Source organism: Pseudoduganella sp. R-34 (assembly GCF_049904655.1).
Taxonomy (GTDB): Bacteria; Pseudomonadota; Gammaproteobacteria; order Burkholderiales; family Burkholderiaceae_D; genus Rugamonas.
Window position 1 is genome coordinate 4,923,725 of record NZ_CP184572.1, and the last position, 112,052, is coordinate 5,035,776.

Annotated in this window: 110 protein-coding genes and 3 tRNA genes (2 of these 113 running past the window's edge); 34 read left to right on the plus strand and 79 right to left on the minus strand. The window is 62.3% G+C overall.

The features are described 5' to 3' along the window. The 8 genes in view from cyoB to ACN9MW_RS22580 are tightly spaced (at most 49 nt apart) and all read left to right on the plus strand, a layout consistent with a single transcriptional unit that may run on beyond the window. Nucleotides 1-158 carry the 3' end of a cytochrome o ubiquinol oxidase subunit I gene (cyoB, locus tag ACN9MW_RS22545; protein ID WP_426162874.1) on the plus strand. The gene continues 1,846 nt to the left of window position 1, outside the view, so 158 of the gene's 2,004 nt are visible here — the last part of the coding sequence; the start codon falls outside the window, past its left edge; its stop codon occupies nt 156-158. A gap of 49 nt (nt 159-207) precedes the next feature. Then, entirely contained in the window at nt 208-792 is a 585-nt protein-coding gene (gene cyoC, locus ACN9MW_RS22550) for a cytochrome o ubiquinol oxidase subunit III (RefSeq protein WP_426172271.1), read from the plus strand. After that, complete coding sequence (gene cyoD, locus ACN9MW_RS22555; protein ID WP_426162876.1) at nt 789-1,199, plus strand: cytochrome o ubiquinol oxidase subunit IV; 411 nt, start codon at nt 789-791, stop codon at nt 1,197-1,199. Before cyoC ends, cyoD begins: the two co-directional genes overlap by 4 nt. Continuing rightward, on the plus strand, nt 1,196-1,921 hold the full coding sequence (locus tag ACN9MW_RS22560) for an SURF1 family protein (protein ID WP_426162878.1): 726 nt from the start codon (nt 1,196-1,198) through the stop codon (nt 1,919-1,921). Before cyoD ends, ACN9MW_RS22560 begins: the two co-directional genes overlap by 4 nt. Beyond that, nucleotides 1,918-3,201, plus strand: a complete 1,284-nt coding sequence (locus ACN9MW_RS22565) for an ATP-binding protein (protein ID WP_426162880.1) — start codon at nt 1,918-1,920, stop codon at nt 3,199-3,201. The genes ACN9MW_RS22560 and ACN9MW_RS22565 overlap by 4 nt, the downstream gene beginning before the upstream one ends. A gap of 10 nt (nt 3,202-3,211) precedes the next feature. Next, nucleotides 3,212-3,748, plus strand: coding sequence for a response regulator transcription factor (locus tag ACN9MW_RS22570; protein WP_426162882.1), 537 nt, complete (start codon nt 3,212-3,214; stop codon nt 3,746-3,748). Nucleotides 3,749-3,751: 3 nt separating this feature from the next. After that, nucleotides 3,752-3,991, plus strand: a complete 240-nt coding sequence (locus tag ACN9MW_RS22575; protein ID WP_426162884.1) for a hypothetical protein — start codon at nt 3,752-3,754, stop codon at nt 3,989-3,991. A gap of 33 nt (nt 3,992-4,024) precedes the next feature. Continuing rightward, nucleotides 4,025-4,753 (plus strand): alpha/beta hydrolase family esterase, encoded by a 729-nt coding sequence (locus ACN9MW_RS22580; RefSeq protein ID WP_426162886.1) that lies wholly within the window; start codon nt 4,025-4,027, stop codon nt 4,751-4,753. Here ACN9MW_RS22580 and ACN9MW_RS22585 read toward each other — a convergent pair. The 6 genes from ACN9MW_RS22585 to ACN9MW_RS22610 form a co-directional block, all read right to left on the minus strand. Further along, complete coding sequence (locus tag ACN9MW_RS22585; RefSeq protein ID WP_426162888.1) at nt 4,709-5,350, minus strand: CatA-like O-acetyltransferase; 642 nt, start codon at nt 5,348-5,350, stop codon at nt 4,709-4,711. The genes ACN9MW_RS22580 and ACN9MW_RS22585 overlap by 45 nt on opposite strands. Nucleotides 5,351-5,443: 93 nt before the next feature. Further along, a complete protein-coding gene (locus tag ACN9MW_RS22590) occupies nt 5,444-6,112 on the minus strand; it encodes an SMI1/KNR4 family protein (RefSeq protein WP_426162890.1) in 669 nt (222 codons plus the stop codon). Then, nucleotides 6,084-7,625: a 2-isopropylmalate synthase gene (locus ACN9MW_RS22595; protein ID WP_426162892.1), complete on the minus strand. Its 1,542-nt coding sequence runs from the start codon at nt 7,623-7,625 to the stop codon at nt 6,084-6,086. Before ACN9MW_RS22595 ends, ACN9MW_RS22590 begins: the two co-directional genes overlap by 29 nt. A gap of 35 nt (nt 7,626-7,660) precedes the next feature. Next, nucleotides 7,661-8,506 carry a CDP-diacylglycerol--serine O-phosphatidyltransferase gene (gene pssA, locus ACN9MW_RS22600; RefSeq protein ID WP_426162895.1) on the minus strand — a complete coding sequence of 282 codons (846 nt, stop codon included), beginning with the start codon at nt 8,504-8,506 and terminating at the stop codon, nt 7,661-7,663. Nucleotides 8,507-8,577: 71 nt separating this feature from the next. Then, the gene (locus tag ACN9MW_RS22605) at nt 8,578-9,336 is read right to left on the minus strand and encodes an SIMPL domain-containing protein (protein ID WP_426162897.1); all 759 of its coding nucleotides are present in this window, start codon (nt 9,334-9,336) and stop codon (nt 8,578-8,580) included. Between the two features lie 45 nt (nt 9,337-9,381). Further along, complete coding sequence (locus tag ACN9MW_RS22610; RefSeq protein ID WP_426162899.1) at nt 9,382-10,047, minus strand: SIMPL domain-containing protein; 666 nt, start codon at nt 10,045-10,047, stop codon at nt 9,382-9,384. A gap of 34 nt (nt 10,048-10,081) precedes the next feature. Between ACN9MW_RS22610 and ACN9MW_RS22615 the strand changes: the two genes are divergently transcribed. Further along, nucleotides 10,082-11,704 carry an alkaline phosphatase family protein gene (locus ACN9MW_RS22615; RefSeq protein ID WP_426162901.1) on the plus strand — a complete coding sequence of 541 codons (1,623 nt, stop codon included), beginning with the start codon at nt 10,082-10,084 and terminating at the stop codon, nt 11,702-11,704. A 93-nt stretch (nt 11,705-11,797) separates the two neighbouring features. Further along, nucleotides 11,798-12,397, plus strand: a complete 600-nt coding sequence (locus ACN9MW_RS22620) for a hypothetical protein (protein ID WP_426162903.1) — start codon at nt 11,798-11,800, stop codon at nt 12,395-12,397. A gap of 124 nt (nt 12,398-12,521) precedes the next feature. Here the strand turns inward: ACN9MW_RS22620 and ilvC are convergent, their stop codons facing one another. The 3 genes from ilvC to ACN9MW_RS22635 are packed head-to-tail and all read right to left on the minus strand — an operon-like array spanning nt 12,522 to nt 15,789. Then, a complete protein-coding gene (gene ilvC, locus ACN9MW_RS22625) occupies nt 12,522-13,538 on the minus strand; it encodes a ketol-acid reductoisomerase (RefSeq protein ID WP_130311207.1) in 1,017 nt (338 codons plus the stop codon). A gap of 35 nt (nt 13,539-13,573) precedes the next feature. Then, on the minus strand, nt 13,574-14,065 hold the full coding sequence (ilvN, locus tag ACN9MW_RS22630; protein ID WP_028104341.1) for an acetolactate synthase small subunit: 492 nt from the start codon (nt 14,063-14,065) through the stop codon (nt 13,574-13,576). A 2-nt stretch (nt 14,066-14,067) separates the two neighbouring features. After that, nucleotides 14,068-15,789: an acetolactate synthase 3 catalytic subunit gene (locus ACN9MW_RS22635; RefSeq protein ID WP_426162905.1), complete on the minus strand. Its 1,722-nt coding sequence runs from the start codon at nt 15,787-15,789 to the stop codon at nt 14,068-14,070. A 416-nt stretch (nt 15,790-16,205) separates the two neighbouring features. On the opposite strand from ACN9MW_RS22635, the gene ACN9MW_RS22640 reads away from it, so the two are divergent. Genes ACN9MW_RS22640 through ACN9MW_RS22660 form a run of 5 tightly spaced genes read left to right on the plus strand, consistent with a single transcriptional unit; the run spans nt 16,206 to nt 19,407 of the window. Next, the gene (locus ACN9MW_RS22640) at nt 16,206-16,775 is read left to right on the plus strand and encodes an RNA polymerase sigma factor (RefSeq protein ID WP_426162907.1); all 570 of its coding nucleotides are present in this window, start codon (nt 16,206-16,208) and stop codon (nt 16,773-16,775) included. Further along, nucleotides 16,772-17,182: a DUF3619 family protein gene (locus ACN9MW_RS22645; RefSeq protein WP_426162909.1), complete on the plus strand. Its 411-nt coding sequence runs from the start codon at nt 16,772-16,774 to the stop codon at nt 17,180-17,182. Before ACN9MW_RS22640 ends, ACN9MW_RS22645 begins: the two co-directional genes overlap by 4 nt. 3 nt (nt 17,183-17,185) lie before the next feature. Continuing rightward, on the plus strand, nt 17,186-18,046 hold the full coding sequence (locus tag ACN9MW_RS22650; RefSeq protein WP_426162911.1) for a DUF3106 domain-containing protein: 861 nt from the start codon (nt 17,186-17,188) through the stop codon (nt 18,044-18,046). Then, on the plus strand, nt 18,033-18,563 hold the full coding sequence (locus tag ACN9MW_RS22655) for an RDD family protein (RefSeq protein ID WP_426162914.1): 531 nt from the start codon (nt 18,033-18,035) through the stop codon (nt 18,561-18,563). Before ACN9MW_RS22650 ends, ACN9MW_RS22655 begins: the two co-directional genes overlap by 14 nt. A gap of 37 nt (nt 18,564-18,600) precedes the next feature. Continuing rightward, the gene (locus tag ACN9MW_RS22660) at nt 18,601-19,407 is read left to right on the plus strand and encodes a class I SAM-dependent methyltransferase (RefSeq protein ID WP_426162916.1); all 807 of its coding nucleotides are present in this window, start codon (nt 18,601-18,603) and stop codon (nt 19,405-19,407) included. Here the strand turns inward: ACN9MW_RS22660 and ACN9MW_RS22665 are convergent. From ACN9MW_RS22665 to ACN9MW_RS22675, 3 genes are all read right to left on the minus strand, one after another. Beyond that, nucleotides 19,391-19,684, minus strand: a complete 294-nt coding sequence (locus ACN9MW_RS22665; RefSeq protein WP_426162919.1) for a hypothetical protein — start codon at nt 19,682-19,684, stop codon at nt 19,391-19,393. The genes ACN9MW_RS22660 and ACN9MW_RS22665 overlap by 17 nt on opposite strands. Before the next feature lie 95 nt (nt 19,685-19,779). After that, nucleotides 19,780-20,433 (minus strand): hypothetical protein, encoded by a 654-nt coding sequence (locus ACN9MW_RS22670; RefSeq protein WP_426162921.1) that lies wholly within the window; start codon nt 20,431-20,433, stop codon nt 19,780-19,782. After that, nucleotides 20,434-21,333, minus strand: a complete 900-nt coding sequence (locus ACN9MW_RS22675; protein ID WP_426162923.1) for a LysR family transcriptional regulator — start codon at nt 21,331-21,333, stop codon at nt 20,434-20,436. Nucleotides 21,334-21,430: 97 nt separating this feature from the next. On the opposite strand from ACN9MW_RS22675, the gene ACN9MW_RS22680 reads away from it, so the two are divergent. Further along, nucleotides 21,431-21,658 carry a DUF2798 domain-containing protein gene (locus ACN9MW_RS22680; protein ID WP_426162925.1) on the plus strand — a complete coding sequence of 76 codons (228 nt, stop codon included), beginning with the start codon at nt 21,431-21,433 and terminating at the stop codon, nt 21,656-21,658. A gap of 5 nt (nt 21,659-21,663) precedes the next feature. On the opposite strand, the gene ACN9MW_RS22685 is transcribed toward ACN9MW_RS22680, so the two are convergent. From ACN9MW_RS22685 to ACN9MW_RS22760, 16 genes are all read right to left on the minus strand, one after another. Further along, complete coding sequence (locus ACN9MW_RS22685; protein ID WP_426162927.1) at nt 21,664-22,347, minus strand: RNA pseudouridine synthase; 684 nt, start codon at nt 22,345-22,347, stop codon at nt 21,664-21,666. Next, nucleotides 22,347-23,378 (minus strand): low-specificity L-threonine aldolase, encoded by a 1,032-nt coding sequence (ltaE, locus tag ACN9MW_RS22690; protein WP_426172273.1) that lies wholly within the window; start codon nt 23,376-23,378, stop codon nt 22,347-22,349. The genes ACN9MW_RS22685 and ltaE overlap by 1 nt, the downstream gene beginning before the upstream one ends. Nucleotides 23,379-23,407: 29 nt before the next feature. After that, the gene (locus ACN9MW_RS22695) at nt 23,408-24,316 is read right to left on the minus strand and encodes a class I SAM-dependent methyltransferase (protein WP_426162929.1); all 909 of its coding nucleotides are present in this window, start codon (nt 24,314-24,316) and stop codon (nt 23,408-23,410) included. Beyond that, the gene (iscX, locus tag ACN9MW_RS22700; RefSeq protein WP_090444923.1) at nt 24,303-24,497 is read right to left on the minus strand and encodes a Fe-S cluster assembly protein IscX; all 195 of its coding nucleotides are present in this window, start codon (nt 24,495-24,497) and stop codon (nt 24,303-24,305) included. The genes ACN9MW_RS22695 and iscX overlap by 14 nt, the downstream gene beginning before the upstream one ends. A 16-nt stretch (nt 24,498-24,513) precedes the next feature. Further along, complete coding sequence (gene fdx / locus ACN9MW_RS22705; protein ID WP_090444791.1) at nt 24,514-24,855, minus strand: ISC system 2Fe-2S type ferredoxin; 342 nt, start codon at nt 24,853-24,855, stop codon at nt 24,514-24,516. A 17-nt stretch (nt 24,856-24,872) separates the two neighbouring features. Next, nucleotides 24,873-26,753: a Fe-S protein assembly chaperone HscA gene (gene hscA, locus ACN9MW_RS22710; protein WP_426162932.1), complete on the minus strand. Its 1,881-nt coding sequence runs from the start codon at nt 26,751-26,753 to the stop codon at nt 24,873-24,875. 34 nt (nt 26,754-26,787) lie between these two features. Further along, nucleotides 26,788-27,306 (minus strand): Fe-S protein assembly co-chaperone HscB, encoded by a 519-nt coding sequence (gene hscB, locus ACN9MW_RS22715; protein WP_426172276.1) that lies wholly within the window; start codon nt 27,304-27,306, stop codon nt 26,788-26,790. 4 nt (nt 27,307-27,310) lie between these two features. Then, nucleotides 27,311-27,634 (minus strand): iron-sulfur cluster assembly protein IscA, encoded by a 324-nt coding sequence (gene iscA / locus ACN9MW_RS22720; protein ID WP_028104360.1) that lies wholly within the window; start codon nt 27,632-27,634, stop codon nt 27,311-27,313. 18 nt (nt 27,635-27,652) lie between these two features. Then, entirely contained in the window at nt 27,653-28,036 is a 384-nt protein-coding gene (iscU, locus tag ACN9MW_RS22725; protein WP_028104361.1) for a Fe-S cluster assembly scaffold IscU, read from the minus strand. A 24-nt stretch (nt 28,037-28,060) separates the two neighbouring features. Then, nucleotides 28,061-29,326, minus strand: coding sequence for an IscS subfamily cysteine desulfurase (locus ACN9MW_RS22730; RefSeq protein WP_426162935.1), 1,266 nt, complete (start codon nt 29,324-29,326; stop codon nt 28,061-28,063). Between the two features lie 19 nt (nt 29,327-29,345). Continuing rightward, the gene (gene iscR / locus ACN9MW_RS22735; RefSeq protein ID WP_057259448.1) at nt 29,346-29,828 is read right to left on the minus strand and encodes a Fe-S cluster assembly transcriptional regulator IscR; all 483 of its coding nucleotides are present in this window, start codon (nt 29,826-29,828) and stop codon (nt 29,346-29,348) included. Between the two features lie 147 nt (nt 29,829-29,975). Next, entirely contained in the window at nt 29,976-30,737 is a 762-nt protein-coding gene (locus ACN9MW_RS22740; protein ID WP_426162937.1) for a uracil-DNA glycosylase, read from the minus strand. Between the two features lie 55 nt (nt 30,738-30,792). Then, complete coding sequence (locus ACN9MW_RS22745; protein ID WP_426162939.1) at nt 30,793-31,104, minus strand: c-type cytochrome; 312 nt, start codon at nt 31,102-31,104, stop codon at nt 30,793-30,795. A gap of 10 nt (nt 31,105-31,114) precedes the next feature. Then, a complete protein-coding gene (locus ACN9MW_RS22750; protein ID WP_426162942.1) occupies nt 31,115-32,338 on the minus strand; it encodes a molybdopterin-dependent oxidoreductase in 1,224 nt (407 codons plus the stop codon). A 46-nt stretch (nt 32,339-32,384) separates the two neighbouring features. Next, on the minus strand, nt 32,385-33,725 hold the full coding sequence (locus tag ACN9MW_RS22755) for a hypothetical protein (protein WP_426162944.1): 1,341 nt from the start codon (nt 33,723-33,725) through the stop codon (nt 32,385-32,387). A 33-nt stretch (nt 33,726-33,758) separates the two neighbouring features. Then, nucleotides 33,759-34,163, minus strand: a complete 405-nt coding sequence (locus ACN9MW_RS22760; protein ID WP_426162946.1) for a hypothetical protein — start codon at nt 34,161-34,163, stop codon at nt 33,759-33,761. 129 nt (nt 34,164-34,292) lie between these two features. Between ACN9MW_RS22760 and ACN9MW_RS22765 the strand changes: the two genes are divergently transcribed. Further along, a complete protein-coding gene (locus ACN9MW_RS22765; protein ID WP_426162948.1) occupies nt 34,293-37,970 on the plus strand; it encodes an ATP-binding protein in 3,678 nt (1,225 codons plus the stop codon). An 86-nt stretch (nt 37,971-38,056) separates the two neighbouring features. After that, nucleotides 38,057-39,730, plus strand: a complete 1,674-nt coding sequence (locus ACN9MW_RS22770; RefSeq protein WP_426162950.1) for a diguanylate cyclase — start codon at nt 38,057-38,059, stop codon at nt 39,728-39,730. On the opposite strand, the gene maiA is transcribed toward ACN9MW_RS22770, so the two are convergent. From maiA to ACN9MW_RS22785, 3 genes are read right to left on the minus strand one after another with little or no spacing between them, the layout of a single operon-like run. After that, nucleotides 39,731-40,375 (minus strand): maleylacetoacetate isomerase, encoded by a 645-nt coding sequence (gene maiA, locus ACN9MW_RS22775; RefSeq protein ID WP_426162952.1) that lies wholly within the window; start codon nt 40,373-40,375, stop codon nt 39,731-39,733. Next, nucleotides 40,372-41,394 carry a fumarylacetoacetate hydrolase family protein gene (locus ACN9MW_RS22780; protein WP_426162954.1) on the minus strand — a complete coding sequence of 341 codons (1,023 nt, stop codon included), beginning with the start codon at nt 41,392-41,394 and terminating at the stop codon, nt 40,372-40,374. The genes maiA and ACN9MW_RS22780 overlap by 4 nt, the downstream gene beginning before the upstream one ends. Nucleotides 41,395-41,415: 21 nt before the next feature. After that, on the minus strand, nt 41,416-41,946 hold the full coding sequence (locus ACN9MW_RS22785; protein WP_426162956.1) for a VOC family protein: 531 nt from the start codon (nt 41,944-41,946) through the stop codon (nt 41,416-41,418). A gap of 86 nt (nt 41,947-42,032) precedes the next feature. Here ACN9MW_RS22785 and ACN9MW_RS22790 point away from each other — a divergent pair, with 86 nt between their 5' ends. Both ACN9MW_RS22790 and ACN9MW_RS22795 read left to right on the plus strand, forming a co-directional pair. Further along, nucleotides 42,033-42,902, plus strand: a complete 870-nt coding sequence (locus ACN9MW_RS22790) for a LysR family transcriptional regulator (RefSeq protein ID WP_426162958.1) — start codon at nt 42,033-42,035, stop codon at nt 42,900-42,902. A gap of 8 nt (nt 42,903-42,910) precedes the next feature. After that, nucleotides 42,911-43,471 carry a gamma-glutamylcyclotransferase gene (locus ACN9MW_RS22795; protein WP_426162960.1) on the plus strand — a complete coding sequence of 187 codons (561 nt, stop codon included), beginning with the start codon at nt 42,911-42,913 and terminating at the stop codon, nt 43,469-43,471. 8 nt (nt 43,472-43,479) lie between these two features. On the opposite strand, the gene ACN9MW_RS22800 is transcribed toward ACN9MW_RS22795, so the two are convergent. Continuing rightward, nucleotides 43,480-43,611, minus strand: a complete 132-nt coding sequence (locus tag ACN9MW_RS22800; protein ID WP_426162962.1) for a hypothetical protein — start codon at nt 43,609-43,611, stop codon at nt 43,480-43,482. 459 nt (nt 43,612-44,070) lie between these two features. Beyond that, nucleotides 44,071-45,237 carry a PA0069 family radical SAM protein gene (locus tag ACN9MW_RS22805; RefSeq protein WP_426162964.1) on the minus strand — a complete coding sequence of 389 codons (1,167 nt, stop codon included), beginning with the start codon at nt 45,235-45,237 and terminating at the stop codon, nt 44,071-44,073. A gap of 125 nt (nt 45,238-45,362) precedes the next feature. Between ACN9MW_RS22805 and ACN9MW_RS22810 the strand changes: the two genes are divergently transcribed. From ACN9MW_RS22810 to ACN9MW_RS22820, 3 genes are read left to right on the plus strand one after another with little or no spacing between them, the layout of a single operon-like run. Continuing rightward, nucleotides 45,363-45,941: a DUF2760 domain-containing protein gene (locus tag ACN9MW_RS22810; protein ID WP_426162966.1), complete on the plus strand. Its 579-nt coding sequence runs from the start codon at nt 45,363-45,365 to the stop codon at nt 45,939-45,941. Then, nucleotides 45,938-47,785: an Hsp70 family protein gene (locus ACN9MW_RS22815; RefSeq protein ID WP_426162968.1), complete on the plus strand. Its 1,848-nt coding sequence runs from the start codon at nt 45,938-45,940 to the stop codon at nt 47,783-47,785. The genes ACN9MW_RS22810 and ACN9MW_RS22815 overlap by 4 nt, the downstream gene beginning before the upstream one ends. Then, nucleotides 47,782-50,613: an Hsp70 family protein gene (locus ACN9MW_RS22820; RefSeq protein WP_426162970.1), complete on the plus strand. Its 2,832-nt coding sequence runs from the start codon at nt 47,782-47,784 to the stop codon at nt 50,611-50,613. Before ACN9MW_RS22815 ends, ACN9MW_RS22820 begins: the two co-directional genes overlap by 4 nt. Here the strand turns inward: ACN9MW_RS22820 and ACN9MW_RS22825 are convergent. The 8 genes from ACN9MW_RS22825 to ACN9MW_RS22860 all read right to left on the minus strand — a co-directional run bounded on the left by ACN9MW_RS22825 (nt 50,606) and on the right by ACN9MW_RS22860 (nt 58,332). Then, nucleotides 50,606-51,232: a tRNA-uridine aminocarboxypropyltransferase gene (locus ACN9MW_RS22825; RefSeq protein WP_426162972.1), complete on the minus strand. Its 627-nt coding sequence runs from the start codon at nt 51,230-51,232 to the stop codon at nt 50,606-50,608. The two genes, ACN9MW_RS22820 and ACN9MW_RS22825, sit on opposite strands and share 8 nt — an antisense overlap. A 15-nt stretch (nt 51,233-51,247) precedes the next feature. Further along, nucleotides 51,248-52,132 carry a type VI secretion system protein TssA gene (tssA, locus tag ACN9MW_RS22830; protein ID WP_426162974.1) on the minus strand — a complete coding sequence of 295 codons (885 nt, stop codon included), beginning with the start codon at nt 52,130-52,132 and terminating at the stop codon, nt 51,248-51,250. A gap of 9 nt (nt 52,133-52,141) precedes the next feature. After that, nucleotides 52,142-54,739 carry a type VI secretion system ATPase TssH gene (tssH, locus tag ACN9MW_RS22835; protein ID WP_426162976.1) on the minus strand — a complete coding sequence of 866 codons (2,598 nt, stop codon included), beginning with the start codon at nt 54,737-54,739 and terminating at the stop codon, nt 52,142-52,144. Beyond that, nucleotides 54,736-55,194 (minus strand): type VI secretion system baseplate subunit TssE, encoded by a 459-nt coding sequence (gene tssE, locus ACN9MW_RS22840; protein ID WP_426162979.1) that lies wholly within the window; start codon nt 55,192-55,194, stop codon nt 54,736-54,738. The genes tssH and tssE overlap by 4 nt, the downstream gene beginning before the upstream one ends. A 63-nt stretch (nt 55,195-55,257) precedes the next feature. Continuing rightward, on the minus strand, nt 55,258-55,749 hold the full coding sequence (locus ACN9MW_RS22845; RefSeq protein ID WP_426162981.1) for an Hcp family type VI secretion system effector: 492 nt from the start codon (nt 55,747-55,749) through the stop codon (nt 55,258-55,260). A gap of 14 nt (nt 55,750-55,763) precedes the next feature. Next, entirely contained in the window at nt 55,764-57,245 is a 1,482-nt protein-coding gene (tssC, locus tag ACN9MW_RS22850; protein WP_426162983.1) for a type VI secretion system contractile sheath large subunit, read from the minus strand. After that, on the minus strand, nt 57,246-57,740 hold the full coding sequence (tssB, locus tag ACN9MW_RS22855) for a type VI secretion system contractile sheath small subunit (RefSeq protein ID WP_426162985.1): 495 nt from the start codon (nt 57,738-57,740) through the stop codon (nt 57,246-57,248). It abuts the gene before it with no gap. A gap of 10 nt (nt 57,741-57,750) precedes the next feature. After that, entirely contained in the window at nt 57,751-58,332 is a 582-nt protein-coding gene (locus ACN9MW_RS22860; protein WP_426162988.1) for a tetratricopeptide repeat protein, read from the minus strand. Nucleotides 58,333-58,496: 164 nt separating this feature from the next. On the opposite strand from ACN9MW_RS22860, the gene tssK reads away from it, so the two are divergent. Both tssK and icmH read left to right on the plus strand, forming a co-directional pair. Further along, nucleotides 58,497-59,801, plus strand: coding sequence for a type VI secretion system baseplate subunit TssK (tssK, locus tag ACN9MW_RS22865; RefSeq protein WP_426162990.1), 1,305 nt, complete (start codon nt 58,497-58,499; stop codon nt 59,799-59,801). Further along, a complete protein-coding gene (icmH, locus tag ACN9MW_RS22870) occupies nt 59,798-60,544 on the plus strand; it encodes a type IVB secretion system protein IcmH/DotU (protein ID WP_426162992.1) in 747 nt (248 codons plus the stop codon). Before tssK ends, icmH begins: the two co-directional genes overlap by 4 nt. On the opposite strand, the gene ACN9MW_RS22875 is transcribed toward icmH, so the two are convergent. From ACN9MW_RS22875 to ACN9MW_RS22890, 4 genes are all read right to left on the minus strand, one after another. Then, nucleotides 60,541-61,287, minus strand: coding sequence for an OmpA family protein (locus ACN9MW_RS22875; RefSeq protein WP_426162994.1), 747 nt, complete (start codon nt 61,285-61,287; stop codon nt 60,541-60,543). The genes icmH and ACN9MW_RS22875 overlap by 4 nt on opposite strands. Before the next feature lie 14 nt (nt 61,288-61,301). Continuing rightward, entirely contained in the window at nt 61,302-62,258 is a 957-nt protein-coding gene (gene tagF / locus ACN9MW_RS22880) for a type VI secretion system-associated protein TagF (protein ID WP_426162997.1), read from the minus strand. Further along, nucleotides 62,255-65,818 (minus strand): type VI secretion system membrane subunit TssM, encoded by a 3,564-nt coding sequence (gene tssM / locus ACN9MW_RS22885; protein ID WP_426163000.1) that lies wholly within the window; start codon nt 65,816-65,818, stop codon nt 62,255-62,257. The genes tagF and tssM overlap by 4 nt, the downstream gene beginning before the upstream one ends. 69 nt (nt 65,819-65,887) lie before the next feature. Continuing rightward, complete coding sequence (locus tag ACN9MW_RS22890) at nt 65,888-66,601, minus strand: M15 family metallopeptidase (protein WP_426163002.1); 714 nt, start codon at nt 66,599-66,601, stop codon at nt 65,888-65,890. Nucleotides 66,602-66,703: 102 nt separating this feature from the next. Between ACN9MW_RS22890 and ACN9MW_RS22895 the strand changes: the two genes are divergently transcribed. Continuing rightward, a complete protein-coding gene (locus ACN9MW_RS22895) occupies nt 66,704-67,279 on the plus strand; it encodes a hypothetical protein (protein ID WP_426163004.1) in 576 nt (191 codons plus the stop codon). Here the strand turns inward: ACN9MW_RS22895 and ACN9MW_RS22900 are convergent. Genes ACN9MW_RS22900 through ACN9MW_RS22915 form a run of 4 tightly spaced genes read right to left on the minus strand, consistent with a single transcriptional unit; the run spans nt 67,260 to nt 74,143 of the window. After that, on the minus strand, nt 67,260-68,024 hold the full coding sequence (locus tag ACN9MW_RS22900) for an alpha/beta fold hydrolase (RefSeq protein WP_426163006.1): 765 nt from the start codon (nt 68,022-68,024) through the stop codon (nt 67,260-67,262). The genes ACN9MW_RS22895 and ACN9MW_RS22900 overlap by 20 nt on opposite strands. A 9-nt stretch (nt 68,025-68,033) precedes the next feature. Beyond that, nucleotides 68,034-71,264, minus strand: a complete 3,231-nt coding sequence (locus ACN9MW_RS22905) for a DUF748 domain-containing protein (RefSeq protein ID WP_426163008.1) — start codon at nt 71,262-71,264, stop codon at nt 68,034-68,036. After that, entirely contained in the window at nt 71,261-73,201 is a 1,941-nt protein-coding gene (locus ACN9MW_RS22910) for a DUF6351 family protein (RefSeq protein WP_426163011.1), read from the minus strand. Before ACN9MW_RS22910 ends, ACN9MW_RS22905 begins: the two co-directional genes overlap by 4 nt. A 48-nt stretch (nt 73,202-73,249) precedes the next feature. Then, complete coding sequence (locus tag ACN9MW_RS22915) at nt 73,250-74,143, minus strand: hypothetical protein (RefSeq protein ID WP_426163014.1); 894 nt, start codon at nt 74,141-74,143, stop codon at nt 73,250-73,252. Between the two features lie 102 nt (nt 74,144-74,245). Between ACN9MW_RS22915 and ACN9MW_RS22920 the strand changes: the two genes are divergently transcribed. From ACN9MW_RS22920 to ACN9MW_RS22935, 4 genes are all read left to right on the plus strand, one after another. Next, entirely contained in the window at nt 74,246-74,863 is a 618-nt protein-coding gene (locus tag ACN9MW_RS22920) for a TetR/AcrR family transcriptional regulator (protein ID WP_426163016.1), read from the plus strand. Continuing rightward, the gene (locus ACN9MW_RS22925) at nt 74,860-75,714 is read left to right on the plus strand and encodes an alpha/beta fold hydrolase (protein WP_426163019.1); all 855 of its coding nucleotides are present in this window, start codon (nt 74,860-74,862) and stop codon (nt 75,712-75,714) included. Before ACN9MW_RS22920 ends, ACN9MW_RS22925 begins: the two co-directional genes overlap by 4 nt. 49 nt (nt 75,715-75,763) lie before the next feature. Further along, nucleotides 75,764-76,177 (plus strand): GNAT family N-acetyltransferase, encoded by a 414-nt coding sequence (locus tag ACN9MW_RS22930; RefSeq protein WP_426163021.1) that lies wholly within the window; start codon nt 75,764-75,766, stop codon nt 76,175-76,177. Nucleotides 76,178-76,385: 208 nt separating this feature from the next. Continuing rightward, nucleotides 76,386-76,532 carry a GNAT family N-acetyltransferase gene (locus ACN9MW_RS22935; protein ID WP_426172358.1) on the plus strand — a complete coding sequence of 49 codons (147 nt, stop codon included), beginning with the start codon at nt 76,386-76,388 and terminating at the stop codon, nt 76,530-76,532. 333 nt (nt 76,533-76,865) lie between these two features. Here the strand turns inward: ACN9MW_RS22935 and ACN9MW_RS22940 are convergent, their stop codons facing one another. The 9 genes from ACN9MW_RS22940 to ACN9MW_RS22980 form a co-directional block, all read right to left on the minus strand. Next, nucleotides 76,866-79,400 (minus strand): UvrD-helicase domain-containing protein, encoded by a 2,535-nt coding sequence (locus tag ACN9MW_RS22940; RefSeq protein ID WP_426163023.1) that lies wholly within the window; start codon nt 79,398-79,400, stop codon nt 76,866-76,868. A gap of 197 nt (nt 79,401-79,597) precedes the next feature. Beyond that, the gene (locus ACN9MW_RS22945) at nt 79,598-80,710 is read right to left on the minus strand and encodes a serine hydrolase domain-containing protein (RefSeq protein WP_426163025.1); all 1,113 of its coding nucleotides are present in this window, start codon (nt 80,708-80,710) and stop codon (nt 79,598-79,600) included. A gap of 218 nt (nt 80,711-80,928) precedes the next feature. After that, nucleotides 80,929-81,004 (minus strand) — tRNA-Asn (locus tag ACN9MW_RS22950). Between the two features lie 51 nt (nt 81,005-81,055). Beyond that, entirely contained in the window at nt 81,056-81,859 is an 804-nt protein-coding gene (locus ACN9MW_RS22955; protein ID WP_426163027.1) for a hypothetical protein, read from the minus strand. A gap of 75 nt (nt 81,860-81,934) precedes the next feature. Further along, the gene (locus ACN9MW_RS22960; protein WP_426163029.1) at nt 81,935-82,162 is read right to left on the minus strand and encodes a hypothetical protein; all 228 of its coding nucleotides are present in this window, start codon (nt 82,160-82,162) and stop codon (nt 81,935-81,937) included. A 129-nt stretch (nt 82,163-82,291) separates the two neighbouring features. After that, nucleotides 82,292-84,475: a TonB-dependent receptor gene (locus ACN9MW_RS22965; protein WP_426163031.1), complete on the minus strand. Its 2,184-nt coding sequence runs from the start codon at nt 84,473-84,475 to the stop codon at nt 82,292-82,294. Between the two features lie 107 nt (nt 84,476-84,582). Further along, on the minus strand, nt 84,583-85,002 hold the full coding sequence (locus ACN9MW_RS22970) for a cupin domain-containing protein (protein ID WP_426163033.1): 420 nt from the start codon (nt 85,000-85,002) through the stop codon (nt 84,583-84,585). 100 nt (nt 85,003-85,102) lie between these two features. Then, on the minus strand, nt 85,103-85,303 hold the full coding sequence (locus ACN9MW_RS22975; RefSeq protein WP_426163035.1) for a hypothetical protein: 201 nt from the start codon (nt 85,301-85,303) through the stop codon (nt 85,103-85,105). A 70-nt stretch (nt 85,304-85,373) separates the two neighbouring features. Next, nucleotides 85,374-86,741 carry an HD-GYP domain-containing protein gene (locus ACN9MW_RS22980; protein ID WP_426163037.1) on the minus strand — a complete coding sequence of 456 codons (1,368 nt, stop codon included), beginning with the start codon at nt 86,739-86,741 and terminating at the stop codon, nt 85,374-85,376. A gap of 230 nt (nt 86,742-86,971) precedes the next feature. Here ACN9MW_RS22980 and ACN9MW_RS22985 point away from each other — a divergent pair, with 230 nt between their 5' ends. Further along, nucleotides 86,972-87,556, plus strand: a complete 585-nt coding sequence (locus ACN9MW_RS22985) for a hypothetical protein (RefSeq protein WP_426163040.1) — start codon at nt 86,972-86,974, stop codon at nt 87,554-87,556. A 73-nt stretch (nt 87,557-87,629) separates the two neighbouring features. On the opposite strand, the gene ACN9MW_RS22990 is transcribed toward ACN9MW_RS22985, so the two are convergent. The 5 genes from ACN9MW_RS22990 to ACN9MW_RS23010 all read right to left on the minus strand — a co-directional run bounded on the left by ACN9MW_RS22990 (nt 87,630) and on the right by ACN9MW_RS23010 (nt 92,597). Further along, a complete protein-coding gene (locus tag ACN9MW_RS22990; RefSeq protein WP_426163042.1) occupies nt 87,630-88,061 on the minus strand; it encodes a hypothetical protein in 432 nt (143 codons plus the stop codon). Between the two features lie 81 nt (nt 88,062-88,142). Next, nucleotides 88,143-88,218, minus strand: a tRNA-Asn gene (locus ACN9MW_RS22995). Nucleotides 88,219-88,270: 52 nt separating this feature from the next. Beyond that, on the minus strand, nt 88,271-88,960 hold the full coding sequence (locus ACN9MW_RS23000) for a DUF3334 family protein (protein WP_426163044.1): 690 nt from the start codon (nt 88,958-88,960) through the stop codon (nt 88,271-88,273). Nucleotides 88,961-89,060: 100 nt separating this feature from the next. Next, nucleotides 89,061-91,463 carry a glycoside hydrolase family 95 protein gene (locus ACN9MW_RS23005; RefSeq protein WP_426163046.1) on the minus strand — a complete coding sequence of 801 codons (2,403 nt, stop codon included), beginning with the start codon at nt 91,461-91,463 and terminating at the stop codon, nt 89,061-89,063. Nucleotides 91,464-91,547: 84 nt separating this feature from the next. Then, nucleotides 91,548-92,597 carry a pectate lyase family protein gene (locus ACN9MW_RS23010; RefSeq protein ID WP_426163048.1) on the minus strand — a complete coding sequence of 350 codons (1,050 nt, stop codon included), beginning with the start codon at nt 92,595-92,597 and terminating at the stop codon, nt 91,548-91,550. A 166-nt stretch (nt 92,598-92,763) separates the two neighbouring features. Here ACN9MW_RS23010 and ACN9MW_RS23015 point away from each other — a divergent pair, with 166 nt between their 5' ends. Continuing rightward, nucleotides 92,764-94,212 carry a serine hydrolase gene (locus ACN9MW_RS23015; protein ID WP_426163051.1) on the plus strand — a complete coding sequence of 483 codons (1,449 nt, stop codon included), beginning with the start codon at nt 92,764-92,766 and terminating at the stop codon, nt 94,210-94,212. A gap of 296 nt (nt 94,213-94,508) precedes the next feature. Here ACN9MW_RS23015 and ACN9MW_RS23020 read toward each other — a convergent pair. Beyond that, nucleotides 94,509-94,584 (minus strand) — tRNA-Asn (locus ACN9MW_RS23020). Nucleotides 94,585-94,621: 37 nt separating this feature from the next. Continuing rightward, on the minus strand, nt 94,622-95,824 hold the full coding sequence (locus ACN9MW_RS23025; RefSeq protein ID WP_426163053.1) for an amino acid aminotransferase: 1,203 nt from the start codon (nt 95,822-95,824) through the stop codon (nt 94,622-94,624). 110 nt (nt 95,825-95,934) lie between these two features. Between ACN9MW_RS23025 and uvrB the strand changes: the two genes are divergently transcribed. Beyond that, nucleotides 95,935-98,001, plus strand: a complete 2,067-nt coding sequence (gene uvrB / locus ACN9MW_RS23030; RefSeq protein WP_426163056.1) for an excinuclease ABC subunit UvrB — start codon at nt 95,935-95,937, stop codon at nt 97,999-98,001. Nucleotides 98,002-98,086: 85 nt separating this feature from the next. Here the strand turns inward: uvrB and ACN9MW_RS23035 are convergent, their stop codons facing one another. The 5 genes from ACN9MW_RS23035 to ACN9MW_RS23055 all read right to left on the minus strand — a co-directional run bounded on the left by ACN9MW_RS23035 (nt 98,087) and on the right by ACN9MW_RS23055 (nt 102,115). Beyond that, nucleotides 98,087-98,746: a peroxiredoxin gene (locus ACN9MW_RS23035; protein ID WP_426163059.1), complete on the minus strand. Its 660-nt coding sequence runs from the start codon at nt 98,744-98,746 to the stop codon at nt 98,087-98,089. A 70-nt stretch (nt 98,747-98,816) separates the two neighbouring features. Next, on the minus strand, nt 98,817-99,131 hold the full coding sequence (locus ACN9MW_RS23040; RefSeq protein WP_426163062.1) for a hypothetical protein: 315 nt from the start codon (nt 99,129-99,131) through the stop codon (nt 98,817-98,819). Then, complete coding sequence (locus ACN9MW_RS23045; protein WP_426163065.1) at nt 99,128-100,423, minus strand: hypothetical protein; 1,296 nt, start codon at nt 100,421-100,423, stop codon at nt 99,128-99,130. Before ACN9MW_RS23045 ends, ACN9MW_RS23040 begins: the two co-directional genes overlap by 4 nt. Nucleotides 100,424-100,526: 103 nt before the next feature. Next, nucleotides 100,527-101,123, minus strand: coding sequence for a MarC family protein (locus ACN9MW_RS23050; protein ID WP_057259514.1), 597 nt, complete (start codon nt 101,121-101,123; stop codon nt 100,527-100,529). Beyond that, the gene (locus ACN9MW_RS23055; RefSeq protein WP_426163067.1) at nt 101,120-102,115 is read right to left on the minus strand and encodes a hypothetical protein; all 996 of its coding nucleotides are present in this window, start codon (nt 102,113-102,115) and stop codon (nt 101,120-101,122) included. Before ACN9MW_RS23055 ends, ACN9MW_RS23050 begins: the two co-directional genes overlap by 4 nt. A 151-nt stretch (nt 102,116-102,266) precedes the next feature. Between ACN9MW_RS23055 and ACN9MW_RS23060 the strand changes: the two genes are divergently transcribed. Next, a complete protein-coding gene (locus ACN9MW_RS23060; protein ID WP_426163070.1) occupies nt 102,267-102,707 on the plus strand; it encodes an FKBP-type peptidyl-prolyl cis-trans isomerase in 441 nt (146 codons plus the stop codon). Between the two features lie 55 nt (nt 102,708-102,762). Here the strand turns inward: ACN9MW_RS23060 and ACN9MW_RS23065 are convergent, their stop codons facing one another. From ACN9MW_RS23065 to bamB, 9 genes are all read right to left on the minus strand, one after another. Beyond that, nucleotides 102,763-103,308 carry a phosphoribosyltransferase gene (locus ACN9MW_RS23065; protein WP_426163072.1) on the minus strand — a complete coding sequence of 182 codons (546 nt, stop codon included), beginning with the start codon at nt 103,306-103,308 and terminating at the stop codon, nt 102,763-102,765. A gap of 104 nt (nt 103,309-103,412) precedes the next feature. Continuing rightward, a complete protein-coding gene (locus tag ACN9MW_RS23070) occupies nt 103,413-104,723 on the minus strand; it encodes an adenylosuccinate synthase (protein WP_426163074.1) in 1,311 nt (436 codons plus the stop codon). 5 nt (nt 104,724-104,728) lie between these two features. Continuing rightward, a complete protein-coding gene (locus ACN9MW_RS23075) occupies nt 104,729-105,889 on the minus strand; it encodes an ATP phosphoribosyltransferase regulatory subunit (RefSeq protein ID WP_426163076.1) in 1,161 nt (386 codons plus the stop codon). A 146-nt stretch (nt 105,890-106,035) separates the two neighbouring features. Then, nucleotides 106,036-106,911 (minus strand): protease modulator HflC, encoded by an 876-nt coding sequence (hflC, locus tag ACN9MW_RS23080; protein ID WP_426163078.1) that lies wholly within the window; start codon nt 106,909-106,911, stop codon nt 106,036-106,038. Further along, nucleotides 106,911-108,143, minus strand: coding sequence for an FtsH protease activity modulator HflK (hflK, locus tag ACN9MW_RS23085; RefSeq protein WP_426163080.1), 1,233 nt, complete (start codon nt 108,141-108,143; stop codon nt 106,911-106,913). The genes hflC and hflK overlap by 1 nt, the downstream gene beginning before the upstream one ends. Before the next feature lie 9 nt (nt 108,144-108,152). After that, nucleotides 108,153-109,298: a GTPase HflX gene (hflX, locus tag ACN9MW_RS23090; protein WP_426163083.1), complete on the minus strand. Its 1,146-nt coding sequence runs from the start codon at nt 109,296-109,298 to the stop codon at nt 108,153-108,155. A 10-nt stretch (nt 109,299-109,308) separates the two neighbouring features. Then, nucleotides 109,309-109,554, minus strand: coding sequence for an RNA chaperone Hfq (gene hfq, locus ACN9MW_RS23095; RefSeq protein WP_055931606.1), 246 nt, complete (start codon nt 109,552-109,554; stop codon nt 109,309-109,311). Nucleotides 109,555-109,744: 190 nt separating this feature from the next. Continuing rightward, on the minus strand, nt 109,745-111,091 hold the full coding sequence (gene der, locus ACN9MW_RS23100; RefSeq protein WP_426163087.1) for a ribosome biogenesis GTPase Der: 1,347 nt from the start codon (nt 111,089-111,091) through the stop codon (nt 109,745-109,747). Nucleotides 111,092-111,098: 7 nt separating this feature from the next. Further along, nucleotides 111,099-112,052: the 3' portion of an outer membrane protein assembly factor BamB gene (gene bamB, locus ACN9MW_RS23105; protein ID WP_426163090.1), read on the minus strand. Its footprint extends 195 nt past the window's final position; the window shows 954 of its 1,149 coding nt (coding positions 196-1,149); its start codon lies beyond the right edge, outside the window; the stop codon is at nt 111,099-111,101.

Here is a 112,052-nt window from a genome sequence, read left to right on the forward strand (position 1 = left end):
GGCAGATGTGGGTCTTCGCTGTGCTCGGCCTGGTGGCCACCGTGGGCGCCGCGATCATCCATACCTTTAACTACAAGCGCGATTACTACATCCCGGCCGAAGAAGTCGTTGTGACCGAAGCCGAGCGCACCCGTACCCTGGAGGCCGCCAATGTCTGAAATGGTTCTTGATCCTGCCAAGGCAGGCGCGCACGGCGCGCAGGACGACATGCCGTTCCACGTCCGTGAACACCACCCGGAGAACGGCACCCTGCTGGGCTTCTGGATTTACCTGATGAGCGATTGCCTGATCTTCGCCGTCCTGTTCATCGCTTACGCTGTCCTGGGCCGCAACTTTGCGGGCGGCCCGTCCGGCGCCGAGCTGTTCGACCTGCCGCTGGTGGCCCTGAACACCGGCTTCCTGCTGCTGTCGTCGATCACTTACGGCTTCGCCATGCTGGCGTCCCAGCGCGCCAAGCTGGGCACCACCCTGGCGTGGCTGGCGGTCACCGGCCTGTTCGGCCTGGGCTTCCTCAGCCTGGAAATGTTCGAGTTCGTTCACCTGATCCATGAAGGCGCCGGCCCGCAGCGCAGCGCGTTCCTGACCTCGTTCTTCGCGCTGGTCGGCACCCACGGCCTGCACGTGACCTTCGGCGTGATCTGGCTCGTTACCCTGATGGTCCAGCTGAACCGCCACGGCCTGACCGAAGCCAACACCCGCCGCCTGATGTGCCTGTCGATGTTCTGGCACTTCCTGGACGTGATCTGGATCGGCGTCTTCACCTTTGTCTACCTGATGGGAGTCCTGCCATGAGCGCACACCACGACCACGAACACGGCCATGGCCACGGCGCACACGGCGACGGCCATGACCACGGCAGCCTGAAAAGCTATGCGATCGGCTTCATCCTGTCGGTGATCCTGACCGCGATTCCGTTCTGGCTCGTCATGGGCCACGTGATCAAGGATTCGAGCACCACCGCCTTCGTCATCCTCGGCTTCGCTGCAGTGCAGATCGTGGTTCACATGATCTACTTCCTGCACATGAACTCGCGTTCGGAAGGCGGCTGGAGCTTGCTGGCACTGATCTTCACCATCGTCCTGGTCGTCATCGTGCTGACCGGTTCGATCTGGGTCATGTACCACCTGAACCACAACATGATGCCGTCCATGGGTCCGGCCGGCAACTCCTCCGTGCAGCAAATGCACGACATGCCTTGAGCCAAGCGCGCACCGCCTCCCCGCGGGCGCGCCTGTTCTGGGCCGCCGGGATCTCGCTCGCCTGTGCAGTATTCCTGGCGCTCGGGACCTGGCAGCTGTTTCGCATGCAGTGGAAGCATGAGCTGATCGCCCGCGTCAACCAGCGGGCGCACGCAGCTCCTGTTGCAGCTCCCTCCCCTTCCGATTGGCCGTCCCTCACGGCCGACAATGCCGAATACCGGCACGTGCAAGTTGCCGGCACCCTGCTGCTCGAACGCAGCACCCTGGTGCAGGCATCCACCCAGCTCGGCCCCGGTTTCTGGGTCATGACGCCGCTGCAAACCGCCGCCGGCGACATCGTATTCGTCAACCGCGGCTATGTCGCCGACCGCAAGACGGGCGTCGGCTCCGGCACCGCTGCTGCCGACGTCACCGGCCTGCTGCGCATGAGCCAGGCCGATGGCGACCTGCTGCGCAAGAACGATCCTGCCGGCCAGCGCTGGTATTCGCGCGACGTGCAAGCCATGGCCGCGGCCAGCGGCCTGTCTCAGGTCGCCCCCTACTTCATCGATGCCGACGCCAGCCCCGCCCCACAGGCCGGGCAGCCCGTCGGCGGCCTCACCGTGATCGCTTTCCGTGATAATCATCTGGTATACGCATTAACTTGGTATGCTCTAGCGTTGATGATCATCGGGCGAACATGGCAAATCACTCGGAAAACACGGCGGAACCTGGCGGAATGATGTCCTTGTCCCTCGCGGCGGGCGTCGGCGATACTACTGGCCACAAAAACATGCTGTACCTGATCCGGCTGCGCTGGATAGCGGTACTGGGCCAGATCACGACCATCGCCGGCGTTACCCTTGGCCTCGGCCTTAACCTGCCGATGCCGCAGATGCTGACGGTGCTGGCCTGCCTGATCGCCTTCAATATCGGCAGCCATTTGCGCTGGCACGAAAACCCGATCGTCACCAACAACGAAATGCTCCTCGCGCTGCTGGTCGACGTGGCCAGCCTGACGGCGCAGCTGCATTTCAGCGGCGGCACCACCAATCCCTTCGCCTTCCTCTACCTGCTGCAGGTGATCCTGTCGGCAGTCCTGCTCGACGCCTGGGCCGCCTGGACCATTGTCGGCATCACCGGCGCCTGCCTGGGCGGCCTGGCCCTGTTCTCCAAGCCCCTGCCCCTGCTGCTGGAGGATGAAAGCGCGTTTGCCCACCTGTATGTGGTGGGCATGATTATCTGCTTCCTGCTGAACGCCGGCCTGCTGGTTATTTTGATCAAGCGCATCACGGGCAACCTGCGCGAACGCGACGCGCACCTGGCCGACCTGCGCCAGCGCGCGGCGGAGGAAGACCATATCGTGCGCATGGGCCTTCTGGCGTCGGGCGCAGCCCATGAACTGGGCACGCCAATGGCAACCATGTCGGTCCTGCTGGGCGACTGGAAGCGGATGCCCGAATTTACCGGGAATGCAATCCTGCAGGAAGAAATCGAAGAGATGCAAACCCAGCTCCAGCGCTGCAAGACCATCGTCACCGGCATCCTGTTGTCGGCCGGTGAGCTGCGTGGCGAATCGTCTGCCAAGACCACGCTGCGCGCCTTCCTTGGCGAGCTGCTGGACGAATGGCGCAGCAACCGCCCGGTGATGGCATTCGAGTTCGATGACCGCTTGCCGAGCGACCTGCCGGTTGTCTTTGAATCGGCACTCAAGCAGACGATTTTCAATTTGCTCGATAACGCGCTGGAAGCCTCGCCGCGATGGGTCAAGCTGGAGGCTTCGGCCGATGACGACGTACTGAAACTGGCCGTAAGCGACCGCGGTCCCGGTTTCGCGCCGGCGATGCTGGCGCAATTCGGCAAGCCCTACCAATCGAGCAAGGGCCGGCCCGGCAGCGGGCTGGGACTGTTCCTGGTCGTGAATGTCATTCGCACGCTGGGCGGCACCGTCGAAGCGCGCAATCTCGAACAAGGCGCGCTGGTCGAGCTGCGCCTGCCGCTGTCGGCAATCGCCCTGGAATAGGAGAAGCAGGATGACTACAGAGCGCTTGTTGCTGATCGTGGAAGACGACCCCGCTTTCGCGCGCACCCTTTCCCGTTCGTTCGAACGGCGCGGCTACACCGTGCTGAAAGCATCCAACCTGGAAGAAGTCGGCGCCCTGCTGCAAAAGCACACGCCGACGCACGCCGTGGTCGACCTCAAGCTGGAAGGCAACACCTCCGGCCTCGCCTGCGTGCAGGCGCTTCACACCCACTCGCCTGGGATGCTGATCGTGGTGCTGACCGGCTTCGCCAGCATCGTTACCGCTGTCGAAGCAGTCAAGCTGGGCGCCTGCCAATACCTGGCCAAGCCTTCCAATACAGACGATATCGAAGCCGCCTTCTCGCATGTTGCCGGCGCGGCCGAGGTCGAGCTGACCAACCGCTCCACCTCCATCAAGACGCTGGAGTGGGAACACATTCACCAGGTGCTGGCGGAAACCGGTTTCAACATCTCGGAAGCCGCCCGCCGGCTCGGCATGCATCGCCGCACGCTGGCGCGCAAACTCGAAAAACAACGGGTGAAATAACTCATGGGTCTCCGCGACGCCTTGCACTCCTTCTTCATCGGGTCAAACCAGAGTGATGGCCCGGTCGCTCCGCTGACCCGGGTCGAGATGATGCAGCCTGAGGGCCCGCGCCATTACCTGAAAGCCGCACCGCTCCCGCGCCCCGGCGAAAAGCGTCCATTGGTCGTAGTCCTGCATGGCAGCGGTGCTTCTGCCGAACAGGTCATGGGCCAGGCATTTCCTTTTTCGCCACTGTCGGTCTGACTGGAAATCGCCGAACGAGAGCAAGTTGTCGTTGTGGCGCCTGACGGAATCAAGCGCCGCGGCCAACGCGCATGGAACGACGGTTTTGCCGACGTGGCGAGCAATCCCAAGTGCGACGACGTCGCCTTCATCGGCGCTGTCATCGATCACGCCATCGCCGAGGATGGCGCCGATCCGGAACGGGTCTACGTGATCGGCGTTTCCAAGGGCGGCATGATGGCCTACCGGATTGCCGCCGAACTGCCGCAAAAACTGGCCGCGTTCGCGACCGTGCTGGCAGCGATGCCGCGGCGAGCGGCTTACGCCACGCCGGAGACGGCCCTCCCCGTCCTGATCGTCGCCGGCGAAAGAGACCCGTTCATTCCGTACTCGGGCGGCAAGTCATTCGTTACGCTATGGTACACGGCACCGTCATTGGGCATGGAAGCCACAGCCGCCGTCTGGCGAAAATTGGCCCGGCTCGCGAACGAGCCTTACATCGAGCACCTGGCAGCAACGAACGGCGATTCGACCCGAGCAATCCGTTACACATGGGGCGATCGAGCCGAAGAAGTGCAGGTCAGCCTCCTGAAGATCGTCGGCGGCGGCCACGCGGAACCAAGCCGGAAGAAGCGCTATCCAGGCTTGTTCAGCCGTTTTCCCGGCCGCCAGAATGCAGGCATCGAGATCGCGGAAGAAGCCTGGACCTTCTTCAAGGACAAGCGGCGCAAGCCGCCTTCAGAGGCTGGTCTCGAGCGCAATACGTTCGCCGAGACGCTGTAGCAGCAGGTGGACGTGGTAGCCGTCCACGAAACCATGATGCGCCTGGACACAGAATGGCACCGTCATCATGTCGCCACCCAGCTCACTGTAGCGCCCCCATGCAATTAACGGAATATCGGCCGATTTGTACTCATAGATCGGGTGTTCGATGGCGCGCATGTCGAGCCATGGCATGCAGGTGGTGTAGACGTTGTTCTTCTGCTCGCGCGGCGTCAGGTCGCGGCCAGTGTTAATGAATTCACGCGTCGCGCGCGCCTCAACGCCTGCCGCCAGGCTACGGGTGATGAACTCGGCACGGTCGTTCGACATGTCGAATCGCGCGTAATTCAGGTTGTTATCAAGATTGATGACCGTGTACCCACCGTAAAAATCATCGATCTTGATCACCTCTCCTTCGAACTCGCGGTACAGGAAGTTGTCGACATCCTTCACGCTCATGTACAGGCAGTACAGGAGAAAATGGAACGGCGGTAGTTGCCGCTCCTTGCAATAATGGCGAAACTCCGGCAACCGGGCGACGACGCTCAGGTTCAGCAGTGGGTTTGCATATTGGCGAAACGACTCATAGCGATCGCGGCGAAATTCAAATTTATCCATTTTCAGAGCTCACTCAGCGAGTCGGTCATCATATGGAGGACTCAACGGCCTGTCCTTAACATTTGCCAAGCATATTCCATTGCGATTGATGCTTTAAGGTTCGACGTAATCGCTATTTACCAGCCCGCCGAAATCTTCCGAATATACGATTTTTCCGGCACGGATACTTGCCAGATAGTCGGCCAGCCATGAATGGAAACTCGCCGCAACAATGCGCCGTTCTCCCATGTCGTGCCACATGGTGATGATCTGCCCCGGCGCTCGGCCTGTTGCAGGCTGCAAGTCCAGGCAGTAATGGTCACCACCGCCGTTGTGCGTAAAGGGGATCCAGTTGCGGTTCCACCAATCGGGCCGCACGCCAGGTTCGGCTTCCGAAGTGATCCCTTCGAATTCGCCTGATTCGAGCAAGTCACGCCAGACATTCCACTGATCCACAATCGCATCCGTTGACAGGAATTCCGAATTATCGAACAACCCGCCAGCGTTTCCCTTCTGGCCATTGTGGATCTTGAGGCATTCCACAAAATGCGTTGGCAAAGTGACGCCAAGCACCGCTTCAAGAGCGCGCAACTGTTCATCGCTCGCCCCTGGATTCAAATCCGCCATTCCATCAGGCCAGTGAACGGCTAGCCATTCTTCGAATTCTCGCCATAGCGTTGCAATAGGTGGGAGAACCGCCGCGGTCTTTTCGGCGGCTACGTTCTGGAATAGGCGAGAAAGAAAGCTCATATGGTCAGATAGCTTGCGGGTTGAGTCGTTCAATTTTGGAATGGAGTTTGTTGAGGCCCGCCAGGTACGCTTTGGCGGAAGCAACCACGATATCCGGGTCCGCGCCGACGCCGTTGACGATGCGGCCCGAATGCGCCAGCCGCATGGTCACCTCCCCCTGCGACTGGGTTCCGGGGCTGATGCCGCTGATCGCGAACAGCACGAGTTCCGCGCCGCTTTGGGCCTTGCTTTCAATGGCGTTGACCATGGCGTCGACCGGGCCGTCGCCCGTGCCTTCGGCGGCGTGCTCGATGCCGTCAATCGAAAACACGACGCGCGCAAACGGCAGCTCGCCGGTTTCCGAACGCTGCGACAGCGAGACGAAGCGGTAATGCTCGCCGCCGGCAGCGGCCTCTTCATCGCTCACCAGCGCCATGATGTCTTCGTCAAAGATTTCAGCTTTGCGGTCTGCCAGCTCCTTGAAGCGCGTGAAGGCGGCGTTCACTTCGGCTTCGGAATCGAGCTCGATGCCCAGCTCCTGCAAGCGCTGCTTGAAAGCGTTGCGGCCGGAGAGCTTGCCCAGCACGATCTTGTTGGCCGTCCAGCCCACATCCTCGGCGCGCATGATTTCGTAGGTTTCGCGCGCCTTGAGGATGCCGTCCTGGTGGATGCCGGAAGCATGGGCAAACGCGTTGGCGCCAACGACCGCCTTGTTCGGCTGCACGGCAAAGCCGGTAATCTGCGACACCATCTTCGATGCCGGCACGATCTGCGTCGTATCGATGCCGCAGTCCAGGTTGAAGTAGCCGGCCCGCGTGCGCAGCGCCATCACCACCTCCTCCAGCGCCGTATTGCCGGCCCGTTCGCCCAGGCCGTTGATGGTGCATTCAACCTGCCTGGCACCGCCAATCATCACGCCTGCCAGCGAGTTTGCCACGGCCAGGCCAAGGTCGTTATGGCAATGGACCGACCACACAGCCTTGTCCGAGTTGGGAATGCGCTCGCGCAGCCGGCGGATCGTCTCGCCGTACAGCTCCGGCACGGCATAGCCCACGGTATCAGGGAAGTTGATGGTGGTGGCGCCTTCAGCGATCACGTTTTCCAGCACGCGGCACAGGAAATCCTCTTCCGAACGGCTGCCATCCTCCGGGCTGAATTCAATATCGTCGGTGAATTTGCGGGCGAAGCGGATCGCAAGCCTGGCCTGTTCCAGCACCTGCTCCGGCTCCATGCGCAGCTTCATCTGCATATGCAGCGGCGAGGTCGCGATGAAGGTGTGGATGCGTTTGCGCTCCGCCGGCTCAAGCGCTTCCGCAGCGCGGGCCAGGTCGCGGTCATTGGCGCGCGCCAGGGAGCAGACGATCGGCTCGCGAACGGCTGTGGCAATGGCACGGATGGATTCAAAGTCGCCCTGCGAAGCAGCGGCAAAACCCGCCTCGATCACGTCGACCCGCAGCTTTTCAAGCTGGCGGGCGATGCGCACTTTCTCTTCGCGGGTCATGGACGCGCCCGGCGATTGCTCGCCGTCGCGCAAAGTGGTATCGAAGATGATGAGGCGGTTATTCATGGAGTCGCTCCTTCTGAATTGCCGCCCCAGCGGCGTTACGATTTATCTTCTGGCGAGGTTTTCTCGATCAGCTTGACCGGGTTGCCCTTGAACAGGCGGGTCAGGTAAATCACGTAGCCTGACAGTCCATATGCCACGAACAGGACGAACAACACCTTCGGCGGATCGATCGAGATCAGGGCGAAGAACATCGCGATCAGGAACACGGCCAGGAACGGTACCGACTTGCGGAAGTTGATGTCCTTGAAGCTGTAGAACGGCACGTTGGACACCATGCTCAGGCCAGCGAACACCGCCAGCACCCAGCCCTGCCACGGATACAGCACGCCATCGACTTCCAGGTCGGTCAGCAGCATGACGAAACCGGCGATCAGGGAAGCGGCGGCCGGCGACGGCAGGCCCTGGAAGTAGCGCTTGTCGACCACTTCGATATTGGTGTTGAAGCGTGCCAGGCGCAGCGCAGCGCCAGCACAATAGACAAAGGCTGCGATCCAGCCCAGCTTGCCAAGGCCGCGCAACGCGAATTCGTAGATCACCAGCGCTGGCGCAGCGCCGAAGGACACCATGTCCGACAGGGAGTCGTACTGGGCGCCGAATTCACTCTGGGTATTGGTCAGGCGTGCCACACGGCCATCCAGGCCGTCCAGCAGCATGGCGACGAAAATCGCCCAGGCTGCGTGTTCGAAGCGCTGGTTCATGGCCATGACGATGGCAAAGAAGCCGCAGAACAGCGCACCGGTGGTGAAGGCGTTCGGCAGCAGGTAGATGCCGCGCGAGCGCGGCCTGTCGAGGCCATCGGCTCCCTTGCGGCGGGCGAAGCGGCTGAACAGCGATTGCTTGCCGGCGGCATTCTTAGGCCGGCGGCGGGGGAATTTGGCCATACTCTTCCATTTTTTATACTAGGGTGACCCCTATTATAGAGGACACCCAGTATGGAAGTGGCAACTTTGGCTTACTTGAACTTGACCTTGCCGACCACGCGCATTTCCAGCGTGGTTTCGCCTGGCTCGAAGCTTGGCTCGGCCACGGACTGGTCCATCTCTGCCTTGGCGGCCATACGGGCCATCATGGGCGCCGGGGCACCTGCAGGGCCGCCGCCGTAATTGCCGGAACCCTCGTAGTCGATGGTATCGAGCACCGCATCGCTTACCGGACGGCCCATGGCGGAGGCAATGGAAGCAATGCGCTCGTTCAGGTTCTTGTAAGTGGCCGCGATGCGGGCGTCATCGAGCTTGCGGGTAGCGGCAGGGCTCAGGCCGAAGGACAGGCCGTTCAGGGTCAGCACTTTCTGCGCAGCGGCAACGGTCTTCGGCAGCACGCCGATATTGGTGGTGGTCATCTGCACGTACTGGCCAACGCGCCATGCGGTCGGCTGGCGCGGCTTGGCGGCGGCGCCTGGCGGCAGCGGACGGTCTTCCGGATAGACCGGATAGGTGTAGTAGCCCTGGGTTTTCAGCTTGGCCTGCGGGTCTTCCTTCTTCAGGATTTCCAGGCCTTGCTTGATCTTCTGGTTCACGCGCGAGGCTGCGGCAGCCTTGTCCTTGTCCTGCTCTTCGATCGCCAGCGTGGCCACAGCCTGGTCGTTCGGCGCAGTGACTTCACCATAGGCAGGCACGATGACGGTGGCGCCTGCGGTCGGGACGGATTGTGCGATGGCAGCCTGGGTACCCATCACCAGCGCGGCAGCGGCTACAGCTTTCAGGACGGTCATTGTTATTCTCCTTACGTGATGACGATGGACGCACTTTAACCGAAATCAAATCACAAAATTGTCGTAGTTCGTGAGCGTTTGTAACACTCTGATTACTTGAAGCGTACTTTTGCGGTCCACCGACGAAGCGCCAAAGTCGAGCGATTCCAACTTCGCGTCAGCAACAGGGCGGCGCATCGCGCCCGCAATAAAGGCGACCTGCTCTTCCAGGCTGCGATAGGCTGCTTCCACACGGCGCTGCTCCAGCTTTTTCGTGGTCTCCTCGTTCAGCCCGAAATTGACGCTCTTGAGCGCCAGGACTTTCTGGGTAGAGGCAACCGTAGCCGGCAAGGAGGCGAAATCGCCGGTTACAAGCCTCACTTCCTGGCTGACACGCCATCCGATTTGCTGCGCATCGCGCTTCTGGGAACGCGCAAGTGCTTCGTCGTAGACCGAGAAAGTCCGGTAGCTGTCCAGCGATGGCCGCGCATTCGGGTTGGCCTTTTTCAGCGCTGCGATGCCCTGCTTCAGCCGCAAGTTGGCATTGGACGCCAGCGCCGCCTTGTCCTTGCCCTGTTCTTCGTAGCCGAAGACGAGCTGCGCCTCATCGTTAGGCGCGGTGACGCTGCCGATCACAGTCACCGTGACCAACGCGTTTTCCTTATCGAAGCTCGAATGTAACTGAAACTGATACAAAAGTGTCATCTGCCTGACACCGGGCTGTGGCATCATCACGTGTCGTCCACTCCATTCATGAACAAGGAAAATGGCAAGGTACCTGATTCCCGCACTGGCCCTGGCGGCCTCGTTCGGCGCTTATGCAGCGCCGGCAAAACAGCCAGCACAACCAAAACTCGTCCTCGTGATGGCCGTCGATGGCCTGCCGCAAGAGCAGGTGACGCGCTACGCCAGCCAGTTCGGCCAGGGCGGCTTCCGCCGCCTGCTCGATCAGGGCGCATGGTTCAGCAATGCGCACCAGGCGCACGGCATCACTGTGACCGCGGTCGGCCATGCAGCCATCCTGAGCGGCGCCTATCCTTACCAGCACGGCATCATCGGCAACAACTGGGTGAACCCGGCCAATGGCGGCAGCATGTACTGCACCGAGGACCAGAACTACAAGTACATTGGTAGCGAAAAGACCGATCCGCATGACGGCACCGCGCCAACCAACCTGCGCGTAGATACGCTGGGCGATCAGTTGCGTTATGCCACCGGCCAGCAATCCAAGGTCATCACGGTTTCGGGCAAGGACCGCGGAGCGATTCTCCTGGGTGGCAAAACCGGCACGGCCTACATGTACATGGAAGAAAGCGGCAATTTCGCTTCTTCTACCTTCTACATGAAAGAGCACCCGCAGTGGGTGCAGAAGTACCAGGCTGGCAAGCCGCAAGAGCGCTATTACGGCGTGAAGTGGAAGCCGCTGCTGGCTGATTCGGCTTACGCGGGCGATTACGGCGATGCGCCGAACCTGCAGCTGTCCAGCGAATCGGGCCAGACCGACGCCGCTTATTACAAGCGTCTGAAGGCATCGCCATTCCTCGACGAACTGACCGTAGAATTCGCGCAGGCTGCCATTGAGGGCGAAAACCTGGGCAATAACCCGGCTGGCGTGCCGGACCTGCTGGGCGTGAGCTTCTCCGCACACGACCTGGCGAACCATGAATACGGGCCGGAGAGCAAGGTCTCCCACGACCACCTGATGCGCCTGGACCGCATGCTGTCCAACTTCTTCTCGTACATCGACAAGCGCATCGGCATGGACAACGTGCTGGTAGTGCTGACCGCCGACCACGGCTTCCCGAACACGCCGGAGTTTGCCAATGAAATCCAGAAGGCGGGCGTCAACCGCATCGACGGCAAGAAGCTGGTCGATGACCTGAACGCGCACCTGTCGTCCAAATTCGGCTTGAACAAGGGCGTATCGGCTTACTCGATCCCGAACATCCACCTGGATTACGCGCAGATTGAGACCAAAGGTTTGAAGCGCGAGGACGTTGAAAATGCCGCTGCACGTTTCCTGATGTCGCAGCCTGGCATGGCGGATGTGTTCACCCGTACCCAGATGGAAAGCGGCGCCGTTGGCGGCACCCGCGTCGCAACCCTGATGCGCCGCGCCTGGAACCGCCAGATTTCCGGCGACCTGATGGTAGTCGCCAAGCCGCACTGGATCTTCGGCTTCTCGACCGGCAAAGGCACCACCCACGGCGCCCCGTATGCCTACGACACCAATGTGCCATTGATCGTGATGGGCAAGCCATGGGTGAAATCCGGCCACTACGGACAGTATGCCGAAGTCGTCGACATCGCCCCCACCCTCGCCTACCTGCTGAACGTGCGCCCGCCTGCCGGCGCCGAAGGCCGCGTCCTCACCGAAGCGTTGAAGTGATTCAAGAAATGTCCGCCTAGGGTCAGGAACCAAGTGGACATTTCTTCTTTTCAGACCTTTATAATGAGGGTCCATTCCCTTTTCGGAGCAGATATGTCGACATGCCGCATCATCCTCGCTTCCGCCATCCTGGCATTGGCCACCGGTTGCTCAATTAACCGCCCAGTTGCCGACGATTACAGTACCTATTTAGGGAACAATGCGCGCACAGGCGCCTTGCCGAGTGCGAAGGTTGCTGACAAATATTATCTGCCGCCCGCCACACAAGCCCATCACTACGAATTCAAAAGTGTGATGGGTGGGTATGCAAATACCTGGGTAGTCGAATTCGGAAAGGTGCTCGACGCAACCATGCGTTCTTCCGACGTTGTCGCCGCCCTTGGAAACCTGAATAAGGCCAGCAATGACAAGCCGGCCGCCGGGAATACCCTTGTATTTGACCTGCTTCGCTATTCGTTCGAAGAGCATGGCGCGCACATTGAGCTGGCGATCAGCATCCGCAATGCCAAGGGCGAGGTCTTCCGCAAAGTCTACAACGCTGACGGACAGACGCAGGGAGGCAAGATGTTCTGGGGTGGCGCATTCGCGATGAAGAACGCAGTCCAGCAATCCACCAAACTGGCCATGGACGATATACTGGCCCGCTTTATTCGCGACGCGGGGAGCAGCAACGTAGCTTCGGCAGGAAAGTGATCCGTGCAGTAACGGCAGAGCCCGTGTCACACCTTGGGGTCTGACCCCACGGTGTGACACGGGCTCTGCACTTGCCATAAAAAAACGGCCCCGAGGGGCCGTTGAAGTTTGCTTCTAGGGACAATCAGTTCTTGGACTGGTCGACCAGTTTGTTTTTGGCGATCCAAGGCATCATTGCGCGCAGCTTGGCGCCGACTTCTTCGATCTGGTGCTCGGAAGTCAGGCGGCGGCGGGAGATCAGGGTCGGTGCGCCGGCCTTGTTCTCGAGGATGAAGCTCTTGGCGTATTCGCCGGTCTGGATGTCTTTCAGGCACTGGCGCATGGCTTCCTTGGTGGCCGAGGTCACCACTTTCGGGCCAGTCACGTACTCGCCGTACTCCGCGTTGTTGGAGATCGAGTAGTTCATGTTAGCGATGCCGCCTTCGTAGATCAGGTCCACGATCAGTTTCAGTTCGTGCAGGCACTCGAAGTAAGCCATCTCCGGCGCATAGCCTGCTTCCACCAGGGTTTCGAAACCGGCCTTGATCAGTTCCACGGTACCGCCGCAAAGCACGGCCTGTTCGCCGAACAGGTCGGTCTCGGTCTCTTCACGGAAGTTGGTTTCGATGATGCCGGCCTTGCCGCCGCCGTTTGCCGATGCGTACGACAGGGCGATGTCGCGGGCGGAACCGGATTTGTCCTGGTACACGGCGATCAGGTGCGGCACGCCGCCACCCTGGCGGTAGGTGCCGCGCACGGTGTGGCCTGGGGCCTTCGGTGCGATCATGATCACGTCCAGGTCGGCGCGCGGCACGACTTGGCCGTAGTGCACGTTGAAACCGTGGGCGAAGGCCAGAACGCCGCCTTGCTTGATGTTCGGTTCGACGTTTTCCTTGTACACCTGGGCGATGTTCTCGTCCGGCAGCAGGATCATCACGACGTCGGCGTTCTTCACCGCTTCGTTCACTTCCGCCACTTTCAGGCCAGCCGCTTCGACCTTGTTCCAGGAGGCGCCGCCCTTGCGCAAGCCGACCGTCACGTTCACGCCGGATTCGGTCAGGTTCTGCGCGTGCGCGTGACCTTGCGAGCCGTAGCCGATGATGGCAACGTTCTTGCCTTTGATGAGGGAGAGGTCAGCGTCTTTGTCGTAGAAAACTTTCATGGTCATTCCTTGGGTGTGAATTCGGTTCGTATTGTTTAAACTTTGAGGATGCGTTCGCCGCGGCCAATGCCGGAGCCGCCAGTACGGACAGTCTCCAGGATCGAGGCGCGGTCGATCGCGTCGATGAAGGCGTCCAGCTTGCTCTTGGCGCCCGTCAGCTCAATGGTGTAGGTCTTTTCGGTCACGTCGATGATGCGGCCGCGGAAGATGTCGGCGGTGCGCTTCATCTCTTCGCGCTCCTTGCCGACGGCACGTACCTTGATCAGCATCAGCTCGCGCTCAATGTGTTGGCCTTCGGTCAGGTCCACCACCTTCACCACTTCGATCAGGCGGTTCAGGTGCTTGGTGATCTGTTCGATGATGTCATCGGAACCAGTGGTCACGATGGTCATGCGCGACAGGGTCGCATCTTCGGTCGGCGCAACGGTCAGCGTTTCGATGTTGTAGCCGCGGGCGGAGAACAGGCCCACCACGCGGGACAGCGCACCCGCTTCGTTTTCGAGCAGTACAGAAATAATGTGTCGCATGATTACAGGTCCTCCGAGCCAAGCAGCATTTCGGAGAGGCCTTTGCCGGCTTTCACCATCGGCCACACGTTTTCACTCTGGTCGGTAATGAAGTTCATGAAGACCAGGCGGTCCTTCATGCCAAACGCTTCTTTCAGCGCGCCTTCGACGTCACCCGGTTTTTCGATGCGCATGCCGACGTGGCCATAGGCCTCGGCCAGCTTCTCGAAGTCCGGCAGCGAATCCATATAAGACTCGGAGTAGCGCGAACCGTAGTCGATCTGCTGCCACTGGCGAACCATGCCCAGGAAGCGGTTGTTCAACAGGATGATCTTCGGCGTCAGGCGGTACTGTTTGCAGGTAGCCAGTTCCTGGATATTCATCTGAATCGAGCCTTCGCCGGTAATGCAGGCGACAGTCGCATCCGGATTGGCCATCTGCACGCCCATGGCATACGGCAGGCCGACACCCATGGTGCCCAGGCCGCCGGAATTGATCCAGCGGCGCGGTTTGTCGAACTTGTAGTACTGCGCAGCCCACATCTGGTGCTGGCCGACGTCGGAGGTGATATAGGCGTCGCCCTTGGTGATGTCGAACAGTGACTCGACCACTTGCTGCGGCTTGATCACCAGGTCGGACGTGGCGTAGGCCAGGCACTTGCGGCCGCGCCATTCGTTGATCTGCTTCCACCAGTCTTTCAGCGCGGCGGCGTTCGGACGCTGCTCGGTCGCTTCCAGCTGCGACAGCAGTTCGACCAGCACGTCCTTCACGTTGCCGACGATAGGAATGTCCACTTTCACGCGCTTCGAGATCGACGAAGGGTCGATGTCGATGTGGATGATCTTGCGCGGGTTCTGGCTGAAGTGCTTTGGATTGCCGATCACGCGGTCGTCGAAGCGGGCGCCGATCGCAATCAGCACGTCGCAATTCTGCATCGCGAGGTTGGCTTCGTAGGTGCCGTGCATGCCGGGCATGCCGACGAAGCACGGGTCGGAAGCGCGCGAACCGCCAAGGCCCATCAGGGTGTTGGTGACCGGGAAGCCGAGCTTGTCGACCAGTTTGTTCAGCTCATTCGACGCATGCGCCAGGATCACGCCGCCGCCGGTGTAGATCATTGGACGCTCTGCCGACAGCAGCAGCTGCAGCGCCTTGCGGATCTGGCCGGCGTGGCCTTTGTCCACCGGGCGGTAGGAACGCATCTCGATATCCTTCGGATACGAGTACACGTGCTTGTGCATCGAAATGTCTTTTGGAATATCGACCAGCACCGGGCCTGGACGGCCGGTCCTGGCGATATAGAAAGCCTTCTTGATGGTTTCCGCCAGGTCTTTCACGTCCTTCACCAGGAAGTTGTGCTTGACCACCGGGCGGGTGATGCCGACGGTGTCGCATTCCTGGAACGCATCCTGGCCAATGGCGTGGCTCGGCACCTGGCCGGAGATCACCACCATCGGAACGGAATCCATGTATGCGGTGGACAGGCCGGTCACCGCGTTGGTGACGCCAGGTCCGGAAGTGACCAGTGCCACGCCCACTTTGTTCGAGCTGCGCGAATACGCATCGGCGGCATGGATGGCGGCCTGCTCATGGCGAACGAGGATGTGCTGGAATTTGTCCTGCTTGAAGATGGCGTCGTAGATATAGAGAACGGCGCCGCCGGGATATCCGAAAACGTGTTCTACGCCTTCCTCAGCGAGGCAGCGGACAACGATTTCGGCGCCCGTGATGGGAGCTTCGGTATTCATGAAACATTCCTTTCAAGGTCCATAGGAGATTGATCGGATGCTCTTGCCTAGCGAAGTGGGCGACACCGTGCACGACTCTCAGCTTCCCTTCTTTCTGCGGTCACACTGACCCTTCCCCCATGCGTAGCTGGAGTACAAGCCGGTGCTAAACGCAACTCGTTTGGCCGGAGTTTTGCAGCGGTTTCTGGCCTACCTCTCGCGCTTGTGGCACGGGTTAGAGCAAACTGCTGACAATAGAAAGCTGGCTTTCCAGAACGGCTTTGTGTGCCTGTCCCGAAGAACCGGGGAGCCTTGTGGTGTGCAAAGCGTCCTTAACGTTACCGCGCTGCACCATATTGGTCAAGCATATTCTGCATTTTTTGTTAAAATGCCGGATTGTTCAGACTAGCGATATAGCGCAGCCCTCTTCCCGACGCATGGCCACAGACAAAGAATTATCGGATTTCCTCGAAAGTGTCGAGCGCCGCGCCTTCAAACAAGCGGTCTATGCCGTCCGAAAGGACGAATCCGCACTGGACATTGTTCAGGATGCAATGATTAAATTGGCAGAAAAGTACGGCGACAAGCCGGCAGCCGAACTGCCAGCGCTGTTCCAGCGCATCTTGCAAACGACTATACTTGATTATTTCCGCCGCGAAAAAGTCCGTAATACCTGGGTAAGTCTTTTCTCGGGCCTTGGCCCTGGCCAGGAAGAGCATGAGGACTTTGATATACTGGAATCCTACGAGGCTGAAGAGGGTTCCCAGGCGGCCGAGTCGAGTGCAGACCAGGTAGAACGGGCACAGATCTTGCAGATTATTGAAGAAGAAGTGCAAAAACTGCCTGCGCGTCAACGAGAAGCGTTCCTCATGCGTTACTGGCAGGACATGGATGTAGCAGAAACTGCCGAAGCGATGGGATGTTCCGAAGGGAGCGTAAAGACGCATTGCTCACGAGCAACACACACTCTCGCTGAATCGCTCAAAGCCAAGGGAATTAAGTTATGAACACCGAAGACACCAACTTTGCATACGGCGTGCGGCGCGCGCTCAATGAAAAGCTAGACGATCTGCCAGCCTCGACCACAGACCGCCTGGCCGCAGCCCGCATGGCTGCAATGAAGCGCAAGAAGGCCGATGCGCCGGCCCGCGTGCGCGTGACCCGTACCGCCCCGGCAGTGGCCGGCGGCGCTAATGGCTTCTTCGCCAACCCGTTTGCCTGGTTCAACCGCGTCAGCGTGGCCCTGCCCTTGCTGCTGCTGATGGGCGGCATGGTTGGCGTGTACCAGTACGAACAACAGCAATCGATCGTGGAACTGGCAGAAATGGACGCCGCCGTGCTGTCCGATGAACTGCCGCTGTCTGCTTACCTTGACCAGGGCTTTGGCGCCTATCTCGAGACCCGCGAGCAATAAAGTATGGCGCGTGTAAGTGGCAGGACAAAATGGGTTGCTGGAGCAATCACGCTGCTGGGTGTGGGGATCGCTGCCGTCGTCTGGCTGGTGAGCCGTCCTGCTTTGCAGCCTGCGTCAGCGCCATCAACTGCCGCTACCGCCGCGGAGCCTGCCAAGCCGGTAGGTGAAAAGCCGCACTGGGCCGATCTCAAGCCAGCCCAGCAACAGGCCTTGGCGCCCCTCGAGTCGACCTGGGAAGAACTGGGCCCGGTGCGCAAGCAAAAATGGATTTCCATCGCCAACCGCCTGGCCAAGATGAAGCCGGACGACAAGGCGCGCGTACAGGAACGCATGCGTGAATGGGTGGCGTTGTCGCCAGCCGAACGCAAGCAGGTGCGCGAGAACTATGCGCGCGCCCAGAAGAAAGCGACGCCACCGGGCCAGCGCGCTGCCGAGTGGGAGCAGTACCAGCAACTGCCGGAAGAAGCCAAGAAGGCCCTGGCAGAAGCCGCCGCGGCAAAGAACAACCAGGTGGTCAAGACGCCTAGCCTGGCGCAGTCCAGCGTGAAGACCCCTGCTCCAGTCAAGGCCCAGGGCCACGGCCTGGTGCCGGCGCCGGGTACCGTCCCGCCGGGTACCGTACCGCCAGCCCCGATCGGTTTGCCGCAAGGCTCTCCTGCCGTCGTGCCGCCAGGCAGCTCGCTGGGTGCAGGCAACGTCGCTCCGGCAACTGCCGCAGCGCCTGCAGCCGCCTCCGGCACCGCTGCGCCGGCCGCGACGACGACCGCCACCCCGGCTGCGCCAGCAGCCGATGCGAACGCACCAGCGTCCCCGTCCCCTGCCGCACCAAGCGCCCCGCCGGCCGTTCCCAATGCAAGCAAATAACGCTGTCCCGACCGTCAAGCGTCGCCTCATTTGCATCGTGTACGAGTCGCTCCTGCTGCTCGCGGTGGAAATGTTTGCGATCGCGGTCTACCTGCTCGTGACGTTTGCGGCGCATTCGCCTGTCCTGGATGCGGGACGCGGCATTTTCGTGATCCTGGTGGCGGCTGCCTATTTCATTTACTCCTGGACGGGGAGCGGCCACACCTTGGCCATGAAAACCTGGCGCATCAAGATTGCATCTGCTGGCGCCGGCCGAATTTCGCTCCGTGCAGCGGCAACCCGCTTCATCCTTGCATGGGGCTTTGTGGCGCCGGCACTTGTCATCATCCATGTATCTCAGCTGCTGACAACACGCGCAGGCATCAGCATGGCTGTCGCAATTCTGGTCGGCAACATCGTGCTGTGGTCGCTGACAGCCCTCCTTGACAAGGATCGCCAGTTCCTGCACGACCGCATGGCCGGCACCCGCCTGCTGCAATTGCCGAAACCGGAGAAAAAAGCCGCGAAAGCCGCCTAAGCAATCGCTATACTGGACTTGGACAAGGGAGGCAACCATGGACAAGGACAGCAGCTTCACTGGCTCAATTCCGGAAACTTACGAGCGTGCCATGGTGCCGCTCCTCTTCACCCCCTACGCGATCGACATGGCGCACCGTATCGCGCAGCGGCGTCCCGCGCGCATACTGGAAGTGGCAGCCGGCACCGGCGCCGTTACCCGCCACCTGCTGCAGGAGATCCCCAACGCGCAAATCGTCGCCAGCGACCTCAATCCCGCCATGCTGGACCAGGCACGCAAAGCCGTCGATTCGCCGCGCGTCGAATGGCGCGAGGCGGACGGGCAGGCGCTCCCCTTCCCCGACGCCAGCTTCGACGCCGTGGCATGCCAGTTCGGCGTCATGTTCTTTCCCGATAAGGCGCGCGGATTCAGCGAAGCACGCCGCGTACTAAAGCCGGGCGGCCTGTATTGCTTCAATGTATGGGATGGCATCAGCCACAACGACTTTTCCGCCACCATCAATCATGCACTGGCCAAGGTATTCCCCGACGACCCACCGCGTTTCCTGGCGCGCGTGCCTTACGGCTGGCATGACATCGACGTGATTCTTGAAGAGCTGAAGCGTGGCGGCTGGACCGGCAACATCACACATGAACTGGTGACGGCCACCAGCCGCGCCGGCTCCGCGGCGTCCACTGCAACGGCGCTATGCCAGGGTTCGCCGCTCAGGGCAGATATTGAAGCGCGCGATCCGGCGCGCCTGCAGGAGGCAACCGACGTGGTAATTGCCGCACTGACCGAGAAGTTCGGCAGCGGCGCCATCGAAGGCAAGATGCAGGCGATCGTCTTTACTTGCGAGGCGTGAACTCGTAGACGCGGGCGCCCTCGCCCACGTCAACATCGTCGCCAAGCGCCAGCTCGCCGCGCTCGAAAGCCGCGACCACTTCCAGTGCCTGCTCCAGTTCGTCCTGCGGCACCATTACACGCGCACCGCCAATGGCAGGCGCCAGCAGGAATGCCGCCTGCACGTGCTGGTCGTCCATCACCGTTGCATTCAGTCCCGCCGCACGCAGGCAGCCGCACAGGATAAAGGCATCCGCCGGAATCAGGCAGCGGCGAACGAGGCAAAAGTCGTTGTCCATGCCCCATCATAGCAAGCCTTGGTCATCCACGCCGAAACGGATGCCTTGCCGACCGTGGACAATATACATGGCGGCGGCCATCCACACTGTGCCGTTCATCGAAGGTGTCTGAAAGGCGAATCAGGGTCGTCCTTGCATTCCAGGTAATGCGATTTCTCATCCAGCTTTTCGAACCCGTGGGGGCAAATCCGGTCGAGGCCAGGTTGCACATAAGTCTCCAACAGTTTTCCCCTGGCGTCGAAATCGAAGCCCTGCCCCCCGACCAGCGCCGAATCATAGCAATCGGGGTGCGTGCAGTAATACTCGCACTCCTTGCAGGCCGAGCCGATTCCATCATCGTGGAAGGGATGGCAATGGTCATATTCTGCCTGCACGACAATCTTGAACGTGCTGGACTGGAAATAGCCGCATTTGCCGTTCTCACGGAAGCGTCCTACGCCTAGCGGCGCATACGGATAATCGAAATCGCCGGTATGGTAGATGCCCGGCACAACGACACGGCCACGCCGGTCAAGCGCCACCACTTCGTTGGGGCCAGGGTCGCCGTCAATGACAATAACCGACTTGCCCGACTTTTCGAAGGCGAGCTTGCGCAGGTATTGCGGCTTGAGCTGGCGCACACCCTCCCGCACGGTGAAGCAGAGCGGGGACCATTCCTCTCCTCCATCTCGTGCTGGACAGGCCGGCTTGGCAGCAAGGGCGCAGAGTGGCGCCAGCACGAGCAGCAACGACAGGATCGCCCGCATCATTCATTTTTCTCCGGTCAGCAAAGGGTGTTGGGCGGTGAAGGCCGCCAAATGTTCAAGGAGGGCGCGTACGCGGGCCGGCAGGTAACGCTGCTGCGACCAGACGGCATAAACGCTGCGCTCACGCGATGTCCAGCCCGGCAGGAGCCGCACCAGCGCGCCAGACTCCAGGCTGGCGTGGCACTGCAGCTCTGGGGCCAGTACGATGCCAAGGCCCGCCTCCGCCATCATCACCGCCAGCCGCACCTCGTTGACGCGCACGCGCGGTTCGGGATGCAGCACAGAGTGCGCGCCCGTAACCGGGTCCTGTAAATGCCATTCACGCAGCGGCAGCGTGGCGATTGTGGAATGTCTTTCCAGTTCAGCCACATCGGACGGCGTGCCGAACTGAGCGAGGTAAGCCGGCGACGCAGCAAGCACCAGATTGACATTTCCCAGCTTGCGCTGGGTGAGCGTGGAATCGGCCAGTGCGCCGATGCGGATCGCCAGGTCGGCACCAGTGCCAACAATGTCCTGCACTTCGTTGGACAGTTCGAGCTCCAGCTTCACCTTCGGATACTGTTCAAGGAAGCTGGCCCATGCCGGCGCCAGGATCTCGCTCGCGAAATTGACCGGCGCCAGAACGCGGATCGTGCCTTCGATCGCGCCCAGCGTGGCGTCCAGCCGCAGCGTAGCCTGGCGCAGCGACTGAACCAAGGGGCGGCACTGTTCGTAGTACTGCATCCCCTCTGCAGTAGGCTGGGTGCGACGAGCGCTGCGATGCAAGAGGCGATAGCCGAGCGCCGTCTCCAGCTTTTGCAGGCGGCGAGTGACAGTCGCGGTCGGCAGCCCCTCTTTCTCGGCAGCAGCGTTCAGGCTGCCCGCTTCGACGATGGCGATAAACAGGGCGAGGTCATCCAGCATGATTCCATTTTTGGAATTAGAGATTGAATTTTCATCGCTAGTGTACGCCAACGAAATTAACTACGCTTGAGTCATTGATAACTTGCTGGAGAAAGCCATGACTGACCTGCGTACCCGGATGATCTTTGCAGCCCTGATGTCGTTCCTGATGAGTGTGATCATGAGCGGCTGGATCACCTGGCTGAACATCGGCTTCCACCCCGAATATACGGCGCGCTGGGGCCACGCCTTCCTCGCCGCCTGGCCGGCCGCCTTCTTCGCCGTAATGACGATCGCACCGATGGTGCAGCGCCTTACCCAGCGCCTCGCCGCGGCCTTACGCTAGGTTCTTCAGAAGCGTTCGTAGCCTTGGAGGTAGCGCCATTCGCCGGGCTGGAGGCCGGACATGGAGATGCGCCCGATGCGCTGGCGCTTTACTGCGGTGGCTTTCAGGCCGACGTCGGCGCAAAGCTTGGCGACCAGGGCTGGCTTCGGCGGCTTGACGGCGAAGCGCAGGCGGCGTTCGTTTTGCCAGCTCACCTTGCCTGCGCCCTGGTTCAGGAGCGTGAGGCCGTTGTCGGCAATCTCGCCTTCGACATCGACGATCAACTCCTGTTCGACCGTGGCGCCTTCATCCACCAGCTTGCGCGCGACGCGGAAGTCTTGCGTGAACACGAACAGGCCGCTGGCTTGCTTGTCCAGCGCGAGGCAGGCGGTCAGGTTGCGCAGGTGGCGCTTGAGGAAGCGAACGCGCTGGGCGTCCTTGCTGCGCGCTTCCGGCAGCAGGCATGCCAGCGCGTCGGCGCCGGCCGGCTTGTTCAACAGGATCGTTACCGGCGCGATGTCGAGCAGGGTTGCGTCGGCGGACAACACGACTTGCTGGCCGGGCGCGACGCGCGCACCGGGTTCTTCGACGATCTCGCCGTCTACCGTGACGTAGGCGCCTTCGATGTAATTCTCTGCTTCGCGGCGCGAGCATGGAACCATGTCCGCCACGCGCTTGGCGAGGCGGATGGTGTTGTCTTCGTTGTTCATTATTGCTTGAAGTAGTGGGCGAATACGGCGGCGACGTGTTCGAGGTCGGCGCGCGTTACGTCCAGGTGGGTCACGAGGCGCAGTGTCGGCGCCATCGAGACGCGGATGCGTTCTGCTGCCAGCGCTGCATTTAACCCTTCGCAGGCTTCGCGTGGCATGGTGACGAACAGGATGTTCGTTTGCGGCACGCTCACTTGCAGCACGCCGATCTTTGCCAGTTCGGCGGCGAGCCAGCTTGCGTTGGCGTGGTCCTCGGCCAGGCGCTGGACGTTGTTCTGCAGGGCGTACAGGCCTGCGGCAGCAATCACGCCAGCCTGGCGCATGCCGCCGCCCAGCATCTTGCGCCAGCGCTTGCCCTGCTCGATTAATTCACGGCTGCCGCACAGGACGGAGCCGACCGGGGCGCCGAGGCCTTTGCTCAGGCAGACGGAGACGCTGTCGAAGCCTTTTACCGCGTCCTTCAGCGAGATGCCTTGCTTGACGGCGGCATTGCAGATGCGGGCACCGTCGAGATGCGTGGCCAGGCCGCGTGCGTGCGCGAGGCCGGTGGCTTGCGCGACGTATTGCTGCGGCAGGACCTTGCCGCCGATGGTGTTTTCCAGCGCCAGCAGCTTGGTGCGGGCGAAGTGGAAATCGTTCGGCTTGATGGCGGCTTCGATGTCTTGCAGCGCGATGCTGCCGTCCGCCTGGTTGATGATCGGCTGCGGCTGGATACTGCCGAGGACTGCGGCGCCACCACCTTCGTACTTGTAAGTGTGGGCGTCCTGGCCGACCAGGTATTCGTCTCCCCTGCCGCAATGGGCCAGCAGTGCAATCAGGTTGGTTTGCGTGCCGGATGGCGCGAACAGCGCAGCTTCGTAGCCGAAGAGTTCCGCTGCGTAGGCCTGCAGCGCATTGACCGTGGGGTCGTCGCCGTACACGTCGTCGCCGACCTGGGCGGTGAACATGGCTTCGCGCATTTCGGCGCTGGGATGCGTGACAGTGTCGCTGCGCAGGTCGATCCAGCGTTCGCCGTCTGCGGCGAGCGGCATTGCGCCTGCGCCGGCCGGATAGCTGGTGCTCACGGCGCCACCCCGGCGTCAGTTGACGCTGCCACAGGCGCGCCGGTGTAGAAGCGTTCGCCCATTTCGTCGAGACCGATGGTGGACAAGACTTCCTTCAGGCGCTCGGCAGGTTTGCGGCGCGGGAGGTTCTTGTACGTGGCGACGATCAATTCGTTCTTCATCGAATGCTCCCAGCCTACGAGTTCAGTGACGGTGACCTGGTAGCCGTGCGATTCGAGCTGCAGGCAGCGCAGCACGTTGGTGATCTGGCTGCCGAATTCACGAGTGTGAATCGGGTGGCGCCACAACTCGGTGAGCACATTCTTGCCCAGCGAAGAACCCTTGTTCTTGCGCAGCACGGAGGCGACTTCGGCCTGGCAGCATGGCACCAGCACGATGTGCTTGGCTTTTTTCTTCAGCGCGAAATCGATGGCGTCGTCGGTGGCGGTATTGCAGGCGTGCAGCGCGGTGACGATGTCGATCTGCTCCGGCAGCTTGTCGGAGGTGGTTGACTCGGCCACCGACAGCGGCAGGAAGCTCATGCCAGGGAAATCGAACTTGCGCGCCAGCTCTTCGGAACGCGCCACCAGTTCTTCGCGGGTTTCGATGCCATAAATGTGCGAATCGTCGCCCAGCGCCTTGAAGAACAAGTCGTAGATGATGAAGCCGAGGTAGGACTTCCCTGCCCCGTGGTCGACCAGCGATACCGAGCCCTTCGCCGTGCGCACGTCGCTCAGCAGCGGTTCGATGAACTGGTAGAGGTGGTAGACCTGCTTCAGCTTGCGGCGGCTGTCCTGGTTCAGCTTGCCGTCGCGGGTGAGGATGTGCAGCTCCTGCAGCAGCGCGACCGACTGGCCGGGCTTGACTTCAGGGATGTCGGTGACGGTAGCGGGCAACGGCGTGCCCGGGGCCTTACTGCGCTTCATCGATCCACGCCTGCTGGATCGCTTCCAGCACTTTTTCGCCGCCGCGCTTGTGGTCGTCGTCGAAGCCGTCCAGGTCGACGATCCAGTTGTGCAGGTCGACAAAGCGCACCGTCGTCGGGTCGACGTCCGGGAACTTGTCGTACAGGGCTTCGGCAATCGCCGTGACATCACTCCATTTCAGCATGGTGCACCTCGGCTCAGTGGCCGCCTTCGCTGGCGTGGTTGATCGTGTACTTCGGAATTTCGATGACCAGGTCTTCGTCCGCCACGATGGACTGGCAGGACAGGCGCGAGCAGGCTTCCAGGCCCCAGGCCTTGTCCAGCAGGTCTTCTTCGGTGTCGGTCGCTTCGTTCAGGGAGTTGAAGCCTTCACGCACCAGCACGTGGCAAGTGGTGCAGGCGCAGGACTTCTCGCAGGCGTGTTCGATGTGGATGTCGTTCTCCAGCAGGACGTCGCAAACGGACTTCCCTGCTTCGGTTTCGATCACGGCGCCTTCGGGGCACAGCTTGGCATGCGGCAGGATGACGATTTGTGGCACTTCTATTCCTCAGTCAATTAAACAACCTGGTCCAGCGTCTTGCCGGCCAGTGCGCTGCGCACGCTGCGGTCCATGCGGCGCGATGCGAATTCTTCGGTGCCCTGGGCCAGGGCTTCGTAGGCGGCTTTCACCGCGTAGTGGTCGGCTTCGCCGCTGCCGGATTTCACCAGCATGTCCATGGTGGTGGCCATCAGGGCGTTGATGGCGGCGCGCTCGTCGTCGTTCAGAAGGTTGCCGTCTTCGTCCAGCGCGGACTGGGTGGCCAGCATGATGCGCTCGGCTTCGACCTGCTCTTCGCGCAGAGCGCGGGCTTTCATGTCGGCTTCCGCTTCGGTGTGCGATTCGGACAGCATCCGTGCCACGTCGTCGTCACCCAGGCCATACGAAGGCTTGACGGTGATCGATGCTTCCACATTCGAGCGCAATTCGCGTGCGGAGACGGACAGCAGGCCGTCAGCGTCCACCTGGTAAGTGATGCGGATGCGCGCCGCACCGGCCGCCATCGGCGGAATGCCGCGCAGTTCGAAGCGCGCCAGCGAACGGCAATCGCTCACCAGTTCGCGCTCGCCTTGCAGCACGTGCACCGCCAGCGCGGTCTGGCCATCCTTGAAGGTGGTGAACTCCTGCGCGCGGGCGCATGGAATGGTGGAGTTGCGCGGGATGATCTTCTCGACCAGGCCGCCCATCGTTTCAATACCCAGCGACAGCGGGATCACGTCCAGCAGCAGCCAGTCGTCGCCTGCGGCGCGGTTACCGGCCAGCAGGTTGGCCTGGATGGCGGCGCCCAGTGCCACAACCTTGTCCGGATCGATATTGGCGTGCGGGATGGTGTGGAAGTATTCGCCCACTGCGCGCTGCACGTGCGGCATGCGGGTCGCGCCGCCCACCATGACCACGCCGTCGATATCGTCGGCGTCGATGTTGGCATCGCGCAGGGCCTTCTTCACCGCGTTCATGGTCTTGGCGACCAGGTGCTTGGTGATGTCGGCGAAAATCTCAGGGGTGACGCGCTGGTGGACTTCTTCACCCGAGCGCAGCATGGCGTCGATGGTCACTTCCGGCTTGGTCGACAGCAGCTCTTTCGCTTCGCGCGCTTTCACCATCAACGTCGCGGTGTCTTCGTCGGACAGCGGCGCCAGTTTTTCCTGCTCGTGAACCCAGCAGAACAGGCGGTGGTCGAAGTCGTCGCCGCCCAGCGCGGAGTCGCCGCCGGTGGCCAGCACTTCAAACACGCCTTTGGACAGCTTGAGGATCGAAATATCGAAGGTGCCCCCGCCCAGGTCGTACACGGCGAAGATGCCTTCGGAGCCGTTATCAAGTCCGTAGGCGATGGCCGCGGCAGTCGGTTCGGACAGCAGGCGCAATACGTTGATGCCGGCCAGTTGCGCGGCATCCTTGGTTGCCTGGCGCTGCGCTTCATCGAAGTAGGCAGGCACGGTGATCACGGCGCCGACCAGGTCATCGCCCAGCGAGTCTTCCGCGCGCTGGCGCAACGTGGCCAGGATCTGGGCCGACACTTCAACCGGCGATTTCACGCCGGCGACAGTCTTCAGCTGCACCATGCCCGGAGCATCGACGAAATCGTATGGCAGGTTCTCGGCGTAGGCGATGTCCTTCAGGCCGCGGCCCATGAAGCGCTTGACCGACACGACGGTGTTTTTTGGGTCTGTGGTCTGGTGGGCCTGGGCTTTGTAGCCGATATTGGCATGGCCGTTCGGCAGGTAACGCACCACGGAAGGCAGCAGCGGGTGGCCGTCTTCGTCGTTCAGCACTTCAGGAATGCTGCTGCGGACGGTCGCTACCAGCGAATTGGTGGTGCCGAGGTCGATGCCCACCGCCAGGCGATGCTGGTGCGGGGCGGTCGACATGCCCGGTTCGGAAATCTGCAAAAGAGCCATGGTGAAACCTGTATTGTTCTGAGTTTTTACTCTTTTACGCCGCCTCGATGGCGTCGTAAGCGAAGCGCACTTCTTCGCCAAATTTTTCGATGAACATCAGCGCGCGCACACCTTGCGCGACTGCGTGATAGTCACCGCTATTGCAATGCTGTTCGATCTCCGCCAGCTGAGCCTTGCGCGCGGCACGCAACTGACCGTCCAGCTTGTCGAGCAAATCGCCATCCTTGCCGGCGCGGGCTTCGGACAGCTCTTCGCGCCACTCCATCTGCTGCATCAGGAATTCCATCGGCATGGCCGTGTTGGATTCCATCTTCAGATCGACGCCATTCAGCTCGCACAGGTACTGCGCGCGCTTCTGCGGATTCTTCAGGGTCTGGTAGGCCTCATTGGAGCGGGTCGACCATTGCATGGCGACGCGCTTTTCGGCATCGGTGGCGTTGACGAATTTGTCCGGGTGGACGCGGCTCTGGACTTCGCGGTAGGCGGCGTCCAGGGCGCTCGTATCGACGGCGAACTGCTGGGGAAGCTGGAAGAGTTCGAAGTGGTTCTGCACGATATTAAATGCGGAAGCTTTCGCCGCAGCCGCATGCATCCTTCTCGTTCGGGTTGTTGAACTTGAAGCCTTCGTTCAGGCCTTCGCGCGCGAAGTCCAGCTCAGTGCCGTCGATGTACGGCAGGCTTTTCGGATCAACGAAGACCTTCACGCCATGCGACTCGAAGACCGAATCTTCCGGCGTCACTTCGTCCACGTATTCCAGCTTGTAGGCCAGACCGGAGCAGCCGGTCGTGCGTACGCCAAAGCGCAGGCCAATGCCCTTGCCGCGACGCTCGATGTAGCGGTTGATATGCTTGGCTGCTTTTTCGGTCAGGGTGATTGCCATACTTCCTCCGCGCGCTGATTAGGCGCCGTGTTTTGCCTTGTAGTCGTTCACAGCTGCCTTGATGGCGTCTTCCGCCAGGATGGAGCAGTGGATCTTCACTGGCGGCAGTGCCAGTTCTTCCGCGATCTGGGTGTTCTTGATGGCCAGCGCCTCATCCAGCGACTTGCCCTTCACCCATTCAGTCACCAGCGAGCTGGAGGCGATTGCCGAGCCGCAGCCGTAGGTCTTGAATTTCGCGTCTTCGATCTTGCCGTCTGCGCCAACCTTGATCTGCAGCTTCATCACGTCGCCGCAAGCTGGTGCGCCGACCATGCCGGTACCGACGGTTTCGTCGCCCTTTTCAAAGGAACCGACGTTGCGCGGGTTTTCGTAGTGGTCGAGAACTTTTTCCGAGTATGCCATTTTGATGCTCCTGTAATCGTTGAATTAGTGCGCTGCCCACTGGATGGTGCTCAGGTCGATACCGTCCTTGTACATTTCCCACAGTGGCGACAGTTCGCGCAGCTTGCCCACTTTGCCTTTCAGCAGTTCGACGGCGAAGTCGACGTCTTTTTCAGTGGTGAAGCGGCCGATGGTGAAACGGATCGAGCTGTGCGCCAGCTCGTCGCTGCGGCCCAGGGCGCGCAGTACGTAGGATGGCTCCAGCGAAGCCGAGGTGCAGGCGGAACCGGACGACACGGCCAGGTCTTTCACGGCCATGATCAGGGACTCGCCTTCCACAAAGTTAAAGCTCACGTTCAGGTTGTGCGGCACGCGGTGGTCCATGTCGCCGTTGACGTAGGTTTCTTCGATTTCCTGCAGGCCCTCGGCCAGGCGGTCGCGCAGTGCGCGGATACGCTCGATCTCGGAGTCCATTTCCACTTTCGCCAGGCGGAAGGCTTCGCCCATCGCCACGATCTGATGGGTCGGCAGGGTGCCGGAGCGCAGGCCGCGCTCATGGCCGCCGCCGTGCATCTGTGCTTCGATACGCACGCGCGGCTTGCGGCAGACGTACAGGGCGCCCACGCCTTTCGGGCCATAGGTCTTGTGCGCGGTGAAGGTCATCAGGTCGACTTTCAGGTCTTGCAGGTCGATCGCCACTTTGCCGGTCGCTTGCGCGGCGTCGCAGTGGAAGATGATGCCTTTCTTGCGGCAGAAGGCGGCGATTTCCTTGATCGGCTGGATCACGCCGATTTCATTGTTGACCATCATGACCGAAATCAGGATGGTGTCCGGGCGCACAGCCGCTTCCAGCTGCTCGATGGTGATCAGGCCATTGTCCTGGGTGTCCAGGTAGGTGGCGTCGAAGCCCTGGCGCTCCAGTTCACGCACGGTGTCCAGCACGGATTTGTGCTCGGTTTTCACGGTGATGATGTGCTTGCCCTTGGACTTGTAGAAATTGGCCGCGCCTTTCAGGGCGAGGTTGTTCGATTCGGTGGCGCCGGAGGTCCAGATGATTTCGCGCGGGTCGGCGTTGACCAGGGCGGCCACGTGGCCGCGCGCTTCTTCCACCGCTGCTTCCGCGGTCCAGCCGTACATGTGGCTGCGGGAGGCCGGATTGCCGAATTGTTCGCGCAGGTAAGGGATCATCTTGTCCGCAACGCGTGGATCGATCGGCGTGGTGGCCGAGTAGTCCATGTAGATCGGGAAGTGCGGTGCGGTCTTGAATTCTACCGGTGCTACCTGGGCGACGTTCTTTTCGGGGGCGTTCATCTAAATTACTCCAATTCGGTTAACCGAGGGCTGCTTGGTTGCTGTTGCGGTGCACATGGACTGGCTGCTCTGCCGCGGCTTTGGCTTTTTGCTGGTCCACCAGGTCCTGCAGCGACACGGAATCCAGGTAGTCGACCATCTTTTCGTTCAGGGTGGCCCACAGTTCGTGGGTCATGCAGCGGGCGCCGTTCGCATGGTCGGCGCCGTGGCAATTCTCCTTGCCGCCGCACTGGGTTGCATCGAGCGGTTCGTCAACAGCAATAATGATGTCGGCGACGGTCACCTTGTCTGCCTTGCGGGCCAGGCTGTAGCCGCCGCCAGGGCCGCGGATCGATTCCACGATTTCGTGGCGGCGCAGCTTGCCGAACAATTGTTCGAGATAAGACAGGGAAATCGACTGGCGCTGGCTGATTCCGGAAAGCGTCACCGGACCCTTGCCCTGGCGCATAGCCAGGTCAATCATCGCAGTCACTGCAAAACGGCCTTTGGTAGTCAGACGCATCACAACCTCGGTTCAACTCAGTTAAAATATCGTTCTGTTCTCGCAAATCAAAACCTGATTACTTGAACGATTTAGTCAAGTATAACAGACTTGCGCAGACCTTGCCGGACGCGCCTTTCGCTGTCCGAGGGGCAATACGCGCCCTTCTTACCTCTTCAGCAATCCCATCGGGCCGAACAGCGCCTGCATTTTCTTATTAGCAATAAACGACAGGTTGTAAGGGTGTTCCGCCACGATCTGCGGCAAGGCCTGCACGCTGGGCAGCTTGTTGAGCTGTTCGGCGATCTTTCCCCAAAGAATTAATTTTGGCTGCTGGATGGCCAGCGCCTGCATGACGGTCTCGAAGAATGGCAGCCAGGCCTTGGCATCTTTCACTGGAGCAACATGCGGGCGGAACACCAGCGAGGCGTTCAGCAGCAGGAAGCCGTGGCCGTGCAGGCGCTCCTGCATCTCGGCCAGGGTCTGGATCGCGGCGCCGGACTTGGCACGGGTTGAACAAGCGGCGAGGGCTTCGCCGGCGGTATTGCTTTCCTCGAGCTGGCCATCGGCGACCAGCAGCATTTTCATGAAGTTGCGCAGCGAAGTGGCTTTATTGACGGGCTTGGACAGGCCGCCGCCCTCTTCTTCCGACCACAGGCCTTTGACAGCGCCGTCCATGAAACAGACGCCGGTAGCGCTTTCTGCACGCGGATAAGGCCCCTCGCCCACCAGTACGTAGCGCACCTGCTCCAGCGGCTGCTGGAAGGCGGCAAACAGGCGCAGTTCGGTCGGCAGGTAGCTGTCATCCGCCAGTTCCGGCAGGTAGGCCGGGTTGGCCGCTGCAATCGCCTGCAGGCCGCGCTCCAGGATCGGACGCCACGAAGGGTGGGCACGGTCGAGCGCTTGCAGGATGGGGCTGGGAATCGTCATGGCGGCTGTCGGTGATGGGCAAAGGCGAGATTGTATCGCCGCCAGCCATTGCGGTCTACGGCTTGGGCTTCTCCGCACCGTAGACTTTGGCGAGGTAATCCACCATGGCGGGGACGTCGTCGTCCGAGAACTGGGCGCCGAACGGTTTCTTCATTTTCTTCACCGTAGCCTCCCAGTAGCTGCGCGGCGACGTTGGCGGCTGCATCTGCGCGTACTGCGCCGAGTGGCATAGCAGGCAGTTGGCCAGCACGAGCTGGTAGCCCGGCAATGTGCTCTGTTTGTAGGCCGCCGTCTCGTCGGGCAGCTTGATCTCGGCAGCGCTGGCGGCGCCGGCGGACAGCAGGAGCATGATGGCAAAGGTCTTCATCGGTTCCTCCTCAAGCCGCGATGACGCGGGTGGTTTCCACCACGTTGCGCATATAGCCGGCCGCGTTCCACAGTGCGGTCGAAGGCTGGCTCTGGCCGATTCGGTTCACGGCGCGCACCATCAGTGTGTGCTCGCCCTTGCCCGGCTTGAACGAAGCGCTCCACTCGCGGAAGGAATACTTGCCCATATCCTTCCCGAGCGTCGCGGCCTGCCAGCTCTTGCCGCCGTCGGCAGAGAAGGCGACTTCGGTGATGCCGTAGCCGCCGTCGAAGGCGATGCCTTTCACAACCACCTGCTTGCCTGCTTTGAGCCGCGCACCGTCCTGGTGGCTGGTAATGAAAGACCGCACATTGAAGCGGTTGATCGGCACCGTTTTGGCCGGCGTCGTGCCCGGCGTTACGCAAGCGCAGGCGTTATCTGCAATGCGGTAGGCGCTGGCGACCCAGAAGCCGTTGAAGGGCTTGTCCAGCACCGTGATGTCCGACAGGTGCTTGATCCAGTAAGTGCCGTAATAGCCCGGCACTACCAGGCGCAGTGGATAGCCGTTCAGCATCGGCAAGTCTTCGCCATTCATTTGCCAGGCCAGCATCACTTCCTCCTCAAGCGCGTGGTCGATATTGAGCGACTTGACGAAATCGGGGCCGTCGCCGGCGGGCGGCGTATCGAGGCCATTGAACGCCACCTGCACTGCGCCGGCCTTGATACCCACGCGCTCCAGCACTTTTTTCAGCGGCACGCCAGTCCAGCGCGCATTGCCCATGGCGCCGTTGGAAAGCTGGCCGCCGTTGGCGCGCGGGGCAAAGTGGCCACGGCTATTGCCCGAGCATTGATTGACCGCGACAAGCTCGATTGGGTCGGCGAGCTGGCGCAGTTCCGCCAGCGACAGTTCCAGCGGCATGTTGACGTGGCCGCCGATCTTCAGGCGGTAGCTCTGCGGGTCGATCGAGGTCGGAATGGCGCTCCAGTGATAGCGCACGAAGAAGGCATCGTTCGGCGTCAGCACACCTTCGCCGAACACGCTGAAGGGTGTTTCGAGCTGCGGCGGGCGGCTGGTCAGCACGATCATCGGGCGCTTCTGCGGAAACGCCACCAGATCCCTTTCGCCATTTTCAAACGGCAGCGTCACGCTGCGCGAATCGGCCAGCGCCGACAGCGCCGGGCTGCCCAAAGCGGTCGCCACGCCCGCCATGCCTGCCTGTTTCAGGAATTCACGTCTTGGAATGCTGCTTTTCATGCCTGCCTCCCGGTGGGTGATTCACTCGAGATGCAAATTTATCATGCTATTCCGCTGGGGAATCGGAATTCTTCAGCCTGACGTTGGCGGCGCGCAGCTTGCGGTACAGGAAGGCCACCGCGAGCAAGGCCGCCGCGGCCAGTGCTGCGGCCACCGACCAGGCCAGCCGCAGCTTCGACTGGTTGCGCAAATCCTTGGTGTTTTCATCCTTCTGGCGCAAGAGTTCTTCGTCTTCGCGTTCTCTTTTCTGGAGTTGGGTCTGGACCGTGTTGGCGTCCTGCGCCTTGCGCCCCGCGCGCGCGTAGACCTGCAGCGCAAGCTCCTTCAGACCGACATAGTCCAGCGCCCGCGCATATTCCGATAGCGCGTCGGCATCCATCATCTCGATGTTGACCGCCTCGATGGCATCCCTGCCGGCGTCAAGCTGGCCCAGGTAAATCAGGGCGATCCCTTCGTTGAACTGCGAAATCTCCGCCATTTCGCTGTTGCCGGTAGCCAGGGCAGCCTTCTTGGATTCCTGGCTGAGCGACAACGCCTCCTTGTAGTCCTGGCTTTTCAAGCTCATGTCCGCTAGTGTGACTTGCAGCTCGGGCACATCTTCATCCATATGGTGTTTCTGCAGCCAAGCCACCACATCGTTCAGGGCTTCGCGGGCGCGTGCAACCTGGCCAGCGCTTTCAGCGATCTCCCACTCGGCATAGCGGGCCCGGATCATCGGTCCGTCGAGCGGGATCAGCGCAGCCTTGGCTTTCAAGACGTCGATCGACTTCAGTGCTTCCTGGCTGCCGCCGGCCAGTCCGTTCAACGCATAGGCCCTGGCGCGCAGCGCCATGAATTGAGCGATGGGCTGCCCCGACTTGTCAGCCAGCGCCACGGCATTGTCGATGTACTCCAGTCCCTTGCGCCCATTCCCGCGGCGGATTTCATCCTGGCCAACAGTAAGGATTACTTTGGCCTGGAGCGCAAAATCGCTGGTCTGTTCGGCCAGCTGGCGCGCCAGTTCCAGGTTCTTGCTCGCGGCCTCCCGGTCTTCCAGCGCGGAGAAAAGATAGGAACGGTCGAGCAAGCTGTTGGCGATGATCGATTCGTCATCCAGTTGATGGCCGATGCGCTCTTCCTCCGCGACCGCCTTCAGCGAGGTGGCGCGGTCCGAAGTCCGGGTAACTTTGCTGAGCACGGAATAATAAGTCGCCTGGTCACGCTGCGGCCACTGCCCGACTTGCGGTTTCAGTTTCTGCAATTCGGCCAGGGTGCTATTGGTGGCGAGGTAGGAAAACTCCCGCAACTGCCCCAGGCGAGCTGTCACATCCTGTCCCCAGGCCAGCGGCTGGGCCAATGTGGCGGCGAGGAAGGACATGCGAAGCACGCGCGGAATATTGCAAAACATACAGCTTTCGATTTGATAGGGAGTAAATATATTTTACTGCCCGGCAAACAAATCGTGTGCATTCAGGATTGCAAAAGCGATTTCCGGGTGTCGATCAAGGCATTTGCGTATCGCCGCAGGTACAGTTTGCCGCGTTTTTCGACACAGGCCGGGCCGGTCGCCCAGCTCGATCTGGAAGCCGCGCACAGTGCGCACTTCGTTCGGGCCGGGCGCGATGCGGACCGAGACGCCAAGCTGCTCTTCCAGGCGCTGGCCAATGCGCATCAGTTCCGCATACGTGGAGATCGCCTCGATGCGTTCGAGCAGGCGCTTCTCTTCCTCCTTGGTCAGGCGCAGGACGCGCAAGTCGGCCTGCGGGTCCTCGAGCAGTGACTCGCGCTGGCAGTCGCAGGCGCCCGGCGGGCACTCCTTACGGATGGGAAAAGGCGGCATCGTCATCGCCCCAGTATCCGTTGCTTGCATCGTGCTGTCAAACGCGGCCGGAGCCTTGTCTGTATAGGACACTTGTGTGCGCCGTTCAAGTTCCGTACAGTGCAGAATTGCTAAAAATTACAGCTAGAGAAACGTGTGACTATCAATCCGGAAAGCTTGCAGTTTCTTGCTTCCCCAGATGCGCTCGGCCAGCAGATCGCAGCCTTCGACTGGTCTTCCACGCCGCTTGGACCGCTCGATGCCTGGCCGCAGAGCTTGCGCACGACCGTCAACCTGATGCTGAATTCGAGCCATCCGATCTGGATCGGCTGGGGTCCGGATGCCACTTTTCTCTACAACGATGCCTACATCGACGTGCTGGGTGCGGCCAAGCACCCATGGGCGCTGGGCCGGCCGGCGCAGCAGGTCTGGGCCGAAATCTGGCACTACTGCGGCCCGCTGGTCGACAAGGTATTCCAGCGCGCCGAATCGAGCTACGTCGACGCGGTGCAGCTTTTCATGAACCGCGGCGACTGGGTGGAGGAAGTCTGGTACTCCTTTTCCTACAGCCCGATCTTCAATGAAGCCGGCGCAGTCGGCGGCCTGTTCTGCCCTTCCACCGACACGACAGGCACGCGCCTCAATGCGCGCCGCCTGGCCGCGCTGTCGACGCTGTCGGCCAGCGCCTTGCGCGAGCAGGACGTGGCCAGCGCCTGCGCCACCGCCATGCACACGATCGCCGAGAATCGGGAAGATATGCCTTTTGCGCTGTTGTTCAAGCGCACCGGCGACAGCATACGCCTGCAGCAAACGGCGCACGTTGCGGAGGAAGCCTGCGACCTGGCGCTGTGGCCAGTGGAGCAAGTCCTGGCCAGCGGCGAAGCGGCAACAATTGCAACGGATGGCATGCCCGGCCTGCCTTCAGGCCTTGCAGGCCAGGCGGTGCGCTTGGCGCTGGCCTTGCCCATCACGGATGGGGTGCTCGTCCTGGGCACCAGCCCCGCCCGCCAGCTCGATGCGGAATACCGCACCTTCTGCGACCTGGTGGCGGGCCAGCTATCGGCTGCCGTGCAGAATGCCAGCGCCGCTGCCGAGCAGCGCCAGCGCGCCGAAGCGCTGGCTGAACTGGACCGCGCCAAGACCGCCTTCTTCAGCAACGTGAGCCACGAATTCCGCACGCCGCTGACGCTGATGCTGGGCCCCATCGAAGAAGCGCTGGGCGACAGCGCCAGCCGCCTGCCGGCTGTGCACCACGAACGCCTGCGGCTTGCGCAGCGCAACGCCCTGCGCCTGCAAAAGCTGGTCAATACCCTGCTTGACTTCTCGCGCGTGCAGGCCGGCCGCATGCACGCCACATATGCCAGGGTTGACCTGGCCGGCCTCACCCGCGACCTGGCCAGCGGCTTCCGCTCGGTGGTCGAAAGCGCGGGCCTGTACCTGGCAGTCGACTGCGAGGAAGTCGATACCGGCGCCTGGGTTGATGTCGCGCTGTTCGAGAAAATCGTGCTGAACCTGCTGTCCAACGCCTTCAAGTTCACCTTCGACGGCGGCATCACGGTCAGGCTGCGGCAACAGGGCCAGTCAGCCGTGCTGTCGGTGACCGATACCGGCGTCGGCATTTCGCCCGACCAGCAGCAGCGCATTTTCGAACGCTTCCGCCGCGTGGAAGGCTCGCGCTCGCGCACGCACGAAGGTTCCGGCATTGGCCTGGCGCTGGTGCGCGACCTGGTGGAGTTGCTGCACGGACGCATCGACCTGGAAAGCAGGCCGGGTGTCGGCAGCACATTCTCCATCACGCTGCCGCTTGGCCACAGCCACTTGCGCGAGGACCAGTTGACCAATGTCGCCGACGCCGACACCAGCGAAGTGCGTGAAGCCTTCCTGCTGGAAGCGCAGCGCTGGCTGCCGCAAGAAGACGACGAGGAACCATTCCTCGACCTGGCCGACGACGAGAGCCTGCTGACGCTTGGCGCACACGTGCTGGTGGTGGACGACAACGCCGACATGCGCGCCTACTTGGCGCGCCTGCTGCGCCAACGCTGGCACGTCAGCACAGCCGCCAACGGGCGCGAAGCGCTCGACGCCATGGCGGCCGGCATGCCGGAGCTGGTGGTGTCGGACGTGATGATGCCCGAGCTGGACGGCTTTGGCCTGATCGCGGCCATGCGCGCCGACCATGCGCTGCACGACGTGCCGGTGCTGCTGCTGTCGGCCCGCGCCGGCGAGGAAGCGCGCATTGAAGGCGTCAATGCCGGCGCCGACGACTACCTGGTCAAGCCCTTCTCCGCCCGCGAACTGCTGACGCGGGTCGACTCGCAGCTGATGCGGGCCCGCATCCGCCAGGCCGAACGCGCCCATATGGTACGCATGGCCAACACCTTCCAGCAGGCGCCGGCCGCCATCGCCATTGTGCGCGGCCCCGACCTGGACTTTGAACTGGCCAACGATCGTTTCGTGGAACTGAGCTGGCAGCGCGAGCTGATCGGCTTGCCGATGCGGCGCGCGTTCCCGGAACTGGAGGGCCAGGGCATGGTGGAGGAAATGGAACTGGCGCTCACCAGCGGCCAGCCGGTGACCGGCAAGGCGCGCCGCGTCATGCTGAAGCGCGACGGCGGCCTGCAGGAATGCTATTTCGACTATGTGCACCAGCCGGTGCGCAATGCGCGCGGCGAAGTGGACCGCGTCGCCATCGTCGCTTTCGAAGTGACCGAACTGGTGCGTGCGCGGCGCGATGCCGAACTGGCCAACCGCACCAAGGATGATTTCCTGGCGATGGTGGGGCACGAGCTGCGCAACCCGCTGTCGCCGATCCTGATCGCGCTGGAACTGATGCGCCTCAAGGGTCTGGGCGGCCTGGCGCGCGAGCATGCAGCCATCGAACGCCAGGCCCACCACCTGGTGCGGCTGGTGGACGACCTGCTTGATGTGGCGCGCATCGCGCAAGGCAAGATTGCGCTGCGGCCCGAGCGCGTCGAACTATCCAGGCTGCTGGCGCAAGCGCTCGAGACGGTCAGCGGCCTGCTGGAAGAACGCCAGCAAAGCCTGGAACTGGACGTGCCGCCGCACGGCCTGGCGGTCGATGCCGACCCGATGCGTTTTGTGCAGGTGCTGGTCAACCTGCTCACCAATGCAGCCAAGTATTCCAACCTGGGCGGCCATATCCGGCTGCAGGCTGGCGCCGTCAAGGGACGCGCCGTAATCAAGGTGCGCGATACGGGCATCGGCATCGGCCCGGAAATGCTGCCGCACCTGTTCGACAAATTCGTGCAGGCGCCGCAATCGCTGGACCGTTCGCGCGGCGGACTGGGGCTGGGCCTGGCGATTGCCCGCAGCCTGGTGCAACTGCACGGCGGCGAGATCGAGGCGCATAGCGCCGGACTTGGCGCCGGCAGCGAGTTCACCATCCGCATGCCGCTGGCGGGCGACCTGGCCAGCGCGCCCCTTGCCAGCGCAGCGCCAGGCGGCCTGGCCGCCGCCGCGCCGCGCCGCGTGCTGCTGGTGGACGACAACCAGGACGTGCTGCAAGGCTTGCGCGCCCTGCTGGAAGTCGGCGGTCACGAGGTGCAGGCCGTCGCCGATCCTGCCAGCGCACTACGTGCCAGCGCCAGCTTCGTGCCCGACCTGGCCATCCTCGACATCGGCCTGCCCGGCATGGATGGTTATGAGCTGGCCACCGAACTGCGGCGCCGTCCCGGTTATGGCAACACGCGGCTGGTGGCCCTGACCGGCTACGGCCAGCCGGCCGACCAGGCACGCGCCCATGCGGCCGGCTTTGCGGCCCATCTTGTCAAGCCGATTACGCCCGCCCAGCTGTACGCCCTGCTGGTCGATTAAATGCGCCGGGAGCGTTGCAAAACTGCCACGATAGTTGCCTTTAGGGAAATTAAGTTGCACGCGACCGTGCTACACTCATTTCCCCTATGCGTCCCCACTTTTCCCGCCGTGCTGTCCAGTGCCTTGCCGCCGCCTTGTGGCTGGCCTGCGCCTGCAGCCATGCCCTGGCGGACGAACGGCGCGTACTGGTGCTGTACTCTCTGGGCGCCGATTCTTCCTCGGGCTGGCAAAGGCTGGTGCACAAGGGCCTGTACGACGAACTTGAACGCAGCAGCCAGGGCGCGACGCCGGCCATCTTCGAAGAGCGCTTCGACGCCAACCGGGTCGGCGAGGACAAGTCGCAAGAGGGCATGGCGCCCTACCTCGCCACCAAGTACGCCGACGTCAAGTTCGATGCCATCGTGACCGAGAACTTCGTCGCGGCGCGCTTCCTGTCCAGCCATCCGGAACTGTTTGCCGGCGTGCCGCGCCACTATGTCAATCACGGGCGCGAGCAGTGGCAGCCGCGCGATGGCATGGCTTACGAGGTGAGCTCCGATTTCGAGCGCGCGATCGGCGTGATTCCGCTGGTGGCGCCGAACGTGCAGCATATCGCCATCGTCGGCGACAAGACTACGCGCGGCCAGCTGTGGCTGGAGCGCATCCGCAGCGTGATGCCGCGTTTCCCGTCCATCCGCTTCGAGGTGTGGGACGATGGCAGCGTGCAGGAATTGCGGCAGCGCGCCGCGCGGCTCGATCGCAGCAGCGCCATCTTCATGCTGGCATCGCTGCGCGGCGAAGGCAATGCACGGCTCCAGCCGCGCGAGCTGGCGCTGCAGATTGCAGCAGCCACCAGGGCGCCGCTGTTCACCCATTCCGAATCGCTGGTGATGCCGGGCGTGGTGGGCGGCTATGTGGTCAGCGGCGAGGCAGTGGGCCGCATGATGGCGCGCCTGCTGCTGGGCCAGCCGGCCATGACCAGCCAGGTGCAGGGCTATTATTTCGACTATCCAACGGCGCGCCAGGCCGGCTTGCGCAACCTGCCGCAGGATGCGGTGATCCTGAATCGTCCGCACAATGTGTGGGAGCTGTACCGCTGGCAGATCGTCACGGCGGGCGCGCTGATCGTGTTCGAGGGCCTGCTGATCACAGCGCTGGTGTTGTCGCTGCGCTCAAGGCGCCGCGCAATGTCCGAGCTGGCATCGGAACGCAGCAGCCTGGAGGACCGCATTTTGCAGCGCACGCTGGAACTGCTGCAGGCCAACCGCAAGCTGGAACAGCTGGCCACCACCGACCCGCTGACCGGCATCGCCAACCGGCGCAAGATGACGGAGCAGATTGCGCAGGAGCTGGAACGCGCGCGGCGCTTCCACCACCCGCTGTCGCTGCTGATGATCGATATCGACCACTTCAAGCGCATCAACGATACCTACGGCCACGAGGTGGGTGACCAGGCGATCATCCAGACTGCGACGTTGCTGACGGCGAGCCTGCGCGCGGTGGACATGGTGGCGCGCTTCGGCGGAGAGGAGTTTGTGCTGCTGATGCCCGAAACCCATATCGCGGTGGCCGTGCATGCGGCGGAGCGCTTGCGCGAACGCGCGGCGGAGCTGCGCGTGCGGATAGAGCCGGGCGTCGAGGTCGAGCTGACGATCAGCATCGGCGTGGCGGCAGCCGACCCGCATGGCACGCCGGACACGCCCTCCTCCCTGCTGGTGCGCTCCGACAAGGCGCTGTACCGGGCAAAGAAGGAAGGACGCAACCGCGTCGTGCAGTTCTGATTACTCTGCGTCAGGCTGCGAGGAAGGATGCGCCGCCTTAAACGCCGGCAAATCGGCACAATTGGCAGCAATGCGCGCCACGTTCGGATAGGGCGTCAGATCGATATTGAAGCGCTGCGCGTTGTACACCTGCGGCACCAGGCAGCAATCGGCAATGGTCGGCGTGTCGCCATAGCAGAAGCGGCCGGCGTCGCCGTCGCGCTCCAGGTGTGCTTCGAGCGCCTGCATGCCCTCGCCCATCCAGTGGTAGTACCAATCCATCTTCTGCTCTTCGCTCAGGCCCATCGGACCCTTGATGTGCTTGAGCACGCGCAGGTTCATCAGCGGATGCGTATCGCAAGCGACCGTCTGTGCCAGGGCGCGCACGCGGGCGCGGCCCACCGCATCCTGCGGCAGCAGTGGCACCATCGGATGCACCTCTTCCAGGTACTCCATGATGGCCAGCGACTGCGTCAGCACGATGCCGTTGTCCTCCAGCGCCGGCACCAGCCCCGCGGGATTGACCTTGCGATAGGCCGGCGCCAGCTGCTCGCCGCCGTCGCGCAGCAGGTGCACCGGCACCGCTTCATACGCCAGCCCTTTCAGGTTCAGCGCAATGCGGACGCGGTAAGCGGCCGAGCTGCGGAAGTAAGTATAGAGCTTCATTGACGTTCCCCGTAATTGCGCACGGTCTGGTCGATGGCGCCGAAGATGGTCTTGCCTTGCGCATCATGCATCTCGATGCGCACGGTGTCGCCGAATTGCAGGAAACCGGTTGCCGGCTTGCCGCCTTCGATGGTTTCGTACATGCGCACTTCGGCCAGGCAGCAGTAGCCCACGCCGCCGTTGGCAATGCTGGAGCCATGCAGGCTGCCCTGCTTGTTCGACACGGTGCCGGAGCCGATGATGGTGCCGGCGCACAGCTCGCGCGTCTTGGCGGCATGCGCCACAAGCTGGGCGAAGTTGAAGGTCATGTCTTCACCGGCATTCGGCTTGCCGAATGGCTGGCGGTTGATCTGCACCAGCAGCGGCAGGTGCAGCTTGTTGTCCTGCCAGGCCTTGCCCAGTTCTTCGGGCGTGACGGCCACCGGCGAGAACGCACTGGCTGGCTTGGAGTTGAAGAAGCCGAAGCCCTTTGCCAGTTCGTTCGGGATCAGGTTGCGCAGCGAGACGTCGTTGACCAGCATGACCAGGCGGATGGCCTGGGCCGCTTCTTCATCGCTGGCGCCCATCTTCACGTCGCCGGTGATGACGGCCACTTCCGCTTCCAAGTCGATGCCCCAGGCTTCGTCGAGCGCGTACACCGGGTCGCGCGGGCCGACGAAGCTGTCCGAGCCGCCCTGGTACATCAACGGGTCGGTGTAGAACGATGCCGGCACTTCCGCGTTGCGGGCCTTGCGCACCAGTTCCACGTGGTTGATGTAGGCAGAACCGTCGGCCCACTGGTAGGCGCGCGGCAGCGGCGAGTGGCACATGCTTTCGTCGAAAGGCTTGGCGCCCGATGCGCTGCCCTGGTTCAGCAGGGCGTAGATCTGTTTGAGCTGCGGCGCGGCGACGTCCCAGTTGTCCAGCGCATCCTGCATGGTGGCGGCGATGTTCGGTACCGGCTGGCAGGATTTCAGGTCGCGGCTAACAACGACCAGGCGGCCGTCGCGGCTGCCGTCTTTCAGGGAAGCGAGTTTCATGTATTTCCTTAGTTCCGGATCTTAATTCTGCGGCGCGTGCATCCAGGCTGCATGCTTGGGCGCCTTTTTCGTTTTAGACCATTCTTCCAGCATTTCCCACTTCACATCATCCAGCTTCCGCATCATTTCCGGAGTGCCGGTGTTGGCGGCCAGTTCCAGGCGGTGGCCGTTCGGATCGAAGAAGTAGATCGACTTGAAGATGGTGTGGTTGACAGGGCCCAGCACCTCGATGCCGGCGGCCACCAGGCGCTCCTTGGCGGCCAGCAGCTCGTCCATCGATCCTACTTCCAGCGCCAGGTGTTGCACCCAGGCCGGGGTATTTTCGTCGCGCCCCATTTCCTTCTGGGTCGGCAGCTCGAAGAAGGCCAGGATGTTGCCCTGGCCGGCGTCCAGGAAGACATGCATGTAGGGGTCCGGGGCCTTGGTCGAAGGCACTTCATCCTCCGCGATGGCCAGCACGAAGTTCATGTTCAGGTGCTTGACGTACCACTCGACGGTTTCCTTGGCGTCTTTGCAGCGGTAGGCAACGTGGTGGATTTGCTTGATTTTCATGGCGGGCTCCTTTGTATCCCGCCATTAAACTCTTGTTTCAGCTATCATACAAACGATAATTTCACGTCCATTTATTAGTTTTCCTGATGAGTCCAACCGTTCGCCAGATGCGCGCCCTGGTCGCCGTCGCCCGCACCGGCAGCTTCACCGCGGCCGCCGACCTGCTGCATGTCACCCAGTCCGCCCTATCGGGGCAGATCAAGGAGCTTGAGCAGCTGCTGGGCGTGAAAGTGGTCGAACGCAATACACGTCGTGTGCAACTTTCCGAAGTGGGGCGTGAGCTCTATCCCCTGTTCGACAAGATGCTGCAGGACCTGGATGGGGCGATGGCCGATATCGCCAGCCGCAAGGCATTAAAGAAGGGCATCGTGCGGGTGGCAGCACCACAGATGATGGCGTGCACCTTGCTGCCGCAGGTGATCGGCGCCTTCCGCGCTTCTTATCCGGACGTACAGGTGCAACTGGTGGATTGCCCGGTCGACAACGTCGCCGCACGCGTGGTCAGCGGCGAGGTGGATGTCGGCATTGGCCCGGAACGCGACGTGACGGCCGAAGTGGATGCGCAACTGCTGTTCGAGATGCCTTTCGTGGTGGTCTTCCCGTCCGCGCACCCGCTGGCCGCCAGCCGCACGGTCGCCTGGGCGGAGGTCAACCAGCATCCCTTCATCGCCTTGCAGGGCCAGTTCACCGAACGGCTGCTGCGCGACATGACCACGCTGGCGCCCTACAACGAGGTGACCTTCATGACGACCGCCCTGGCCATGGTGGCCGAAGGGCTCGGCATCACCGCCTGCCTGCCCTATGCGGAGCCGATGGTGCGCCTGTACGGACTGGAAATGCGGCCACTGGTCGAGCCGGAACTCAAGCGCAAATTCTTCATCTACACCAAGACCTCGCGCACCCCCTCCCCGGCTGCGGAACGCTTCATCAGCGTGCTTGGCGAGTATTCCCTATAATCTGCCGCATGTCGCACAATACGATTGAAGCCAACCAGGCAATGGACAAGTTCGACGGCCACCACCAGGTGTGGCTGTTCGGTTATGGCTCGCTGATTTACAAGGCGGACTTTCCCTTCATCGAGCGCCGGCCCGCGCACATCTTCGGCTGGTCGCGCCGCTTCTGGCAAGGTTCGCACGATCATCGTGGAACACCTGAAGCGCCAGGCCGCGTGGCCACACTGATTCCAGCCGAGGGAGACGTCTGCCACGGCATGGCCTACCTCGTTACGCCGGAAGAATTCGCCCATCTCGACCATCGCGAAAAGAACGGCTACCTGCGCGTGGCCATCGACATCCATTTCGAAGCAGGCGGCGTGGAAGAAGGCCTGATCTATATTGCCGCCGCCGACAACGCGGCCTGGCTGGGCGAGGCGAGCGTGGAAGAAATCGCCCACCATATCGCTTCCGCGTCCGGTCCAAGCGGGCCGAACATCGAATACTTGCTGCGCCTTGCTGCTGCCTTGCGGGAAATGGGACATCACGACGAGCATGTGCATGCCATCGAGGCATATCTCGATCGCCTGTAATAGGCCCATCAGGCGACGAAAGGCAAGCCGATCAGGAAAACCACAAAACCGATCAGGCCAGCAAATCCGCCGAGATTCACGAGGAACTTACCGGTATGTTCAGTGTCCTGGAAGTGATACTGAAGAAATTCGTTGATCATGGTGGCCTCCTTCTGCAATGGGCGCACTTCATCATAGTCCGAATTGAACTACCAGGCGAACCAAGGCTGCCCAAACGGTCAAAAACAGTGAGAACGCAAACGTTGAGTAATGGCGGAGCGGGGCAACACCTTCAGGCCTATGCAGCGACGTTGGAAATGTTGCGCCACCAGCAGCTACGATACTTGATGCCGCAATGATGAAGACTGCTACTCCCTGTACGTAGCCAACACTCGTGGTTCCCAGAACGCTTCTTCCAACGCCGATTTCATATAACGCTGATGCAGAAAAGGCGATTGCTGTCCAGCACAGCTGACCATCCTTGACAGGAAGGAGCAACTTCAACGCAGACCTGTTTTCCTGAGGCATCGGGAACGCCCTCAGGATTGCGAGCACAAGCACAGGTGCCGTAAGCGGTAGCATGACATTGATCAGAAACCAGCCCATCATCGCCTCCGATTTCAGAAAAGATTCATTTGCCCCGCTTTGGCTGCAGCGGCTGCACGGGCGCCGGAGGGTGGAATGTATTCAGGCCGCTTGAACTGGGTGCAGTCGAGCGAACGGAACTTGCTGTGGCGGCCGTGGAAGCCGAAGCGGGTGATGCCTTTCTCGATGCGCTGCAGGATCAGGTCCGCCCACACGCCTTCGCCGCGCATGCGTGCGCCAAACTCGGCTTCGTAATCCTTGCCGCCGCGCATGTCGCGCACGCGGTTCATCACGCGCGCGGCCCGGTCGGGGAAATGCGCTTCCAGCCACTCCTTGAACAAGGGGCTGACTTCCCACGGCAGGCGCAGTACGACATAGGTCGCCATCACCGCGCCGGCATCGCGCGCTGCGGACATGATCTTCTCGATATCGGGCTCAGTGACAAAAGGAATGATCGGCGCAATGCTGACGCCAACCGGAATGCCGGCCTTGGCCAGCGTCTCGATCGTGCGCAGGCGGCGTGCCGGCGCGGCGGCGCGCGGCTCCAGGGTGCGCGAGATCTTGCTGTCCAGCGTGGTGATGGTGACCGATGCGGCAGCCAGGTTGCGCGCAGCCATCGGCGCGAGGATGTCGATGTCACGCTCGATCAGCGAGGATTTGGTGATCAGGCCAACCGGATGGTTGCACTCGGCCAGCACTTCCAGCACCCGCCGCGTGAGCTGGTATTCGCGCTCGCAAGGCTGGTAGGCGTCGGTATTCACGCCCAGTGCGAGCGACTCCACCTGATAACCTGGCTTGGACAATTCGGCGCGCAGCAGGTCCGGCGCATTTACCTTGGCGAATAGCTTGGTCTCAAAATCCAGGCCGGGCGACAAGCCCAGGTAGCTATGCGATGGCCGCGCAAAACAATAGATGCAGCCATGCTCGCAGCCGCGATAAGGGTTCAGCGAAACATTGAACGGAATATCGGGCGACTGGTTGCGCGTGAGGATGGTCTTGGCCGTTTCCGCGGTGACAATGGTGCGCGGTGGAAGCAGTTCAGCCTCGGCATCATCCGGATCGGGTGCCCAGCCGTCGTCGAACGCTTCACGCGCCTGCAGCTCGTATCTTCCTTGCATGTTTGATACCGCACCGCGCCCTTTTTTGGCCTTGAGCGATTGCGGCGGCAGCATGACCTGCCCTTCGAATTCATGGTCCTGCATGCGGCGCCCCGAAGCATCACTGTATATACATACAGTATTCTAATCCGCCTGCGCCAAGGCTGCAAGCCAAGCTGGTATCATGCGCACTTCTCCGGGATATCCCCCGACATTCAAAGAGCAATAACATGAGCAAAACCACCAATCTGCCCTCCTTTGGGAGCAGGATTTCCCTCGCCTTTGGCGCCTTTTTCAAAACCCTGGGCGATGCTGAATTCGCCGCCCGCGTGCGTGACGACAGCGTGGGCCCCGCGGCGGCTCCGACTGCCGCATCAGCACCTGCACCAGTCGCCGCCCCAGTGCCAGCCGCCGCGCCCCTGCGCGAAGCCACACCCGACGCAGCACTGCAGCTCCTGTCCCTGTTCCAGCGCGAAGCCCGCCTGATCGACTTCACGCAGGAAAACCTGTCCGGCTATTCGGATGCCGACATCGGCGCCGCTGCCCGCGTGGTGCATGAAGGCTGCTCCAAGGTGCTGCGCGAGCACTTCACGATCGATGCCATCCGCTCCGAAGCGGAAGGCAGCCGCGTGACGCTGCCGGAAGGCTTCGATGCATCCGCCGTGCGCCTGACCGGCAATGTGGTCGGCAAGGCGCCGTTCACCGGCACCCTGAGCCATCGCGGCTGGCGCGCCTCCAGCGTGCGCCTGCCGAAACTGGCGGAAACGCATGACGCCAAGGTATTGGCACCGGCCGAGGTGGAATTGTGAGCGATCCGCGTTTTGCCATCGGCATCGACCTTGGCACCACCCACAGCGCGCTGTCCTACGTTGAACTGGCGGGCAGCGATGGCGAGAAAACCAGGCATGGCGTGCTGGGCGTGCCCCAGCTCACCGCGCCAGGCACGGTAGAAGAACTGCCGCTGCTGCCAAGCTTCCTCTACCTGCCGCATCCGGACGAGCTGGCGGCCGGCGAACTGGCCCTGCCCTGGGCTGCTGCCGACGGGACGCCCGCAGTGACGGGCGAAATGGCCCGCAGCCGCGGCGCCACCACGCCGATCCGTTTGGTGTCGAGCGCCAAGAGCTGGCTGTGCCACCCTGGCGTGGATCGCCGCGCAGCCATCCTGCCACATGACGCGCCGGAAGAGGTGTCGCGTGTGTCGCCGCTGGAGGCTTCGACCCGCTACCTGAAACACCTGCGCGCTGCATGGGACAACGCCCATCCGGACGCGCCGTTCACGCAGCAGGCAGTCACGGTCACCATTCCTGCATCGTTCGACCCGGCCGCGCGAGAACTCACTGCCGAAGCGGCTCGCGCCGCCGGCTACGAGAACGTCACCCTGCTGGAAGAGCCGCAGTCGGCGCTGTACAGCTGGATCCAGAGCAGCGATGGCCGCTGGCGCAAGGAAGTCAAGCCGGGCGACGTCATCCTGGTGGTGGACGTGGGCGGCGGTACCAGCGACTTCTCGCTGATCGCCATTCTCGAGCGCGACGGCAAGCTGGAGCCGCACCGGGTGGCCGTGGGCGACCACATCCTGCTGGGCGGCGACAATATGGACCTGGCGCTGGCTCACCTGGTCGCGCGCAAGCTGGCTGCCAACGGCACCCAGCTTGACGCCTGGCAGATGCGCGCGCTGACCTACGGCTGCCGCGCGGCCAAGGAAAACCTGCTGGCCAACGCCCAAGCCGAAACCTGGCCTATCGTGGTGCCAAGCCGCGGCTCGAAGCTGATCGGCGGCTCGATCCGCACCGAACTGACGCGCTCTGAAGTCACGGCCTTCATCACCGACGGTTTCTTCCCGAAAGTGGAAGCTTCCGCGCGCCCCGCCGTGCGTTCCCGCGCCGGTCTGACCCAGCTTGGCCTGCCTTACGCGCAGGACGCGGCGATCACCAGGCACCTGGCAGCTTTCCTGGCGCGCCAGGCAGGTGCTACGGCGGAACTTGAAGGCTTTGCCGCCAATCCGGCCCATACCTTCCTGCATCCTAGCGCGGTGCTGTTCAACGGCGGCGTGTTCAAATCCGAACTGCTGGCCAATCGTGTGATGGAAACCATCAACGAATGGCTGTCCATGGAAGGCGCGGAACCGGCGCGCATGCTGGACGGCGCAGACCTGGACCTGGCCGTCGCACGCGGCGCGGCCTATTACAGCTACGTGCGACTCGGCGCCGGGGTACGCATTCGCGGCGGCACGGCGCGTTCCTATTACGTTGCGGTGGAATCGTCGATGCCGGCCATTCCGGGCATGGAGCCGCCGATCCAGGCGCTGTGCGTTGCACCGTTCGGCATGGAAGAAGGCAGCGAGCTGGAACTGCCGGGCCAGGAATTTGGCCTCGTGGTCGGCGAGCCGGTGCACTTCCGCTTCTTCGGTTCTTCCGTGCGCCGCCAGGACCAGATCGGCGCCGTGCTCGATTTCTGGGGACCGGAAGAACTGATTGAGCTGAACGAAATCCAGGCCACGCTGTCGCCGGAAGGCCGTTCCGTTGGCGAAGTGGTGCAAGTGCGCCTGCATGCCTGCGCCAGCGAGTCCGGCACCCTGGAACTGCTGGCAGTGGCGCGGGATGGCCAGCGCTGGAAGGTCGAATTCGACGTGCGCGGCGCCGGCGAAGGCCAATGACGCGGTACCTGGTCAGCATCGACCTGGGCACCACGAATTCGGTGCTTGCCTATGCCGCGCCGGGCGGCGACGTGCAGTTGCTCGAAGTCGAACAACTCATCGCGCCCGGCGAGGTTGGCAGCGCCGTGCTGCTGCCCTCCTCCCGTTATCACCCTGCCAGCGGCGAATTTGCCGCGGGCGAGTTGCAGTTGCCGTGGCCGGAGCCGGCCGTGGCGGACGCGCCGCCCGCAGCGGTCATTGGCCGTCTGGCACGCAAGCTGGGCGGACAGGTGCCGGGCCGGCTGGTCGCCAGCGCCAAGAGCTGGCTGTCCCACACCGGCGTCGATCGCATGGCGCCGATCCTGCCCTGGGGCGCCGCGGACGACGTCGAGCGCGTTTCGCCGGTGGCGGCCAGTGCGAGCTATCTCGCGCACCTGCGGGCGGCCTGGAATGCGCGCTTTCCCCACGCGCCGCTGGAGCATCAGCAGCTGGTGCTGACCATTCCCGCATCGTTCGACGAGGGCGCGCGCGCGCTCACGCTGGAAGCGGCGCGCATGGCGGGCTTGCCGGCCGTGCGCCTGCTGGAAGAACCGCAGGCGGCCCTGTATGACTGGCTGTATCGCCACCGTGCAACGCTGGCGCAGGACCTGGCCCAGGCGCGCCTGGTCCTGGTCGCCGACGTCGGCGGCGGCACTACCGACTTCACCCTGGTCAAGGTCGAGATGGCCGGCGGCGAACCGCAATTGACCCGCATCGGCGTCGGCAACCACCTGATCCTCGGCGGCGACAATATGGACCTGGCGCTGGCCCACCTGGCCGAACAACGCCTGGGTGGCGACGGCAGCGGCGCGGCGCCCCCGCAGCGCCTTTCCGCGGCGCGCCTGGCGCAGCTCACGGAACGCTGCCGCGCGGCGAAAGAAATCCTGCTCGCGGCCGACGCACCGGAGCAAGCCGCGGTCACTTTGCTCGGCTCCGGCTCAAAACTGATCGGCGGCAGCCGCTCCGTCGCGCTGCTGCGCGCAGACGTCGAGCGCATTGTGCTGGACGGCTTCTTCCCCCTCAACGAAACCCAGCAGCTCGCGCAGTCCAAGCGCGGCGGCATCGTCGAATTCGGCCTGCCTTACGCCAGCGACCCGGCCATAACGCGCCACCTCGCCAGCTTCCTGCGCCAGCACGCTGGCGCCGCGCGCGAAGCATTGGGAGTGCCGGACGACGGCAAGCTTGCCGTCCCCGACACGCTGCTGCTGAACGGGGGCGTATTCCGCGCCGCCAGGCTGGCCGCGCGCCTGGCCGACACGCTGTCGGCGTGGCGCGGCCAGCCTGTGCGCGTGCTGCACAATGACGATCCCGATGTCGCGGTCGCGCGCGGCGGCGTCGCCTATGCGCTGGGCCGGCAAGGCATGGCGCCCGCCATCGCCGGCGGTTCTCCGCGCAGCTATTGGCTGCTGCTCGATAATGCCCGCGCTCCGGGCGTAACGCGCCGCGCCGTCTGCCTGCTGCCGCGCGGCTCCGCCAGCGGCCATGAAGTGCGCCTCGCCGATCGCAGCTTCGCGCTGCGGCTCGGACGCCCGGTGCGCTTCCACATCGCCACAACGCTGGCCGATGCCGTGCCACCGCAAGCGGGCGAGGTCGCCGACCTGGCGCCTGGCGAGCTGACCGCGCTGCCGGCCATTGCCACCGTGCTACGCGACAGCAAGGACGCCAACGCGCGCAAGGAAATCACCGTGCAGCTGGCGGCCTCGCTGACTGAAGTGGGCACGCTGGAAGTGCATTGCGAAGGCAACGGCCAGCGCTGGCAGCTCGAATTCCAGCTGCGCGAACACGGCGCGGACGCCACGGCGGCAGCCGACGCCAACGATGCCGATGACGATGACGCCGCGGCAGCTCCCCTGCCGGTTCGCCTGCCCGAAGCGCTGGAGAAGATCGACCGCATCTTCGGCAGCCGCGCGCAACAGGTCGACGCCAGGGAAGTGCGCCAGCTGCGCGGCCAGCTCGAACACCTTCTCGGCAGCCGCGAACGCTGGGCAACGCCCGTGCTGCGCCGCCTGTTCGATGCCCTGCTGGAACGCGCCAAGGGTCGCCGCCGGTCGGCGGAGCATGAACGCACGTGGATGAACCTTGCCGGCTACAGCCTGCGGCCGGGCTTCGGCCATCCGCTGGACGAATGGCGCATCGAACAGCTCTGGGCGATGTTCGACACCGGTGTGCAAAACCACAAGGACAACCAGGTCTGCGCCGAGTGGTGGACACTGTGGCGCCGCGCATCGGGCGGTCTGCCGCCAGCGGCCCAACTGCGCCTGCTGGACGATTTCGCCTTCAACCTGCAGGCCGACGCCAGTGAACGCGGCCGCCGTCCCGTCACCCTGGTCAACGGCAGCGAAGAAGACATGCTGCGCCTGGGCGCTTCGCTGGAGCGCATTCCATCGGCCTACAAGGCGGAAATCGGCAACTGGATGGTGGGGGAGCTGGGGAAAGCAAGGAGTCTCGCCGCGCAAACCCGTTATCTCTGGGCGCTGGGCCGTGTCGGCGCACGCCGGCCATTCCACGGCAGCGCACATGACGTGGCGCCGGTCGAAACGGTGGAGCAGTGGCTGCAGGCGGTCATGCTGCTGGACTGGCGCAAGGTGGAGCCGGCGGGCTTCGCAGCAGCCCACCTGGCGCGCATGACCGGCGACCGTTCACGCGATATCAGCGATGCCCTGCGCCTCGAAGTCGTGCGCCGGCTGCAGGCTGCGGGAGCGCCGCCAGGCTGGCCGGCCATGGTGCGCGAGGTTGTCCAGCTCGACCAGGCCAGCGAGCAGCGCATGCTGGGCGAGGCGCTGCCGCCGGGCCTGAAGCTTCTCAGCTAGCCGCGCTGCCGCGCGCAGCCTGCGCTTGCTGCTGCGCGACGAAGCCGTCGAAGGCCGCGATGACGCACTGGTAGCCTTGCTCCGTGCCCTCCAGCTGCGCCAGCGCGTAGCAGCTTGCTTCCAGCGTCGAGAGCTGGTCCGGCGCGTGCGCCTTGCGGATCAGGTAATGCGATGGCGGCGTGTCGCGCAGCGGAAGGCGCGGCAGGGCTTGCAGCGCCGGGTTCAGGTACAGCATCTTGCGGCTCTTGCGCCAGGTGGCGTCCAGCACCACCAGCCGGACTTGCGCCGGCGCCAGCACGGCATTGAACTGCGGCGGCGGCGCGATGCCGTGCGAACGGTCGCCTGGCGTGTCGGGGTACAGCAGCACCGGCTGGCGGCCGCCTGCCTCGAGCAGGTCCTGCAGCGCGGCTTCATCAAACTGTTCGCCAACTTCCATGCGGCTGCCAGGCAGGCAAAGATGCAGCAGGCGTGCACTGCCCTTGGCGTTGCTCACTTCCATGGGATGCTGCAGGATCAGGACCTCGACCGTGCTGGCCACCGGCGCCGCCCAATGGCAGATGCAGGTGGCGGCAGGGCGCAGGCAAGTGCTGCAAAGAAGTCGGCGCGGCAGGCTGTTCATGCCGCGGATCATACACTAGGCCGGCGGCGCGGCGCCCAGCAGTTCGTCCAGCTGCGCGATCTGCGCCGGGTCCTTGACCACGGCGCGCAGCCATTCGTGCAGCGGCAGGCTGCCCCAGTTGGCGGCCTTCTCCGCCAGGTAGGCGACGGGGCTGTGCGGCTCGGTGCGACGGAAGAATTCAGCCACCAGTCGCAATTGCGCCAGTGCGTGCTCGCGGGTCTGCGGCATCGCCGGCAGGCTTTGCACGCCCACGCTGGCGACGACCATGCTCCCGCTGGCCGCGCCGCTGCCTGCCGCGCTGTCGGCCGAGGGCAGCCTGCGCGCTGCATCGTCGACTGCTCTTTGCACCGCATCCCGTGCCGGCCCGAACGCCGGGCCGGCCGCGCCAAGGCGGGCGTCGACCGCTTCCTGCAGCTGCTGCAAGGCAGCCAGGCAATGGCGCGCATCCTGCAGGCCAGCATCCGCATCGCTGACTGGCGGGAAGTCTTTCACCAGCGCCGGCGTGCGCCCCAGCAGCCACGCCAGGTTGCCGCTGCGCAGCTCATGCTCGCCATCCTCCGGCAAGGGATGCACATGCTCCCAGAAGCGTTCGCACAAGCCGGCCAGCAGCAGGAAGCCATCGCCCAGGCCGCGCATGCCGTGGGTGTGTGCGCGCGCCTCCGCCAGCCACGCAGCCAGCCGCAAGTCCTTGCTGCGTGAGCGCAGCAACTCGGCGCAGCGGCTGGCCACCAGCGGCCAGTCCGCGCTATGCAGCGGTGTCGCCCATTCGCCCTGCTCCAGCGTGGGATCGTCCTGCCGCCTTGCCGCAGCTATGGCGTCCATGCAGGCATCAAACGAGACATCCTCGCCGCAAGGCTGGGCGACGCTGAGCGGCACCAGCAAGTCCTCATTCGTGAACATACGGCCTCCTTATTTGGCGCTAATCCTGAACTGGCCCTGGCGCGTTACGCCCGCCTTCACCTTCGTCACCGGCATGCCTTCCGCCATGCGCGCCAGCAGCATATCGGCCACGCCCGGCAGCAAGCTGCCGTGCAGGATGCTGTCGATATTGCGGGCGCCGGAATCGGTCTCGGTGCAGCGTGCCAGCACTGCCTGCACCAGCGCATCGTCCCAGCAGAATTCGGCGTGGTGGTTTTCGCCGATGCGCTGGCCGATCCGGCCCAGCTTCAGCGCAATGACCTGGGCCAGGGCTTCATCCGAAATCGGATAGTAGGGCACCACTTGCAGGCGTCCGAGGAAGGCCGGCTTGAAATGCCGCACCAGCTGCGGCCGCAGCAGCGCGTCGAGTTCCTCAGGCGTCGGCAGCGGCGCCTCGCCCCGGTTCAGGCAGGCCTGCATGATGGCGCCCGACCCGAGGTTGGACGTCAGGACGATGACCGCGTTGCTGAAGTCGACCATCTGCCCTTCCGAGTCCTCCAGCATGCCCCGGTCGAACACTTGATAGAAAAGTTCCAGCACGTCCGGGTGCGCCTTGTCGGCCTCGTCGAGCAGCACCACGCAGTAGGGGTTGCGCCGCACCGCCTCGGTCAGCACCCCGCCCTCGCCATAACCGATATATCCGGGCGGGGAACCTTTCAGGCCTGCCACACTATGCGCCTCCTGGTATTCGCTCATGTTGATGGTCACCAGCTTGCGCTCGCCGCCGTACAGGAGGTCGGCCAATGCCAGTGCGGTTTCCGTCTTGCCTACTCCGGAGGGACCCGTCAGAAGGAAAACGCCCTTGGGCTTGCGCGGATCATCAAGCCCGGCACGCGCAGTGCGCATGCGCTGCACAATGGTCTCGACGGCGTGCGGCTGCCCCAGCACGCGCGACTCCAGCGCAGGCTTGAGCTGCTGCACGGCGCGGATTTCGTCGCGCAGCATGCGGCCTACCGGGATTCCGGTCCATGCAGCGACCACACCGGCCACGACGTGGCGGTCAACCTCCAGCGGAACCAGGGGAGACTCGCGCTGGATTGCGTTCAGCTCCTGTTGCGCGCTCACCGCAGCGGCGGCATCGCCCTCGTGGCGCAGCGCCATCACCCGGGCGCACAGTTCGCGCTCATGCTCATGGCGGGCGGCCAATTCCGCGTGCCAGGCCTGGAGGCTGCCCCGCTCGTCGCGCAATGCCGACAGTGCCGATGGCCCGGCATCGGCGGCAGTTGCCGCATCGCGTTCCAGCGCCGCGATGCGCACCGACAGCCGTTCGATCTGGCAAGCTGCATCTTCCAGCAAGGCGGGCGATGCGCACTGGCCCAGCGCCACGCGGGCGCACGCGGTATCGAGCACGCCGACCGCCTTGTCCGGCAGCTGGCGGCTGTTGATGTAGCGATGCGCCAGGCGCACTGCCGCCGTCACGGCGTCGTCGCGCACGCGCACGCCGAAATGCCGTTCCATCAGCGGCACCATGGCCCGCAGCATGCCGGCGGCCGTTTCTTCGTCCGGCTCCTCGACCTTGACCACCTGGAAGCGGCGTGCCAGGGCGGCGTCCTTCTCGACATAGCGTTTGTACTCGCTCCAGGTCGTCGCGGCAATCGTGCGCATCTCGCCGCGTGCCAGGACCGGCTTCAGCAGGTTGGCTGCATCGCCCTGCCCGGCGCTGCCGCCGGCGCCAATCAAGGTGTGCGCCTCGTCGATGAACAGAACGATGGGGTGCGGGCTGCGGCGCACTTCCTCGATCACGTTTTTCAGGCGGGCTTCGAACTCTCCGCGCACGCTGGCGCCGGCCTGCAGCAGCGCCAGGTCCAGTGCGTGCAAGGCAACGTTGCGCAACGGCGGCGGCACCTCGCCGGCTGCGATGCGCAAAGCCAGTCCTTCCACCACGGCCGTCTTGCCGACGCCGGCTTCGCCGGTCAGGATCGGGTTGTTCTGGCGCCGGCGCAGCAGGATGTCCATCAGTTGCCTTACCTCCGCAGCGCGGCCGACGACAGGATCGAGCTTGCCGTCGCGCGCCAGTTGGCACAGGTTGACCGTGTACTGTGCCAGCGCCGGCGACGAGGGAGGCACGGCCTGCTGCGCGCCAACATCATGCGTTGCGGCCGGCACCGCCGCCTCTGCCGAACCGGCAACATACTTTTCCATGCGGTGCTTCAACCCATCGACCGGAAAGCGGGCGAACAGGCCCGAGATCCGCGCCGCCTGCTGCGACAGTTCCGACTCGGTCAGAAGAGCGAGCAGCAGGTGGCAACTGCGCACCTGGTCCGGCTGCGGCAACGCCAGCGAGGCAATCAGCCAGGCATGTTCCAGCATTATCTGCAGGCGCCGCGCGAATACCGGAACGCGCGTCGCGGCAATGCGGACGCTGGCCAGTTCGCACCGCAAATCGGCTTCCAGCGCGGTGGCGCTGACGTCGCTGCGGCGCGCAATGACCAGCAGGTCGCATTCCGGCTGCTCCAGCAGCGCAAGCAAGAGGTGCTCGACATCGACTTCGCCGTGTCCCATGCCGATGGCAATATTGGCGGCGCGCGTTGCGGCAGTACGGCAGGCGTCGTTCAGCTTTCCAATCAGGGTTTTCAGTTGAATGCTCATGCAATGGCTCCGCGCTTGATGGAATAATGCAGCGATGACGGTTGCAAGGCCGCGCTGAAGCTCACGGCTTCGTTGGCGCCATTTGCCCGCAACATGCCGGAAATGACGATGTCGATGCGATTGACGGTGCCGCTGCGCTCGGCCAGCGTAACCTGCACATTGCACAGCCGCGGCTCGTGGCGTTCGACTGCCTGGCGGATGCTGCCGCAGATGCGCTGACTGTCCTCGCTGCCGCTATGAGACAAGCCGGCGAAATCGGCGAGTCCGAAGTTCAGGATCGAGCGCGCACATTCCGGATAGGACTGCAACAGCTGCTGCGGCAGCGCGCTGCGCGTGTTGAGCAGCGCCTCCAGGTCGCGCGCTACGCTCTCCTTCAACTGCTCCTGCGTCAGGAAACGCCCGCCAGGATGGTTCCCCAGCAAACGGTCCAGCAAGCCTGGCCGGTAACCCTCCATGCCGCACCTCCCCAAAAAAGCGGCTGCAGCACGTGCGCACCGCAGCCGCAACTCCCTCCAAAATCATGCAATACGGTTGGTCGCCAGGTCCCAGCCGCCGGACGTATTGCCGCCCATCCCGCCCGAAACGCGCTGCTGCGTGTATTTCCAGCGCACTTTCGAGAATTTGAATCCCACCTCCTCGGTCATGATGTCGCCCTCGCTGACCGATGGAGATACAGCGCCAATGAGCACGTTATCGAGTTCGATTTCAAAGTACTTGACCCGCTCGCCCTGCGCATCGGCGCGCATGAATTCCAGCTTGGCCTTGGGAATGGTGCGGCCTGCGGAGCAGGTCTGCAGCAGGATCGGCGAAGCCAGGTCGGCCAGCTTGGTGATCACCACGTCGCGGTGCTCGCAGCGTTCGGCCGTATGGCCGCCACCTGTGGAAGAAGTGGCCGAACGCGGTTGCTCCACCGACCAACTGACCGATTTGCATTCTATCCAGTCCTTGTGACGGTCATCGGTCGACTCCCCCTTGATGCCATCGATATGCAGGTACACGTCAATTGCCATTGCAATGCTCCTTCTCAGTAGTTGGTGGTTTGCGGCAGTTCCGCCACGAGGCGGAGGGAAACGGTCAGCTCGTCGAGCTGAAAATGGGGGCGCAGGAAGCTGACGGCGCGGAACACGCCTGGCCGCCCGGGCACCTCGCTGACCTGGACCGAAGCTTCACGCAGAGGGAACTGCGCCTTCTGTTCCTGGCTGGCGTTATCGTCCAGCAGCACGTACTTCATCAGCCAGCGGTTCAGGAAGTCTTCTACATTCGAAGCGGCTGCAAAGCTGCCGATCTTGTCGCGCATCATGGCCTTCATGTAGTGCGCGATGCGCGACACGGCGAAGATGTATTGCAGTTGCGAGGACAGCACGGCATTGGCGTTGGCCGCGTCGGAACTGTAGCGCATGGCCTTCTGCGCCGATTGCGCGCCGAAGAAGGCGGCGTAGGCGGTGTTCTTGCAGTGGACCAGGGAGATGAAACCGAGGTCGCTCAGTTCCTTTTCGCGCCGGTCGGTGATGGCCACTTCGGTCGGGCATTTCAGCGCCACCTCGCCTTCGTCGGTCTTGAAGGTGTGGGTCGGCAGGTCGTCAACCAGGCCGCCACCCTCCACGCCGCGGATGGCGGCGCACCAGCCGAATTCCTCGTGGGCCTTGGTCAGCCTGGCGCCAAAGGCGTAGGCGGCATTGCACCACAGGTATTTGTGGTGATCGCGGCCATCCACGTCCTCCACGAAGTTGAAGCCTTCCACCGTGGTGCCGTCGACCGGATTGAAAGGCATGCGGCCAAGGAAGCGCGGCAGCGTCAGGCCGACGTAGCGCGCGTCTTCGGATTCGCGGAAGGCTTTCCACTTCGCGTATTCCACGGTGTCGAATACCTTGGCCAGGTCGCGCGGCTTGCCAAGGTCGCCGTAGCTCTCCAGTCCGAACAGCTCGGGCGAAGCGGCGCTGATGAATGGCGCGTGCGCCGCGGCAGCCAGGTGCGACATCTGTTCGATGAAGTAGATATCCTCGGGCTGCCGCGAGATCTCGAAGTCCCCCAGCAGCGCCGCATAAGGTGAGCCACCAAAGGTGCCAAATTCCTCCTCGTAGACTTTCTTGAAGATGGTGCTCTGGTCGAAATCGAGCGCACTCTGGAAGTCACGCACCAGTTCGCGCTTGGTGGCGTTCAGCAGACGGATTTTCAGCGTAGGCCCGGTCGCAGTGCTGCGCACCAGGTAATGCAGGCCGGTCCAGCTTTGTTCGAGCTTCTGGAATTCAGGCGCATGCATGATGGCGCTTAATTGCTCCGAGATCACGCGGTCCAGCTCAGCCACGCGCGCATCGATGGTAGCCGACAGGTTATGCGACAGCTGCACGCTGCCCTGGACCACCTGCCGCGCCAGTTCGCCGATGATGTCGCGGGCGCGTTCGTGTTCGCTGCTGGATTTGGCTACCCTGCTTTCCTCGACGATACGGTCGAGCAGGTCGCAATCTTCGATCGCACTCGCCGCTGCAGCCTTCATTTGCGCGCTCATTCAGTCCTCCTTGGGCGCGATGGCCGCCAGGTTTTCAGTGCTTTGCAGCACGTTCGTCAGCAAGTCCTCCAGCCTGTCGTTGCCGGCCAGCTTGTTGCGCAGGTCTGCCAGCTTGCTGCGCGCTTCCAGCAGCTTGCCAAGCGGTTCGACCTGGCGCACGATGGCTTCCGGGCGAAAGTCCTGCATCGATCCGAAGCGCAGCTCTACCGGGAACTCGCCCTGCCCGCCGAGGCGGTTCTGCACCTGGAAGTTCAGCACCGGGCTCACGCCGGCCAGCACCTCGTCGAAGTTGTCGCTGTCGATGTTGACGAAGTTGCGCTCCTTCAGCCGCTTCTGCGGAACCTCCGGGTTGCCGCCAAAGTCGCCCATGACGCCGACCACGAAGGGCAACTCCTTGTTCTCCAAGTCGCCGCCAACTTCAACGTCGTAGGTCATCTGCACGCGTGGCGGGCGGACTTTGGCCAGGCGCTTCTGCACGCTGTCACGATTTGCCATTGCCTGCTCCTTATTTGAGTGCGCCGAATGGATCGGCGGTGGTGGAAGGGTTGGGTGCCGAGCGCGACGCCGGCAGCTTGATCGGAGGCGCCGTCTTTTTCGGCTGGCGCGCACTTCCGGCCACTGGAACCAGGACGTCTTCCCCGAGCGTATTGCGCAGCGTACGCGCCAGTTCCTGCGCTTCGCTGCGCACCGACCCGCCAAGGCTGCTTTGCTGGTTCAGTTCCGCCAGCGAACGGGTTGACAGGCGCAGGCCGGCGACGGCGATGATGCTGAGGGCTTGTTTGTCGGCTGGATCGCGCTGCAGCGCTTCCTGCGCTTGCACGATGGCGTCGCTGTAATTGCCGCGGTCAAATCGCATCTGCGCCATTTGCAGCCAGGGCGCTTTCTCGGCGGGGTAGCTTGTGGCGGCTGCCTTCAGCGCCGCGTGCGATTTCTCATGCTGGCCCGCCGCAGCAGCGCGGTCGGCATCTGCCAGCATTTTTTCCAGTGTCTGGTGGCTGGCCCTGTCGGCGCCCTGCAGCGGCGCATCAACGGCGCATCCGGCCAGCGTGGCCGCGCCAATCAATACTGCGGTCAATGATCTGCGCATCGTTCTCTCCTTCCGCAAAGTGAAGGCCATTATTGAATCGATGCGCATTCCCGCCATTGCGTTGTCTCAAAGGCCGCCGACATCGCCGCGCCGCTGTTTGCGCCCGCGCAAACGCTGGCTGCACGCGGCCAGTTTTAATGGATACCTCAACCAAGGAGGCCGGCATGACACTACCTGCAAAGATCCTCTGGAGCGAAGGCTTGTTCCTGCGTCCGCAACACTTCCAGCAGCAGGACCGCTATCACGAAGCGCGCATGCACGCGACCGTTCTGGCCGCGCAGCCGATGCTGTGGGGCGTGCAAACGGTGGAGTGGGACACGGCGGCACTGGTGAACGGCAAGCTGCGCGTGCTGGCCTTGCGCGCGATCTTCCCCGAAGGCGGGATATTCGACGCTCCCGCCAGCGACCCGCTGCCGCCAGCCATCGACCTCGCCAGCGTGCCGGCCGAGGTGCAGGAAGTCTGCTATCACGCCGCCCTGCCATCGCAGGACGCCGACCGCTTCCAGCAGTCCGAGCGCGAGACGGCGGACCTGTTCAGCGATGCTCTGCCTGCCGGGCTGACCTACCTGCGCAAGCAGGTGCGACTGGTATCGGACCTCGAACCCCGCGGCGCCTATGACAGTTTTCCCTTGCTGCGGCTGCGCCGCGTCGTATCCGGCTGCTTCGAGATCGATCCATCCTTCATGCCGCCCTCGCTGTCCATCAACGCGACGCCGCGCCTCAAGCTCCTGCTCGACCAGCTGATGGACGCGCTGCAGGCCAAGGTCAACGCCTTGCAGGGCCACATGCGGGAGCCGAGCCGCAATGTGATCGAGTTCCGCAGCGGCGACGTATCGTCATTCTGGCTGCTGCACACGGTCTCCACGTCGGCGGCAACCTTGCTGCACCTGCTGCGCCACCCGTCGCTCCATCCGGAACGCCTGTACCAGGCCATGCTCGGCCTTGCCGGCGGGCTGATGACGTACTCGCGCCTGGTCCACCTTGGCACCCTGCCTTCCTACGACCATGCCGCCCCCAGCACGCCTTTCCTGCAGCTCGATGCCCTGATCCGGGAGCTTCTCGACACGGTGATATCGGCGCGCTACTTCGCCGTCGCCTTGCGCGAGGATAAACCCGGCTACCACATCGGCAAACTCGATTCGGGCAAGATCGGCGCCGGCGCCACCCTCTATCTCGCCATTGCCGCGGCCATACCGGTACTTGAGCTGGTCGAGGCAGTGCCGCTGCGCGTCAAGGCCGGTGCGCCGGACGACGTGGAGCAATGCGTGCTTTCCGCCATGCCGGGCGTGAAACTGGTGCACGCACCGCAGGTCCCTTCCGCCATTCCGGTGCGTCCCGACACCTGCTACTTTGCGCTGGAAAACCGCGGCGTGCTGTATGAGCAGATGCTCAAGGCGCAATCGATTTCCATCTATGTCCCTGCGGGGATCAAGGAACTGCGGCTTGAACTGCTGGTGGTGACGGCATGAGCCATTTCATCGAACGGCGCGCCGCGCCCCCGCAACAACGCGTCCCGGCCCTGGTGGACCTGATGCACGAAGGTTTCCACATGCTGTCCTTGCTGCGCCACGGCAGCGCGCCTCCCGGCGAGACCGAGTTCGCCGCCGCCATCCGCAGCTTCCTCGACGAACTTGGCAGCCATGCACGCGAACTGCACATCGCAGCCGAAGACATCGACGCCGCGAAGTACGCCTTCTGCGCCGCGCTGGACGAGACCATCCTGGCGTCCGCATTTCCCTTGCGCGACGCCTGGGAGCGCAGGCCCTTGCAGTTGCTGCTGTTCGGCGACCAGTTGGCGGGCGAGCATTTCTTCGACAAGCTGGAACAGCTTCGCCTCAGCGGCAGCGAAAGGCTGCAGGCGCTGCAGGTATTCCATATGTGCCTGCTGCTTGGCTTCAAGGGCCGTTATGCCCTGGACAATGCCGACCGCCTTTCCTACCTCACTGCCCGCCTGGGGGACGAGATAGCGCACCTGCGCGGCAAGGAAAAGGGCTTTGCCCCGCGCGCCGCGCGGCCGGACAATATCGCGCACAAACTGCAAAGCAATGCGCCGCTCTGGATCGCGGGCGGCGTCTTCGCCCTGGCCGCACTGGCCTCTTTCTGCGCCATGCGCTATTCGCTCGCCAGTTCCACCAGTACCACGCTGGCGGCCTACCAGGACGTTGTCAGGCAGCCGCCGCGACCGGCCACCCTAGCCATGACCCTGCCCTAGTCCGCGACCCGGAACTCGATGCGCCGGTTGCGCGCACGCCCTTCTGGGCTGGCGTTGTCTGCCACCGGCTGGTCCGGGCCTGCACCCGCAACCGCGATGCTGGCTGCCGCAATGCCCTTGGCCGCAAGATAGCTGCGCACCGCGCCGGCGCGGGCCAGGCTTAGCGACAGGTTGCCCTCACGCGTTCCGGTATTGTCCGTGTGGCCGATCACTTCAACCTTGCGGCCGCCGATCTGTCCCAGGACGGCCGCCATTTCGTCGAGGATCAGCATGCCGGAAGGGCGAAGCACCGCTTGCCCGCTTTCGAATTCGATGATGCGCCGAGCCAGAGCAGTATCGAGCATCTTTTGCGCCGGGGCGTTGACGCGCAAGCCGTTGCTGATCGTATAGGTTGGATTGAGGCTGTTGGCAAGGTCGCTGGCCACCTGCTGCCGCAGCGCCTCGTTCGCGACATCGCCGCGGATTCCAACCCGGTTGCCTTCCACCGTCAACTGGCCCTGGGTCACCTGCTTCAGTGGCTCGGCAAGCAGCTTCTGCATATGCGCGCTCCAATTGGGCGGCGCCACCACGCTGCCGACCGCAAGCTGGTCGACTACCCGCGCAGCGCCATACAGGGCCCGCGCCCGCTGCAAGATGGCCGCCCTGGTCGCTTCGTCGGGCACGGTGCCCGATACGATGACCGGCGCAAGTTGCGCGAACGCTGGCGTGCAGGCCAGGAAAAGGACCAGGGCCGACTTGCGCATGGCAGGCTCCCTTATCAGCAGAAGGTTTCATGGAACAGCTGCATGGCAACGGGCAGGCCAAGCTGCCCCTGTTCCAGGCATGCCGAGAGGCGCTGCAAGGGAGCATCGCCATGGGCCGCGGCTTCGGCCCACGCGCAGTCGCCAAGCACCACCATGCCATCCTGCCCCGCCTCCGGATCTATCACGGAATACAGGCTGGCCGGGTTGGCGCCATCGAGCCCGAGGACCAGCGACGGCTGCCCGGCGACAGGCGCGAGGAACATCGCAATTTCGAGGTCCTGGCGCGCCAGCAACGGCGCAGCCAACGACATCCAGAAGGCGGCAACCGGCGCACGCAATACTGCGTCGCGCGGCAAAGGCAGCGCCAGGCTGCGCGCGGTGACCGGAGGGTGTTCGCTGAGCGGCGACAACAGCAAACCCAATGCCAGCAGCAGGTTCCGTACCGGCATGCTTCCCTGCTGCGCCGCCAGCGAATTTTCCAGGCTGTCCAGGCAGGCGTGCGCAAGGTAGTCATCCAGTGAAGCTTGCGCCGGCGCCAGCTCGCGCAAGGCCACAGGCAAGATGCCGTCGACAGGCCGGGTGGCTGCAGCAGTGGCTGCACCGGCTGCGACAGCCAGGCCCTCCCATGCCGGCGCCAGCGCCAGCGGGCTGCAGGGAAGAAAATCGCGCGGCTTTGCGACCTGGTGCACCGCCATGCAAGTGAAAGGAAAACGGCGTTCGGACTGGTCCCGGCTGGCCAGCAGACGTCCGCAGACAACCTGGCGCGAGCGCGTGCCGATAAACGCAAAGTCCAGCGGAGGGCATGCGTCGTAATGCTGGCGCCAACGCGGATTACCGGCGAGGCGCTGCATGACAGCTGCCAGCCACTGGTCCATCAACTCCACCAATACCTGGTCGCCGGGCGAGCGCACAAAATCAGCGCATCCAGGCAGCTTGCCGAAATAGGCGACGCGCTGTGACTGGGCGTTCATGGCGCGCTTCCTTTGCCGACCACTACCTCGGGCAAGCGCATGCCCCGGAATCCGCCGTCGCCCTGTACGCTCCCGGGCGTGCTGGTGATGCGCAAGTCCACCGCGACCATCACGCTGCCGCTGTTCCAGCGCAGTTCATGCACACCCTCTTCCTTGCGCGTGCGAGCGGCGGAATCGATCATCCGCCGCAGCCCGGTGGCACCGCTCTCGCTAAACAGCTCTACCACCTTTCCGTCCGGCGTGACACCGCTGATGCGCACGCCGCTGCTTCCCTGCGGCCCCGGGTAAACCATGTTCGCCCATTGCGGCACGCCGTTGCGAAAGCGCAGCAACTGGCCGTCTATCTCGATCGAATATTCTGCCAACCCGGTGCCGGCATGCGGCAAGAGCTGGAAGACCGTTTGCGTAGAGGAGGCAACCCCGCCCGCCGCCACTGGCGCCATCCAGGCCGGAAAGCGCTGCAAGGCCTGCGGCGCAAAGTTGATGCCCATGTCGGCCCAGGTCCGCGGAGCCAGCACGTCGCCGCGCCGCACGACCAGCGCCCCCAGCGCGCTGCCGGCAAACTTTGCGATTGCGCCGTCCGGTCCGAACACCTGGCCAATCTCCGCCTGGCTCGCTTCTGCGCTACCGGCGGGGGCGAAAGGGAACTTTCCCGCGAGCGTACGGTTGAACGGCTCGTAGACCTGCGCCTGCCAGGTCTTGTTGATCTCGGCCTCCGCCGGAGCGACCAGCCCCGCAAAGACCTGCATCAAGGGTCGCACCAGCAGCGGCCGCACCGCCTGCCTTTGCGCCTCTCCCAGCCCCGCCATCATCTGTTCATCGACATGGCGCAACGCATCGGCCAGTTCGGAACCCGAGCCCTCCAGCGTTTGCTGCATCAGCTGCCTGGCGCCCGGGCCTGGGTCGCCCTGGTTGCGGATGCCGTTGAGGCGTGCGCGCAGCCGCGAAAGATGGTCGAGGTAGGTCCGCATCTGCGAGCCATCCCTGTCACGCGCTGCCAGCAAGCCGGCCACCGGCGCAAATTCGCGGCCCAGCGCGCCGGCCTGCGGCAACGAGGCCGCAACCACGCCTGCGGTTGGCGTGCGCTCGAACAGCTGCGCCTTGAACCAGTGCGCCAGGCCCTGCTCCGCCTGTTGCGCGCCGGCCGCAGCCAGGCCCGGATTGTCCCACCCCGTCTGCGCCACCACGGTGCTCCAGACCTTCAGCAGCGGCGAGATGGCAGGGTCGCCCAGGCGGTTCATGGCCTCGACCGTATGCGAAAAGTCGGGCATTGCGGCAATCGCGACGCCTTGCAGGAAGGCTTGCCACTCCTTGGCGTATTCCGCCTTGTAGCTGTCGGTCAGCGCCTTTTGCACCTGTTCTGGACTGCCCTCCAGCGTCAGGTCCGTGCGCTCCTCCGTTTTCAGCACCCAGTCACGCGATTGCAGCGCGCTGTTTGCTGCCTCGCGGATCGCAGCGCGGACGTAGCCCTCCCATGCCTCGCGCGTGAACGCGCCCGATACGGCATGGCTGCCCTGCACCAGCTCCCGATCCTGCTCCCCGACAATGCGCGCCACCGTCATCGCTGGATAGCGCGTGCTGGCGCGCGCCTTGATCTCGGCATACACGCGCTCCCGCGCCGTCATGCCGCGCACCACCTGGCGCAATTGCTCGCGCGCCGTATCGACCAGCGCCAGCTTGGGTTCGATGCGCGGCCAGGCCGGATCGTTCAACTGCGAAAGGTAAAACGATAACAAGCCTTCCCCACTGCGCAATAGCTGTTCGCGCGGCATGGCGCCGCGGTTGGCCTCAAGCCAGCTGCGCCAGTGGCGCGTAAGCTGGTCACCCAGATGGCCGGTTTCCGCATGCTCCTTATCGGCCAGCATCAGGTAGGTTTTCAGCGCGTTATAGGAGTCCTCGACATTGCTCGCCTCGCGCTGGCCAAGGGCGAACAATTGCGTTTCCAGGCTGGCTGCGACAGGCTTGAGCAGGATTTCAGCCATCCCCTTGAAGTACTCGCTGCGCAGCTTGCGGCCCAGCACCTCGCCCTGATAAAGGCCCATGCCCAGCAGCCATGGCGATTCGCGGTCCAGCGTATCCAGTTGCCCGATCCGGTCTTGCAAGAGCTGCAGCGCTTCAAGGCGCGATTGCAGGTCCGGGCGTTGCGCCTGCAGCTTGACAGCCTTGTCCAGGTCCGCCGCCGCATTGGCGACTAGCTGCGCGTTGCCCGAATACGACCAGGTCCATGCGCCAAGCGCCACGCCGAGCAGCAGGATCGCCACGGCAAAGCCGCCGTTGCGCAACAGCCGCTGCCTGCGCGTCGCATATTGGGAGACCAGGTCCTTGTCGGCGAAGATCACCTCACGGAAAAGACGGGGCAGGAAATATCCGGCTTGCGTCCCCGTTCCCATGCGAGGCTCCGGCTCGGCGGGTCGAGTCAGTCCGAAGCGCTGCGCAACCCGCAGCGACTGCGCGCACAGCGGCTGTCCTTCCTGCAACGCGCTGGTAAAGTAGTATCCCCGGAACAAGGGGCGGAACTGGAAAGGATTGTCTTCAAACAGCGTGGCCAAGAAGGCTTTCAACGGTGCGCGCAACGCCGCGAACTCCAGCGGGAAGGTATGCACGCCGGCGGGCACCAGCTCGCGGCGGCGCTGGGCCATGGTGGCGATCCCCATTTCGCGCAGTCCTTCGCATAACTCGTCGAAACTCTGCTCGAAGAAGGCCAGCATGTCGCGGCAGCCGGCCTTCTGCCGGAAAGGCATTGTGGCCCCCCAGGGCCGCTCGCGCTCGGCCACCTCCGCGTCCATGAAGAAGTCAGCAAACCCGGCCACCAGGTCGGCCTTGGTGAACATCACATACACTGGCGCGAACACTTCGAGTTTCTCGATCAGGTCCTGCACGCGCTGGCGCAAACTGCGCGCAAGCTGCAATACCGACTCGGTGTCGTCGCCGCGCAACTCGGCGATGCTGACCGCGATGATGATGCCGTTGACGGGCGCCCGTGGCCGGTGCTTCTTCAACAAGCCGAGGAAGCCATGCCACTCTTCCCGGTCCACGGCCTGTACCGCGTAGCGGCCGGCGGTATCAAGCAGGATGCCTTCGGCGGTAAAGAACCAGTCGCACTGGCGCGTCCCGCCGACGCCCTGGACCGCCTTTGGATCGGCGAACGGAAACTGCAGGCCGGACTGGGTGATCGCGCTGCTTTTGCCGGCGGCCGGATTGCCGATCACCATATACCAGGGCAGTTCGTACAAGGCGCGTGCTCCGCTTGCTCGGCCCAGGCGCGAATTCCTGATCGTGGCGACGGCTTCCAGCATGGCGCTGCGAACGGCATTCAGGTCGGCCTCGGCGCGCGTTTCCGCGGCCGGCGGTGGTTCGGCTTCACGCCGGTGAGAGAGGTAGCGGCGGCCGCCCCGCACGGCCAGCGCCAGCAATGCGACCGCCGCGGTAGCGGCCAGCGCCCACACCAGCGCCAGTTGCAAGAGTTCTGCGCCAAGCAGGAATAGTCCCGCCAGCAATGCGAAGGCCAGGACATTCAGGGTGCGCCTGTCGGTGAGCAGGTACCAGGTTCGTTGCAGCATGATGGACCCGAAAAGGGAGGCAGGTTGGCCGATGTTGCCACCAAGCCGGGCGCCGCTTCTTGAGCCTCCTCAAGCCCTGGTTTCGAGTACGCGCAATTCGGTGTGGCCAAAGTCCATCATGGCCCAGCGGCCTCCCCACACCAGCCCTATCGCTTCCGCCGCTTCGCCATACAGCTGGTAGCCGCGCATGGCCCAGGGATCGCGTTCGCTGATGACCAGCTTTCCTTCACGGATAAAGCCGCAATCGGCGGCCAGCCCGAACTGGTGGTAGCTCTGGAAGGCGCGCGCGTTGCTGACATGGCCGCCCGCCGCGGCCAGCCGGTCCTGCCGTTCAGGGCTGCGGTAACCTTCCAGAAGTGCCATCTCGTAGCCGTGCCGATCGCGCATGACATTGAACACCAACAGCAGGCGCTGCGCGAAATCCTTGTCCAACCGGTGCCAGTCGCGATCGGCCTGCGACAGCATCGGCCGCAGCAACTCCACTTCCGCCGTGGCGAAAGCCGGCGGCGGCAACGGGAGTGGCGGCACCAGTTGTTCGCCTTGCAGCAAGGCGGCAATTTGCGGATCGGCAGGCCGGCTGCTGTCGTCGAACGCCGGCAGCATCTGGCGTGGACGCAGCAGGCGCACCAGCAATGGCGGCGCGGCTGCCAGCAGCGCAGTCGCGACACCACTCAACAGCATGCGCCGCTGGCGTGGGCTGGGCCGGCGCTTTGGCGGAAATAGCAACAGCCAGCCCGCGGCGCTGGCCGCGACGAAAATGCCCGCAACGATAAATGGCAACATGGTGCGATCCATCAATACGAAAGCGCATTTGGCGCGCGACACTGGAATCCTATGCCGCCCCGCAATCGGACGGGTCGAGCGAAATCAAGCTTGGGAGGACTTATGCGGCCGGACTTGTTTACAGGCCCCGCGCAGCGGGACGATCGCCATCGCATCCTGGCGCGGCTGGCCAATGGCGGCAGCGTGCCAGTCCCGGCCCGCCAATGGAGCGGGTGGAGTGCGGCGCAGCGCGCCCGTCTGGCGGCCATCGCGACGCTGCTCGCCGTTGCCGCCGCAAGCTGGGCCTGGCTTCAGGATGGCAGCCCGGTCCATGGGCCTACGCCGGAACTGCCGCCGGTATCGGCGTTGCCGGCCGCACCATCGCAGGCCTCAACGCCGGGGCACGCCGAGCGCGATGCCGCGTCGTCCCAGGCTGCGACGATCGTCAACGCTGTGGCGCCGCAGGGCGAACCTGCCGTCACACCGCAACTGTCCACGCCCGGCTTGACCACCACCGGGCCATCCCTCCCGACCGTAAAGCCGGCGCACCCACGTTCCGCCAAGGCGCCAGGTGCGCCGCGCAGGCAGCAGCAAGCCGCAACCGCGCTACCGGAAAGCGATGAAGACGTCACCCTGCTGGCGGCAATGCTCAAGCATGCCAAGCCGCAGAAGCCTTCTCCTACCCCGCCAAAGGATTGATGAAAGCCGCCATGGCCTGCAAGGCGGCATCCGGCTGTTCGATGTGTGGGCTATGGCCGCAGCCGGGCAAGAGCAGCTGGCGGGCGCCAGGCGTGCCCCTTTCAATGGCATCGAGTTGCGCGCCGGAGCCGTAATGATCTTCGCTGCCCTGCATTGCCAGCAACGGACAGGCTATCGCCGGCAGCAGGTATTCGATATTCCATTGCCTGAACCAGGGCGACAGCCAGGTATCGGCCCAGGAGAAAAACACTTGCTCGGCCTTGTCGCCGTGATAGCGCGCCAGTGCCCGCATCTTGCCGGCGCTGTGGGCCGCCAGCACTGTTTGGATGCCCTCGATCGTCACGTCTTCGACAAACACGTGCGCAGCAGCGGTGAGCACCCCGCGCAAGCCCTGCGGCCGTCCCGCCGCATAGATCAAGGCAATGCTGCCGCCATCCGAGTGTCCTACCACGATATGTTCGCGGCCCGGTGCCAGGCGCTCCATCACTGCCGGCAGTTCGGCCAGCGCAAACTGGTGCAGGTAATGAATGCTGCGCAGCGCCGGTTGCGGCGAAGACTGCCCGTATCCCTGGCGCTCGTAGACCATTCCTGCGCATCCCGTGGCGGCACAGAGCCGCTCCGGGAATTCCTTCCACATCCTGATGCAGCCGAGGCCTTCGTGCAGGAACACCAGCAATGGCTTGCTCAGATCGCCCTCGATCATCTCATAATGCAGTTGCGCGCTACCCAGTTCCAGCGTTGGCATGCGTGGCTCCTAGTGCAAGGCAAAGTCGACGCGGGCAGCGGCACCGGCTTTGGGCGCAACAAGGAAGATGCGTTCCGGCGGCACCTGGCCCTGCTTTACCAGCCAGTCCTTGGCCGCCTGCGCACGGCGGTTGCCGAGGGTGATGAAATCGTCCTGTTCCAGCTTGGTATTGGCCATCATCAGCTTTTCCATTTCATCCGCAGGGAGCGATTTGGCAAAGCCCAGCGCGTTGCGCGGCTTGACGAAGGTCTCGTCCTTGTAGGCACGCTCCAGCAAGCCGGCGTATTCCTCCCTGGCCACCATTACCCCGCCTTCCGTCAGCGCCGCACCGCGCGCCTGCAGGTCGCGCGTCTTGAGCTGGCGCAGCTTGCGTTCCAGCGCCACGTGCTTGAGCGCTTCCAGTTCCGCCGCGTCATCGAAGCGGCCGGTAATATCCAGCTTCAAGCCAGGGCGCTCGGTCAGCGCCTTGGCCAGCGACTTCAGCTTGCCTTCCGATGCGGGCAGCAGCGCAGCGCGCCCCTGGTCGAATTCCAGCATCGACAACTCCTCGCCGCCGCCAAACAGGGAGCCTATCAGGGCGAATGGCGAAGTGACGGTCTTCATGATGGCGTTGCCGATCACCTTGAGGATGATCCCGCCCAGCGAGAACTGAGGATCGTCCAGCGATCCGCCAATCGGCACGTTGATATCGATCACGCCATTGCGGTCGCTAAGCAGTGCCACCGCCAGGTTCACGGGCAGCCTGGTGGCGTCAGGGTTCGTGCTCTCCTTGCCGAAAGTGAGCTGATCGAGCACCAGGCGATTCTCGGCTTTCAACTGGCGGTTCTGCAGCGCGTAGGCCACCTCGAACGTCATCTTGCCTTTCTCGATGCCATAACCAACGTATTTGTCCGCATACGCCGACAGCTGCGACAGTTCCATGCCGCGCACCTCCGCGCGCAGGTCCAGCGAAAGCTCCTGCTTCAGCGGGTGCACACGGCCGGCGATCAGCAGCGGCGCGCCGCTGACGTTGCCGCGCAGGTCTACGTTTGCATCATGCGCCGGATCCGACGACAGGCCGCTTACCGTGCCACCCAGGTCCTTCAGGTTGGCCGTGTAGTTTGGCTTGATGAAATTGTCGGTAAAGCGCACGCGCCCGCCGGAAAGCAGCACCTTGCCAATGCGGATCGGCGGCAGCGGTTCCGCAGACTTGGCCGCAGTCGCCTTGGGCGCAGCAGGCGCGGCGGCTGGCGGCGGCGCTGCCTGCGCCACCTCTTTCGCCCTGGCCTTGGCATCCTTGACTGCCTCGGCGCGCGTGCCCGCCTCGGTCAGGCTCTTGCCCTCTTCGCCTTCCTTGCGCATCACGTCTTGCACGTTCAGGCGGCCGTTCGGGTCGATGATGACGCGGGCGAAGAAATCATCCAGCGCCACGCGGTCGATGTTCAGGGTGAACGGTTTGAAGTTCACCTCCATGCCGCCAAAGGCCAGCGTTTTCCAGCTCAGGAAGTCGTTCGAGCTCGATTTGTCGACAGTGGAAAGCCGGTTCACGCTGACGTCGCCCTTGAAACCGCCGGCCACCGCACCGTCCTTGCCCGTTTCAAGCCGCAGGCGCGCCTTGCTGGAAACGTCAGCCTGCAACAGGCGCAGGTTGACGTAATCGGTGACATAAGGCTGCAAAGGCAGCAGGTCGAAATTCTTCAGCTCCAGCGCCAGATCCGCACTCAGCGGAGATGGCGCAAGCTTGCCCTTGATTTCCAGCTCGCCTTTATTGACGGCGGTTCTCAGCGCCACTTCGGAAGCCGCGCCCGGTGCGTTGGAATAGCCTTCAACGGTCAGAGACAGCGGCGACAGCTTGAACACGGTCGGTTCGTCACGCAGGTCCTCACGCAACTTCGCATCCCAGTCGGCAATCTCCACCTTGCCGATCCTGATCTGCGTCGTGCCTTCGCCTGCCGGCTTGGCTGCCGCCTGGTCGCCGGCTGGCTTGCCGGCCTGCTTACCCTGGTGGACGTCGATTTGCGCACTGCTCGAATTGACAGACGCGATGTCCAGCGTATGTTTGGCGCCGTCGAAAGCGATATCCTGCACAAGCAGCCCGAATTTCGCCAGGTCGGCGCGCAGGTTGCCCTGCGGCGTATCATCGGCATAGCGCAGCGCCGCCCCGTTGACAGCCAGTTCCTTGAGCAGCACGACCGGCCCGGTGGCTACCGGCTTGGCCGCAGGCACAGGCGCATCTGCCGGCGCAGGGGCGACGGCAGGCAGCAACTGATCCAGGTTCAGCACCCCATCCTTGCTGCGTTTGACATCGAGTTCCAGCCCATCGATGCCGACCTTCGCGATCTCGAAACGCTGCGCCAGCAGGTCCAGCTTGCCCAGCTTGACCTTCAGGGCGTCCAGCCTGGCCACTTGCGTGCCGTCGAGCTGCTGCAACTGCGCACCGGACAACGTCGCCTCCCCGCCCAACACCAGCGATGCCGGTTTTTCCTTTGGCTGCACCACGGTCAGGCTAAGCTGCGCCTCCAGGTGTGCCGACGGCAGCATGAAGCCCGGCTTGAACGGCAGGTACCCCAGGTAGCTGGTCAGGTCGGCCTTATCGAGCTTCAGGTCCAGCGCATAGTCTTTCGGCTCGGCGAACGGACGCGCCTTGCCCTTCAGGAGCAGCGGCGCGCCATTGATATTGGCGCTGAACAGCGGCTCCACGAAAATCGTCACATCCGCGGGAAGCGAGGAGACAAACGGTAAACCCAGTTTCAGGTCCTGCACCTTATGCGTCACTCCAGCCGGTTTGTCATCGAAGGACAAGCTGCCCTCCTCCAGCTGGATGTTATTGACCGAGAAGCGCGCCGGCTCAGGCGACGGCGGCTGGCTCGCGATCAGTTTCAGGATGTCGTCGATGTTGTAGCGGTTATCGGCGTTGCGCGCCAGGTGCACATAAGGCCTGGTCAGCCGGATTTCCTGCACGACTGGCGCCATTTTCGTGACGGATTGCCACGACAGGTCCGCTCCCAGCCGGTCAAAGCTGGCAAAAACAGTGCTGCCATCCTGCTCCATCATCTTCAGGCCGCGCACCGAGGCGGCCAGCGTAAACGGATTGAACGAGACTTCCTCGATGCTGAGCTGGCGATGCAGTTTTTCCGAGGCCTGCTTGGCCGCTTGTGACTTGACGATAGCCGGCACGGCGAGGAAGCCGATGCCGGTGTAGGCAAGCAGCAGCCCGGCCAGGGTGCCGGGAACAAGGTATTTCAATGGTGGGATCTTCATAACCCGTTATTGTAATCGCACACGCCTTGCGGGAAGATCCGGGAGAGCCACGCTTTTTGCGCATCGCTGAACCTTATTGCAGGCCCATAAGTCCCGTCAGTATAGGCCTTCGCAAGGGGTTTCAGCCGGCATTTGAAGGTGTCGCCACGGATCGATTCGCCGGCCACCATGCGCGGGCTGGCATGGATCGGGAAAGCCTGCGTGCAGGCGCCAGGCTTGCCGCCATCCAGGATGCCGGCCCAGGCCTGCGGACCGGAAGCCAGCACGGTGCCGGCGCTGTCCACGCAGCGGTCGGCAAATTCGGCCGGCGCGCCGCCGCTGGAAAGATACTTGTCCAGCACCGATACCGCCTGCATCACCTGCCCCGAAAGATCCGTGTCCGGCCTTGCAAACCAGACAACCTGCCGCTTTGCTTCGCCCGGGTTAGCCGCCAGCAGGCGGGCGCGAATCGAAAACGCCTGCCTTGCATTGTGCATGTCCAGTTCCGCCTCGCGGTACGGACGCAGGTCGATCATCGGTATGCCAAGCCGCTTGCCGGTGAACACATGGCCGGAATCGAATGCCGCGCGTATCGCCCCCTGGTTGCCCTCCCGGCGCTGCGCCGGTGTCCCGGCCGGATCGCGGCAAGCCGCGCTACGGTGCATATTGGCCGAATCGAAAGGATCGCTGTCAGGCTTATACGGCACGAAATCGCGCTGTTCCTTCCAGCTTCCGGCGCAGGCGTTCAGCCGCAGGAATTCATCGGCACCAAGTTTGCCCGCTACCAGCGCGGCAAGGCCATACTGCACTCCCACATTGTCCAGCGGGATCGGCGCGAACCCTTCTGCATCCGAACCATAGAACTCCTCCAGATCGTTCCAGTGCGTCCACTTCACGCCGGCGAAAGCTTCCGGCGCATAACCATAAAAGGCAATGGCCTTGTCGAATTTACTGTCGCGGAAATGCGGGTTCAGCACCGTCGGCATCGCAAAGCGCCAGCCATTGATGCACTCGGTGGTGCCGGGCTTGCCGGTAAAAGGATTCTTCACGGTGTCGCTGGCATTCATGCCCTGCACCAGCGACTGGCGGCTCCAGGTCGCCCACGGCGAATTGGGATCGCGCGCCACCTCGTCGCGGAAGTATTGCCCCAGCAAGGGGCAGTCGGAAACCGGTATCGACTGCGTCACCATGTCCGGATAGGACTGCACCGGAATGCCCGCATCAAGCAGGCCGGGGCGATTTTGCGCAAACATGTACTGCTGGACCGCCCCACCCGAGCCACCGATGCCGATCGTATACAGCGGCTTGCCGTACTTCTCGACGAAGTAAGCCTTGGTCTGCGCCGCCGTCTCCTCGGCCAGCCGCATATTGTAGTGAACGCCGCTCTCGTTGCCGGAGGAATTGGCGATCGCATAGCCCTGCGCCAGCAGCTTCGGCATCAACTGCTTCTCCGAGCCGTTCAAGGCATCGCTGAACCACATTGCCGTGCCTTGCTGGTGGCCGATGCCGACACCGCCGCGCATCCAGTAAACCAGCTTGTGGTTCCAGGGCGCACGCTCAAGCATCGCAATCGTGTAGATGAAACGGTTGATGGTGCCGGCCTCCACGCGCACCACAAACGGCACCACCGTGCCATTCACGACTACCGTCTTGAGATCGGCAGGTGGCGATTGGTAGCCGTTCCCGATATCAAACGGCTTGAAGCCCGTGCCGGTGTAGTAAAAATGCTGGATGCGCGGCTTGATGGCGCACTGGCTGCTGTAACCGGCCAGCTTGCCGGCGTCATCGCGCACGGGATGGCCGATGCCCTGCTGGTTATCGACCAGGGGCTGGCCGAGGCCCGACTCCACCGTCCGGCAAATGAAGGGTTGCTGCTGGCGTGGTTGCTCGTGCGATTGCGGGGTGCTGCATCCTGCCAGGGTGATAGCCGTCACGACGGCCAATATCCAAGCTTTCATGGCGCCTCCTCCTTGCCAGCCAGTGTAACCCGGCCATTGCGATCGTGCCTATCGCTTGCCTGCCGGCTCCTGCGGCCGATACCACAACTCGCTGCGTGCCAGCGGTGTTTGCGGCGGCAGGTCTGGATTGGGAATGCGGAACAGGCGGCGCCGCGCCAGGCCGGAACGCTTGATCAGCGGACCCTTGTAGGTCATGAACAGCGCCTGCAGCGAACCATCCTGCACCATCGCCTCCAGCCCCGCCTCCAGCCGGTTCGCCAGCGCCTCCCCTTCCGCATCGCGGCGCGTGAAGAAGTAGCGCGCCAGCGGATAGTAAAGCGCGAGGTCAGGCTCCACCTCGAAGCCGAAGCGCTTGTGCCATCCATCGTATTCGCTCAAGGCTTCGTCGACGGAACGTGACAGGGCATCGAAGCGCCTGACTTCCAACATGGAGAACAAACCGTCGTAGTTATTTCCTTCCACCACCTTGAAGCCACCGGCCTGCAGGATGCCGATATCGACCCAGCCCTTGCCTTGGCCAATGCTAAAGCGGCGCAGCTGGTCGAGCGACTTGACCTCGGCGAACCGGGGCAAGTCCTCGTGGCGCACCAGCAGCAAGCGGTAGCCGATCAGGCCTCGATCAACCGGAATGCGCACCGGGCGAAATTGCTGCTCCAGTTGCGCCGACGTGGCCCGCACAAAAAGATTGATCGAGCCTGATCCTGCGGCTTCGGTCGTCACCCGTGCCGGCGACATGAATTGGCTGGCCTGGCGCAACTCGTAGGGCCCGAACCTGGCGCGGGTCTTCTCGAGCGCCGTGCGCAACACCTCCCAGTCGTACAGGTAACGGCTGTCATGCTCGGACTCCGGTCGCGGATAAACAACCTGCTGCGGCGCCTTGGCGGGGTTTGCAGCCGCCGGCTGCGTGGTCGACAAGGCCAGGAATAGCAGGCTCAAAAACATGGCGCGTCCCGTACGCCGGGCCCTGGTCTTTTTCATGCGGGTGAGCTTAACCCGAAACGAAGAAACTTGACTAGAATGTCATTCTAGAACAATATTCTAGACATGACCCAAGCCGACCGAAAATCAGCCATCCTGTCCGCCGCCCTTGCCGTGTTTTCCGAAAAAGGCATCGAGGCCACGTCGATCGACGACATCCGCCAGCGCAGCCAGTCGTCGGTGGGCAGCATCTACCACCACTTCGGCAACAAGGAAGGCATTGCCGCCGCGCTGTTTGCACAAGGGCTGGATAGCTACTGGCAGCAGATCAAGGCCAATGTGGCTCGGGCCGGAAACGCCGAATTCGCCATCCATGCCATCGTCAGCACCCACCTGAACTGGATCGTGGAGCAGCCGGACATGGCGCGCTTCCTGTTCGCCCGCCGCCAGGCCGTGAGTGCCGAACATGACGATGCCATCCGCCAGCGCACGGCGAGTCATTTCAAGGAGGTGTTCGAGAAGTTGAAGCCATGGTTCAAGCAGGGCGTGCTGCGCCGGATGCCCATCGAACTGTACGGCCCCCTGCTGCTCGGCCCATCACAGGAACTGGCGCGCAACTGGCTGGGAGGGCGCGTCGGCTTCAATCCGCTTAATGCAATTGATGAATTGAGCAGCGCCGCCTGGCGCACGCTCGCCACCAATCCATCCCACACCGGCGTCGCCTACGAAGGATCAAAACGATGAGCGCCACCCGCTTCACGCTGCAAGCCCAGGACGGCCAGCAACTGGCCGCCTACCGCCACGATCCGCCGCGCCCCGCCCGCGCCCAGGTGGTGATCGCCCCTGGCATGGCGATTCCCCAAGGCTTCTACGCCGCCTTCGCCGCCTTCCTGGCAGGATTGGGCTACCGTGTATGGACCTTCGATTACCGCGGCATAGGCGAGTCCCGCGAAGGACCGCTGCGCCGCTGCAAGGCCGACATCACGACCTGGATTGCGCTCGATCTCGAATCCGTCGTGCAGCACGCCGCGCGGCATGACGCCGCGCTTCCCCTGTTCTTGCTCGGCCACAGCCTGGGAGGACAGACCGCGCCACTGCTGCCGTCCATCGGCAAGGTAGCGGGCTTGATCAACATCGCCGTTGGCAGCGGCGCCACGCGCCACAACCAGCCGCGCATCCAGCGTACCGCGCCGTTGCTGTGGCACGTCCTGACGCCGCTGTTCTGCAGGGTGCTCGGCTACTTCCCCGGCAAGCGGCTGGGCATCCTTGGCGACATTCCGCGCGGCGCAATGATGCAGTGGCGCCGCTGGTGCCTCACGCCGGATTACCTGCTCACCGGCGAACCCGGCGCGCGCGAAGCCTATGCCAGCGCCAGCTTCCCGGTACTCGGCCTCACGTTCGGCGATGACGAACTATTGCGCGAATCAGGCTCGCGCATGCTGCACGAGGCGTACACCAGCGCAAAGGTTGATTACCGCGTGCTCAGTCCCGCCAGTTTCAACCAGGAGCGCATCGGCCACTTCGGCTTCTTCCGCTCGCACCAGGAAAAAGTCCTGTGGCCACTCGTCGGCGAATGGCTCGACCAGCACTGCTGATCAGAGTCTTCGGACTTGGGTGAGTTGGCAATTTGGTAAAATTCGGTGCATGAATCCGACCATCACCTACTCCGTTGAAGCGGACGTCGGCATCGACGAATTCCGCCATCTTTTGCACGCATCTGGCCTGGGCCGCCGCCGCCCTCTGGACGACACCGCGCGGCTGGGCGCGATGCTGGCGAATTCCAACCTGATCCTGACCGCACGCATGGATGATGGAAAACTGGTCGGCATCGCGCGCGCCATGACGGACTTCTCGTTTGCCTGCTACCTGTCCGACCTGGCGGTCAGCGACGAGGTGCAAGGAAAGGGCATCGGCGCGCGCCTGATCGAAGAAATGCGCGCGCATCTCGGTCCAACGGTCAACCTCATACTCAGTTCAGTCCCGGAAGCAGTACCCTTCTACCAGCGCATCGGCATGGCCGCATTGCCCGACTGTTTTTGGTATCGGCGGGAGTACTAGCAAGCGCCTGGTGATCATAGATTCCAAATCGGATCGCATCATTGGCACCATCTGGCATTTCCGCTCAGTACCCTACTTTAACGCGCGCGAAATCGGTTACACCATGTTCTCGGCCTAACTCCGGGGCCAAAGCATCGCCACCCAGGCTGTGCGGTTATTGGTGCGCCATTTGTTCGAAAGCCTGCTGATAAACCGGCTGGAGATTCGCATGGATTCCCGCAACCTGGCTTCCGAACGTGTCGCCATCAAAACAGGCTTTACCAAGGAAGGGGTGGCGCGGGGAGCCAACTTCGTGCGCGGCAAGCACATCGACATGAATGTTTACGCATTGCTACGTTGCGAATTACTCGACTGAATGGGCCATACGATTGTCGACAGCTTATCTTCCCGCCTCCTCCCACCTTGATGAACCTGGGGCCGATGCGATCTCGTAAATCACTTTCGCCTGTTCAGCCAATAGCGCGTTGAGTTCTATGCGCCATCATCCCCTTAGCTCTCCAACGGGCTCTGGGGCCGCGCCAAGGTTTTCGGCCCCGGCAATCGACTGTCGACTTGCCGATTCCTGCAGCTCCAGCGTCCATCCGAGGCTGCGCCCTTCCGCGCTTTAAAAAAACGCGTGAAGGCTGGGCACTTGTCGAGGAAAGCCATGCAACTTGCAGTTGAATTCGATAAACGTCGGTATGCCGCGCTATCGTGGATCGAGGCGCGCGAATTCTGCAAATACCGCGCCTTTGGGAATGCTGCCGATTGCCCCGCCATCCTTCTTTGCAGCGTACCAGGTGCAGCTCTCCATGGCCCTAGTGACTCCAACATAAGCGAGCCGCCTAGCCTCCGCACGTTGCGCCTCATCGTAGCTTCCAAGCCCTGCCTGCGCATAAAGGAAGTTCTTTACCGGGTTGGTACCATCGTAGTTGCAATCTCCGAGCAGTACCACCGATTGTGCCTCGAGCCCTTTCGAGCCGTGGATCGTCATGAGTTTCGCCTTCTTCCCCCAAGACCTATTCGGAGAGCCGCTAAGCTGCGTAAGGACGGCCCTGCTCCGCGCAAGCACCAGCATAGGGTGGCTTTCACTGGCTTTCGTTCGCTCGATTTCCGACGATATGTGCTGGCGGATCTCGGCGTACGGCAAGTCCTTCTTCGCTTCGAAAATTCGTACGGGCGTGGCAGAGTCTGCCCATTCCCCCTTCGCTCGACAGGTCTTGCTTTCCATTCCCGGAACGCCGGCCAATACGGACTCTGCACATCGCAGTATGCGATCACTGCTCCGGAAGTTCTCTTCCAAAAGGATCTTTCCGTGAGAGATTGCGGGGAAACTATCCTTGAACCGCACGAAAAATTCAGGCGAACTGCCCCTCCAGCCATAAATGGACTGGTAATCGTCGCCAACGCAAGTAAGCGACCCTGCCATCCCCCGCTTGACCAGCTCTTTTTGGCATCCACGCACCCATTTGACAATCTGCGGTGAAACATCCTGAAACTCGTCAATCATCAGGTGCCGCATGGCCCCGAGCACCTGGGAGGAGACCTTCGAAAAGTTCTCCGGATTGTCTTCAGAGAACCGGGCAAAAAGCTGGTTGAACGTGCAGATTCCGCGCTCTTCCAATACAGCCTCGAAATACGGCCAGAACAGGGCCGTGGCACGCATGAAGTCGATATCTCGCCCCAGGTTGTTATCCTTGGTGGCTTTAGCTGATGAGAGCGTGTCTGCCACGGGCAAGCCGAGGTTTTCGACGAACTGGGCAAGGCCATGGAAGCCCTTGACGATGGATTTCGACTTGAATTCGCCCGGGGCGATCATGTTGAACATGAGGACCTCGCTCCGCTTTTCCTCGTCGTCGGCCAGCCATTTCAGAGTGGCACGCAAGGCGGTCAACTGATCCAAGTCATCGATCCAGACAATCGGCTTTTCGCTAATCCCTGCCAGGAGTTTACGCTTTGTGTTGATGTTGCCAGCCGAAGGCACGTCATCAAATGAGGTGCCCTTGTAGAACTGCGCGCCGCCAAGGACAATGTGAGCCCCGATTTGGGGTACGTAGCCGTTGACCCAGAATTCCTGCGAAAACTGCGAGGACACAGAAATCGCTGTCGTCTCGGCCACGATTCCGGGCAGCGGCCACACGCCGGGGGCGACTTCCGCACTCCACTTGATGTCGAGCGCCTCGGTCATCTTTTTGTCCACTTTTGCAATTTTGGCGATGTTACCCTGCGTGCTCTTGTCCGTCGCGCGTCGGGTCAGCGTCAATCGCTGCTTGAAAAGCTTGACGACAAGGCCGTGGAACTCCTCGTTCCTGCTGAATGCCCGTTCGTAGGCTATGCGAAGAAGGTCGTCGAGCTTATGCGTATCCGGGCTGTCATCGACGATGTCTTCGCGCCTGGAAGCAACCGAAGTTGCCTCCTGTTCGCTTTCATCCTCCAGCTCGTCTTCTTCGCTCAACTCGAGGAAGTTTTCGACATCGACGTCCCGCACTGGTCCTTTGCGTTCGCGATCCAATAGCTCCAGTACCTTAGGCGGGGGCGACATGCTCTGCCGCGCCATCTTCAGCACCATGGAATGGAATGTGCGCACAATGCTTCTCGCATCGGTTTCTGAGAGGTCTACTCCCCATTTTTTCATGGATTCGCGAAGTTTCTTCACGAAGTCCGCGCGGCTATCCTTGGTAAAGGTGAAAACCGAAATGCGGCTACGGTCGATTTCACGATACAGGTTGAGGGCGATGACTCGCAAAACGAGGGACGAGGACTTTCCTGAGCCAGCTCCCGCAATGACGTAGGTAGCGGGATCGTCGGCGAGTATCATTTTCCATTGCTGGGGCTGTGGCGGATATTCAACCCGCGCTTCCACGTCGCGCATGAACTCGTCGCGAATTTGGCTCGTGAATCCGATGGGAGTTGGACTAACAACCCATTTTGCCCGCTCGCGCGCAGCCTCCCGTTCCTTACGTTCGGACTCTTCGGCAGCGGCACGAATTCGCTCGGCATGTTCGAGCCTTTCGAACTCCCGGCCTTCGGCAAATCCCCGCCTGTAGGATGCTTCGGCATTGGCTTTCAACACCTCCGCATCGCGATGCAGCGCGTTCTCGACCTCTTCCCGTTGCGTCCGACTACTTTCTCGCAATTCCTCTAACGCCATCCTCGAATTGCGTCGGACCGCGGCCAATTCGTGCTTATGCCTCTGCACGGATACGAGTGAAAGTACATCCAGAAAAGCATCGAATAGAGACATGAGAACCTAGTTTGCTAACTGATGGCAATATAGTATCGCAGGGCGGCGCTCGAGCCCAATCCTTCAAGGTCTGTAGGAAATGCCTACAGTGGTGGGAATATTGGAGGAATAATTAAGTGAAAACGACCCCGCGACTTCTCTCGGGGCCATTCAAGAGCAGCTGGTGCCAGAACGTCATGGCGCTCTGCCGTCGGAATTTATTTGGCCGGAGCCAGCGTCGGAAACAAGGCGCCCAGCATCCCATTGATGACCACATCGGCGCCCATGTCTTCGAACGCATTGGCCACGGCGAGCACGCCGCTGTCCTGTTCGGGGAATAAAACGACCACCGCAAGCCAGTTGCCATCGGAACCCTGGTGCACCAGTGCCGGCCCCTTGCGTCCGGCGATTGACGCTTGCACTCCCCAGTCGAGCCCTGCCCCACTACCCGGCTGGGCCGTCTGCATCAGCTTATAGCTGGCAGGCAGCAACAGCTTGCCCCGTCCTTTAGCGCCAGCCAACTGGTCGAGACTGAAACGCGCCCAGTCAGCGAGGCTCATGTGCAGGAATCCAGCCGGCGCGTACATGTCCGGCACGCCATCGGCTTCCTGCTTGACCTCCAGTTTCGGCCTGCCTTTGCTGTGTCCGCGGATCTGGCCGTCGTGGGTTGCGCCGCTACCTGCTGTGGCCATGCCTAGCGGCCCGAAGACTTCAGCCTGTATCAACTCGTCGTAAGGTTTTCCAGTGGCGCGTTCGGCAATGGCAGCCGCGATCAGGAATCCAGTGTTACTGTAACTAAAAGCCGAACGTGGCTTCCGCGCTGGTTTTTCCTTGAGTGCGGAAGTGATGTAAGCCAAGCGCTGCTGCGTCAACGCGCGGGTGTCTCCAAAGTAGGTGTTGAGAGCCTTGGTATTGCGCAGATCACGCGGTAGACCGGCTTTGTGTGATAACAGATCGATCAATGTAACCTGACGATATTCCGGCCGCATTGTCTTGGCGAGATCGGGCAGCATTTGTTCCAGGGACGCATCCCAAGACAGGGTACCCCCTTCGACCAAACGCGCAACCATGGCCACCGTCATCACTTTGCCGGTCGAACCGATCACCCACGCGTCATCCTGCGTGACGGCGTCCTCTTCATCATTGCGGCGAACGCCAGCCACTGCCTGGTCTTCGACCTGCCCGTTCCGCATCACCAGCACGCCAGCAGCGGGGACCTTGGTGCCGGCCATGGCCCTTGTCAAGACGGCATCGAGCTTGTCCGCAGCACTAGCGGGGATTGCAGTGGTCAGGATCAGGGCCGCAGCGGCGGCGAGGAAGCGAAAGCGCATGTTCTCTCCTTCATGTTGGGCTATTGCCAATGAAACAAAGTCTACCGGCGATCCGATTACGCCCACCCATTACGTGCGACGAACTGCAATATCAGTCGCCTGAGCCGTCACTTTTCGATCGCAAACACGGCTTACGGATAGAACGTCGCCATTCGAACGCAGAAATGAAACCTGAATGAAAAAAGCCCAACCGGTTAAGGCTGGGCTTTTCAGTGTTCTGGCTCCCCGACCTGGACTCGAACCAGGGACCTGCGGATTAACAGTCCGTCGCTCTACCGACTGAGCTATCAGGGAAAAGAGGCCGCATTATATCGACCCATTTCCGATTTGCCTAGTCCTGGCCATTCATTTTTTTTGAACCGGCCCCGAATCGGTGTTTTTCGCCATGCGGCGGTCGCAGACATCGACCTTCCAAGATTCCGGCCACTGCTCGTCCTCGATAGCGTCTTCCAATTCCTGTCGCTGCTTAAGGTAAGTGTCCCGATCGTTGGCGCGGCAAGCGTAGGAGGCATACTTGTTGCGGTTGTGGACCTGGTCCGGAAAGCGCCGCAGCATGTCTTCAAAGCCAGCCTTCATCAGCTTCCAGTCCGGATCGCCCGGCCGGCCAAACTCAAACTCATCGTCATAGTCCCGAATCCAGAACAAGCGCGCATACATGGCGCCGCCTTCACTCCGCTGCGACAGGCCGGCTGCCCGGCGCGCAAAGCGTTCGTATTCGCCTGGCGCCCCACCCCACTTGCGCTGCTTGGCGCGAGACATCGAAAAATGGATCTGCTGCGACTCCGGGAATGCCTTGACTGCGTCATCGTAAGCCGCGTCAAGGCGGTCCCGCGCGACGTTTGAATCAATCAGGACGTCGATGTAAGTGCTATGCCACAAAGGGCAGTTGCCCGCCACCGCCTTGGCGTCCTCCAGCCTTGCGCGAGCCTTCGCCATCCTTTCGCGGAACAATTCCCAGCCTTCTGGCGGCACGCTGCCGGCATATCCGCCGCCTCGGCCGTGCCAAGCGTATGCTTGCCAATACAATGCTTCGAGCAAAGCCTGCGCCGGCGAATCAGGCGACTTGCTGCGCCACGCGCGCAACGTCGTCCCCACGCCGCTCCAGTCCTTCCACGTGTAGAACTGCCTCACGAATGTACGCGAAAACACCAGGATTTCCGGCTGCCCGTCGGGCAGGCGGGTGTCCTCCGCGCACAATGCCAGCAGCAGCCGGTCAAGTTGTTGCTAGTCTTGCTGGTGCCACATTGCCGTCAATGGCATGCCTCGCAACCAGATAATGGTCTCCATCAGACACAGCTTGCTGACCACATCGTCCTGGCATGGCGCATCCTTTGGGACGCCCGGCAAGACTGGCTTGGGCAATATCGCCTTCAGCAGAGGGGTCGCGGCGTTACAAGTAAAGCTGGCTGCACACAGTACGGCAATCGACAAAAGGCGGGCAAACGCATTCATTTGGCGGCTCCTTGCGGTGGCGTTCAGTCAGATTACCCTATCTCTTCCGAGCCGGAAAACAAAAAAAGCGGCCCGCAGGCCGCTTGTATTGATAAAGCCACGCGCTCGCGCGGCGGCTTTACCGGAGGATCAGAACGAACCCTTGAACTGCACGCCAAACTGACGTGGCTCGTTGACGAAGCCGGTCAGGTTGTTGAAGTCGATGGCGCCGGTGACGCGGCGCTGGTCGGTGATGTTGCGTGCAAAGGCTGCGACTTCATACTTGCCGCCGGCCCAGTTGTAGCCCACGCGCAGGCCGCCTTCGGTCAGCGGAGCGCCGGTGAATTCAACTGCTTCGTACAGGAAGAAGTTCACCTTCGAACGGTAGGACCAGTCGGTCACCACGAACAGGTTGCCTTCTGCCAGCGGGTAGTTGTAGCGGGCGTTCAGGTTGATGATCCACTTTGGAGCCTGCGGCAGCGCGTTGCCGTCGATGACCACGCGGCCGGACGAGTTGATCGGGTCCAGGATGGTGCACTGCGCGCACTTGTTCACGGACAGCGAAGGATCGCGGATCTCGGTGAAGTTGTACGAGGCGCTGGCGGACATCTTGAAGTCGTTGGTGATGAAGCCTTCGATTTCGCCTTCGATACCACGGCCCTTGGTCTTGGCAGCGTTAATCAGCTTGGTGACGTTGGAGTTGCCGCCAACAACGGTCAGCTGCTGGTTCTTCACGTCGTAGTCGTACACGCTCAGGGTTGCGCGTGCGCGGCGGTTCCACAGGTCGGCCTTCACGCCGGCTTCGATCGAAGTGATGGTTTCGGCGTCAGCCACGGTGATCGGCACCGCGGTGGAAGCGGCGGCGATCGATGGCGCGCGGAAGCCGGTTGCGTAGCGGGCGTACAGGCTGACATCGTTGTTCAGCTTATAGGTGCCGCTCAGGTCCCAGTTGAACTTGTCCTTGGATTCGGAAACCGATTTAGGACCAACCAGCGTGGTGCCGGTGGTTTCCAGGGTATCGAAGTCCTTCTTGTCTTCGGTGTAGCGCAGGCCGCCGCGCACGGTGAACGCGTCGTTCACGGCGTAGTTCACGGAACCAAACAGCGCCCAGGCTTCGTTCTTCTGCTGCGATTTCACGCGCGAGGTACGGTCGCCGGCAACGTTGAAGTTATCCTGGCCTGCCACTGCCTTCTCGTCGAAGTAGTACACGCCTGCCTGCCAGTTCATCGGGCCGGTGTACTTGGACTCTACGCGGAACTCCTGCGAGTACTGCTTGATGTCCGGTACGAAGGCTGCGGTGGCAACCTGGAACGGCACTGCTGGCGCGTCGCCCGGATTGCCGCCGTCGATGTCGCCGCGCGAGTTGTAGCGAGCCACGGTCTCGTAGCCGGTGATCGAGTACAGCTTGTGCGCGCCCAGGTCCCAGCTCATGCGCACATTGGCGCCCTGGGTCTTCAGTTCCTGGTCTTCACGGCCGTTGATAGCGATCTTTTCCGGATCGAAGCCGTCGGCGAAGGTATTGGAACCCTTCTTGATGATATTGGCGCGGAACAGGCGCGAGCTGCCGGTGGTCTGGCGCTGGTGCACGTTGAACAGGGCGTTGAACACGCCGTTCGGCTGGTACAGCACCTGCACGCGTTCAGCGTGTTCGTTGTAGCCTTCCAGCGCATCTTTCTCGCCGGTGTAGGTGTTGTCGACGAAGTCGTCGCGGTGCTGGCGCAGGGTCGAGACGCGCAGGGCCCACTCTTTCGACAGCGGCACGTTGGCGGCGGCTTCCAGGTTGACGGTAGCGTCGGTAGCGTAGGAAACGTTGTAGAAGCCTTCCACGCCACGCAGGCTTGGCTTGGCCGATTCGAACTTGACCACGCCGGCCGGGGTGTTACGGCCGAACAGGGTGCCTTGCGGGCCGCGCAGCACTTCCACGTTGGCCAGGTCGAACATCGGGTAACCCTTCAGGATCGGGTTTTCCTGCACGACGTCGTCGTAAATCAGCGAAACCGGCTGCGAGGCGAACACGGCGAAGTCGGCATTGCCGTAGCCGCGAATGTAGAAGCGCGGGAACACACGGCCGGTCGACGATTCGACGTTCAGCGATGGCGTCTTGCCCGCCAGGACGCGGATGTCCTGGCCGCCGGACAGCAAAATGTCCAGTTTTTCGGCCTTGATCGAGGACACGGACACCGGCACGTCGCGGATATTCTCGGCGCGGCGCTGTGCGGTAACGGTCACTACTTCCATTTGGCCGGCTGGGGCCTGGGTTGCTTCCTGGGCCATGGCGGCCATCTGCACAGTAGCCAGGCTCACCAGCACGTGCATCTTGGACAACTTCATCATGTTCTTTCCTTGTGGGCGGTTTGATGGATGTCCCCTATTCTCCCCACAGGTTGCGGTCTGTCGCCGCAAAATAGCGGGCATTATATACCCACTATAATTTTTAGACACTATTCCGTGACCGTCAGCGTGCTATTGGAGGCTCCAGCATAGAACACCACCAGCTTGAGCGGAACCTTGCCAACATTGCGGCCGTTATGCAGCGTATTGACCACTTCCGCCAGCGCCTGGCCCGCCTTCAGGTGCTTCACCGAGCCATCCTTCAGGCTCACTTCCAGTTCGCCTTCCAGGATATAGGCAAACGAGGCAACGGGATGCAGGTGCCAGCCCGTCTCCGCTCCGGGAGCGATCTCGATCAGCATGGCCGTCACCTCAGCCTGCCCGTTCGGGTATGCCAGCGCTGCACCATTCCAGCTCGTAGGCGTCTGCAGCAATCTGGTGACTTTGACGGAAGCGCTCTGTTCCAGCGCAAAAGCAGGCTGGGCAGCGAGGAGGGAGATCGCTGTAACGGTTGTGGCGAAAATTTTCATGGATGGCTCCGGTTGGTAGATGCCGTATGATAGGCACAAGCCAAATAAAAAAGGCTTTGCGAGCGATCGCAAAGCCTTTTTTAATGCGGTGCCAAGAGGTTCAAGCCAGCGCTTCCTTCGCCGCTTCTTCCGGCGTCAAGCCGTCATAGAACAGGTCTGTGAACCACTCAATCTGTTCTTCGATATGGTCCTGGGCCTGCTCCACCGTGGCGCCGCCTTTGACCAGGAAATCTTCCACCTCGATGCACCACTGGATCAGTTCCAGGGTTTCCGGATCGAGTTCTTCTTTCTTTTTTGCCATGTCATCCTCCCGCGCAAAGCAAAAAGCCCAACCGAATGGCCGGGCTTTCAGTACCAAGCCATTTTACCACCTACGCCCGCATTAAACGCCTGTCGGCGGCGGTCTGCGGGCCCATGCCATGCAGCGGGACTGGGGGACGCCGCTGCGGTTCGACGATGCCTTCGTCGTTATCGAGCAGATTAATCAGCGATGCCAATACCAGTTTTTCGTCCGGCGATTCAGCCTGCAATGCAAGGTCGCGCGCAAGGTCGCGCAAGCGCCATTGCAGTTCCCGGCTCGCCACGTCCTTTTCGAATAGAAGAAGGCTGTCGGATGCAGCACCGAATGGCATGGGCTGCAAATAACCATCCAGGCCGGTACTGACGAAGGCGCGCTGGATCTTGCGCACGCGCTCCTGCGTCGCTCGCAAAAGTTTGCAGGTTCGCTCGGATTTCGCCGCCGGGCCTTCAATCAGGCGCTCGCCCAGGTTAAGAATGGCCGAAATGCGTGCATACAAACCCGGCACGCTTTCGCCTGCCCGCCAGGCCGCTGCCTCCGGCGCCACGACACCGTGCGGGCACTGACGCAAGGCGCCTGAAACGGCGGCCAACAGTTCCGGCGCTTGCTCGCCCGGCACGATTTTCAGCGCCAGCTCCGCGCGTTCCAGCGCATGGTCTTTCAGCAACAGACCGGCGATCATTTCGGCCACGGCGACTGCCTGCCCCGGGCCGCTAATCTGTTGGCCGCAGACCTGCCTTGGATAGCCCGTGCCGTCGTAACGTTCATGATGTTCAGCCACCGCACGCCCGACGGATGGCGGGAAGGATTCCAGCTGGTCGATCAGCATCTGGCCGGTGCGCGGGTGTACCACGACGTGCGCCCATTCATGCGGCTGCAAGCGCTTGCCGCGCGCAAGGAAACGGGGATCGACATACAGCTCGCCGATATCGTGCAGCAGGCCGGCCAAGCCCGCCGCCATCTGGTCCTGTTCATTGAGGCGCAAAGTCTTGGCCATGCAAATGGAAAGCATGCTGACCAAAACCGCATGTTCAAGCGATGGCCCGCCGGCCTTGTCCGACGCGGTCAACATCAGCGCCATCGCATTGCCGAATTCCATTTGCCGCAATACCTGCAGGGTCGAATTGCCGCCAGCCGGCACGCTGCGTAGCAGGCTGGATACAGGAGCACTGACATCGGCCAGCCTCTCGGCCACTTGGGCAACCGCCCGGGAGTCCACGCCATCGGTGATGCGGATCGAAGCTTCGAAGGGCCGCATCAACTTATGTGCGATCAGTTTTTCGCGCAAGGCTCGCGTGACGCGCGTGCCTTTCGACACCAGCTTCATGCCGCGTACATCGAGGATGTCGACAATCACCTCAACCGACATCTGTTCGGCAACGTCCATCACCTTGTCCAGGTAATGGGTGTTCACCGAGGCGTTGATGTGAGTGGGTTTCATGTCAAATATCCAATCGTCAAACTTCACAAACTATCATATCACAAGTTTCCGCACGGCACTATTTATTTCTTTTTGATAATTTTTAAATGTTTGCAGGTTGGAACGATGTGCAAGAGAATGTCGAGCGAAAAATAAAAAACTAGCCGCACCAGTGGAAGCCGGTGTAATTCCGACTTCATTCAAACTGACTTCTGGACTGGTTTCCGAATACAGAGCAGAAAGACCATCTCATGTTATCGACCGCTATTAAGGGCCGGTGCACAGCCGTTTTGCTTGCGCTACTCTGCGCCAGTGCGGGCGCGCAGGAAAGCAACCACCCTCCCCAGTTCCTGCGAGATCCCGTCCTGGGCCTGCGGTTTCGAGCCGACGCCAAGCTTGATCTTTTGCCTGAGGATATACGCGCACTGTGCATGCCAATGGCCGACAATGAAACCTGGGCCACGCGCGAATGGATATTCGGTGTAGCAACGCATTCCACAGCGACGTATTACCTCGTTAACGGGTATTCCAAACGCCGCAACCCCAAGCCAGGCCAGCGCCTGTATTTTCAGCACATTGACGGCGGCGTTTATAAGGTCGCCGGCAAGGAATGCAATGGCGATCCGGCGCGAGAAACGTTTGTGGCGCGCGACCAAAAGCAGATTCCAAGAGAAGTACTACAAGAACTCGCCCAAGATCTGGTAACCCGCCTGGCACGCGCCGCCGGAAGCACACAACGACTGCGTGCAGAAATCAAGAAGCAGCGCATCGACTTTCATCGACTGTCGCCCGAGATGCAAGAAGCGTTCAAACCCTACTTTGGGCCCGCACATTAAGCCTGTCGGCGGCAGCCCACCCTGGGGCAGTCGTGTGAGTGGCCGGTCTATGTTGAAAAATATCGCCGGGCTTTTACCGAGAAACCGAAGGCGTAAATCCAGTAAATAAAGACAAGGAAAACGACCACCGCAAGCGAGATCCAAAGCGGCGCGCCGTCGCCCGAGCCTGCGACGCTGAATGCGATGCATAGCAAGCTCGAAGAGACGCCAAGCGCAGCAATGAATATGACTGCGACAAACTCGCACAAGCGATTACGGCGGTATCCGCAAACAACCGCCCCCCCATCGCTAACAGCAGTACCACGCGGGGAGCGATGCCTTCCGCGATACTTTTACCACTTTCCAACCGTACCGGATCAAATAGCTGGAAGAAGCCGAGGAGCGCTACCAGCACTGCTATCCAGGCAAAAAACCTGTACATTGAAACTGCCACCGGTTTGGAAGGAAGCAGATCGTGCTCCGCCTGCACAGCGGCGCTTGGCTGGGAATATGGATTATCGGTCACGGTACGGTCTTCCAGTAGTCGAGAAAAGAAACGACACCATGAAAAAAGCCCAACCGGTGAAGGCTGGGCTTTTCAGTGTTCTGGCTCCCCGACCTGGACTCGAACCAGGGACCTGCGGATTAACAGTCCGTCGCTCTACCGACTGAGCTATCAGGGAAAAGAGGCAATATTATAACCGTCGTTCCTGCTTTTGCAAAGCCTATTTTAGATCACATGCCGAGGGACTTCAAAAGCTCGTCGGCGTCATCCGACGAGATGGCCTCGGCCGGTGCTGCAGCAGCCTGGGCAGCCTGCTCGCGCTCCAGCAGGGTATCCGGATCTTCGGCCTCGGTCTTCTCGAAATCATGCAATTTAATAAACTCGGTGCGGTCGATCGCCAGTTCGAGGTAGAAGATATTGTTACGCTCGGTGAAGAAGGACACGCGGCGCATTTCCGGACGGTCGAGCGGGGTATCCACGCTCAGCGTCACCTGCTTGTTCAGCACCAGCATTTTCGGCTGGTTCTGGGTAATGTTGGTGTGCAGTTCGCTGCGCACCTTGCCGGTGAAGTCGCCAACAATCTGGTTCATCAGCTCACCCATGATGTTCGCCACTTCGTCGGAAGTGAAAGAACTGGCCAGTTCGGATTTCGGCATGCCCATGCTGAGCATATAGCGTTCGTAAATCTCCATCGCCGCTTCGGCCGAGAAGTTCAGCACAACCAGGCCGGTAAAGCCGCCGTCGAACAGCACGAAGCAGCCAATATCAGGTTTCAGGCCGACCTTGGTAATACGCTGCACCATGGCCGAGTAGGTAATCCGGCTTTGCGACGCCACGTTCAGCACGCGGGTGACCGACGAGCACAGGGTGGTCAGCAAGTCCTCGGTTCCGTACACCACCCGTTCTTCTTTTGTAATCATTCTTCAAATGCTCCGGATTAAATCTGATAGATAACTTGAAGAATAACTGATTCCACCCCAAAAGCAAAAAAGCTTATGTCCAGTTTGCCAACATTCAGTCTCATCCTTGCAATATCCAGGCCGCCCGCCCCTTGCCATCCAGCTTCAAGGAACGCTTCTCGCCGCGGTAGCGCACGCTGACGCTCTCGCCTGGCTTGCCGCGCAGCGCCAGGCGCCGCAGGCGCCCGCCGGACCACTCGACGTCGGCTTCGACTCCGCCGCGGGCACGGATGCCACGCATATTCCCCTCCGGCCACGCCTTGGGCAGCGCCGCCAGCACGTGGATTTCATCGCCCCAGGATTGCAGCACCATTTCGATGATCCCCGCCGCGCCGCCGAAATTGCCGTCGATCTGGAACGGAGGATGGGCGTCAAACATGTTCGGATAGGTGCGCTCCGGCCCCAGCAAGCCAAGCAGAATGGCGTGCGCGCGATCACCCTCCCCCATCCGTGCCCACAGGGCCAGCCGCCATGCGGTGGCCCATCCAGTCGATTTGTCGCCCCGCGTGTTCAGCGTGATCATCGCCGCCTGCACCAACTGCGGGGTGTCGCGCACGTTCGCCTGGCTGGACGGATAGATGGCATACAGGTGGGATACATGGCGGTGTTTCTGCTCCGGCGCCCCGGCATCCCAGTCTTCCAGCCATTCCTGGAACTGGCCTTGCGCACCAATGCGGTCCACGGGCAGGCGCGCCATCGTTGTCTCCAGTACGCGCCGCAGTTCGGCGTCGTCCTCCCTCAGCAGCACCTGAGCGGCCAGCGTGTTGCGGAACAGGTCGCGCAGTATCTGCCGGTCCATGGCAGGGCCCGCGCAAATCGCAACGCCCTTGTGATGCTGGTTTTCCGGCGAGATCGAAGGCGATGTCACCAGGCCCCTGCCCTTCGGATCTTCCACCAGGGTATCGATGAAGAACAGGCATGCGCCCCTCATCAATGGGTAGAGACGGCGCAACCAGGCCTCGTCACGCGAATAATCATAATGATCCCAAAGCGTATTGCACAGCCATGCGCCGCCGGTTGGCCAGATTCCCCACAACGGTCCATCGATTGGCGCACTGCCGCGCCACAGGTCGGTGTTGTGGTGGGTGACCCAGCCGCGTGCACCATAAGCCTTGCGCGCCGTGATGGCGCCGGTCACAGCAAGACCCTCGACCATGCGCAGCACCGGCTCCACGCATTCGCCCAGGTTGGCCGGCCCCGCCGGCCAGTAATTCATCTGGGTGTTGATGTTGATTGTGTACTTGCCGCCCCATGGCGGATTGGTACCCTCGTTCCACAGGCCCTGCAGGTTGGCCGGTTCGCTGCCGGGGCGCGAACAGGAAAGCAGCAGGTAGCGCGCATATTGCACGTACAGCGCAGCCAACGTCGGGTCGGGCTGCGATTCCGCGGTGGCGATACGTTCGCTGGTCGGGCGCACATCCTGTCCTTTGCCCAGCCGGATCGAGAACCGGCGGAACAGTGACTGGTGCGAATTCACATGCTCCTGCCGCAAGAGCGCATAAGGCTTTTGCGCCGCCCCTGCGCAATCGCGGCGCACCCGCGCTACAGGATCGCCGCTCGTATCGGCAAAATTGACGTAGCTGGTAGCGGCAGCCACCAGCAGCGTCACAGTGCGCGCACCACGCACCTGTAAACGGTCGCCGGCCACGATTACCTGGCCGTCTGCGATCGCCTGCACCCGCACCGCGTAGCGCAGCGCGCCCGGAATGCCGGAAGAATCATTATTGCGTCCCTCTACCAGCAGCGCGCCATCGCCATCGGCGCCGATTGCCAACTGGGCCGGGCGCGCCGCCTCGTTCAGGTCTTCGCGCAACTCCACCGGCGCTTGCGTAGCACCATACTTGACCTGCGCCGGATGGCGATAGCCAAGATCGAAATCCAGCACGCCTTGCGTAGCGGTCAGCCGGGCCACGATTACCTGCGCGGGAGCGCTGGCAAATACTTCGCGCGTGTAGCGCACCTTGCCTGCCGCATAGCTGGTGTGGACCACGGCTGAATCGAGGCCAAGGGAACGGCGGTATACCGATGGCGCCGCAGGCGCGCCGATAAAGTCGATCAGCAGGTCGCCGGCAGAGCTGTAGGGCATCTGCTGGTGGGAGATCATGGTGCTGCCGCACAGGTCGTGGGCTTCCTTGAACCTGCCCTGATCGATCAGGGTGCGCACTTGCGGCAGCGCAGCCTGGGCGGTGGGCATGTTCGGGTCATGCGGGCCGCCTGCAAACAGGGTATCTTCATTGAGCTGCAGGCGTTCCTGCCCCACGCGCCCGTACACCATGGCGCCCAGCCTGCCGTTACCGACCGGCAGCGCCTCTACCCATGGCCCTGCCGGACGCGCATACCAAAGCTCCAGATCTTCGCGCTTGCCGCGCGCCGTGGCACTCACTGCGGCACCCGCGAGCCCTGGAAATGCCGCCGCCATGCCGAGCGAGACCATCAGGTGCCGCCGCCTGGAATTCACGCCCATCCTGCCTCCGTTCTTGTTAGCATGGGCAAATTATCCTCGTGCCTGACAGCGGCAAAGCTATGACTTATTTAACGCGAACTATGCCTATTGGGCCAGGTTGGTGCGCGCACCGGCGGTGGCAATCGCCTTGGCCTTCACGTCGGCGCCGGCAATCGGGGTATAGGAATAGCCGGTCGGGCCATAGGACTGGGTGCTGCCCCAGTTAGTGGCATTGACCGCGCCGCTCGGGGTGTCCCAGGTAATGCCGCTGCCAACATAGTTGTTGCGCAGCTCCCAGTAACCGATACGGCTGCTGTCGCGCGACGTGACCGGGTTCTTCACGTTCTCGAAGTAATTCGCTTCGATCAGCGAAATGCCGTCCATGCGAACGTTGATGCCGGACGTTTGCACGTCATTGAAGTAGTTGTTGAAAATGTGGCTCATGCCAAAACGCTGCAACGGCAAGCGCGACTTGACGTGCTCGAAGCGGTTGTTGTGGTAGGTGGTGCGGGCGTTGGCGTTGGCCGTATCGCTGTCGCTGTAGCCGTTCAGGGCCACCTTCTGGTAGTTGTACACGTGGTTGTACGACACCGTGATGTGGTGCGCGCCCTTCTTCATGTCGATGCCGCCATCGAACGACGCATCGCCTGCGCCTGGGCAGGAAGTCAGCGAAGCGAAGATGGTGTTGTGGTCGATCCAGATATTGCTTGGCTGGCCGGAGGACATGCCCTCGATCGATATCGAATCGGCTGCCTCGCCGCCCTGCAGCAGGCCGATCATCATGTTCTGCACAATCACGTTGTGCGCATTGCCGGCGATGTGGATGCCGAAGTTGGCGCTCGAATCGCTGGCGCCGATGATGGTGATGTTGCTCTTGTTCTTGATCTCCAGCGTCTGCGCCGGCTTCTGCCACTGCGCGCACACGTCGGTGATGGTGTTGTAGTCGAATTTGCCGGTATACCTCAGTACCAGGCCGGAGTTATCGGTGTAGGCGTTGATCTTAGCCTGGGCATCGGCCAGCGTGGCCACATTGACCGGGGTCTTGCTTCCACCGCCAGTGGTGGCGGCGCCATAGCCGACGGGTCCAGCAACTGCAGAGGTGGCTGCCGCGATAGCGGCCGCCAGGAAGACTACCTTGAGTTGATTAACTTTCATGCGCTTGTCTCCTGTGCTTTCTGGTTTGAGGAGCGCACAGGATGCATTTATTCCAACAGCGCGTCAATTGGCCTGACCAAAATACAACAATCGGACTTACCGCATTAATTTTGGTCCGACCAATATCCAAAAGCAAATAAACTTGGCGGTATGCTATCGTTGAAAAATGAGAAAAATCCTGATCGCCCTGCTTCTGCTGTCCGCCCTGCCCGCAAAAGCCGACCGCGCCGCCGACATCGACCGCCTGGCCGAGCGTTACCACTCCCTCGGCCAACTGGATGGAGCTGTACTGGTCGCCGACCATGGAAAAGTGGTTTATCACCGCGCCTTTGGGCTGGCCAACCGCGAATGGAAAATTCCCCACACCACTGACACCGTTTTTCGCGTCGCCTCGCTGACCAAGCAATTCACCGCGACCCTGGTCATGCAACTGGCGGAGCAAGGCAAGCTGCAGCTGGACGACCCGATTGGTAAATACGTGCCCGAACTTGATTCGGGGATTGGCAAGCGCGTCACGCTGCACCAGTTGCTGAACCACACTTCCGGCATCGTCGACTACGCAAATTTCCCGGGCTTCTGGGCTAACCGCCTTGGCGAAAAAGTGCCGAAGGCCGATCTCCTCGCGATCATGAACCGCCCGCTGGAATTCGAACCCGGCAGCCAGGGCCACTACAGCAGTTCCAACTACACCCTGCTCGGCTGGGTCATCGAAAAGCAGACCGGAAAGACGTACAGCGAAGCCCTGGATAGCATGATCCTGCGCCCAGCCGGCATGCAGCGCACAGCATATGACGCGCCGGACCGCATCATCCCGCGCAAGGCATCCGGCTATGTGCGTGCCCTCGGCGAATACCGTCCCGCTGATCCGCTCTGGATTCCGAACGTCGGCGCCGGCGGCGGCGTCGCCAGCACCACCGGCGACTTCTTCAAGCTCGATCGCGCCCTGGCCGGCAACGCGCTGCTCAAGCCCGAATCAAAACGGCAGATGTTCACCGCCTATGTCAAGGACGATGTGTGGGGCGATCTCGGTTATGGCTACGGCTGGCTGGTTGGAACGCGCACCATTGCCGGCAAGCCGCGCCTGGTACACGAGCACGGCGGCAACGCCAACGGTTTCCGCACGTTGGTCACGCGCTATCCGGAAGACGGCAAGCTGGTTGTCATCTTCCTCAACGAAGGCAATGGCAACAAGGGGCCGGAGATTTATCGGATGCGCCGCGATTTCACCGACGTACTGTATGGCCAGGCCGTTGCGCAACCCAAGCCCTCTTTGAATGATGTGCTGGCTGCAGAAATTCGCCAGGCCGGCGCCGACGCGGCATTGGCGCGCTTCAAGTTCTTGCTGGCGCAAAGCGACACGCCGGAGGACGGCAATGCGTTGAACCGCCTGGCCTACCAATACGCCGAAGCCGGACAAGCGGCGACCGGCATCGCTATCCTCCAGCGCGCAAGCGAGCTTTTCCCGCGCGACGGCAACCTGCATGACTCCATGGGAGAGCTGTACCTGGCGCTGGGCGAGAATGCCAAGGCCATTGCGGCCTATCAGCGTGCGCTGCAACTGGATCCCGGCAATACGAACGCTGCGGCCATCCTGAAAAGGCTCCAGCCCGAATAGGACGGATCAGTACCGGCCCTGGCAAGTCGGGTATTTATTGTCCATCTATTGTCCATCACGTAGGAATTGGTGAGTGTCTTCCTGGACTGGTTGACCGCCGGAAGTGTTGAAATAAGGATGGCCACATGAAGTTACCTTAGCGACCACACTAATTAAGTTAAGGAGATTAAAAGTGCATTTCATCAAATGTAGCACTTACTAATGCAACTAAATTGGGCACAGATGTTGCGACAGGGCGCAATGCGGCCCTGAAATGCAAAAAGCCCAACCGGTTAAGGCTGGGCTTTTCTATATTCTGGCTCCCCGACCTGGACTCGAACCAGGGACCTGCGGATTAACAGTCCGTCGCTCTACCGACTGAGCTATCAGGGATCATTCTCTGACCGCGTTGCGATCAGAGAGCAGCATATTAAAGGACCTTGGCGATGGCGTCAACTACCACATCAATATTCTTCGAATTCAGCGCTGCAACGCAGATACGGCCGGTGTCCACAGCATAGATCGACTGCTCGCGCAGCTTGCCCACCTGCTCCTTGGTCAGGCCGGAATACGAGAACATGCCGACCTGCTCACGCACGAAGTCGAAGTCGTGGCCAGGCGCCTTGACCTTCAGCTTCTGCACGAAGGCCTCGCGCATTTCCTTGATGCGCACGCGCATGCCGGCCAGTTCGTCTTCCCACATCTGGCGCAGCTCTGGGGTTGCCAGGGCGGTTGCCACTACCTTGCCGCCGTGGACCGGTGGATTGGAGTAGTTGGTACGCACCACGCGCTTCAGTTGCGACAGCAGGCGCGCAGCTTCTTCGGCGGAAGCAGCCACCACGCTCAGGGCGCCCACGCGTTCGCCATACAGCGAGAAGGATTTGGAGAAAGAGTTCGACACCAGCAGCGCCACGCCAGTCGCGGCGAAGCGGCGCACGACGGCGCCATCTTCCGCAATGCCGGCGCCGAAGCCCTGGTATGCCATATCCAGGAACGGCACCAAGCCGCCGGCGACTACAGCGGCGATCACCTCATCCCACTGGGACTGGGTCAGGTCGGCGCCGGTCGGGTTGTGGCAGCAAGCGTGCAGCACGACGATGGAGCCGCGCGGCATGGCCTTCAGGGCAGCCAGCATGGCGGCGAAGTTCACGCCATGGGTGGTCTCGTCGTAGTAAGCGTAGTTGTTGACTTTGAAGCCGGCGCTTTCGAACAGCGCGCGGTGGTTTTCCCAGCTTGGGTTGCTGATGTAAACCTCGGAATCCGGCGAGAAGCGCTTCAGGAAGTCGGCGCCGAGTTTCAGCGCGCCGGTACCGCCCAGTGCCTGCACGGTCACCGCACGTTTCTCTTGAATTACGGCGCTGTCGGCACCAAATACCAGCTCTTGCACGGCCTTGTCGTATGCGGCCAGGCCTTCGATCGGCAGGTAGGTGCGCGGGGCGTGCTGTTCGATCAGGATTGCTTCCGCCTTTTCCACGCACTTCAGCAGCGGCACTTTGCCATTGTCGTCATAATAGACACCTACGCCCAGGTTAATCTTCGCTGGGTTAGTGTCTGCATTAAAGGCTTCGGTGATGCCGAGGATCGGGTCGCGCGGGGCCATCTCGATGGCGCTGAATACGGAAGGGTTCGTCATGATAAGTTTAGTAACGTTTGAAGGCGGGTCGATGCAAAAGCAGGCCGGCACCCGAACAAAATCCGGTCAGGGCCGCTGACAATCGCATATTCTATCAAAGGTCTGCAGTAATGTCTGATTCCCAAAATACCAGTGCCCCGGCTTCGGAAGTTATCACTTTCCCGGATTCGCCTTACCGGCTGCACCAGCCCTTCCCTCCCGCCGGTGACCAGCCGACCGCCATTGATGGCTTGTGCGAAGGAATTGAAGACGGCTTGTCGTTCCAGACCCTGCTCGGGGTGACGGGTTCCGGCAAGACCTACACCATGGCCAATGTGATCGCCCGTATGGGCCGTCCGGCCATCGTGTTCGCGCCGAACAAGACGCTGGCCGCGCAGCTGTATTCCGAATTCCGTGAATTCTTCCCGGAGAACGCGGTCGAGTACTTCGTGTCGTACTACGATTACTACCAGCCGGAAGCCTACGTGCCGCAGCGCGACCTGTTCATTGAAAAGGACTCGTCGATCAACGAGCACATCGAACAGATGCGCCTGTCCTGCACCAAGTCGCTGATGGAGCGGCGCGACGTAGTGATCGTGGCGACCGTGTCGGCCATCTACGGTATCGGTAATCCGAACGAATACCACCAGATGATTCTGACGCTGCGCGCCAAGGACCGCGTGTCGCAGCGCGACATCATCGCGCGCCTGATCCAGATGCAGTACACGCGCAATGAGATGGACTTCGGCCGCGGCACCTTCCGCGTGCGCGGCGACACCATCGACATTTTCCCGGCCGAACACGCCGACCTGGCGGTGCGCCTGGAAATGTTCGACGACGAGCTGGAATCGATCCAGCTGTTCGATCCGCTGACGGGCAAGGTCAAACAGAAAATTCCGCGCTTCACCGTCTACCCAGGCTCGCACTACGTGACGCCGCGCGCCACCGTGCTGCGTGCGATCGAGACCATCAAGGAAGAACTGCGCGAGCGCCTGGAATTCTTCCGCCGCGAGAACAAGCTGATTGAAGAACAGCGCCTGGAGCAGCGTACCCGCTTCGACCTGGAGATGATGTCTGAAGTCGGCTTCACCAAGGGCATCGAGAACTATTCGCGCCACCTGTCCGGCGCCAAGCCGGGCGAACCGCCGCCGACCCTGGTCGACTACCTGCCGCGCGATGCGCTCATGTTCCTGGACGAGTCGCACGTGCTGATCGGCCAGCTGTCAGCCATGTACAACGGCGACCGTTCGCGCAAGACCAACCTGGTGGATTACGGCTTCCGCCTGCCATCGGCACTGGACAATCGACCGCTGAAATTCGAGGAGTTCGAATCGAAGATGCGGCAGACGGTTTTCGTCTCCGCCACCCCGGCCGAGTACGAGAAGAAGAACGCCGGCGCCGTGGTCGAACAGGTGGTGCGCCCAACCGGCCTGGTCGACCCGCAGGTGATCGTGCGCCCTGCCCGTACCCAGGTCGACGACCTGCTGGGCGAGATCAACGACCGCATCGAGAAGAATGAACGCGTGCTGGTCACCACGCTGACCAAGCGCATGGCGGAGCAACTGACCGAATACCTGGGCGACCACGGCATCAAGGTGCGCTACCTGCACAGCGATGTGGATACCGTGGAGCGCGTGGAAATCCTGCGCGACCTGCGCATTGGTACCTTCGACGTGCTGGTGGGGATCAACCTGCTGCGCGAAGGCCTGGACTTGCCCGAAGTATCGCTGGTGGCGATCCTGGATGCCGACAAGGAGGGCTTCCTGCGTTCCGAGCGCTCACTGATCCAGACCATTGGTCGGGCGGCGCGTAACCTGAACGGTGTGGCGATCCTGTACGCGGACAACATCACTGACTCGATGAAGCGCGCGATCGATGAAACCGAACGGCGCCGGGCCAAGCAGATTGCCTATAACGAGAAGATGGGCATCACGCCGCGCGGCGTGAAGAAGATCATCAAGGATCTGATCGATGGCGTCTACAGCGCTGCGGCCCGCGAGCAGCTGGAGGTATCGGAGGAAGCCGCGAAATACGAGGCCATGAGCGAGAAGCAGATCAGCAAGGAGATCAAGCGGCTCGAGAAGCTCATGCTGGACCACGCCAGGAACCTGGAGTTCGAAAAGGCGGCACAGGTGCGGGATCAGTTGCACCACCTCAAAGAGCAGCTGTTCGGCGCGCCTGGCGCCGATGCGCTTTAAAACCGGTAAACCTGGGTCTGACCCACAGGGTCAGACCCGGGACTTTCGACGAAGATCAAAGGCGCACAACCAAACCCGTACGGTTTCAGGAAGGCTGCTTGACGATCCGCAGGTAAGGCTTAGGCGCCTTCCACCCGCCTGGGAACAATCCCTTGGCATCATCATCGCTGACCGAGCCAGCGATAATCACATCTTCCCCATCCTTCCAGTTCACCGGCGTGGCCACCTTGTGCTTGGCGGTCAGCTGCATCGAATCGAGCACGCGCAGGATCTCGTCGAAGTTACGGCCGGTGGTCATCGGATAGGTCAGCATCAACTTGATCTTCTTGTCCGGGCCAACGATGAATACCGAACGCACGGTGGCATTGGTGGCAGCGGTGCGGCCATCCGCAGTACCCGGCTCCTCAGCCGGCAGCATGTTGTACAGCTTTGCCACATTCAGGTCCGTATCGCCAATCATCGGATAGTTCACCTTGGCGCCCTGGGTTTCTTCGATGTCGGAAGCCCACTTGCTGTGGTTCTCGACCGGGTCGATCGACAAGCCGATAATCTTGGTATTGCGCTTGGTGAACTCCGGCTCGATCTTGGCCATGTAGCCCAGCTCCGTGGTGCAAACCGGCGTGAAATCCTTCGGATGCGAGAACAGGACGGCCCACTGGTCGCCGATCCATTCATGGAAATCGATCGGGCCCTTGGTAGTCTGGGCCTTGAAATTTGGTGCGGTATCGTTGATGCGCAGGGACATGACAGCTCCTTTAATGATTGGCATGGCGGGATCAATATCGTGCCACGCCGTCATTATCAAAGCAACATGTTTAGTCCAGAAGTTTGCCAAACAGCGAGACGCCATCGCCGATCAGGTCGATGACATCCAACCCCGTCGCCACGCCATCGATGACGTCCGACGCTGCGCTGCCCTGGGCCTGTGGGCGCGGTGCGGGATGCTGTGCAAGGCGCTTGCGTGCCTCTTCCATGCGCGCATGTTCAGCGTCGCGTTGTGCGATCATTTCCGGTGCAAGCCTGGCCTCGGCAGGCAGGTCGGCGCCGCAATACAGGCAGCGGGCCACGCAGCGATTCAAAATGCCCCGGTTGCAGCCCGTGCAGCGGAACATGGGTTCAAGTTGTTTCATGCCGGCATCTTATCATGCACCAGCACTGCGCCGACCAGGTCTCCCTGCGCAACCAGTACCGAGCGCCCTTGCGCATCCAGCGCAAACAGGCCGCGGCCGTTGCTGTAGACAATGGTGCCGCCCGGCGTCATATCAAACGAACTCACATTGTTCGCCACCACCGCCTCGCCACCGCTGCGCGTGCGGCGCATCAGCTGCCACGACGACGGCACCAGCGAAGGAATGCCGCCGATGCTGGCTTCCTGGCGCAGCGCACGCTCGGCGTCGATGCGCTTGCCCTGCAAGACGATGTTTTTCATGTCCGCCTGCATCGGCATGCCGCTCGCACCGGTCAGCGGCTTGCGCGAGTACATCAGCGAGAAGAAATTCAGGTAATGGAACACGGCGCGCAGCAGCCGGAATGGGAAGAACAGCGTATCCAGCACTACATTGCCGGCGTTGTACTGCGGCGGTTCATAAGGACGGCGAATGAAGAACAGCGCCCCATCCGGCGCCACGCGCGGGGACAGGAAGTCGTAGCGCGGATCTTCCAGCACCGGCGTAATGCGGCCGGTCGCGGTATTCAATTCCTGCAGCGTCACATGGCCCGTTGCGGCCCAGCCGCCGTGCTGGTCGCGTCCAATCGCTGCGGACTGGTAGATGACTTTGGCCTCGTCGCCCGGCACGGGCGCAGGCGCGGAATCGATCGTATCTCCGCCGGTGAGTTCGCGCAGTCCATCGCCATTGCTGCGCATGGTCGCGATATGGCTGGCGCCACCACGCGCACGCAGCGTGCAGACAATCGTCTCGCTGGACGGCGACAGGCACAAATCATCGAGCTGCAATTGCTGGCGATGCAGCAGGCGTTCTTCCTGCCCGCTGGCGGTGTCGTAAGCGAACAGCCCGCCCATGCCATGGTCTGCCTGGAAGTACAGCAGTTTGCCGTCGCCGGTGAACAGTGCCGACGAAATCAGGAAAGGATCGGTCTGGTGATCGAAGTCGCGGTAATTGCCTTGCGCGGCGACACCGAAGGCAGTGTCCTTCTTCCACGCGTTCTTTTCGCGGCTGCGTTCCGCGCGGTCCATCGCCTGCTGCGCATAAGGGCTGGAAATCTCCTGCACTGCGCCATAACCGCCCTGCACGAACAGCTTGCCGTTGGAGACCCAGCCAAGCTGCACCGGCGGCGCGCTGCCGCCCATGGCTTGCGCCGGCGCCGGGGCTGGCGAACCGGCTGGCTGCACATACTGGTTGGTCGACTTATAGAACAACACAACCAACAACACGACGATTCCCAATATGATCAGGACATGCATGGATCACCCTATCTGTGGCGCCGCGGCGCGGCAAATTCGGATGATTATATTGCCATTGCCCGACAGAAAAAGTCACAGAAAATCACGAGGCGTTACCGCCACTTTAAAGCGTCTTGACGAACTCGCGCACGCCGCCCAGCAGCATCTCGATCGACATCGCCGCGAGGATCAGCCCCATCAGGCGCTCGAAGGCCGTCATCACCTGCGAGCCTAGGGCCTTTTGCAAGCGCTCGGCGCCGAGGAACACCACCAGCCACACCACCACCACGGCCGCCAGCGCGGCCACGTGCATCAGTACTTCGCCGGTGCTCTCGCGCGAGAACAGCAACACGGTCGCCAGCGCGGATGGGCCGGCCAGCGCGGGGATCGCCAGCGGCACGATGAATGGCTCCCCGCCCTCCTGCTTGCCCAGCACACCGTCCGGATGCGGGAACACCATGCGGATTGCAATCAGCAGCAGGATCACGCTGCCCGCGATGCGCAGCGAGGCTTCAGACAGGCTCAGGGCCTTGAGGAAGTGGCTGCCGAAGAACATGAACACCAGCAGCACGACGAAGGCGATCAGGCATTCGCGCACCACGATTTTCGGGCGGCGCTTGGGCGGCACGGTGGCCAGCGCCGACGCAAAAATGGGAACGTTGCCGAACGGGTCGGTCACCAGCATCAGCAGGATAAAGGTCTGGAAGAAATCTTGAGTCATGAGTGCGAGTTTACACCACCGGCTTGCGTCGGCGAAGTGGCGGCGGAGGCGCCCTTGCCCAGTTTGCGGTCGCAGGCCTCGGCACTGGCCACGTCCGGCCACAGCTCGGGCATGATGCGCTCGCCAAGTTCCTGGCGCAGCCGGAGGTAAGTCTCGCGGTCATTGGCACGGCAGGCGAATGAGGCGAACTTGTTGCGGCCGCGCAGGTCTTGCGGATGCCGCTGCAGCAGGTCTTCAAAACCGCTCTTCACCATGCGCCATTCCGGCAGGCCGCGTTGCTCGCGGAACTGGATCGCATCGCTGCCATTGCCATCTTCACGCCAGTACAGGCGCGCGTACATGGCCCCGCCCTCCACTGCCTTGGTGAAGAACACGGCACGCCGGGCAAACTGGTCGAACTGCACCGCACTGCCGCCCGAACGCGGGCTGTAGGCGCGCGACATGGCGAAGTGGATCTGCAAGTCATTCGGGAAAGCCTGCACCGCGTCGAGGTATGCGCTGGCGGCACTGCGGCGCGAACCGGCGCCCTCCAACTGCAGGCTGATGTTCAGGCTATGCCACAGCGGGCAGGCATTGGCCTGCGCCTTGACGTGCTGCAGGCGCGCTGTGCCGCGCCCCAGCTGCTCCTGGTAAAACGCCATGGCCTCTTTCTGCAGGTGGCCAACGGCGCCCAAGCGCAGTTGCGAGGCGTAGGCGCGCCAATAGATCGCTTCGACCAGCGCCTGCGCCAGCGCATCGGGCGCTTGCTGGCGCCATTGCTCCAGCGCGTAGCGGTCGGCTTCCCAGGTTTGCGTGCTGCGGAAATAGCTGTCGAATTGCGCTTCGAAGCCGGCCGGGTCGGACGCGCACGACTCGCGCAGGCTGCGCTCGATGGCGTCGAATTTGCGCTCAGCCCAGTGCTTGTGCAGTGCGGCAGGTTTGGCGGCCTGGGCGCCGCCCGGCTCAGGGGGCGACACCGCCAGCATCACAGACAACAGCATCGAAGGAAACATCGACTATCCTGGCAACAGCAAAATGATGCCAAGAATTGTATAGTCATTTCCTAATGGAAATATCTTAAAATACCGATAGCTGCTGATTTTTTCGCAATTTGTGGCGAATTCAGTACACTTGCTTCTTTGCCGTTTATTTTGAAAGAAGAACATGAAGCGACTGTTTTCCGCCTGCCTTGTCGGCGCAAGCCTTACCCTGGCATTGGCCGGCTGCGAGCGCAGCAATCCACCGGCGCAATCCGAAGCCGCCGCCATTCCGTTCCAGAAGATTGATACCGTTGTCGGCACCGGCAAGGAAGCGCTTGCCGGCGCTAACGTCGTCGTCAATTACACCGGCTGGATTTACGAACCGAACTCGCCGCAGCAGCATGGCGCGCAGTTCGATTCGTCCATCGGCCGCAAGCCTTTCAGCTTCCCGCTCGGCGCCGGACAAGTGATTCCTGGCTGGGACCAAGGCGTGCAGGGAATGAAGGTGGGCGGCAAACGCACCCTGGTCGTACCTGCTTCCCTGGGCTATGGCAGCAACGGCATCGGTCCGATTCCGCCGAACTCGAACCTGATCTTCGACGTCGAGCTGCTGGAAGTACGCTGAAAAAAAAAGCGGAAGGGCTTCCACCCTTCCGCTTTTTTTTTCGAAGCCGACGCAATTACGCGCCGGTCTCGCCTTTCTTGATCCATGCCGCCAGCTGGTGCGGACGCAGGCCGTCGTAGTCTTCGAACGGCTGGTGGATCCACGGATTGTGCGGCAGTTCTTCCATCTGGTAATCAGGCTTGAACGCGGAGCAGCCTTTGGTCCAGATCACGGCCGAACGCACTTCGGTCACGCCTTCAAAGTTGTCCTTCAGGTGCTTCATCACCTTGGTCAGGGTCACGCCGGAATCAGCCAGGTCGTCCACCAGCAGGATCTTGCCGGACAGCGGACCCTTGGTCATGGTCATGTACTTGGCGATATCCAGGTCGCCGCGCACGGTGCCCGCTTCTTCGCGGTAAGAGCTGGTCGACAGGATCGCCAGCGGCACGTCGAAGATGCGCGAGAACACGTCGCCAGGACGCACGCCGCCGCGCGCCAGGCACAGCACCATGTCGAACTTCCAGCCCGATTCATGGACCTTCAGCGCCAGGCGCTCGATCAGGCGGTGATACTCGTCCCAGGAGACCCACAGGTGCTTTTGGTCGGATTGCGGAGTGCTCATTATTGCTTTTCCTTCTCTCTGAAATTGGAAAGGCGGGTCATTGACCCGCCCTACTGTCCGGCGCTGGCCGGTACGGGCGGGCTTGTGGCCCGCCTTGCAATGCGTTACTCGAACGGGTGGCGCAGAACGATGGTCTCTTCGCGGTCAGGGCCGGTGGAAACCATATCGATCGGCACGCCGACCACTTCTTCAATGCGCTTGATGTAAGCACGGGCAGCGGCAGGCAGCGCGTCCATCGACTTGGCGCCGACGGTGCTTTCCTTCCAGCCTGGCATTTCTTCGTAGATCGGCTGGCACAGCGCAGCGTCTTCGGCGCCGACCGGGAAGATGTCGACCTGCTTGCCGTTGATGGTGTAGCCGGTGCAGATCTTCAGGGTTTCCAGGCCGTCCAGCACGTCCAGCTTGGTCAGGCACATGCCCGACACGCCGTTGATCTGCACCGAACGGCGCAGCAGCGCTGCGTCGAACCAGCCGCAACGACGGGCACGGCCGGTCACGGTGCCGAACTCGTGGCCCACGGAGGACAGGTGGTGGCCGACGCCTGCATCGGTCGGCAGTTCGGATGGGAACGGGCCGGAACCAACGCGGGTGGTGTAGGCCTTGGTGATGCCCAGGATGTAGTGCAGCATGCCAGGACCGACGCCGGCGCCGGCAGCAGCGTTACCCGCCACGCAGTTCGACGAGGTGACGAACGGATAGGTGCCGTGGTCGACGTCCAGCAGCGAGCCTTGCGCGCCTTCGAACAGCAGCGAGCCGCCGGCCTTGTGGGTTGCGTACAGGGCGGACGACACGTCAGTCACCATCGGGCGCAGGCGCGGCACGTAGGCCAGCGCATCGTCCAGGGTCTTCTGGTAATCGATCTTCGGCGCCTTGAGGTAGTTTTCCAGGACGTAGTTGTGGTAGTCCAGGTTCTCTTTCAGCTTCTCTGCAAAGCGCTCGGCGTTCAGCAGGTCGGCCACGCGGATGGCGCGGCGGGCGACCTTGTCTTCGTATGCAGGGCCGATGCCCTTGCCGGTGGTGCCGATCTTGGCGGCGCCGCGGGCGGCTTCACGCGCTGCGTCCAGCGCCGTGTGGTAAGGCAGGATGACCGGGCAAGCCTCGGAGATCTTCAGGCGGGAAGCCACTTCCACGCCGGCTGCTTCCAGCTTGTCGATTTCGCGCAGCACGTCAGGCACGGACAGCACCACACCGTTGCCGATGTAGCAGGCCACGCCTGGGCGCATGATGCCCGAAGGGATGAGCTGCAGGGCGGTCTTGACGCCGCCGATCACGAGGGTGTGGCCCGCGTTGTGGCCGCCCTGGAAGCGCACCACGCCCTGGGCGTGTTCAGTCAGCCAGTCGACGATCTTGCCTTTGCCTTCATCGCCCCACTGGGTGCCGATAACAACAACGTTCTTTGCAGTTTTGTTTGACATCACAATTAACCTAAGTTTTTGAGAATCCAGTTACTACCACTTTCGTCGAGCACCAGCGCGCGATCGCACTCGAACTCGTCCTGTTCATCGTTATGACCCGGCAGCGACTGGATCACAACTTCGCCGGACTTGCGCAGCTCGGCGATTTTTTCTTTCAATTCCGGTGCATTGCCCCATGGCGCGCGGATCGAATGCTTGCGCTCCGCGGTCGGCAGCAGGCGCGCCAGTTCGCGCAGGTCCAGCGAGAAGCCGGTGGCCGGACGCGCGCGGCCGAATGCTTCGCCCACGTGGTCGTAGCGGCCGCCGCGTGCTACCGCATTCGGCAGGCCCGGCACGTACAGGGCGAACATGGCGCCGCTCTCATACTGGTAGCCGCGCAGGTCGGCCAGGTCGATCGCCACTTCGGCGCGGCCGATGGCCGATGCCGCCAGCGCAGCCAGTTCCGCCAGCGCATGGGTGATGCCCGGCAGTGGCGGCAGCACTTCGCGCGCGCGCTTCAGCACTTCGACGTCGCCGTACAGGTTCGGCAATGCCAGCAGTGCGGCGCGGGTCACCTCGTTGTACCTGGCGGTCTGCTGCTGCAGCCCCGGCGCATCCTTGCCGCGCAGCAGGGCCACGATGGCGTCGTAATCCCTGGTCGCGGCAGGATCCTGCGCCAGGATCGCGCGCAGCACGCCGACGTGGGTCAGGTCCAGGCGCATGTCGGTGAAACCGGCCAGCGACAGCGAGCCGAGTGCCAGTTCCTGGATTTCCGCGTCCGCTTCAAGGCCGGCATGGCCGTAGATTTCGGCGCCGATCTGGTAAGGCTCTCGCGTCGAATGCAGGCCGGACGGCCGGGTATGCAGCACGGAGCCGGCATAGCACAGGCGGGTCACGGTGGCGCGATTCAGCAGGTGGGCGTCGATGCGCGCCACCTGGGTCGTCATGTCGGCGCGCAGGCCCAGCATGCGGCCGGAGATCTGGTCCACCAGCTTGAACGTGCGCAGGTCCGTGTCGGTACCGGCGCCGGTCAGCAGGGACTCGACGTACTCCAGCATCGGCGGCATCACAAGCTCGTAGCCGTACAGCCGGAAGTTATCCAGCATCAGGCGGCGCAACTCCTCGATCTTGCGTGCTTCGGATGGCAAGACGTCGGCAATATATTCAGGCAAAAGCCAATTCGGCATGGTTGGTGCTATTGAATTAAAAACAATGCAGGCGCAACTACGCCATCCGGAAAATCGGATGACCAAACCGCGTATTTTACGCGAAATTGTTGCGGTGCAGGTAAAAAAATGGCGCCGCAGGAGCGGCGCCATAGCTGCTGAAACTGTTACTTGCCGGAGCCTGCGCTCTTGAAGTATTTGAAGAAGTCGGACTGCGGATCGACCAGCATCACGTCAGCCTTGGTCTTGAAGGAAGCACGGTAAGCTTCCAGCGAACGGTAGAACTTGTAGAACTCCGGATTGCGGCCGAATGCTTCGGCATAGATCTGGGACGCCTTGGCATCGCCCTCGCCTTTGATCTTTTCCGCTTCGCGGTAAGCCTCTGCCAGGATCACGGTACGCTGCTTGTCGGCGTCGGCGCGCACCTGCTCCGACTCGGCGGCGCCGGTGGAACGGGCTTCGTTGGCCACGCGGGAGCGCTCGGCCTTCATGCGCTCGTATACCGAGTTGTTGATCTGCTCAACGTAGTCCACGCGCTTCAGGCGCACATCGACGATTTCCACGCCGATCTGCTTGGCCTCGTCCACCACCTTGCTGCGGATCGATTCCATCACCTTGCCGCGCTGGCCGGAGATCACTTCGCGCACGGTGCGCTTGGTAATTTCGTCGTTCAGCGCCGCCTTCACGATCTGCTGCATGCGGTCGCCGGCCCTGCTTTCGTCGCCACCGAAGGAGACGAAGTACAGGCGCGGGTCAGTCACCTTCCATTTGACGAAGGCATCCACCAGGATGTTCATCTTTTCAGCGGTAATGAAGCGGTCAGCCTCTTTCGGGTCCAGGGTCTGGATGCGCTTGTCCAGGTACACCACGTTCTGGAACGGCGGCGGCAGCTTGAAGTGCAGGCCAGGCTCGGAGATCACCTGCTTCACTTCGCCCAGCGCGAACACGATGGCGTACTTGCGCTGGTCCACCACGAACACGGTGGACGACAGCAGCATCAGGGCGATGAAGCCGGTAATCAGGATAGTTGCAAAGCGATTCATTAACGGCCCTCCCGGTCACGGGACGATTCACGCGAACGGCCATCGCGGCGGTTCGGGTCGGATGTCGGTTCCGGCGGCAGCAGCACGGCCGCTGGCGGCGGCGGCGTCACGCTGGCGGCGCGCCCCTCGGTAGCTGCCACCTGGGCGATCAGCTTGTCCAGCGGCAGGTACAGCAGGTTGCTGCCAGCCTTGGAATCGACCATCACCTTGCTGGTGTTGGAGAAGATCTGCTGCATGGTGTCCAGGTACATGCGGTCGCGCGTCACGGCCGGCGCCTTCTGGTACTCGGCCAGCACGGACTTGAAGCGGTCCGCGTTACCGGTCGCATTCTGCACCGTCATGGCGCGGTAGGCTTCGGCTTCCTGGATCAGGCGGAATGCCGCACCGCGCGCTTTCGGCACGATGTCGTTGGCATAGGCCTGGCCTTCGTTCTTCTGGCGCTCGCGGTCCTGCCCTGCTTTCACGGCGTCATCGAACGCGGCCTGCACCTGCTCCGGCGGCTGCACGCCCTGCATCGTCACGTTGGTCACTTGCGCGCCCGAGTTGTAGCGGTCCAGGATGGTCTGCATCAGTTGCTGGGTGTCGGTGGCGACCTTTTCGCGGCCTTCATACAGCACGAAGTCCATCTTGCTGCGGCCGACGATTTCGCGGATCGCCGTTTCGGCCACCTGGCCTACCGTGCCTTCCGCATCGCGATTGGCATACAGCCACTTCACCGGATCGCTTACCTTGTACTGCACGGCGAACTGGATGTCGATGATGTTCTCGTCTTCGGTCAGCATCAGCGCTTCGGAAGCCATCTTGGTCTTCGCGCTGCCGCGGTAGCCTACTTCGACCGTGCGCACCTGGGACACGTTGACGATTTCATTGCCCTGGAACGGATACGGCCAGCGCCAGTTGAAACCGGCCGGCGTGGTGTGGCTGAATTTGCCGAACGTGGTGACCACGCCGGTCTGGCCTTCCTGCACGATGAACGCGCCGGAGGCGAGCCACACCAGGGCTGCCACCGAAGCGACCGCGCCAACAGTGAAGCCGGCGCCCTTCATGTCGCCGCCGCCATTGCCGCCACCGCCCGGGTTGCTGCCGCGGTTCTTGCCGCCGCCGAACAGGCCATTCAGGCGCTGGTTGAAATCACGCCAGAGTTGATCGAGGTCCGGCGGCCCTTCGCCGGGCTTTTTGCCTTCCTGGGCAATATAGTTGCCGAGTCTTTTCTTGAGAGAGGAAAAAGGCATATTTTTCTTTTAGTGAGATCCTACTTGGGTAAAGTTGAGAATACTGTCAGACGCCAGCTCCTCCTTGGGGTTGGCCAGCGCCTCCTGCTCATCCCGTGCTGCCTCACAGATTGCATCGCGCAGCAGGTTCAGGCCTTCGCCCGTGCGTGCGCTGATGAATACGCGGGAAATCTTATCATACTCATTACGTTCGACCGCCGGCTCCAGGCCTGCCGCATCGATCTTGTTCCACACCAGGATCTGCGGAATATGGTCGGCGCCGATCTCGCGCAGCACCAGGTTGACCTGCTCGATCTGCTCCATGCGCACCGGCGACGAACCGTCGACCACGTGCAGCAGCAAATCGGCATGAATGGTCTCTTCCAGCGTGGCGCGGAAGGCGGCCACCAGCTGGTGCGGCAATTCGCGCACGAAGCCGACCGTGTCGGAGACCACCACGTTGCCGATTTCCTCGCCCATGTAGACCCGGCGAGAGGTCGTATCGAGCGTGGCGAACAGCTGGTCCGCGACGTAGACGCCGGCCTTGGTCATGGTATTGAACAGGGTCGACTTGCCGGCATTGGTATAGCCGACCAGGGACACCGAGAACGTGTGGCTGCGGCCGCGGGCGCGGCGCTGGGTCTCGTGCTGCTTGCGCAGCTTGGCCAGGCGGGCACGCAGCATCTTCACGCGTTCGCCGATCAGGCGGCGGTCGGTTTCGAGCTGGGTTTCACCGGGGCCGCGCAGGCCGATACCGCCCTTCTGGCGCTCAAGGTGGGTCCAGCCGCGCACCAGGCGCGTGGCCAGGTGCTGCAACTGGGCCAGCTCGACCTGCAGCTTGCCCTCGTGGCTTTGCGCGCGCTGCGCAAAGATGTCGAGGATCAGGCTGGTGCGGTCAAGCACCCTGACGTTCAGGCGTTTTTCCAGGTTGCGCTGCTGGGCTGGGGACAGCGCATGATTGAAGATGACGATTTCGAGCTTGTGGTCTTGCACTGCATGACCGATTTCATCGGCCTTGCCGCTACCGACGAAATACGCGGCATCCGGCGAAGACCGTTTGCCGGTAATGGTGGTGACCGGCTCTGCGCCCGCGGAGCGGGCCAGCAGCATCAACTCCTCGATACTGGCAGCAAAGTCGCCCTGACCGAAATCTACCCCGACTAAAGCTGCACGCATACGAAGTGGCTTACTCCGCTGCCTCGGAGGAGTTATCCATGTTCAGGTTGACGGCGCGGGCAGGCACCACGGTGGAAATGGCGTGCTTGTAAACCATCTGGGTCACGGTGTTACGCAGCAGGACCACGTATTGGTCGAAAGACTCGATATGACCCTGCAGCTTGATGCCGTTGACCAGGTAGATCGAGACTGGAACGTGCTCTTTACGCAGCGCGTTCAGGAATGGGTCTTGTAACAATTGCCCTTTATTGCTCATAACAGCTCCGTTTTATGTTGTTGTGTACGAATTGGAGACGCTGCGCCTGTTTTTCAAGTGCTGGGGATGCTGCTCCAAAGACACTGTACCTTGTTTTTTTAAATCTTGCAGCCGGATAAACCTTAAGGTCAGCTTATTCCGGGGTCAGGGCCGGCATTTGCTCCGCAAATGCCGGCCCTGAACTCGCTGATCAAGCCTTCTCGCGCTTGTCGAAAGGATTCTTGCCGTTGCGCAACTCAATCCGCAGCGGGGTGCCGACCAGCTTGAAACTATCGCGGAAATGCTTCTCCAGATAGCGCTTGTACGGCTCGGACACCGCATCCAGCGAATTGCCGTGGATGACGATGATCGGCGGATTCTGGCCGCCCTGGTGCGCATAGCGCATTTTCGGACGCACGCCAGCCTTGCGCTTCGGTTCCTGCTTCTCGATCGCTTCCTGCAAGGCGCGGGTCAGCTTGGGCGTCGGCAGGTCGGCCGTGGCGGCGGCATAAGCGCCGTTCACGGATTTCATCAGCGGGCCGATGCCGGTGCCGCGCAGGGCCGAGATGAAGTGGGTATTGGCGAAGGACAGGAAGTCCAGCTTGCGGTCCATGTCCATCTTCACCTGGTCGCGGTCGTCCGACTGCAAGCCGTCCCACTTGTTGACCGCCACCACCAGGGCACGGCCCGACTCCAGGATGAAGCCCGCAATGTGGGCATCCTGCTCGGAGATATCCTGCTGCGCATCGAGCATCAGGATCACCACATTGGCTTCCGAGATCGACTGCAGCGTCTTCACTACCGAGAACTTCTCGATGGCCTCGAACACCTTGCCGCGGCGGCGGATACCGGCCGTGTCGATCAGGGTGTACTGCTTGCCGTCGCGCTCGAACGGGATCTCGATCGAATCGCGGGTCGTGCCCGGCATGTCGAAGGCGATCACGCGCTCTTCGCCCACCAGGGTGTTGATCAGGGTCGACTTGCCCACGTTCGGGCGGCCTACCAGGGCGATCTTCACGCCGCGTTCCTGCGGCAGCAGTTCTTCCTCGTCGGCCGGGCGCCAGGCGAAAGCCTTGTCCAGCGCTTCGGCCACCAGGTCGTGCACGCCGTCGCCGTGGGCGCCGGAAATCGCATACGGATCGCCCAGTCCCAGCTCGTAGAAGTCCGATACGGCAGCGGTATAGCGCATGCCTTCGGCCTTGTTCACCACGAGCAGCACCGGACGGCCGGATTTGCGCAGGAAATCGGTAATCGTCTTGTCGTGCGGGGTCATGCCCTGGCGGCCATCGACCAGGAACACCACCACGTCGGCTTCGGCCACGGCCTGCTTGGTCTGCAGGGCCATCTGGAACATGATGCCTTCCTTGGCAACCGGTTCGAAACCGCCGGTATCGATGACCAGGAACGGGCGATTGCCCACGCGGCCCTCGCCATAGTGACGATCGCGCGTCAGGCCAGGGAGGTCCGCCACCAGCGCATCGCGCGAGCGGGTCAGTCGATTGAATAAGGTCGATTTCCCGACGTTCGGGCGACCAACAAGTGCAATTACCGGCTTCATATTATTTTTATTCGACCGCGATAGCGGCCACAGTCCCATTCTGGGTTTGGAAAATCACATTCGGACCCGACAACAGCGGCGCCGACTTGATGGCGCTGCCGTCGGTGCTGATCCGACCTAAAATCGTGCCGTCTTCCCGCGACAGGAAGTGCACATAACCTTCGAGGTCGCCCACGGCCACGAAACGGCCATAGGAAACCGGAGCCGACAAGCGGCGGTATGCCAGCTTCTCGTTCTTCCATGCCGATGCGCCGCCTTCGCGGGCAAAGGCCTGCACGGCGCCCTTCTCGTCCGACACGAACACGAAGCGCTGGTCCACGCCCACGCCCACGTCCGACGATGCGGGCTTGGTCCAGCGGGCCACGCCGGTATTGATGTCCAGGCAGCCCACCTTGCCCTGGTAGCTCACCGCGCACAGGTCTTGCTCGAACACGGTCGGGGTGCCGCTGATGTCGGACACGCGTTCCAGTTCAGTCGCGCCGCGCGGTTCGGACAGCGGCACTTCAAAGCGCGGCACGCCGTTTGACAGCGCCATCGCCAGGATGCGGCCAGCAGGCTGCGCCGCGTACACATTGTTGTTGGCGATCACCAGGCCTGGCATATTACGCAGCGTCAGCGGCGGCGTGACACGCTGGATGAACCAGCGCTTCTTGCCATCGGCCGCGTCATAGGCGGTGACCTTGTTATCCACGGTGCGCACGATCACCACGTCGTTGCCGACTGCCGGCGAAGAGAGGATTTCGCTCGACGCCTGGACTTTCCACAGCGCCTTGCCGCTGCCATCGAAGGCCATCAGCTGGCCTTTGACAGCGCCCACTGCCACCAGCTTGCCATCCGGGCTGACGCCGACGCCGGCGGTCAGGTCGGCGCCGGTCTTGCTGCGCCACTGCACCTTGCCGCTGGCGGCATCCAGGCGCTCGATCACGCCGTCGGCATCGGCCACGAACACGCTGTTGTCTGC

Bases quoted from the DNA above. Each gene is read 5' to 3' on its own strand.
- ACN9MW_RS22605 (WP_426162897.1), bottom strand. From the start codon at position 9,336: ATGACCGTCCTGAAAGCTGTAGCCGCTGCCGCGCTGGTGATGGGTACC.
- ACN9MW_RS22655 (WP_426162914.1), top strand. From the start codon at position 18,033: ATGCAAGCAAATAACGCTGTCCCGACCGTCAAGCGTCGCCTCATTTGC.
- ACN9MW_RS22660 (WP_426162916.1), top strand. From the start codon at position 18,601: ATGGACAAGGACAGCAGCTTCACTGGCTCAATTCCGGAAACTTACGAG.
- ACN9MW_RS22650 (WP_426162911.1), top strand. From the start codon at position 17,186: ATGGCGCGTGTAAGTGGCAGGACAAAATGGGTTGCTGGAGCAATCACG.
- ACN9MW_RS22615 (WP_426162901.1), top strand. From the start codon at position 10,082: ATGGCAAGGTACCTGATTCCCGCACTGGCCCTGGCGGCCTCGTTCGGC.
- ACN9MW_RS22685 (WP_426162927.1), bottom strand. From the start codon at position 22,347: ATGAACAACGAAGACAACACCATCCGCCTCGCCAAGCGCGTGGCGGAC.
- ACN9MW_RS22795 (WP_426162960.1), top strand. From the start codon at position 42,911: ATGTCGCACAATACGATTGAAGCCAACCAGGCAATGGACAAGTTCGAC.
- ACN9MW_RS22760 (WP_426162946.1), bottom strand. From the start codon at position 34,163: ATGACGATGCCGCCTTTTCCCATCCGTAAGGAGTGCCCGCCGGGCGCC.
- ACN9MW_RS22910 (WP_426163011.1), bottom strand. From the start codon at position 73,201: ATGAAAGCTTGGATATTGGCCGTCGTGACGGCTATCACCCTGGCAGGA.
- ACN9MW_RS22805 (WP_426162964.1), bottom strand. From the start codon at position 45,237: ATGCAGGACCATGAATTCGAAGGGCAGGTCATGCTGCCGCCGCAATCG.
- ACN9MW_RS23015 (WP_426163051.1), top strand. From the start codon at position 92,764: ATGAGAAAAATCCTGATCGCCCTGCTTCTGCTGTCCGCCCTGCCCGCA.
- ACN9MW_RS22960 (WP_426163029.1), bottom strand. From the start codon at position 82,162: ATGAATGCGTTTGCCCGCCTTTTGTCGATTGCCGTACTGTGTGCAGCC.
- ACN9MW_RS22825 (WP_426162972.1), bottom strand. From the start codon at position 51,232: ATGAACAGCCTGCCGCGCCGACTTCTTTGCAGCACTTGCCTGCGCCCT.
- ACN9MW_RS22890 (WP_426163002.1), bottom strand. From the start codon at position 66,601: ATGTTGCCATTTATCGTTGCGGGCATTTTCGTCGCGGCCAGCGCCGCG.
- iscA (WP_028104360.1), bottom strand. From the start codon at position 27,634: ATGGCAATCACCCTGACCGAAAAAGCAGCCAAGCATATCAACCGCTAC.
- ACN9MW_RS22640 (WP_426162907.1), top strand. From the start codon at position 16,206: ATGGCCACAGACAAAGAATTATCGGATTTCCTCGAAAGTGTCGAGCGC.
- tagF (WP_426162997.1), bottom strand. From the start codon at position 62,258: ATGAACGCCCAGTCACAGCGCGTCGCCTATTTCGGCAAGCTGCCTGGA.
- ACN9MW_RS23050 (WP_057259514.1), bottom strand. From the start codon at position 101,123: ATGACTCAAGATTTCTTCCAGACCTTTATCCTGCTGATGCTGGTGACC.
- ACN9MW_RS23010 (WP_426163048.1), bottom strand. From the start codon at position 92,597: ATGAAAGTTAATCAACTCAAGGTAGTCTTCCTGGCGGCCGCTATCGCG.
- cyoC (WP_426172271.1), top strand. From the start codon at position 208: ATGCCGTTCCACGTCCGTGAACACCACCCGGAGAACGGCACCCTGCTG.
- ACN9MW_RS22810 (WP_426162966.1), top strand. From the start codon at position 45,363: ATGAGCAAAACCACCAATCTGCCCTCCTTTGGGAGCAGGATTTCCCTC.
- ACN9MW_RS22675 (WP_426162923.1), bottom strand. From the start codon at position 21,333: ATGCTGGATGACCTCGCCCTGTTTATCGCCATCGTCGAAGCGGGCAGC.
- pssA (WP_426162895.1), bottom strand. From the start codon at position 8,506: ATGGCCAAATTCCCCCGCCGCCGGCCTAAGAATGCCGCCGGCAAGCAA.
- ACN9MW_RS22895 (WP_426163004.1), top strand. From the start codon at position 66,704: ATGCGGCCGGACTTGTTTACAGGCCCCGCGCAGCGGGACGATCGCCAT.
- hflC (WP_426163078.1), bottom strand. From the start codon at position 106,911: ATGAATCGCTTTGCAACTATCCTGATTACCGGCTTCATCGCCCTGATG.
- ACN9MW_RS22740 (WP_426162937.1), bottom strand. From the start codon at position 30,737: ATGACGATTCCCAGCCCCATCCTGCAAGCGCTCGACCGTGCCCACCCT.
- ACN9MW_RS22785 (WP_426162956.1), bottom strand. From the start codon at position 41,946: ATGAAAATCAAGCAAATCCACCACGTTGCCTACCGCTGCAAAGACGCC.
- ACN9MW_RS22780 (WP_426162954.1), bottom strand. From the start codon at position 41,394: ATGAAACTCGCTTCCCTGAAAGACGGCAGCCGCGACGGCCGCCTGGTC.
- ACN9MW_RS22680 (WP_426162925.1), top strand. From the start codon at position 21,431: ATGACTGACCTGCGTACCCGGATGATCTTTGCAGCCCTGATGTCGTTC.
- ACN9MW_RS22595 (WP_426162892.1), bottom strand. From the start codon at position 7,625: ATGAATAACCGCCTCATCATCTTCGATACCACTTTGCGCGACGGCGAG.
- ACN9MW_RS22670 (WP_426162921.1), bottom strand. From the start codon at position 20,433: ATGATGCGGGCGATCCTGTCGTTGCTGCTCGTGCTGGCGCCACTCTGC.
- ACN9MW_RS22770 (WP_426162950.1), top strand. From the start codon at position 38,057: ATGCGTCCCCACTTTTCCCGCCGTGCTGTCCAGTGCCTTGCCGCCGCC.
- hscA (WP_426162932.1), bottom strand. From the start codon at position 26,753: ATGGCTCTTTTGCAGATTTCCGAACCGGGCATGTCGACCGCCCCGCAC.
- ACN9MW_RS22695 (WP_426162929.1), bottom strand. From the start codon at position 24,316: ATGAAGCGCAGTAAGGCCCCGGGCACGCCGTTGCCCGCTACCGTCACC.
- ACN9MW_RS22860 (WP_426162988.1), bottom strand. From the start codon at position 58,332: ATGCGCAGATCATTGACCGCAGTATTGATTGGCGCGGCCACGCTGGCC.
- cyoD (WP_426162876.1), top strand. From the start codon at position 789: ATGAGCGCACACCACGACCACGAACACGGCCATGGCCACGGCGCACAC.
- ACN9MW_RS22620 (WP_426162903.1), top strand. From the start codon at position 11,798: ATGTCGACATGCCGCATCATCCTCGCTTCCGCCATCCTGGCATTGGCC.
- ACN9MW_RS22875 (WP_426162994.1), bottom strand. From the start codon at position 61,287: ATGCGCAAGTCGGCCCTGGTCCTTTTCCTGGCCTGCACGCCAGCGTTC.
- ACN9MW_RS22790 (WP_426162958.1), top strand. From the start codon at position 42,033: ATGAGTCCAACCGTTCGCCAGATGCGCGCCCTGGTCGCCGTCGCCCGC.
- ACN9MW_RS22730 (WP_426162935.1), bottom strand. From the start codon at position 29,326: ATGAACGCCCCCGAAAAGAACGTCGCCCAGGTAGCACCGGTAGAATTC.
- ltaE (WP_426172273.1), bottom strand. From the start codon at position 23,378: ATGCCGCTCGCCGCAGACGGCGAACGCTGGATCGACCTGCGCAGCGAC.
- ACN9MW_RS22945 (WP_426163025.1), bottom strand. From the start codon at position 80,710: ATGCGCTTTCGCTTCCTCGCCGCCGCTGCGGCCCTGATCCTGACCACT.
- ACN9MW_RS22975 (WP_426163035.1), bottom strand. From the start codon at position 85,303: ATGGCAAAAAAGAAAGAAGAACTCGATCCGGAAACCCTGGAACTGATC.
- ACN9MW_RS23000 (WP_426163044.1), bottom strand. From the start codon at position 88,960: ATGATTACAAAAGAAGAACGGGTGGTGTACGGAACCGAGGACTTGCTG.
- ACN9MW_RS22940 (WP_426163023.1), bottom strand. From the start codon at position 79,400: ATGTCTCTATTCGATGCTTTTCTGGATGTACTTTCACTCGTATCCGTG.
- ACN9MW_RS22665 (WP_426162919.1), bottom strand. From the start codon at position 19,684: ATGGACAACGACTTTTGCCTCGTTCGCCGCTGCCTGATTCCGGCGGAT.
- tssA (WP_426162974.1), bottom strand. From the start codon at position 52,132: ATGTTCACGAATGAGGACTTGCTGGTGCCGCTCAGCGTCGCCCAGCCT.
- ACN9MW_RS22635 (WP_426162905.1), bottom strand. From the start codon at position 15,789: ATGAATACCGAAGCTCCCATCACGGGCGCCGAAATCGTTGTCCGCTGC.
- hflX (WP_426163083.1), bottom strand. From the start codon at position 109,298: ATGCGTGCAGCTTTAGTCGGGGTAGATTTCGGTCAGGGCGACTTTGCT.
- ACN9MW_RS22575 (WP_426162884.1), top strand. From the start codon at position 3,752: ATGGGTCTCCGCGACGCCTTGCACTCCTTCTTCATCGGGTCAAACCAG.
- der (WP_426163087.1), bottom strand. From the start codon at position 111,091: ATGAAGCCGGTAATTGCACTTGTTGGTCGCCCGAACGTCGGGAAATCG.
- tssC (WP_426162983.1), bottom strand. From the start codon at position 57,245: ATGAGCGCGCAAATGAAGGCTGCAGCGGCGAGTGCGATCGAAGATTGC.
- ACN9MW_RS22845 (WP_426162981.1), bottom strand. From the start codon at position 55,749: ATGGCAATTGACGTGTACCTGCATATCGATGGCATCAAGGGGGAGTCG.
- ACN9MW_RS22905 (WP_426163008.1), bottom strand. From the start codon at position 71,264: ATGAAGATCCCACCATTGAAATACCTTGTTCCCGGCACCCTGGCCGGG.
- ACN9MW_RS23075 (WP_426163076.1), bottom strand. From the start codon at position 105,889: ATGCCGAATTGGCTTTTGCCTGAATATATTGCCGACGTCTTGCCATCC.
- ACN9MW_RS23035 (WP_426163059.1), bottom strand. From the start codon at position 98,746: ATGTCCCTGCGCATCAACGATACCGCACCAAATTTCAAGGCCCAGACT.
- ACN9MW_RS22900 (WP_426163006.1), bottom strand. From the start codon at position 68,024: ATGCCAACGCTGGAACTGGGTAGCGCGCAACTGCATTATGAGATGATC.
- tssK (WP_426162990.1), top strand. From the start codon at position 58,497: ATGACACTACCTGCAAAGATCCTCTGGAGCGAAGGCTTGTTCCTGCGT.
- hflK (WP_426163080.1), bottom strand. From the start codon at position 108,143: ATGCCTTTTTCCTCTCTCAAGAAAAGACTCGGCAACTATATTGCCCAG.
- ACN9MW_RS22755 (WP_426162944.1), bottom strand. From the start codon at position 33,725: ATGTTTTGCAATATTCCGCGCGTGCTTCGCATGTCCTTCCTCGCCGCC.
- ACN9MW_RS22925 (WP_426163019.1), top strand. From the start codon at position 74,860: ATGAGCGCCACCCGCTTCACGCTGCAAGCCCAGGACGGCCAGCAACTG.
- ACN9MW_RS23040 (WP_426163062.1), bottom strand. From the start codon at position 99,131: ATGAAACAACTTGAACCCATGTTCCGCTGCACGGGCTGCAACCGGGGC.
- tssB (WP_426162985.1), bottom strand. From the start codon at position 57,740: ATGGCAAATCGTGACAGCGTGCAGAAGCGCCTGGCCAAAGTCCGCCCG.
- ACN9MW_RS22800 (WP_426162962.1), bottom strand. From the start codon at position 43,611: ATGATCAACGAATTTCTTCAGTATCACTTCCAGGACACTGAACATACC.
- ACN9MW_RS22610 (WP_426162899.1), bottom strand. From the start codon at position 10,047: ATGATGCCACAGCCCGGTGTCAGGCAGATGACACTTTTGTATCAGTTT.
- ilvC (WP_130311207.1), bottom strand. From the start codon at position 13,538: ATGAAAGTTTTCTACGACAAAGACGCTGACCTCTCCCTCATCAAAGGC.
- ilvN (WP_028104341.1), bottom strand. From the start codon at position 14,065: ATGCGACACATTATTTCTGTACTGCTCGAAAACGAAGCGGGTGCGCTG.
- ACN9MW_RS22935 (WP_426172358.1), top strand. From the start codon at position 76,386: ATGGATTCCCGCAACCTGGCTTCCGAACGTGTCGCCATCAAAACAGGC.
- iscR (WP_057259448.1), bottom strand. From the start codon at position 29,828: ATGCGTCTGACTACCAAAGGCCGTTTTGCAGTGACTGCGATGATTGAC.
- tssE (WP_426162979.1), bottom strand. From the start codon at position 55,194: ATGGAGGGTTACCGGCCAGGCTTGCTGGACCGTTTGCTGGGGAACCAT.
- hfq (WP_055931606.1), bottom strand. From the start codon at position 109,554: ATGAGCAATAAAGGGCAATTGTTACAAGACCCATTCCTGAACGCGCTG.
- ACN9MW_RS22920 (WP_426163016.1), top strand. From the start codon at position 74,246: ATGACCCAAGCCGACCGAAAATCAGCCATCCTGTCCGCCGCCCTTGCC.
- uvrB (WP_426163056.1), top strand. From the start codon at position 95,935: ATGTCTGATTCCCAAAATACCAGTGCCCCGGCTTCGGAAGTTATCACT.
- ACN9MW_RS22585 (WP_426162888.1), bottom strand. From the start codon at position 5,350: ATGGATAAATTTGAATTTCGCCGCGATCGCTATGAGTCGTTTCGCCAA.
- ACN9MW_RS23060 (WP_426163070.1), top strand. From the start codon at position 102,267: ATGAAGCGACTGTTTTCCGCCTGCCTTGTCGGCGCAAGCCTTACCCTG.
- tssH (WP_426162976.1), bottom strand. From the start codon at position 54,739: ATGAGCATTCAACTGAAAACCCTGATTGGAAAGCTGAACGACGCCTGC.
- ACN9MW_RS22645 (WP_426162909.1), top strand. From the start codon at position 16,772: ATGAACACCGAAGACACCAACTTTGCATACGGCGTGCGGCGCGCGCTC.
- ACN9MW_RS23005 (WP_426163046.1), bottom strand. From the start codon at position 91,463: ATGGGCGTGAATTCCAGGCGGCGGCACCTGATGGTCTCGCTCGGCATG.
- ACN9MW_RS22980 (WP_426163037.1), bottom strand. From the start codon at position 86,741: ATGAAACCCACTCACATCAACGCCTCGGTGAACACCCATTACCTGGAC.
- ACN9MW_RS23065 (WP_426163072.1), bottom strand. From the start codon at position 103,308: ATGAGCACTCCGCAATCCGACCAAAAGCACCTGTGGGTCTCCTGGGAC.
- icmH (WP_426162992.1), top strand. From the start codon at position 59,798: ATGAGCCATTTCATCGAACGGCGCGCCGCGCCCCCGCAACAACGCGTC.
- ACN9MW_RS22915 (WP_426163014.1), bottom strand. From the start codon at position 74,143: ATGTTTTTGAGCCTGCTATTCCTGGCCTTGTCGACCACGCAGCCGGCG.
- iscU (WP_028104361.1), bottom strand. From the start codon at position 28,036: ATGGCATACTCGGAAAAAGTTCTCGACCACTACGAAAACCCGCGCAAC.
- ACN9MW_RS22570 (WP_426162882.1), top strand. From the start codon at position 3,212: ATGACTACAGAGCGCTTGTTGCTGATCGTGGAAGACGACCCCGCTTTC.
- ACN9MW_RS22965 (WP_426163031.1), bottom strand. From the start codon at position 84,475: ATGATGAAGTTGTCCAAGATGCACGTGCTGGTGAGCCTGGCTACTGTG.
- ACN9MW_RS23070 (WP_426163074.1), bottom strand. From the start codon at position 104,723: ATGTCAAACAAAACTGCAAAGAACGTTGTTGTTATCGGCACCCAGTGG.
- ACN9MW_RS23025 (WP_426163053.1), bottom strand. From the start codon at position 95,824: ATGACGAACCCTTCCGTATTCAGCGCCATCGAGATGGCCCCGCGCGAC.
- maiA (WP_426162952.1), bottom strand. From the start codon at position 40,375: ATGAAGCTCTATACTTACTTCCGCAGCTCGGCCGCTTACCGCGTCCGC.
- ACN9MW_RS22750 (WP_426162942.1), bottom strand. From the start codon at position 32,338: ATGAAAAGCAGCATTCCAAGACGTGAATTCCTGAAACAGGCAGGCATG.
- ACN9MW_RS22820 (WP_426162970.1), top strand. From the start codon at position 47,782: ATGACGCGGTACCTGGTCAGCATCGACCTGGGCACCACGAATTCGGTG.
- ACN9MW_RS23045 (WP_426163065.1), bottom strand. From the start codon at position 100,423: ATGCATGTCCTGATCATATTGGGAATCGTCGTGTTGTTGGTTGTGTTG.
- ACN9MW_RS22745 (WP_426162939.1), bottom strand. From the start codon at position 31,104: ATGAAGACCTTTGCCATCATGCTCCTGCTGTCCGCCGGCGCCGCCAGC.
- ACN9MW_RS23055 (WP_426163067.1), bottom strand. From the start codon at position 102,115: ATGTTTCCTTCGATGCTGTTGTCTGTGATGCTGGCGGTGTCGCCCCCT.
- ACN9MW_RS22565 (WP_426162880.1), top strand. From the start codon at position 1,918: ATGATGTCCTTGTCCCTCGCGGCGGGCGTCGGCGATACTACTGGCCAC.
- tssM (WP_426163000.1), bottom strand. From the start codon at position 65,818: ATGCTGCAACGAACCTGGTACCTGCTCACCGACAGGCGCACCCTGAAT.
- ACN9MW_RS22970 (WP_426163033.1), bottom strand. From the start codon at position 85,002: ATGAAAATTTTCGCCACAACCGTTACAGCGATCTCCCTCCTCGCTGCC.
- ACN9MW_RS22985 (WP_426163040.1), top strand. From the start codon at position 86,972: ATGTTATCGACCGCTATTAAGGGCCGGTGCACAGCCGTTTTGCTTGCG.
- ACN9MW_RS22930 (WP_426163021.1), top strand. From the start codon at position 75,764: ATGAATCCGACCATCACCTACTCCGTTGAAGCGGACGTCGGCATCGAC.